General features: G+C 71.8%; 99 protein-coding genes, 1 pseudogene and 1 riboswitch (1 of these 101 running past the window's edge). Of the genes and pseudogenes, 31 read left to right on the top strand and 69 right to left on the bottom strand.

All coding sequences use genetic code 11. The annotated features are described in order from the left end of the window. A protein-coding gene (locus tag ACLZN2_RS08785) for an acetoacetate--CoA ligase (RefSeq protein ID WP_416977800.1) crosses the window boundary here: on the bottom strand, positions 1-576 show its start. Its footprint begins 1401 nt before the window's first position; 576 of the gene's 1977 nt are visible here — the first part of the coding sequence; it begins with the start codon at positions 574-576; its stop codon lies off the left edge, out of view. 215 nt (positions 577-791) lie between these two features. On the opposite strand from ACLZN2_RS08785, the gene ACLZN2_RS08780 reads away from it, so the two are divergent. Next, positions 792-3152, top strand: a complete 2361-nt coding sequence (locus tag ACLZN2_RS08780) for a TIM-barrel domain-containing protein (protein ID WP_416977799.1) — start codon at positions 792-794, stop codon at positions 3150-3152. A 68-nt stretch (positions 3153-3220) separates the two neighbouring features. Here ACLZN2_RS08780 and ACLZN2_RS08775 read toward each other — a convergent pair whose 3' ends face one another. Together ACLZN2_RS08775 and ACLZN2_RS08770 are read right to left on the bottom strand one after the other, a co-directional pair. Continuing rightward, complete coding sequence (locus ACLZN2_RS08775; protein ID WP_416977798.1) at positions 3221-3757, bottom strand: NUDIX domain-containing protein; 537 nt, start codon at positions 3755-3757, stop codon at positions 3221-3223. Positions 3758-3804: 47 nt separating this feature from the next. After that, on the bottom strand, positions 3805-4614 hold the full coding sequence (locus ACLZN2_RS08770) for a M15 family metallopeptidase (protein WP_416977797.1): 810 nt from the start codon (positions 4612-4614) through the stop codon (positions 3805-3807). Between the two features lie 97 nt (positions 4615-4711). On the opposite strand from ACLZN2_RS08770, the gene ACLZN2_RS08765 reads away from it, so the two are divergent. The 5 genes and pseudogenes from ACLZN2_RS08765 (at position 4712) to glpK (ending at position 10174) form a co-directional block, all read left to right on the top strand. Next, entirely contained in the window at positions 4712-5137 is a 426-nt protein-coding gene (locus ACLZN2_RS08765) for a Zn-ribbon domain-containing OB-fold protein (protein ID WP_416977812.1), read from the top strand. After that, complete coding sequence (locus ACLZN2_RS08760) at positions 5134-6324, top strand: lipid-transfer protein (protein ID WP_416977796.1); 1191 nt, start codon at positions 5134-5136, stop codon at positions 6322-6324. Before ACLZN2_RS08765 ends, ACLZN2_RS08760 begins: the two co-directional genes overlap by 4 nt. A gap of 84 nt (positions 6325-6408) precedes the next feature. Continuing rightward, positions 6409-7584, top strand: a pseudogene (locus ACLZN2_RS08755) (diguanylate cyclase domain-containing protein); the annotation flags it as partial. 299 nt (positions 7585-7883) lie between these two features. Then, positions 7884-8633 (top strand): MIP/aquaporin family protein, encoded by a 750-nt coding sequence (locus tag ACLZN2_RS08750; RefSeq protein ID WP_416977795.1) that lies wholly within the window; start codon positions 7884-7886, stop codon positions 8631-8633. 20 nt (positions 8634-8653) lie between these two features. Then, the gene (gene glpK / locus ACLZN2_RS08745; protein WP_416977794.1) at positions 8654-10174 is read left to right on the top strand and encodes a glycerol kinase GlpK; all 1521 of its coding nucleotides are present in this window, start codon (positions 8654-8656) and stop codon (positions 10172-10174) included. A gap of 78 nt (positions 10175-10252) precedes the next feature. Here glpK and ACLZN2_RS08740 read toward each other — a convergent pair whose 3' ends face one another. From ACLZN2_RS08740 to ACLZN2_RS08720, 5 genes are read right to left on the bottom strand one after another with little or no spacing between them, the layout of a single operon-like run. Next, positions 10253-10858, bottom strand: a complete 606-nt coding sequence (locus ACLZN2_RS08740; protein ID WP_416977793.1) for a GTP-binding protein — start codon at positions 10856-10858, stop codon at positions 10253-10255. Next, positions 10839-14483, bottom strand: coding sequence for a hydantoinase B/oxoprolinase family protein (locus tag ACLZN2_RS08735; RefSeq protein WP_416977792.1), 3645 nt, complete (start codon positions 14481-14483; stop codon positions 10839-10841). Before ACLZN2_RS08735 ends, ACLZN2_RS08740 begins: the two co-directional genes overlap by 20 nt. Before the next feature lie 24 nt (positions 14484-14507). Further along, positions 14508-14903 (bottom strand): DUF742 domain-containing protein, encoded by a 396-nt coding sequence (locus ACLZN2_RS08730; protein WP_416977791.1) that lies wholly within the window; start codon positions 14901-14903, stop codon positions 14508-14510. A gap of 9 nt (positions 14904-14912) precedes the next feature. Continuing rightward, positions 14913-15344 carry a roadblock/LC7 domain-containing protein gene (locus ACLZN2_RS08725; RefSeq protein ID WP_416977790.1) on the bottom strand — a complete coding sequence of 144 codons (432 nt, stop codon included), beginning with the start codon at positions 15342-15344 and terminating at the stop codon, positions 14913-14915. Continuing rightward, positions 15341-18253: a nitrate- and nitrite sensing domain-containing protein gene (locus tag ACLZN2_RS08720; protein ID WP_416977789.1), complete on the bottom strand. Its 2913-nt coding sequence runs from the start codon at positions 18251-18253 to the stop codon at positions 15341-15343. Before ACLZN2_RS08720 ends, ACLZN2_RS08725 begins: the two co-directional genes overlap by 4 nt. Positions 18254-18637: 384 nt before the next feature. Between ACLZN2_RS08720 and ACLZN2_RS08715 the strand changes: the two genes are divergently transcribed. Then, positions 18638-19132 carry a hypothetical protein gene (locus ACLZN2_RS08715; protein WP_416977788.1) on the top strand — a complete coding sequence of 165 codons (495 nt, stop codon included), beginning with the start codon at positions 18638-18640 and terminating at the stop codon, positions 19130-19132. 72 nt (positions 19133-19204) lie between these two features. Here ACLZN2_RS08715 and ACLZN2_RS08710 read toward each other — a convergent pair whose 3' ends face one another. From ACLZN2_RS08710 to ACLZN2_RS08695, 4 genes are all read right to left on the bottom strand, one after another. Continuing rightward, on the bottom strand, positions 19205-23839 hold the full coding sequence (locus ACLZN2_RS08710) for a hypothetical protein (RefSeq protein WP_416977787.1): 4635 nt from the start codon (positions 23837-23839) through the stop codon (positions 19205-19207). A gap of 56 nt (positions 23840-23895) precedes the next feature. Continuing rightward, positions 23896-24774, bottom strand: a complete 879-nt coding sequence (locus ACLZN2_RS08705; protein ID WP_416977786.1) for a hypothetical protein — start codon at positions 24772-24774, stop codon at positions 23896-23898. Between the two features lie 52 nt (positions 24775-24826). Then, positions 24827-26353: a hypothetical protein gene (locus tag ACLZN2_RS08700; protein ID WP_416977785.1), complete on the bottom strand. Its 1527-nt coding sequence runs from the start codon at positions 26351-26353 to the stop codon at positions 24827-24829. Between the two features lie 96 nt (positions 26354-26449). Continuing rightward, positions 26450-27184, bottom strand: coding sequence for a GntR family transcriptional regulator (locus ACLZN2_RS08695; RefSeq protein WP_416977784.1), 735 nt, complete (start codon positions 27182-27184; stop codon positions 26450-26452). A gap of 138 nt (positions 27185-27322) precedes the next feature. On the opposite strand from ACLZN2_RS08695, the gene ACLZN2_RS08690 reads away from it, so the two are divergent. The 5 genes from ACLZN2_RS08690 to ACLZN2_RS08670 all read left to right on the top strand — a co-directional run bounded on the left by ACLZN2_RS08690 (position 27323) and on the right by ACLZN2_RS08670 (position 31790). Then, entirely contained in the window at positions 27323-28624 is a 1302-nt protein-coding gene (locus ACLZN2_RS08690) for an MFS transporter (protein ID WP_416977783.1), read from the top strand. Beyond that, on the top strand, positions 28621-29475 hold the full coding sequence (locus tag ACLZN2_RS08685) for a putative hydro-lyase (protein ID WP_416977782.1): 855 nt from the start codon (positions 28621-28623) through the stop codon (positions 29473-29475). The genes ACLZN2_RS08690 and ACLZN2_RS08685 overlap by 4 nt, the downstream gene beginning before the upstream one ends. A gap of 61 nt (positions 29476-29536) precedes the next feature. Further along, on the top strand, positions 29537-30295 hold the full coding sequence (locus ACLZN2_RS08680; RefSeq protein WP_416977781.1) for a LamB/YcsF family protein: 759 nt from the start codon (positions 29537-29539) through the stop codon (positions 30293-30295). 2 nt (positions 30296-30297) lie between these two features. Then, positions 30298-30924 (top strand): 5-oxoprolinase subunit B family protein, encoded by a 627-nt coding sequence (locus ACLZN2_RS08675; RefSeq protein WP_416977811.1) that lies wholly within the window; start codon positions 30298-30300, stop codon positions 30922-30924. Further along, complete coding sequence (locus tag ACLZN2_RS08670; protein ID WP_416977780.1) at positions 30921-31790, top strand: biotin-dependent carboxyltransferase family protein; 870 nt, start codon at positions 30921-30923, stop codon at positions 31788-31790. The genes ACLZN2_RS08675 and ACLZN2_RS08670 overlap by 4 nt, the downstream gene beginning before the upstream one ends. A gap of 132 nt (positions 31791-31922) precedes the next feature. Here ACLZN2_RS08670 and ACLZN2_RS08665 read toward each other — a convergent pair whose 3' ends face one another. The 5 genes from ACLZN2_RS08665 to ACLZN2_RS08645 form a co-directional block, all read right to left on the bottom strand. Then, the gene (locus ACLZN2_RS08665; protein WP_416977779.1) at positions 31923-32801 is read right to left on the bottom strand and encodes an SGNH/GDSL hydrolase family protein; all 879 of its coding nucleotides are present in this window, start codon (positions 32799-32801) and stop codon (positions 31923-31925) included. Further along, positions 32798-33988 carry a glycosyltransferase gene (locus ACLZN2_RS08660; RefSeq protein WP_416977778.1) on the bottom strand — a complete coding sequence of 397 codons (1191 nt, stop codon included), beginning with the start codon at positions 33986-33988 and terminating at the stop codon, positions 32798-32800. Before ACLZN2_RS08660 ends, ACLZN2_RS08665 begins: the two co-directional genes overlap by 4 nt. After that, on the bottom strand, positions 33985-35112 hold the full coding sequence (locus ACLZN2_RS08655) for a glycosyltransferase family 4 protein (protein ID WP_416977777.1): 1128 nt from the start codon (positions 35110-35112) through the stop codon (positions 33985-33987). The genes ACLZN2_RS08660 and ACLZN2_RS08655 overlap by 4 nt, the downstream gene beginning before the upstream one ends. A 227-nt stretch (positions 35113-35339) precedes the next feature. Then, entirely contained in the window at positions 35340-36761 is a 1422-nt protein-coding gene (locus tag ACLZN2_RS08650) for a HEAT repeat domain-containing protein (RefSeq protein ID WP_416977776.1), read from the bottom strand. A 332-nt stretch (positions 36762-37093) separates the two neighbouring features. Continuing rightward, positions 37094-37501: an ankyrin repeat domain-containing protein gene (locus tag ACLZN2_RS08645; RefSeq protein ID WP_416977775.1), complete on the bottom strand. Its 408-nt coding sequence runs from the start codon at positions 37499-37501 to the stop codon at positions 37094-37096. A 274-nt stretch (positions 37502-37775) separates the two neighbouring features. On the opposite strand from ACLZN2_RS08645, the gene ACLZN2_RS08640 reads away from it, so the two are divergent. Together ACLZN2_RS08640 and ACLZN2_RS08635 are read left to right on the top strand one after the other, a co-directional pair. Then, on the top strand, positions 37776-37970 hold the full coding sequence (locus ACLZN2_RS08640; RefSeq protein WP_133916307.1) for a hypothetical protein: 195 nt from the start codon (positions 37776-37778) through the stop codon (positions 37968-37970). 52 nt (positions 37971-38022) lie between these two features. Further along, on the top strand, positions 38023-39591 hold the full coding sequence (locus ACLZN2_RS08635; RefSeq protein WP_416977774.1) for a hypothetical protein: 1569 nt from the start codon (positions 38023-38025) through the stop codon (positions 39589-39591). Between the two features lie 439 nt (positions 39592-40030). Here the strand turns inward: ACLZN2_RS08635 and ACLZN2_RS08630 are convergent, their stop codons facing one another. Further along, entirely contained in the window at positions 40031-41530 is a 1500-nt protein-coding gene (locus ACLZN2_RS08630; RefSeq protein ID WP_416977773.1) for a PLP-dependent aminotransferase family protein, read from the bottom strand. Positions 41531-41564: 34 nt separating this feature from the next. Between ACLZN2_RS08630 and ACLZN2_RS08625 the strand changes: the two genes are divergently transcribed. From ACLZN2_RS08625 to ACLZN2_RS08610, 4 genes are all read left to right on the top strand, one after another. Continuing rightward, positions 41565-42323, top strand: coding sequence for a YczE/YyaS/YitT family protein (locus ACLZN2_RS08625; RefSeq protein ID WP_416977772.1), 759 nt, complete (start codon positions 41565-41567; stop codon positions 42321-42323). After that, complete coding sequence (locus ACLZN2_RS08620; protein WP_416977771.1) at positions 42320-43087, top strand: glycerophosphodiester phosphodiesterase; 768 nt, start codon at positions 42320-42322, stop codon at positions 43085-43087. Before ACLZN2_RS08625 ends, ACLZN2_RS08620 begins: the two co-directional genes overlap by 4 nt. A 54-nt stretch (positions 43088-43141) precedes the next feature. Further along, positions 43142-44500 carry an MFS transporter gene (locus tag ACLZN2_RS08615; protein ID WP_416977770.1) on the top strand — a complete coding sequence of 453 codons (1359 nt, stop codon included), beginning with the start codon at positions 43142-43144 and terminating at the stop codon, positions 44498-44500. Between the two features lie 278 nt (positions 44501-44778). Continuing rightward, a complete protein-coding gene (locus ACLZN2_RS08610; protein WP_055637205.1) occupies positions 44779-45153 on the top strand; it encodes an RNA polymerase-binding protein RbpA in 375 nt (124 codons plus the stop codon). 81 nt (positions 45154-45234) lie between these two features. On the opposite strand, the gene fxsA is transcribed toward ACLZN2_RS08610, so the two are convergent. The 4 genes from fxsA to ACLZN2_RS08590 all read right to left on the bottom strand — a co-directional run bounded on the left by fxsA (position 45235) and on the right by ACLZN2_RS08590 (position 49423). After that, positions 45235-45765 (bottom strand): FxsA family membrane protein, encoded by a 531-nt coding sequence (gene fxsA, locus ACLZN2_RS08605; RefSeq protein WP_416977769.1) that lies wholly within the window; start codon positions 45763-45765, stop codon positions 45235-45237. Between the two features lie 46 nt (positions 45766-45811). Next, positions 45812-46690 (bottom strand): polyprenol monophosphomannose synthase, encoded by an 879-nt coding sequence (locus ACLZN2_RS08600; protein WP_416977768.1) that lies wholly within the window; start codon positions 46688-46690, stop codon positions 45812-45814. A 570-nt stretch (positions 46691-47260) separates the two neighbouring features. Continuing rightward, positions 47261-48877, bottom strand: a complete 1617-nt coding sequence (locus ACLZN2_RS08595; RefSeq protein WP_416977767.1) for an amidohydrolase — start codon at positions 48875-48877, stop codon at positions 47261-47263. Positions 48878-48982: 105 nt separating this feature from the next. After that, on the bottom strand, positions 48983-49423 hold the full coding sequence (locus tag ACLZN2_RS08590) for an Lrp/AsnC family transcriptional regulator (protein WP_055638077.1): 441 nt from the start codon (positions 49421-49423) through the stop codon (positions 48983-48985). A 277-nt stretch (positions 49424-49700) separates the two neighbouring features. Between ACLZN2_RS08590 and ACLZN2_RS08585 the strand changes: the two genes are divergently transcribed. Beyond that, positions 49701-50144 (top strand): hypothetical protein, encoded by a 444-nt coding sequence (locus ACLZN2_RS08585; protein ID WP_416977766.1) that lies wholly within the window; start codon positions 49701-49703, stop codon positions 50142-50144. Between the two features lie 16 nt (positions 50145-50160). Here ACLZN2_RS08585 and ACLZN2_RS08580 read toward each other — a convergent pair whose 3' ends face one another. The 3 genes from ACLZN2_RS08580 to ACLZN2_RS08570 form a co-directional block, all read right to left on the bottom strand. After that, the gene (locus ACLZN2_RS08580) at positions 50161-51264 is read right to left on the bottom strand and encodes a phosphotransferase family protein (protein ID WP_416977765.1); all 1104 of its coding nucleotides are present in this window, start codon (positions 51262-51264) and stop codon (positions 50161-50163) included. A gap of 19 nt (positions 51265-51283) precedes the next feature. Continuing rightward, the gene (locus ACLZN2_RS08575; RefSeq protein WP_416977764.1) at positions 51284-52408 is read right to left on the bottom strand and encodes a hypothetical protein; all 1125 of its coding nucleotides are present in this window, start codon (positions 52406-52408) and stop codon (positions 51284-51286) included. A gap of 332 nt (positions 52409-52740) precedes the next feature. Continuing rightward, positions 52741-53913, bottom strand: coding sequence for an acyl-CoA dehydrogenase family protein (locus tag ACLZN2_RS08570; protein WP_416977763.1), 1173 nt, complete (start codon positions 53911-53913; stop codon positions 52741-52743). Between the two features lie 229 nt (positions 53914-54142). Between ACLZN2_RS08570 and ACLZN2_RS08565 the strand changes: the two genes are divergently transcribed. Further along, a complete protein-coding gene (locus tag ACLZN2_RS08565; RefSeq protein WP_416977762.1) occupies positions 54143-55375 on the top strand; it encodes a glycoside hydrolase family 18 protein in 1233 nt (410 codons plus the stop codon). A gap of 57 nt (positions 55376-55432) precedes the next feature. Here the strand turns inward: ACLZN2_RS08565 and ACLZN2_RS08560 are convergent, their stop codons facing one another. Then, positions 55433-56089: a TetR/AcrR family transcriptional regulator gene (locus ACLZN2_RS08560; RefSeq protein WP_416977761.1), complete on the bottom strand. Its 657-nt coding sequence runs from the start codon at positions 56087-56089 to the stop codon at positions 55433-55435. A gap of 94 nt (positions 56090-56183) precedes the next feature. Then, positions 56184-57614, bottom strand: coding sequence for a peptidase C39 family protein (locus tag ACLZN2_RS08555; protein ID WP_416977760.1), 1431 nt, complete (start codon positions 57612-57614; stop codon positions 56184-56186). 150 nt (positions 57615-57764) lie between these two features. On the opposite strand from ACLZN2_RS08555, the gene ACLZN2_RS08550 reads away from it, so the two are divergent. Further along, the gene (locus ACLZN2_RS08550) at positions 57765-58406 is read left to right on the top strand and encodes a uridine kinase family protein (RefSeq protein WP_416977759.1); all 642 of its coding nucleotides are present in this window, start codon (positions 57765-57767) and stop codon (positions 58404-58406) included. Between the two features lie 441 nt (positions 58407-58847). Further along, complete coding sequence (locus ACLZN2_RS08545; RefSeq protein ID WP_416977758.1) at positions 58848-60713, top strand: AAA family ATPase; 1866 nt, start codon at positions 58848-58850, stop codon at positions 60711-60713. A 120-nt stretch (positions 60714-60833) separates the two neighbouring features. On the opposite strand, the gene ACLZN2_RS08540 is transcribed toward ACLZN2_RS08545, so the two are convergent. The 9 genes from ACLZN2_RS08540 to ACLZN2_RS08500 form a co-directional block, all read right to left on the bottom strand. After that, the gene (locus ACLZN2_RS08540; protein ID WP_416977757.1) at positions 60834-61919 is read right to left on the bottom strand and encodes a hemolysin family protein; all 1086 of its coding nucleotides are present in this window, start codon (positions 61917-61919) and stop codon (positions 60834-60836) included. Beyond that, positions 61916-63268 (bottom strand): hemolysin family protein, encoded by a 1353-nt coding sequence (locus ACLZN2_RS08535; RefSeq protein ID WP_416977756.1) that lies wholly within the window; start codon positions 63266-63268, stop codon positions 61916-61918. Before ACLZN2_RS08535 ends, ACLZN2_RS08540 begins: the two co-directional genes overlap by 4 nt. 207 nt (positions 63269-63475) lie before the next feature. Next, positions 63476-63958: a PH domain-containing protein gene (locus ACLZN2_RS08530; protein ID WP_416977755.1), complete on the bottom strand. Its 483-nt coding sequence runs from the start codon at positions 63956-63958 to the stop codon at positions 63476-63478. A gap of 20 nt (positions 63959-63978) precedes the next feature. Continuing rightward, on the bottom strand, positions 63979-64833 hold the full coding sequence (hisG, locus tag ACLZN2_RS08525) for an ATP phosphoribosyltransferase (protein ID WP_416977754.1): 855 nt from the start codon (positions 64831-64833) through the stop codon (positions 63979-63981). Between the two features lie 72 nt (positions 64834-64905). After that, positions 64906-65178 carry a phosphoribosyl-ATP diphosphatase gene (locus ACLZN2_RS08520; protein WP_055636932.1) on the bottom strand — a complete coding sequence of 91 codons (273 nt, stop codon included), beginning with the start codon at positions 65176-65178 and terminating at the stop codon, positions 64906-64908. Between the two features lie 34 nt (positions 65179-65212). Then, positions 65213-65698: a 6,7-dimethyl-8-ribityllumazine synthase gene (gene ribH / locus ACLZN2_RS08515; protein ID WP_003988915.1), complete on the bottom strand. Its 486-nt coding sequence runs from the start codon at positions 65696-65698 to the stop codon at positions 65213-65215. Between the two features lie 23 nt (positions 65699-65721). Continuing rightward, positions 65722-67011, bottom strand: a complete 1290-nt coding sequence (locus tag ACLZN2_RS08510; protein WP_416977753.1) for a bifunctional 3,4-dihydroxy-2-butanone-4-phosphate synthase/GTP cyclohydrolase II — start codon at positions 67009-67011, stop codon at positions 65722-65724. Next, positions 67008-67649 carry a nicotinamide mononucleotide transporter family protein gene (locus ACLZN2_RS08505; protein ID WP_416977752.1) on the bottom strand — a complete coding sequence of 214 codons (642 nt, stop codon included), beginning with the start codon at positions 67647-67649 and terminating at the stop codon, positions 67008-67010. The genes ACLZN2_RS08510 and ACLZN2_RS08505 overlap by 4 nt, the downstream gene beginning before the upstream one ends. Beyond that, complete coding sequence (locus ACLZN2_RS08500; protein ID WP_416977751.1) at positions 67646-68254, bottom strand: riboflavin synthase; 609 nt, start codon at positions 68252-68254, stop codon at positions 67646-67648. Before ACLZN2_RS08500 ends, ACLZN2_RS08505 begins: the two co-directional genes overlap by 4 nt. Positions 68255-68402: 148 nt before the next feature. Continuing rightward, a riboswitch (FMN riboswitch) is annotated at positions 68403-68533 on the bottom strand. Between the two features lie 391 nt (positions 68534-68924). Between ACLZN2_RS08500 and ACLZN2_RS08495 the strand changes: the two genes are divergently transcribed. Then, positions 68925-69137 carry a hypothetical protein gene (locus ACLZN2_RS08495; protein WP_416977750.1) on the top strand — a complete coding sequence of 71 codons (213 nt, stop codon included), beginning with the start codon at positions 68925-68927 and terminating at the stop codon, positions 69135-69137. A gap of 89 nt (positions 69138-69226) precedes the next feature. Beyond that, entirely contained in the window at positions 69227-69976 is a 750-nt protein-coding gene (locus tag ACLZN2_RS08490) for an SDR family oxidoreductase (RefSeq protein ID WP_416977749.1), read from the top strand. A gap of 31 nt (positions 69977-70007) precedes the next feature. On the opposite strand, the gene ACLZN2_RS08485 is transcribed toward ACLZN2_RS08490, so the two are convergent. Beyond that, positions 70008-71189, bottom strand: coding sequence for an ROK family transcriptional regulator (locus ACLZN2_RS08485; protein ID WP_416977748.1), 1182 nt, complete (start codon positions 71187-71189; stop codon positions 70008-70010). A 124-nt stretch (positions 71190-71313) separates the two neighbouring features. Between ACLZN2_RS08485 and ACLZN2_RS08480 the strand changes: the two genes are divergently transcribed. Continuing rightward, positions 71314-72525 (top strand): MFS transporter, encoded by a 1212-nt coding sequence (locus ACLZN2_RS08480; protein ID WP_416977747.1) that lies wholly within the window; start codon positions 71314-71316, stop codon positions 72523-72525. On the opposite strand, the gene ACLZN2_RS08475 is transcribed toward ACLZN2_RS08480, so the two are convergent. Next, complete coding sequence (locus ACLZN2_RS08475) at positions 72485-72952, bottom strand: acyl-CoA thioesterase (protein WP_416977746.1); 468 nt, start codon at positions 72950-72952, stop codon at positions 72485-72487. The two genes, ACLZN2_RS08480 and ACLZN2_RS08475, sit on opposite strands and share 41 nt — an antisense overlap. Positions 72953-73165: 213 nt before the next feature. Here ACLZN2_RS08475 and ACLZN2_RS08470 point away from each other — a divergent pair, with 213 nt between their 5' ends. Then, positions 73166-73924 carry a DUF5995 family protein gene (locus tag ACLZN2_RS08470; RefSeq protein ID WP_416977745.1) on the top strand — a complete coding sequence of 253 codons (759 nt, stop codon included), beginning with the start codon at positions 73166-73168 and terminating at the stop codon, positions 73922-73924. A gap of 4 nt (positions 73925-73928) precedes the next feature. Here ACLZN2_RS08470 and ACLZN2_RS08465 read toward each other — a convergent pair whose 3' ends face one another. From ACLZN2_RS08465 to ACLZN2_RS08430, 8 genes are all read right to left on the bottom strand, one after another. After that, entirely contained in the window at positions 73929-75644 is a 1716-nt protein-coding gene (locus ACLZN2_RS08465; RefSeq protein ID WP_416977744.1) for a flavin monoamine oxidase family protein, read from the bottom strand. A 44-nt stretch (positions 75645-75688) separates the two neighbouring features. Continuing rightward, complete coding sequence (locus ACLZN2_RS08460) at positions 75689-76468, bottom strand: carbon-nitrogen hydrolase family protein (RefSeq protein ID WP_416977743.1); 780 nt, start codon at positions 76466-76468, stop codon at positions 75689-75691. 179 nt (positions 76469-76647) lie between these two features. Further along, a complete protein-coding gene (locus ACLZN2_RS08455) occupies positions 76648-77790 on the bottom strand; it encodes an MFS transporter (protein WP_416977810.1) in 1143 nt (380 codons plus the stop codon). A 55-nt stretch (positions 77791-77845) separates the two neighbouring features. After that, positions 77846-79312: an HAD-IA family hydrolase gene (locus ACLZN2_RS08450; RefSeq protein ID WP_416977742.1), complete on the bottom strand. Its 1467-nt coding sequence runs from the start codon at positions 79310-79312 to the stop codon at positions 77846-77848. Positions 79313-79356: 44 nt separating this feature from the next. Beyond that, entirely contained in the window at positions 79357-80430 is a 1074-nt protein-coding gene (locus ACLZN2_RS08445) for an ABC transporter ATP-binding protein (RefSeq protein WP_416977741.1), read from the bottom strand. Between the two features lie 3 nt (positions 80431-80433). After that, positions 80434-81246, bottom strand: coding sequence for an ABC transporter permease (locus ACLZN2_RS08440; RefSeq protein ID WP_416977740.1), 813 nt, complete (start codon positions 81244-81246; stop codon positions 80434-80436). Next, on the bottom strand, positions 81234-82130 hold the full coding sequence (locus ACLZN2_RS08435) for an ABC transporter permease (protein WP_416977739.1): 897 nt from the start codon (positions 82128-82130) through the stop codon (positions 81234-81236). The genes ACLZN2_RS08440 and ACLZN2_RS08435 overlap by 13 nt, the downstream gene beginning before the upstream one ends. Next, positions 82127-83272 carry an ABC transporter substrate-binding protein gene (locus ACLZN2_RS08430; protein ID WP_416977738.1) on the bottom strand — a complete coding sequence of 382 codons (1146 nt, stop codon included), beginning with the start codon at positions 83270-83272 and terminating at the stop codon, positions 82127-82129. The genes ACLZN2_RS08435 and ACLZN2_RS08430 overlap by 4 nt, the downstream gene beginning before the upstream one ends. A gap of 220 nt (positions 83273-83492) precedes the next feature. Here ACLZN2_RS08430 and ACLZN2_RS08425 point away from each other — a divergent pair, with 220 nt between their 5' ends. Continuing rightward, positions 83493-84233 carry a GntR family transcriptional regulator gene (locus ACLZN2_RS08425; protein ID WP_416977737.1) on the top strand — a complete coding sequence of 247 codons (741 nt, stop codon included), beginning with the start codon at positions 83493-83495 and terminating at the stop codon, positions 84231-84233. Between the two features lie 56 nt (positions 84234-84289). Here the strand turns inward: ACLZN2_RS08425 and ACLZN2_RS08420 are convergent, their stop codons facing one another. From ACLZN2_RS08420 to rpe, 5 genes are all read right to left on the bottom strand, one after another. Continuing rightward, positions 84290-84742 carry an Lrp/AsnC family transcriptional regulator gene (locus tag ACLZN2_RS08420; RefSeq protein ID WP_276111955.1) on the bottom strand — a complete coding sequence of 151 codons (453 nt, stop codon included), beginning with the start codon at positions 84740-84742 and terminating at the stop codon, positions 84290-84292. 73 nt (positions 84743-84815) lie between these two features. Next, positions 84816-86255 carry a GuaB1 family IMP dehydrogenase-related protein gene (locus ACLZN2_RS08415; RefSeq protein ID WP_416977809.1) on the bottom strand — a complete coding sequence of 480 codons (1440 nt, stop codon included), beginning with the start codon at positions 86253-86255 and terminating at the stop codon, positions 84816-84818. A gap of 130 nt (positions 86256-86385) precedes the next feature. After that, the gene (locus tag ACLZN2_RS08410; protein WP_416977736.1) at positions 86386-86691 is read right to left on the bottom strand and encodes a barstar family protein; all 306 of its coding nucleotides are present in this window, start codon (positions 86689-86691) and stop codon (positions 86386-86388) included. A 74-nt stretch (positions 86692-86765) separates the two neighbouring features. Then, positions 86766-87809, bottom strand: coding sequence for a sugar-binding transcriptional regulator (locus ACLZN2_RS08405; RefSeq protein WP_359001038.1), 1044 nt, complete (start codon positions 87807-87809; stop codon positions 86766-86768). Positions 87810-88000: 191 nt separating this feature from the next. Further along, positions 88001-88687 (bottom strand): ribulose-phosphate 3-epimerase, encoded by a 687-nt coding sequence (gene rpe, locus ACLZN2_RS08400; protein ID WP_416977735.1) that lies wholly within the window; start codon positions 88685-88687, stop codon positions 88001-88003. Positions 88688-88839: 152 nt separating this feature from the next. Here rpe and ACLZN2_RS08395 point away from each other — a divergent pair, with 152 nt between their 5' ends. After that, entirely contained in the window at positions 88840-90975 is a 2136-nt protein-coding gene (locus ACLZN2_RS08395; RefSeq protein WP_416977734.1) for an MMPL family transporter, read from the top strand. On the opposite strand, the gene ACLZN2_RS08390 is transcribed toward ACLZN2_RS08395, so the two are convergent. The 4 genes from ACLZN2_RS08390 to fmt form a co-directional block, all read right to left on the bottom strand. Continuing rightward, positions 90857-92293 carry a HupE/UreJ family protein gene (locus tag ACLZN2_RS08390; RefSeq protein WP_416977733.1) on the bottom strand — a complete coding sequence of 479 codons (1437 nt, stop codon included), beginning with the start codon at positions 92291-92293 and terminating at the stop codon, positions 90857-90859. The genes ACLZN2_RS08395 and ACLZN2_RS08390 overlap by 119 nt on opposite strands. Next, the gene (locus ACLZN2_RS08385) at positions 92293-93408 is read right to left on the bottom strand and encodes a DUF3500 domain-containing protein (RefSeq protein WP_416977732.1); all 1116 of its coding nucleotides are present in this window, start codon (positions 93406-93408) and stop codon (positions 92293-92295) included. Before ACLZN2_RS08385 ends, ACLZN2_RS08390 begins: the two co-directional genes overlap by 1 nt. Before the next feature lie 250 nt (positions 93409-93658). Continuing rightward, a complete protein-coding gene (locus ACLZN2_RS08380; RefSeq protein WP_416977731.1) occupies positions 93659-95077 on the bottom strand; it encodes an RsmB/NOP family class I SAM-dependent RNA methyltransferase in 1419 nt (472 codons plus the stop codon). 75 nt (positions 95078-95152) lie between these two features. After that, on the bottom strand, positions 95153-96085 hold the full coding sequence (gene fmt / locus ACLZN2_RS08375) for a methionyl-tRNA formyltransferase (protein ID WP_416977730.1): 933 nt from the start codon (positions 96083-96085) through the stop codon (positions 95153-95155). A gap of 427 nt (positions 96086-96512) precedes the next feature. On the opposite strand from fmt, the gene ACLZN2_RS08370 reads away from it, so the two are divergent. Further along, positions 96513-97055, top strand: coding sequence for a hypothetical protein (locus tag ACLZN2_RS08370; protein WP_416977729.1), 543 nt, complete (start codon positions 96513-96515; stop codon positions 97053-97055). A 149-nt stretch (positions 97056-97204) separates the two neighbouring features. Here the strand turns inward: ACLZN2_RS08370 and ACLZN2_RS08365 are convergent, their stop codons facing one another. Beyond that, positions 97205-99358 (bottom strand): primosomal protein N', encoded by a 2154-nt coding sequence (locus tag ACLZN2_RS08365; protein ID WP_416977728.1) that lies wholly within the window; start codon positions 99356-99358, stop codon positions 97205-97207. Positions 99359-99682: 324 nt separating this feature from the next. Between ACLZN2_RS08365 and ACLZN2_RS08360 the strand changes: the two genes are divergently transcribed. After that, positions 99683-100108 carry a hypothetical protein gene (locus ACLZN2_RS08360; protein ID WP_416977727.1) on the top strand — a complete coding sequence of 142 codons (426 nt, stop codon included), beginning with the start codon at positions 99683-99685 and terminating at the stop codon, positions 100106-100108. Between the two features lie 87 nt (positions 100109-100195). On the opposite strand, the gene metK is transcribed toward ACLZN2_RS08360, so the two are convergent. The 13 genes from metK to pyrR form a co-directional block, all read right to left on the bottom strand. After that, complete coding sequence (metK, locus tag ACLZN2_RS08355) at positions 100196-101419, bottom strand: methionine adenosyltransferase (RefSeq protein WP_416977726.1); 1224 nt, start codon at positions 101417-101419, stop codon at positions 100196-100198. Between the two features lie 239 nt (positions 101420-101658). Continuing rightward, positions 101659-102861 carry a bifunctional phosphopantothenoylcysteine decarboxylase/phosphopantothenate--cysteine ligase CoaBC gene (gene coaBC, locus ACLZN2_RS08350; RefSeq protein ID WP_416977725.1) on the bottom strand — a complete coding sequence of 401 codons (1203 nt, stop codon included), beginning with the start codon at positions 102859-102861 and terminating at the stop codon, positions 101659-101661. 104 nt (positions 102862-102965) lie between these two features. Further along, positions 102966-103238, bottom strand: coding sequence for a DNA-directed RNA polymerase subunit omega (rpoZ, locus tag ACLZN2_RS08345; RefSeq protein ID WP_009187588.1), 273 nt, complete (start codon positions 103236-103238; stop codon positions 102966-102968). A 52-nt stretch (positions 103239-103290) separates the two neighbouring features. Beyond that, positions 103291-103884: a guanylate kinase gene (gmk, locus tag ACLZN2_RS08340; RefSeq protein WP_416977724.1), complete on the bottom strand. Its 594-nt coding sequence runs from the start codon at positions 103882-103884 to the stop codon at positions 103291-103293. Positions 103885-103944: 60 nt separating this feature from the next. Beyond that, complete coding sequence (locus tag ACLZN2_RS08335; RefSeq protein ID WP_003977346.1) at positions 103945-104268, bottom strand: integration host factor; 324 nt, start codon at positions 104266-104268, stop codon at positions 103945-103947. 311 nt (positions 104269-104579) lie between these two features. Next, entirely contained in the window at positions 104580-105422 is an 843-nt protein-coding gene (pyrF, locus tag ACLZN2_RS08330; protein WP_416977723.1) for an orotidine-5'-phosphate decarboxylase, read from the bottom strand. Continuing rightward, positions 105419-106525, bottom strand: coding sequence for a quinone-dependent dihydroorotate dehydrogenase (locus ACLZN2_RS08325; protein ID WP_416977722.1), 1107 nt, complete (start codon positions 106523-106525; stop codon positions 105419-105421). The genes pyrF and ACLZN2_RS08325 overlap by 4 nt, the downstream gene beginning before the upstream one ends. A 76-nt stretch (positions 106526-106601) precedes the next feature. Next, positions 106602-109910, bottom strand: coding sequence for a carbamoyl-phosphate synthase large subunit (carB, locus tag ACLZN2_RS08320; protein WP_416977721.1), 3309 nt, complete (start codon positions 109908-109910; stop codon positions 106602-106604). Beyond that, complete coding sequence (gene carA / locus ACLZN2_RS08315; protein WP_416977720.1) at positions 109903-111072, bottom strand: glutamine-hydrolyzing carbamoyl-phosphate synthase small subunit; 1170 nt, start codon at positions 111070-111072, stop codon at positions 109903-109905. Before carA ends, carB begins: the two co-directional genes overlap by 8 nt. Beyond that, the gene (locus tag ACLZN2_RS08310) at positions 111069-111641 is read right to left on the bottom strand and encodes a hypothetical protein (protein WP_416977719.1); all 573 of its coding nucleotides are present in this window, start codon (positions 111639-111641) and stop codon (positions 111069-111071) included. Before ACLZN2_RS08310 ends, carA begins: the two co-directional genes overlap by 4 nt. Beyond that, positions 111638-112924: a dihydroorotase gene (locus ACLZN2_RS08305; RefSeq protein ID WP_416977718.1), complete on the bottom strand. Its 1287-nt coding sequence runs from the start codon at positions 112922-112924 to the stop codon at positions 111638-111640. The genes ACLZN2_RS08310 and ACLZN2_RS08305 overlap by 4 nt, the downstream gene beginning before the upstream one ends. A gap of 6 nt (positions 112925-112930) precedes the next feature. Further along, on the bottom strand, positions 112931-113911 hold the full coding sequence (locus ACLZN2_RS08300; protein WP_416977717.1) for an aspartate carbamoyltransferase catalytic subunit: 981 nt from the start codon (positions 113909-113911) through the stop codon (positions 112931-112933). Between the two features lie 84 nt (positions 113912-113995). After that, positions 113996-114553, bottom strand: coding sequence for a bifunctional pyr operon transcriptional regulator/uracil phosphoribosyltransferase PyrR (pyrR, locus tag ACLZN2_RS08295; RefSeq protein WP_416977716.1), 558 nt, complete (start codon positions 114551-114553; stop codon positions 113996-113998). A gap of 253 nt (positions 114554-114806) precedes the next feature. Here pyrR and bldD point away from each other — a divergent pair, with 253 nt between their 5' ends. Continuing rightward, positions 114807-115307, top strand: coding sequence for a transcriptional regulator BldD (gene bldD, locus ACLZN2_RS08290; protein WP_030785871.1), 501 nt, complete (start codon positions 114807-114809; stop codon positions 115305-115307). The last annotated feature ends 36 nt before the right edge of the window (positions 115308-115343 follow it).

Genomic DNA, 115343 nt, shown 5'->3' with positions numbered 1-115343 from the left:
GACCTGCTGGAAGCGGTCGAGGACGCTACGGGCGCCGAAGTCGGGGGCGCAGGAGGTCCAGACGCCGCCCACGGCTGCGGTGGCGAGGAGGGCGACGACGGCCTGCGGGATGTTCGGGAGGTAGCCGCTGACGCGGTCCCCGGGGCGCACGCCCAGGGCGCGCAGTTGCGCGGCCAGCGCGCCGACCTGGCGGCGCAGCTCGGCCCAGGTCACCGGTTGTGGTTCATGGGATTCGTCGACATGGAGCAGGGCCGGTTCGTCCGGGCGGGTGGCGGCCGCGCGCAGGGCGTGCTCGGCATAGTTCAGGGTGGCCCCGGGGAACCATTCGGCGCCCGGCATGGAGCGGTCGCCCAGGACGCGCGCGTAGGGCGTGGCGAACCGTACGTCGAACCATCGCGTGACGGCTTCCCAGAACGTCTCCAGCTCGTCCACGGACCATCGGTGCAGGGCCGGGTACCCGCCCTCGGCGGGAGCTCCGTGGTGCTCGGCCGCCCATCTCTGGAACCTGGTGACCTGGGCCTTCTCGATGCGCTGCGGATCTGGCCGCCAGAGCGGCTCGGGGTTCACGGTCGACATTGGGGCGGCTCCCGGACTGTGGCGCGTCGTGTGCGTCGTCCGCGCACGTGCGGGATTGTGCGCGGGACGCGGCTGACAGGGACGATGCCATGTGATCGACTTCCGCACCAGGGTGTGCCCCACACAGTCCGTGTCGTGAAGATGTGGTCCCGGCATGGATGAACGGCAGTTGAACGACACGCGCGTGTGGAGCGGTCAGTGGCAGGGTGAACAGCATGGACGGTCGTGACCTGGTGCGTTCGATGAAGACGGTCGGTTCTGCGGGGGCGGCCCAGGGGTTGCGTACCGTACGGGCCGCCTGGCGCAGACGGCGTGCCGACGCCACCGGGTTGCCCGCGCGAGGTGCGGAGCGTGCTCGGGTGCCGGGGCCGGTGCAGGACGTGGAGCCGGGGCCCGGTGGTGGCACGATCCGGTTCAGCCGCTCGGAACTGCGGATCCTCGTGGCGGTGAACGGGGCGGTCTTCTGGGGCTGGGACGGTGCCTGCCCCGAGCCGTCGTACGCGCTGGCCGGGCGCTGCCCGGAGCCCGATCCGCGGGCGGTGCTGGAGCCGGACAAGGACGGCGGCTGGCGGGTCGTGGCCGAGCGGGTGACGATCGTGGTCTCGCGCCACGGCGCGGTCGAGGTGCGCACGCCGGGCGGGGTGACGTTGCGCCGTGATCTGCCACCGCGCTGGTGGGAGCCGAGGGACGGTGGTCCGGCACGCTGGATGCAGCGGTCGGAGGTGGCGGCGGACGCGCGTTTCTTCGGGCTCGGCGGGCGGGCGTCGGGGCCGCGGTTGCGCGGCGGGACGTACCGGCTGTGGAACACGGATCCCGGCGGAGCGTTCGGCCGCGCGGACGATCCGCTCTCCCTGACGATGCCGGTCCAGCTGGTGGTGTCCGACGCGGCCACGCATCTGGTGTTCCACGACACGTCCTGGGACGGCACGGTGACGCTGCGGGAGGGCGAGGAAGGGGCAGGGTCGGGGCATGACCGGCCCGGGTCGTGCGAACTGCGGATGGACGGCGGTCCGTTGCGCTGCTGGGTCGTGGTGGGCACGCCCGCGCGCGTGCTGCTCGCCTGGGCCTCGCTCACGGGGGCTCCGGCGCTGCCGCCCGCGTGGGCGCTCGGGCACCATCACGCGCGCTGGGGCTTCGGCAGCGAGCAGGAGGTGCGCCGGATCGTCGCGGGCTACCACGAGCACGGTCTGCCGCTGGACGCCGTCCATCTGGACATCGACCACTACGACGACCATCAGGTGTTCACCGTCGACCAGGACCGTTTCCCCAAGCTGCCGGTGCTGGCCGAGGAGCTGCGGCGGGACGGCATCCGCCTGGTGTCGATCGTCGACCCGGCGGTCAAGGCCGAGCCGGGCAATGCCGTCTACGACAGCGGGCTCGCCGAGGACGCGTTCGTCAGGGACGCCTCGGGGCGGCTGGTCGAGGGTGTGGTGTGGCCGGGTGAGGCGGTGTTCCCGGACTTCACGCACGCGCGTGTGCGGCGTTGGTGGGGAGAGCTGTACGGGGAGCGCCTGGGGCAGGGGTTCGCCGGCTTCTGGCACGACATGAACGAACCGACGTCGTTCACGGCCTTCGGCGAGCCGACGCTGCCCCGGTCGGCGCGCCACGCCCTGGACGGGCGGGACGGCGATCACCGGGAGGCGCACAACGTCTATGCGCTGTGCATGGCCAGGGCGGCCTACGAGGGGCTGCGGGAGCTGCTGCCCGAGGAGCGGCCGTTCCTGTTCTCCCGCTCCGGCTGGGCGGGTCTGCAGCGCTACGGCGGGACGTGGTCGGGGGACGTCGCCACGGGCTGGCCGGGGCTGCGGGCGTCGCTGTCGCTGGTGATGGGGCTCGGGCTGTGCGGGGTGCCGTACTCGGGGCCGGACGTGGGCGGCTTCGACGGCAGTCCGTCGCCCGAGCTGTATCTGCGATGGTTCCAGCTGGGCGCCTATCTGCCGCTGTTCCGTACGCACGCGAGCATGCGGGCGGGGCGCCGCGAGCCGTGGGAGTTCGGTCCGGAGGTGTTGGAGCACGCGCGCGTGGCGCTCGTCGAACGCCGGAGGCTGTTGCCGTACTTCGTGACGCTGGCGCATCTGGCCCGGCGTACCGGGGCTCCCTATGTGCGCCCGGTGTGGTGGGGCGCGCCGGAGGACCGGGCGCTGCGGGACTGCGAGGACGCCTTCCTGTTGGGTGACTGCCTGCTCGTGGCGCCGGTGCTCGACCCGGGCGCCGAGCGGCGTGCCGTACACCTGCCGAGAGGGCTCTGGTACGACACGGCGACGGGCCGGAGGCACCGGGGGCCGGGGCAGGTGCTCGTGGACGCGCCGCTGTCGCGCATCCCGGTGTTCGCACGCGCGGGTGCCGTCATACCCGTGCGCGGGGACGACGGAGGGCTGGAGCTGGAGGTGTGGACGCCGGCCCGGGGGCGGACCGGGGGCGGTCTGGTGGTGCGGGACACGGGAGACGGCTGGGACGAGCCCGAGGTCGAACGGTACGTCGCCCGCTGGGAGGGCCGGCAGGTCGTCGTCGAGCGGGAGGGGGAGGATGGCCTGTACGAACCGTCCCACCCCGTGCGCGTGCGCGGGCTCGTCTAGTGCGGTGACCGGACCGGTCGCCGGGGCGGTGTCGACTGGTCTCAGCGTTACTGGTGCCAGAACCGGGTTCAGACGTAGCGGCCCTCGAAGAACGCCCGCACGGCGTGTGTGTGCAAGGGGAACGCCAGTTCCTCCGGCCTGCGCAGGACGTGCCAGCCCTCTGTCTCGTCCGTGGCCGCCGACTCGGGGAGGCGGTCGGCGGGACACTCCGGGAGGAGCCCGAACAGCAGCAGGTGGCCGTCGGGCGAGCTCATGGCGTCGGCGAGCCGTACGTCGCGGCTCGCGGCCTCGATGCCCGTCTCCTCCCTGAGCTCACGGACGACGGCCTGCCGCCAGTCCTCGCGGTCGTCGATGTAGCCGCCGGGCAGGGCGATGCCTCCGCGCGCGGGGGCGACGGTTCGGGTGATGACCACCAGGCCGGTCCCCTTCGCGTCGTACACGGGCTGGAGTGCGACGGCCACCGGCAGCGGGTTGCGGTAGGCGATGGCGGCGCAGGCCGGGCAGGTGCGGGGCCAGCCGGTGACGCCCTCCCCGTAGGGCGCTCCGCAGCTCGAACAGTGGGAGTCGGGCGCGGAGTTCGAAATGGAGTGCAGAGTTTCGGACACGCGGCGGAGCGTATCCGATCTTGGGGAGGGCGTCGTGCGCGAGCGGCTCAGTCCTCGGTGGTCAGGGACGCGGCGGAGACGGGGAAGTCGAAGTAGGTGTCGGGGTAGGGCTCGGGCTTGAAGGTGTAGTACCACCATTCTTCGGCGAGGTTCACGAAACCGAGTTCCTCCAGGGTGTTCTTGAGGAGCAGCCGGTTGGCGAGCGGACGGCCCTGGATACGCGGGTCAAGGGTGTGGGCGAGCGTGTCGAAGCAGTCGTAGCCCGTCCCCATGTCGACGGAGTTGTCCGGGAAGCGCTCTTCCTGGGGCGCGTAGCAGGGCACGAGGGTCTCGCCGGGCACGTACGGCCGGGTCGGGTGTGCCGGGGTCTTCACGATCGTCAGGTCCACGGTGGAGCCGCGGCTATGGCCGGACTTGGCCGCGATGTAGCCGTCGTCGAACAGACGGGTCTTGTCGACGTCCGGGTAGAATTCCCCCTTCATGGCCTGGTCGTCCAGGTCCTCGGCCCAGCGGACGAAGTGGTCCACGGCGCGCTGGGGCCGGTAGCAGTCGTAGACCTTGAGCGAGTATCCCTGGGGCAGCAGTTCCGCCTGGGCCCGGTGCAGGGCTTCGGCGGCCTGCCGGGTGAGGATGCAGATCGGTTGCTGATAGCCGTCGACGCGTTCGCCGACGAAGTTGTGCGGGGTGAAGTAGCGCATCTCCTGGAGGATCGTCGGGTCCACGGTTCTCAGGGCCACGAAGTCCGCCGGGGCCACAAGGTCGGAGTCCGCCCGCGCGGTGGCTGAGGCGGCGGTCACGGTCAGCAGGGCGGCGAGCACAGTGACGAGACCGCGGACTGCTCTGGAGAGTCGTGTCATGTCCCCACCCTGCCCATTTCCCGGCGCGCGTGCCAAACTCCTGACGTTCCGTCAGATCCCGTACGGAGGAGGCGGCTTGTCACGTATACGCACACCCGTGGTGGCCGGGTGGTTCACCGGGGACGGGGACGGCTTCACACTGCTGGGCACGCGCTGTTCGGCGTGCCGGTCGGTCTTCTTCCCGCGCGAGGACGCGCACTGCCGCAACCCGGCGTGCCGGGACGGGGATCTGGAGGAGGTTCCACTGTCTCGGCGCGGACGCGTCTGGTCGTACACGGACAGCCGCTACCGACCTCCGTCACCCTATGTGACCGATCCGGAACTTCCGTGGGTGCCGTACGCGTTGATCGCTGTGGAGCTGGAGTCCGAGCGGATCGTGGTGCTGGGACAGGCGGTTCCCGGGGTCACCGTCGCCGATCTGACGGTGGGCATGGAGGTGGAGGTAGTCCCGGGCGTGCTGAGCGAGGACGCGGAGACGACCTGGACGACCTGGCAGTGGCGGCCTACGGGGGTGGCGGGATGACGGCAGAGGTGGCGGTGCTCGGCGCGGGGATGCATCGGTGGGGCAAGTGGGGGCGCGGCTTCGTGGAGTACGGCGTGGCGGCCGCGCGGGCGGCTCTGGCCGACGCAGGTCTGGACTGGCGGGTCGTCGGCGCGGTCGTCGGCGCGGACACGGTGCGTGGCGGTTACCCGGGGTATGTGGCCGGGGCCACGTTCGCGAAGGCCCTGGGCTGGCAGGGCGCCCGGGTGACGAGCGTGTACGCGGCGTGCGCCTCGGGCGCGCAGGCGATCGACGCGGCACGGGCGAGGATCCTCGCGGGTCTGACGGACGTGGCGCTCGTGGTGGGGGCCGACGCGGCGCCCAAGGGCTTCTTCCGGCCCGCGGGCGGGGACCGGCCGGACGACCCGGACTGGCTCCGGTTCCGGGTCCTCGGCGCCACGAATCCGACGTACTTCGGGCTGTACGCGCGCAGGCGCATGGCGGTGCACGGCGACACCCTGGGGGACTTCGCCCAGGTCAAGGTGAAGAACGCCGCCATGGGGGCGCTGAACCCGTACGCGCGCTATCGCAAGCGGGTCACCACCGAGGAGGTCGCCGCCTCCGCGGTGGTCGCCGATCCGCTGCGACTGCTGGACATCTGCGCGACCTCGGACGGCGGGGCCGCCCTGGTGCTGTCGAGCATGGAGTTCGCCCGTCGGCACGGTGCGGGGGCGCCGGTGCGGATCCGGGCCGTGTCCACAGTGACGCCTCGTTATCCCAGCACCGCCCTGGATCTGCCGGACATCGCCACCGACTCCGCGGTCGCGGTGGACCCGCCTGGCGAGCCGTTCCGTGCGTCGATCGCCCGCGCGGCCTACGAGGAGGCGGGCGTAGGCCCCGAGGACCTGTCGCTGGCCGAGGTCTACGACCTGTCCACCGCCCTGGAGTTGCAGTGGTACGAGGATCTGCGCCTCTGCGGTGACGGCGAGGGCGCCAAACTGCTGCGGGAGGGTGCGACGGCTCCGGGCGGTCGCATACCGGTGAACACGAGCGGGGGGCTGGCCTCGTTCGGGGAGGCGGTGCCGGCGCAGGCGATCGCCCAGGTGTGCGAGCTGACCTGGCAGTTGCGGGGCCAGGCGGGAGAGCGTCAGATCCCGCACGCGCGCGTGGGCATCACCGCGAACCAGGGGTTGTTCGGGCACGGGTCGGCGGTGATCGCGGTGCGGTGAGGAGTGGGGCGGGCACAGCTGGTCGAAGCGGACTCCGGGCAGATTGCCCACACCGTCCGTGAAGGGCCAGGAATCCTGCGTGACGCGGAGACCCGGCGGGACCCCGAACTCGACGGCCGGCTCGCCGTGGCGGCGGTCCGGGCGGCGACGCGCGAGGAGAGGCTGCTGCCGCCGAACGTCAACGTGTTCGCGGGGACCCTGGCCGACCTCGGCGGGCTCACCCCGCTGCACTACGCCGTGCGTGCGGTGGGGCGGCTCCCGTGGGAGGTGACGCTCGACGTCGTACCGCCGTACACGCATGTGCCGCAACGCGCGCTCCTGGAGGCCGTGGGAGCGCTGCTGGGCGTGGAGGGGGTGGAGACCGAACTGCAGTGCGCTGCGGCGCTGTCGGCGGATGCGCAGCCGGCGCAGGGTGTGCTGTTCGCGCCGTCGGCGCGGCTGCCGGTCACGGGGGTGTACGTCCCGCCTCGGGTGCCCGGTCCTTTGCCGGCGCCTCGGTCGGGGCCGTCGGTACGGGAGTTCGTCCGGCCGGCGCTGCTCCGCCGGTCAGGTGCGGGCGCTGCTGACCGGGTCGCCGGAGGTCTCCGGCGTGCTGCTCGTCGACCGGGTGGGGGTCCCGGTGCGGTCGGTGCACCGGTCGCGCTTCCTGCTGTCGATGTCCGGGCGCTACGGCCATGCCCTGTACGCGGACCGGCCCGCGGCCAAACTCGGGGCAGGGTCGAGGAGGCGGTGGGGCTCAACCCGCTGACCCGGCTGCCGGGTTCGGACCCGATCACCTCGGAGGTGGACCGGCGGATCGCGGCAGGCCGGGCGTTCGCACTGAGCTGACTGGACGTGGACCACTTCAAGCAGGTGAACGACGGGGCGGGCTTCGCGGCGGGCGACGAGCTGATCCGGTCGGTGGGGCGGGCGTTGCAGGTCGCGGCGTCCGGGAGCATCCGGGTGGGGCACATCGGAGGGGACGACTTCCTGGTGCCGGCCGATCCGGAGGGGCTGGATCCGCTGGCGGTGTCCGTGCTGGACGGACGCGCCGTGGTCGGCGGGCGTCCGGTCACGCTGTCGCTGGCCACGGTCATGTGCGCGCCGGGCAGCGTGGCCGACCACCGGGAGGCGGCCGCGTGTCTGGCACCGCTGACGAAGGCCGCGAAGTCGATGGACGGGGCGAGTTGGGTGGTGGGGCGGGCGGGGTTCTCCGGTCGAGGTGCGGCTGGGTCGCCTTTGACGGCGGAGGTGGTGGGGGCTGAGCCGGGGGTGGGGTGAGCGGGGCGTCGCGGTGACCAACCATTGCCGTCCGCCTCCTTGACGCTCCCTGGGCGCCGGTGAACACTTCCCGGTGTCAGCCGACATCGCCGTACATTCTCGGCGTATCCAGGCACGCGCCACGCGGACCTCCTTCACCGCGGCCCACTCTCCCAAGGGCGATTCGGCTCTGACGGCACGCTCGTCACGGACGCCGGGCGGGGCGCGGGATCTCCCTGCCATGGCCGAAGCAGCCACGCGAACCGCACCCTGCACAGCGCACCGGGGTCGATCGCCCCGGGCCGGGCCCAGGAGCCGCCATGAGCAACGGAGACATATTCGTCGGGGAAGTCATCGGTACCGCGATCCTCATCCTGTTCGGCGCGGGTGTCTGCGCCGCCGTCACCCTCAGATACTCCAAGGCACGGGCCTCGGGATGGGTGGTGATCGCCTTCGGCTGGGGGTTCGGCGTGCTGGCGGGGGCCTACACGGCCGCGCCGCTGTCGGGCGGTCAGCTCAATCCGGCCGTGACCGTCGGGATCGCCGTCGACACGGACAAGTGGGACAAGGTCTGGGTCTATCTGCTGGGCCAGATGGTCGGTGCGATGCTCGGTGCCGTCCTGGCGTATCTGGTGTACCTCGCGCAGTTCCAGGCGAACGTACGGCAGACGGACACCACCGAGGGCACGGCGGAGGAACCGACGCCGACGCTGGGCATCTTCTCCACCATCCCCGAGATCCGGAATCCGGTCGCCAACCTGATCACGGAGATCATCGCGACGACGGCGCTCGTGCTGCCGATCCTGGCCTTCGGTCTGACGAAGGGGCTCGGCGAGTCGGGCACGCTCGTGCTGATCGTGTCGCTGCTCGTCGTCGGCATCGGGCTCTCCCTGGGCGGGCCGACGGGCTATGCCATCAACCCGGCGCGTGACCTGGGCCCGCGGATCGTGCACACCTTCCTGCCGATCCCGAACAAGGGCACCTCCGACTGGGGTTACGCCTGGATCCCCGTCGTCGGCCCGCTGGCCGGCGGAGTGCTCGCGGGTCTCATCTACAACCTGGCCTTCTGAACCCAGCCCAAGGGGTAGCCATGACGGACAACGCCGAGAAGTACGTCGCCGCAATCGACCAGGGCACCACCTCCAGCCGCTGCATCATCTTCGACCGGAACGGCGCGATCGTCGCCGTCGACCAGCGTGAGCACCGCCAGATCTTCCCCAAGCCCGGCTGGGTGGAGCACGACGCCACCGAGATCTGGTCCAAGGTGCAGGCCGTGGTCGCCGGGGCGATCGCCAAGGCCGGGCTGCGGGCCGACCAGATCAGCGCGCTCGGTATCACCAACCAGCGCGAGACGACCGTGCTGTGGGACCGCGCCACGGGCAAGCCCGTGCACAACGCGATCGTGTGGCAGGACACCCGGACCGCCGCCCTCTGCAACGAACTGGGCGGCTCGGACGGGCAGGACCGGTTCCGTGAGCAGACGGGGCTGCCGCTGGCCAGCTACTTCTCGGGGCCCAAGGCGGCCTGGCTGCTGGACAACGTGCCCGGGCTCCGGGACCGGGCCGAGCGGGGTGAGATCGCCTTCGGCACGATCGACTCCTGGCTGATCTGGAACCTCACCGGCGGAACCGACGGTGGCCGGCATGTGACCGATGTGACCAACGCCGGCCGGACCATGCTGATGAATCTGGAGACCCTTCAGTGGGACACCTCGATTCTGTCGGCGATGAACGTGCCCGAGGCCGTGCTGCCCGAGATCAGGTCCTCGGCCGAGGTGTACGGCACCGCCGTGGGTCAGCTGGGCGGGGTACCGGTCGCCTCAGCGCTGGGCGACCAGCAGGCGGCGGTGTTCGGGCAGGCGTGCTACGACGTGGGAACGGCGAAGAACACGTATGGGACGGGCAGTTTCCTGCTGCTCAACACCGGCACCCGGCCGGTGCCGTCGAAGAGCGGTCTGTTGACGACGATGGGCTACAAGATCGGCGAGGAGGCACCGGTCTACTGTCTGGAGGGTTCGATCGCCATAACGGGTGCGCTCGTGCAGTGGTTCCGCGACCAGTTGGGCATCATCCGTTCGGCTGACGAGATCGAGACGCTGGCGGCGAGCGTCGGGGACAACGGCGGAGCGTACATCGTGCCCGCGTTCTCGGGGCTCTTCGCGCCGTACTGGCGTTCGGACGCGCGCGGTGTGGTCACGGGGCTGACCCGCTACGTCACGAAGGCGCATCTCGCGCGTGCGGTGCTGGAGGCGACGAGCTGGCAGACGCGGGAGGTCGTGGACGCGATGTTCCAGGACTCCGGGGTGCAGATCACGACCCTGAAGGTGGACGGCGGCATGACGAAGAACAACCTGCTCATGCAGCATCAGGCGGACGTCCTCGGCGTGCCCGTGATCCGGCCCCGGGTCTCCGAGACGACCTGTCTGGGCGCGGCATACGCGGCGGGGCTGGCCACCGGGGTGTGGAACGACCTCGACGAGCTGAAGGCGCACTGGCAGAAGGACGCCGAGTGGACTCCCGCGATGGAGGCGTCGGTGCGGGACCGCGAGTACCACAACTGGCGTAAGGCGGTGGAGAAGAGCCTCGCCTGGGTGGAGGACGGCGAGGGCTAGTACGCGCGCGTGCCTCCCCGGAGGGCCGCCGGGCCGCGGCCCGTACCCCGGTCGGCGGGGGGTACGGGCCGTGTGGGCTCAGGTGGTGACGGTCTGTCGGCGCTCGGTGCCGAAGTCCATCGCGTGCTGGACGACGCCGACCAGGACGTCCCTGACCGAGCGTCGGTCGCGTGCGTCGCACAGGATCACCGGTACGTCGTCGTCGAGGTCGAGGGCCCGGCGCACATCCGCCTCGGGGTAACGGGCGGCGCCCTCGAAGCAGTTGACGCCGATGAGGAACGGTATGCCGCGGCGCTCGAAGTAGTCGACGGCGGCGAAGCAGTCGTCGAGGCGGCGGGTGTCGGCGAGGACGACGGCGCCGAGCGCGCCCTCGGAGAGCTCGTCCCACATGAACCAGAACCGCTCCTGGCCCGGTGTGCCGAACAGGTACAGCACCAGGTCCTCGCGCAGGGTTATGCGTCCGAAGTCCATGGCGACGGTGGTCGTGTGTTTGCGCTCGACACCGGTGAGGTCATCGACCGGGCGGCCGGCCTCCGTGAGGTACTCCTCGGTGCGCAGTGGCCTGATCTCGCTGACGGCGCCGACGAGGGTGGTCTTGCCCACCCCGAAACCGCCGGCGACCAGGATCTTGAGCGTGACGGGCTCGACCGGGGGCTTGCCACGCTCAGGACGCCCGAGGATCATCGTTCACTTCTCCTGCTTGATGGTGACTGGGGGTGTGGGGCGGTGGGCCGTAGCCCCCGCCGCCGGGGGTCTCGACGACGAGTACGTCACCGGGGCCGACGTCCACGGAGTCGCTCCCGCCGAGTCGGACGACGGTGCCGTCGGCCCGTTCCACCCGGTTGGCGCCCAGCGCGCCGGACGACCCGCCGGCCATACCGTACGGGGGGACCCTGCGGTGCTGGGAGAGGGTGGAGACGGTCATGGGCTCATGGAAGCGGATACGGCGGACTGCACCGTCTCCGCCGTGCCATTGTCCCGCCCCGCCGCTGCCGCAGCGGACGGCGAACTCGTCCAGTTGTACCGGAAGCCGCCACTCCAGCACCTCGGGGTCGGTCAACCGGGAGTTGGTCATGTGGGTCTGGACCACGGCGGCGCCGGGGAAGCCGTCACCCGCGCCGGATCCGGAGGCCACGGTCTCGTAGTACTGATGGCGTTCGTTGCCGAAGGTGACGTTGTTCATGGTTCCGGAGCCCTCGGCCTGGACGCCAAGCGCCGCGTAGAGGGCGCCGGTGATCGCCTGGGACGTCTCGACGTTGCCGGCGACGACGGCGGCGGGCGGTTCGGGAGCCAGCAGGGAGCCGTGCGGCACGACGATCCTGAGGGGGCGCAGACAGCCGTCGTTGAGAGGGATGTCGTCGGCGACGAGGGTGCGGAAGACATAGAGGACGGCGGCGTTGACGACGGAGTAAGGGGCGTTGAAGTTGGTGGCGAGCTGCGCTGACGTGCCGGTGAAGTCGACGGTGGCGGAGCGGCTTTCGCGGTCCACGCGTACGCGTACGCGGATCACGGCGCCGGAGTCGGTCTCGTAGGCGTACGCGCCGTCGTCGAGGGCCTCGATGACGCGCCGTACCGCTTCCTCGGCGTTGTCCTGGACGTGGCGCATGTAGGCCTGTACGACGTCGAGCCCGAAGTTCTCGATCATGCGGGCGACTTCGTCGACGCCCTTCTGGTTGGCGGCGATCTGGGCGCGCAGATCGGCCAGGTTGGTCGTGGGGTTGCGGGAGGGGTACGCCGCCTCGGTGAGCAGGCGGAGGGTCGCCTCCTCGCGGAAGCGTCCGTTCTCGGCTAGCAGCCAGTTGTCGAAGAGGACGCCCTCCTCGTCGATGGTGCGGCTGTCGGCGGGCATGGAGCCGGGGGCGATGCCACCGATCTCGGCGTGGTGACCGCGGGAGGCGACGTAGAAGAGGATCTCGGGGTCACTCTCCGTGTCGCCGTCCCGGCGGGCGTCGAAGACCGGGGTGATCACGGTGACGTCGGGCAGATGGGTGCCACCGTGGTACGGGTCGTTGACCGCGTAGGTGTCCCCGGGCCGCATCCCCGTGCCGCGGCGGCGGATGACCTCCTTGACGCTGGTGCCCATCGAGCCCAGGTGGACGGGGATGTGCGGGGCGTTGGCCACCAGGTTTCCGTCCGGGTCGAAAAGCGCGCAGGAGAAGTCGAGGCGTTCCTTGATGTTGACGGACTGGGCCGTGGACTCCAGCCGGGCGCCCATCTGCTCGGCGATGGACATGAACAGGTTGTTGAAGACCTCGAGAAGAACCGGATCGACTTGTGTGGCGAGATCGGAACTCTGCGTAATCGCCGTGCGTTCCATGACCAGATGCCCGTCGTGGGTCGCCGCAGCCACCCAGCCGTCGTCGACCACGGTCGTGGCACTGGCCTCGGTGACGATCGCGGGGCCGGTGACGGACTCGCCGGGAGGAAGGTCCTCGCGGCGGTGAAGGGGTACGTCGCGCCAGGCGCCGCCGGTGTGGAGGCGGACGGTCCGGGGCGTGGCGGTGCGGCCCTCGTACGGGGCGAGGGCGGACAGATCGGGGGGTCGTGTGATGCCTGTTGCTTCCACGGAGAGCGCTTCGACGACGATCGGGCGGTCGAGCGTGAAGGAGTACGTGGCGCGATGACGTTCTTCGAAGGCGTGTGTCATCGCTGCGGGTTCGGTGAGTTCGACGGAGAGGGTGGTGTCGGTGCCGTCGTAGCGCAGCTGGGCGCGGCGGGTGACGCGGACCCGGTCGTCCGGGACGTCCTCGGCGCGCAGTTCGGCGCGGGCCGCCGATTCGAGGTTTTCGGCGGTCTTGCGGATGCCGGGCATCGCACCGATGTCCAGAGGCGCCTCGACGGACTGTTCGCGCATGGCGGTGGTGTCGGCGAGGCCGATGCCGAGCGCGGACAGGACACCGGCCATGGGCGGCACGAGGACGGTGCGGATGCCGAGCGAGTCGGCGACCATGCACGCGTGCTGGCCTCCGGCGCCACCGAAGGTCGTGAGGGCGTAGCGGGTGACGTCGTGGCCCTTCTGGACGGAGATCCGCTTCACGGCGTTGGCGATGTTCGCCACGGCGATCTGGAGGAAGCCCTCGGCGACCTGCTCCGGCGTGCGGTCGTCCCCGGTTTGCTCGCGGATCTCGCGCGTGAGGGCGGTGAAGCGGTCGCGGACCAGGTCGGCGTCGAGGGGCTGATCGCCGTCGGGGCCGAACACCTCGGGAAAATGGGCGGGTTGGATACGGCCGAGCATGACGTTCGCGTCGGTGACGGCGAGCGGGCCGCCCGCGCGGTAGCAGGCCGGTCCCGGGTCGGCTCCGGCCGAGTCCGGCCCCACGCGGTAGCGGGAGCCGTCGAAGCGCAGGACGGAGCCGCCGCCCGCGGCGACGGTGTGGATGTCCAGCATGGGGGCGCGCAGCCGGACGCCGGCGATCTGCGTGGTGAAGACGCGCTCGTACTCCCCCGCGAAGTGGGAGACGTCGGTGGAGGTGCCGCCCATGTCGAAGCCGATGACACGCTGGAAACCGGCCAACTGGGACATGCGGGCCATGCCGACGATGCCGCCCGCCGGACCGGACAGGACGGCGTCCTTGCCGCGGAACTGGCCCGCCTCGGCGAGCCCGCCGTTGGACTGCATGAACATCAGCCGTACGTCGCGCAGTTCGTCGGCGACGTGGCGGACGTAGCGGCGCAGTACGGGCGACAGGTAGGCGTCGACGACGGCGGTGTCCCCGCGTGGGACGAGTTTCATGAGGGGGCTGACCTCGCTGGAGAGCGAGATCTGCGCGAAGCCGATCCGGGCTGCCAGCCGTCCGACGGCCCGCTCGTGCTCCGGGTGGAGATGGCTGTGCATGCAGACGACGGCGACGGCCCGGACACCGTCGTCGTACGCCTCCCGCAGGGGGCCGGTGAGGGCGTCCAGGTCGGGGGCGCGCAGGACGGTGCCGTCGGCTGCGATACGCTCGTCCACCTCCACGACCCGCTCGTACAGCAGTTCGGGGAGCTCGATCCGGCGGGCGAAGATGTGCGGGCGGTTCTGGTAGGCGATCCGCAGGGCGTCGCGGAATCCCCGGGTGATGACGAGCAGAGTGCGTTCGCCCTTGCGTTCCAGCAGGGCGTTGGTGGCGACCGTCGTGCCCATTCGGACGGCCTCGACGGGGTCCCCCGAGTCCGCCAGCAGGGCGCGGACCCCGGCGACGGCCGCGTCGGCGTAGCGCGCCGGGTTGTCCGACAGCAGTTTGTGCGTCAGCAGCCGGCCGTCCGGACGGCGCGCGACGATGTCGGTGAAGGTCCCGCCCCGGTCCACCCAGAACTGCCAGCCGCTCACGTCCTCACCTCGCTTCCGCGCTGCTCACAGCGCTCGGAGGCCGTTGATCACGTCGCGCAGAATACTCTCATCCACCAGCTCGGCAGGGGGTACGGGCCGGTTCACATGGACGAATTCCGTGTCCACGAGGTCTCCGACCAGGACCCGTACCACGCCGATGGGCAGGTCGAGCCCTGCGGAGAGCTCGGCGACCGACTGCGGCGCCTCGCGGCACAGGTCCACGATGTGCACGTGTTCCGGGGACAGCGAGGGGTCCTCTTCGGCCTCGTCCGCGTGGGGTTCGGCGACGACCAGTGCGATCAGATCGAGACGGTGCTGGACCGCACTGGTGGTGCGGCCCCGTGTCATGGCGTAGGGGCGGACGACCGGTCCGGCCTCGTCGTCGAACCAGTGGCTGCTTCCCTGACCGTCTGTGCTCATGCCATCCCACTACCCGCCCAGGGGGAATTCGGTGCGCGGGGCGGTGCCCAGATGTACGCCGACCCGCTTGACCAGCAGGGTCATCTCGTACGCCACCTGTCCCACATCCGAGTCGGCGTCCGAGAGGACGGCGAGGCAGCTGCCGTCCCCGGCGGCGGTGACGAAGAGGAAGGCCTCGTCGAGTTCGACGACGGTCTGGCGGACGTCGCCGGCCTCGAAGTGGCGGCCCACGCCCTTGGCGAGGCTGTGGAATCCGGAGGCGACGGCGGCCAGGTGCTCGCTGTCCTCCCTGGTCAGGTCCCTGGACGCCCCGGTCGCCAGACCGTCGCCGGAGAGCACGACGGCCTTGCGGATGCTGGCGACCCGGTCGACGAGTTCGTCGAGGAGCCAGTTCAGTTCGCCGTTGTTGCTCATGTGGCCGGTCGCCTGCGGTGCGGTCATCGACCGTCCCCCTTAGTCGTTCGTTGTGGTGCTGTGCCGCTGTGGGTCTGGTCGCCTGCGGCGTTCTCCGCGCGGCCACGCTGCCAGCCGCGCTGGAGCGAGGCCATTCGGCTGCGTACCTCGTCGGCGTCCCGGTCCTCGAGGTCGGAGCGGGTCCCGGTGCGCGGTGCGGGTCCTTGCCTCAGTTGCGGGGCAAGGTTGGCCTGCCGTACGCGCCGGGGCAGTGCCGCGGGCGCGGAGCCGGTGTCATGAGGCCCGGTGCCGAGGGTGCGGCCCTGGGGACCGCTTTCCAGCGTGCGCTCCGCGGGGCCGCCCGTGCCACTCGCGCGCGGGTCGGACATCTGGTCCGGGCGTGCGGCCGGGCTGTCCTGGTCGCCGGATGCGGCCTGGCGGGTGCGCTGCGGGAGGGCGGGCGGCTGCGACGGCTCGTCGGTGCCGTGTCCAGGGCGGACCGGCAGAGCCGGGGGCTCGGTCGTGCCGGTGCTCCGCGGGATCTGCATCCCGCTGCCCCGGCGGCGCGAGGGCAGTGGCGCCGGTCCGCCGGTGTCCGCTCGGTACGCGGTGCCGTGCGCGGGCTCTTCGTCCGTCTCCGCGCGCGGGGAGCGCGGGTCGATGACCGGGCGGCCGTGCGAGCTGACCAGCTTGGGTACGGTGCGGCTGGGCAGCGGCAGGAGGGCGGCCGGGTCGTCGGTCGCGTGGCCCGGCTCGCCGCGGGGGTCGGGCAGCCTGCGGTGCTGGTCCACGGAGGTGACGGCCGGGTCGTCCTCGGGGCGGGTGAGGGAGCGGCGGGGACGGAACAGGGCGCCGCTGTCGTCCTCGTCGTCCAGCGCGGCCGGGAAACCGCCGAGGGCGTCGAGGCCGACGGGGGCCTCCAGCTCGACCGGGCCGTCCAGCACGGGCAGGCCGGGGAGCTGGACCGACGGGGCGAGCGCGGGCCTGCGGCTCTCGTCGGACTCGGCCGCCTTCGGGGCCCGGGGACGGTCGAGGCGGAAGCCGATGCCGTTGGTGTCGGGGACGTCGTCGGTCAGGAGGGCGTCGGGGATGAACACGACGGCGGTCGTCCCGCCGTAGGGGGAGGGCTGCAGGGAGACCCGGACGTTCTGGCGCTGGGCAAGGCGGCTGACCACGAACAGTCCGAGGCGGTCGGTGTCGGACAGCTCGAACTCCGGGGTCTCCGCGAGGCGGAGGTTGGCCTCCAGGAGTGCTTCGGGTGCCATGCCGAGGCCGCGGTCGTGGATCTCCAGGGTGAACCCGTTGGCGACCCGCTCGCCCAGGACCTGGACGGCGGTGTGCGGCGGGGAGAACACGGTGGCGTTCTCCAGGAGTTCGGCCACGAGGTGGGTGAGGTCGGCGACGGCGGGGCCGGTGACGGCGAGGCGCGGCAGACGGCGGACCTCGATGCGTTCGTAGTCCTCGACCTCGGCGACGGCGGCGCGCACGATGTCCATGAGCTGGACGGGCTTGCGCCACTGCCGGGAGGGGGCCGCGCCGGAGAGGATCACCAGGCCCTCGGCGTGGCGGCGCATCCGGGTGGTGAGATGGTCGAGCCGGAAGAGGTCGGCGAGTTCCTCGGCGTCCTCGGTGCGGCGCTCCATGGTGTCGAGCAGAGTGAGCTGCTTGTGCAGCAGGACCTGGCTGCGGCGGGCGAGGTTGACGAAGACCTCGGAGACACCGGCGCGCAGTTCGGCCTGTTTCACGGCGGCCTCCACCGCGGCGCGCTGGAGGGTGTTGAGGGCCTGGCCGACCTCGCCCATCTCGTTCTTGTCGTACTCCAGCAGCGGCACCTCGGTCTCCACGTCGACCTGCTCGCCCGCGGAGAGGCGCCGCATCACGCTGGGCAGCCTGACTCCGGACGCCTCGTGGGCCTCAAGCCGCAGTTGGCGCAGGTCGCGGATGAGGCCGCGGCCGATGCGCACGGACAGGACGAGCGAGACGATCAGGGCGACCAGTCCGAAGACGCCGGCGAAGGCGGCCTTGACGATGACCTCGACGGCCACCGGCCGGACGCGGTCCTGGTAGCGGTCGTTGGCCTGTTCGTCCAGGGTGCCGAGTTCTTCCAGGACGTCTCCGGCCGCCGTGTCCCAGTTCCTGGCGGTGACGCCCTTGGGCATGTCGCCGGGCGTGGCGGCGACGACGGCCTGTTCGGCGGTGCGCAGGGGGGCGGTGGTGGCGTTCTTCCAGAAGCTCTCGTAGCGCTCGCGCTCGGCCGTGGGCAGCTGGGCGAGGTTGATGTCGTAGACGATGTCGCGCTGGGCCTCGAGCTCGGAGACGTCGCGGATCTCCTCGCGGGTGAGCCGACCCACGACCAGGGCGGAGCCGAGCAGGGCGTCCTCCCGGGAGAGCAGCTCACGGGCGCGGGCGACGCTGACGAGGGCCCGGTACTGCTTGTCCATCTCCACGCTGTCGACGACGTCCAGATTGGCCAGCAGGGCGTAGCAGGGGTCGATGAGCTGGTTGTAGAGGTCGAGGGCCTGGGCCCGGGTGACGGTGCCCTCCTCGACGCTGCCGCGCAGGGAGTCGAGCCCGTCGAAGGCGTCGAGCACCGCGGTCAGGCCCTCGCCGTCGTCCTGGTCCAGCACGTCGCGGACATCGGAGTCCTGGGCGTTGCGACGAATCTCGGCGAGGGCCTCGTCCGTGGCGGTCCGGGTGCGGCGCAGCGCGGAGAGCGCGTCGGAGGCGCGGGAGTCGGCGAGGTAGACGAGGGTCTGGCGGCGCTCCTGCTGGACGACGCGGACCGTGTCCTCGATCGGGTAGCCGACCTTCTCCACCACGGACGACACGGTGAACAGACGGTTCGCCTCACGGCCCGTCAGTACCGTGGCGAAGCCCCAGATCGCGCTCAGGGACACCAGCGGCACGAGAAGCAGCGCCACGATCTTCCGGCGGATCGACTTCCCGCGAAAGCGCATGGCCTCCCCCAGCTCGAACCCCCTCCGTCAGGGGGTACGCATGTGCGTCAACAAACGGCGCGAGCCTACTACCGACGCACAGTTAACTCGAAGAGCAGTCCGGAAGCCGAACTTCCGTATCGGGGCCCGGACATGGGGAGCTGTCCGGGCAATACGGTGGATTACGGCAACGAAACCCGCCTTCGAGAGAAGACCGGATCCGATCGTCCGCGTCGCCGACTTGGCCAGAATTTTTCGCAACTTGGGAATCTTCGGGGCTTCTCGTGCGTCCTCATCATTGGGAATCGGGGGAGGAATCGGCCACAGGAGCCGCAGGACGTCCCCCGGCGGCGTAAAACAGAGCAAGCCGGGCAACCACTGGGGAGCCGGGTCCACGACCCGGAGGTGAGCGGTCTGCCGGCGGTGGGGAGAGACACGTTGATGGGCACGGCGGAGCGGTGCGAGACGTCCGAAGAGGGTGCGGCGACCACGACACAAGAGCGGGTGAGCTACCGGCCGTTGTGGGTCGAGGAGCCCGCGCGACAACGCCGGATGCCGGACCCGGTGCGTACGGCGGCCGTGCGCGCGGTCCTCATCATCGCCGTGACGCTGCTTCAGGCGATGGTGGCGTTCCTGTGCACCCTCGCCGAATCCTGGCTGGCCTTCCCGATGGTGATCAGCAGTGTGGTCAGCACCGTCGTGGCCACCTGGTCGGTGCTGGACGTCTGGGTGACCCGGCAGGTGTGGAACCAGCGCAACGGCGTGGTGTCGACGCCCAGCAGCACGGCCCGCTCGCTGCGCCGTGAGCGCCGCCGGGCGCGGCGCCAGGCCCGGGCCGCGGAGCGGGCCCAGGAGCGAATACGACGTCAGGGCGGCACCGGGCGGCTCTCACACTCCTGAGCGCCCGTCAGCGCGGGGCACCTGCCGCATTCGTTCATGAGGGCGGCCCCGGGCGCCCGGGCACCGTGCCTCCTACGGGGCGCTGGGGGCCGGGCGCTTGTACATCCGGGTCGCCGTGATCTCGCTGTGCACGGCCTCGCACGCCTGGGGCTGCTGGGGCAGGCCCGGGCGGAGGTGTTCCTCGACGCTGATGTACTTCAGGCCGGCCCTGAGGTCGGCGTCGTTGCGGAGCCGGATCACGAGCGGGAACTCCGCCAGCGCCGTCGTGTCGAACAGACCGGTGGTGTACAGCAGCTGGACACCGAGAGCGTCCGACACGGCCCGCTGGAGTTCCAGCAGATAGGTCGCGTTGGCCCGGCCGATGGGGTTGTCGAGGAACAGCGTGCCGGCGTGCCGGTGCTTGTCCCGGCCCCGGTCGTTGGAGCGCAGCGCCGCCATCGTGCAGTACAGGGCGATGGCGGCGGTGAGCAGCTGGCCGCCCGAGAACACATCGCCCATCTGTCCGACCGGCACCCGCTCGGCCCGGAGCACCGCGTCCGGCTTGAGGATCTCCACCGCGACCCCCTTGGGCTGGAGAGCGGCGCCCACGCCTCGCAGCAGCAGTGACATGCCGTCGCGCCGCAGGTCGGAGTTCTTCTTCACGGCCGCCCGGGTCGCCTCGTCGACGACCTCGCCGAGCCGTTCGGTGAGGGTGGCCTGGTCGGGCTCCTCGAAGCGGATGCGGAGGAACTCCTGGCCGGACCACTCGCCGAGCCCCTCGGGCAGGCGCGACAGCCGCTGGGCCGAGCGGAGGGTGGCGAGCGCCGACTCGACGAGTCCGCGCAGCCGGTCCACGATCGAGTCCCGGTTGCGTTCCAGCTGCTCCAGTTCGTCGGTGAGCACCCGGAGCCGGGGGGCGAAGGCGTCCGCCCACTTCTGGGCGTGCTCGGGCAGCGCGGAGGCGGGCAGTTCGCGGATCTGCTGCCGGGCGGGCGTACGGACCTGTTCGTAGCGCGTGGAGTTGGCGTGCCGCACGAGCACATCGCCGGCCTCGCGCACCGCGGACTCCGCGGCGGAGAGGTCGGCGGCGCAGCCGCGCAGCGAGCGGCGGGCCTCGGCGGCCGACTGGCGGGCCTCCTCCAGCGTCCCGGGATAGGGCTCCGGGGCCTCCTGTTCCTCCTCCACCACGTGTTCGCGCAGCAGGTCGCGGAGCATCGCGGCGATCTCGTCGAAGCCGCCCGCCGCGCCCTCGGCGGCCCGGTGGGCGTCGAGCAGTTCGGCGTGCGCCTCGCGGGCCTGGGCCAACGCCTCGGTTCGGGAGGCGAGTTCGGCCGTCGCAGTGCGTAGCAGGGCCTGGGCGTGCTCGGCGTCGCGCGGCTGGAGCTCCTCGGGCAGCTCGGTGTGGGCCTCGCCGTCCTCGGGGGCGTGCCGTTCGGCCTCACCGCGCAGCCGACCGAGCTGCTCGCTCGCGGTGGACATACGGGTCTCCAGGAGCTGTACGAGTTCCTCGGCGCGGGCGGCGGCGGCCTGCCGGGACGGTCCGTCGGATCCGTCGGGCGACTGGAGGAGCTGCTCGGCGCGCGTACGGACCTTGTTGCTCAGCCGGTCCAGTTCGGCGCGGGCGGCGCTCTCGTCGCTCTCCGCCCGCGCCTGCTCGGCCCGCAGGTCGGCACCGACGCCGACCTTCTCGTAGACCTGGGAGGCTGCCCGGTAGGCCTCGCGCAGGGCCGGCAGGGGCGCCTTGGGCGCGTCCGCGTCGTCCTCCGGTACGCCGTCGGGAGCCCCGGCGATCTCGGAGCGTTCGGCGCGCAGTGCACGCGCGGTGCGGCGGGCGTCGTCGGCGGCGCGCTGGGCGGCGCGGCGGTCCTCGTCGGCGGCCCGGGCGCGCTCCAGGCAGACCTGGGCGCGGGCCTCGGACTCGGTGGCCTCGTCGGCGAGTTCGCGCAGCTTCACCTGCCAGCCGGCGCGCTCGCGCAGTCGGAAGGCGAGCCCGGCGAGGGCGTCGGCGGCGCGCCGGGCCTTCTGGGCGGCCTCCTGCTTCTCGTCGCGGACCTGGGCGGCCTCGGCGGCGGCCTCCTCCGCCTCGGCGCGCACGGTGCGGGCCTCGGCCAGCTCGGCCTCGGACTCCTCGGCGAAGACGCGCGCGTCCGCGGCGGCCCGGGCGAGCTCGGTGAGCCGTCCCTCGGGACAGCCGGTGCGCCAGGAGGCGAGCCGGGCCGACAGCTCCCGGTCCTTGCCGAGCCGCGCGGCGAGCCGGCGGATGTCCTCGTCCCGTTCGGTGGCCCGCGCGCGCAGCGCCTGGCGTTCCTCGTCGGCGGCGTGCTCGTCGTGCATGGCCGGGTTCGGAGGTACGAGGAACACATCGTTGTAGGGGCGGTTGTGGGGGTCGGCGGCCGGGGTCGGTGCGAGCAGGGCGGCGGCCGTGCCGACCGCGACGGCTGACCGCGGAAGCAGCGCGGCGTCGCTGAGGGCGTCACGCGCGCGTGCGTGCGAGGCGGGGTCGGTGATGATCACGCCGTCGACGAGTTCGGGGCGGGCGGCGAGCACACGCGCGTGGTCGGCGGGGTCGACGGCCTGGGCGAGGTAGCGCCAGCCGGGCAGTGCGGGGATGCCGTGCTCGCCGAGGAACTCGACCGTGGCCAGCACGTCGGGGCCGGGCGGCAGCAGCCCGCCGTCGCCGAGCGCGCCGAGGATGCGGGAGTCGTCGGCGGCGGCGGTGCGCAGGTCGAACAGCTGCCGTTCGGCGGAGGAGACGGCGTCGTCGAGCAGCCCGCGCAGTTCGTCGGCGCAGCGGTCGAGGTCCTCGGGGGTGAGGGAGGCGCCGTCGTCCGCGTCGGCGTCCTCGGCCTGGCGGGGCTGCGGGACGGGGCCGCGCGGGGTCCCGCCGGTGAGGCCGAGCAGCTCGGTGTGCCGCTCCTCGCCCGCCAGGGCCTCGGCGAGCCGGTGTTCGGCCTCGTACGAGCGTTGTGAGGCGGCGGCGGCGTCCGCCGCGCGGGCCGCGGTCAGCTCGGCGCGGGACTCGGCGGAGGCGGCCTCGCGCGCGTGCTCGGTGGCCCTGTGGGAGGCCTCCCGGGCGGTGTCCCAGGCGGCGACGGCGGTCTTCTCGGCATCGCTGGCGGCGAGGGCGGCGCGCGCGGGGTCGGCGTCGGGCGCGCTGTCGTCCAGCCAGCCGGCGCGGACCGCTTCGGCTGTCTCCTGCTCGACCTCGGCGAGCCGCTGGCGCAGGTGCCCGATCTCGCTGCGGGCGCGCTGCGCCTCGGTCGCGGCGGAGGTCGAGTCCCGGTGGGCGGTCTCGCCGACCTCCTGGAGGGCTGCCGAGCGTTCCTCCCCCTCGTTGGCGAGGGTCTCGGCGCTCTCGGCGGCCGCGTGCAGGGCCCTCACGAGGTCGACGGCAGCCTTGGTGCGGGCGGCGAGGGCCGGGGCGGCGTCGCGCTCGGCCTCCTGGATCGCGGTGGACACGCGCGCGACGCGGTCGGCGGCGGCGCGGTGGCGCAGGACGGCCTCGGCGGCCTGCCAGGCGGAGTGCAGAGTGCGCGCGTCGGCGAGTTCCCGCTTCTGCGCGGCGGCGGACTTCTCGGTGGCGGCGAGGGCCAGCGAGGCGTGCCGGAAGGCGAGTTCGGCGGCGATCAGCGCGCTGCGCTCGCGTCCCCCTTCGGAGTGGGTGACGGCGTAGGCGGCGGCGGTGACCCGCTGGGCGAGGTCCGCGGCCCGCATCCGCTCCCGCACGCCCCTCTCGGACAGCCGGCGCGCCAGTGTGCGGGTACGGCGCTCGGCGCCCCCGTGGATGTCACGCGCGCGTGAGCGGCCCTCAGCGGCCTCCACGATCCGCCCGAGCAGGTCCACCGACCCCGCGGTGAAGTCCCGTTCGGCGATCAGCTCGGCGCGCCGGCCGAGCTTGTTGCCGAAGCCGCTGACGAGGTCGGCGAGTCCGTCGGTGTCGCGGGTGTCCGTCACGGCCCGCAGCAGCAGGTCGGTGAAGTCGGCGTCCTTCTTGACCGCGAAGAGGCCGGCGGCCTCGCCCTCGTCGGCGTTCATCTCCCGCTGGTAGCGGAAGAGTTCGGGGTCGAGGCCGAGTTCGGTGAGGTGTTCGACCCACCGGTCGTGGATCTCCTCCCAGTGCACCTCCAGGTGCGGGTACGCCTTGCCCGCCTCGGTGAGGGCGTCCCGGAACCCCTTCATGGTGCGCCGCCGCCCCTGCGCCCCGGAGGCGCCCTCCACGGGCGGCCGTACGGCGGTGGACTCGGCGACGGGGAGGTTGTCGAGGCTGAGCCCGGGGCCGGGCCGGAAGGAGTAGAAGGCCTCGGCGAACTTCCTCGGGTCGTTGGAGACCTGCCGTCCTCGCCACTCGCTCACCTTGCCGACGACGACGCACTCGCCGGTGAGGACGTGTTGCCACTCCAGGGCCACGTGTCCGCAGTCGTCGGCGAGCAGGAACTTGCGCAGCACGCCGGAGCTGGCGCCGCCGAGGGTGTTGCGGTGGCCCGGCAGCATCACCGAGAAGATCAGCTTGAGCAGGACGGACTTGCCGCCGCCGTTCTCCAGGAAGAGCACGCCGGCGGGCGCGGGCCTGCGTGGCGGACCGACGGGCTCCTCCTCGAAGAACTCCGCCTGCGTGGGTGCGGGGTCGGGCACGACGTCGCCGACGCCCCGCAGGTCAAGCACGGTGTCGGCGTAGCGCGCACCGGCAGGCCCGATGGAGTAGAGGCGGACCCGGGACAGCTCGTACATGGCGGACTCTCGTAAGTCTTCGGCAGTTCAGGAAAGTTCGGGGCTGCGAGCAGCCGTCAGGAGTGGAACGGCAGCCCGGCGTCGGCCACCAGCTCCAGGTCGTCCGTCTCGTCCGGGGGCAGCAGGGTCGGTGTGCCGTCGGTGACCGGGACGACGCCCAGTTCGAGCAGTTCGGCAAGGGCGGCGCTGCCCGCCATGTCGCGGACCTGGAGCTGGTAGCGGGCCGTGGTGCGGTACGTCCCGCCGCTGTCGTCGCCGGTGCGCTGGAGGAAGCCGGAGTCCGTGAGGAAGGCGACGGCCTTGCCGACGATGCCCGTGGTCGAGCCGGCGAGTCTGCGGGCGTCCTTGGTGGCTCCGGCCGCGCTGCGTCTGGCCCAGATCCGCCAGGCGGCCTCCAGGCCGGGCGCGTCGGTGGCCGGGTCGGTGTTCTCGCCCTGTTCCTCGGCGCGCTCCTCCAGCCGGCGGCAGGCCTGGCGGACGAAGGAGTCGACGCCGTTGACACTGATCCGCCCGATGTATCCGTCGTCGGCGAGGTCCTCGGGGCGCGGGAACGCCATCGCGGCGACCGCGAGATGGGCGAGTCCGTGCAGGAAGCGGTCGCCGCCGTCGGCGGACGTGCGACGCGCGTAGTCCCCCATCCGCACGGCGAACACCGAGTCCTCGGCCGCGGTCACGGCCATCCCCGCGCGCGGGGACACCTCCAGCACGATCAGGCCGAGTCCGGCGGCGACGGCGTCGGCGAGCCGGGCGAACGCCGGGTCCTCGCGGTGGCGGCGCAGCAGATCGGCGTACTCCTGGTCGCGCGCGGGCTGCAGTTTGGGCTGCAGCCCGAAGGCGACGAGCCGCGCCGCGTCGGCGGCGTCGGCGGGGGTGAGGGGCGCGGACACCGGCGCGGGTCCGGCGTCCGGCTCACTCCACTCGACGTGCTCGCTCACGGGTTCGGCTCCTCGGTGTTCTCGTGGTCGTTCATGTGAGGTCCCGGTCGGCTCATGCCGCCTCCGTACGGTCCGCCGCCATCCCCGCGGCGTCCAGCAGGGCGGTGCCGACGACGAGGTCGGCGCCGCCAAACTCGGGGTCGTCCAGCTCCGTCCCGTCGTCCACGGCGAACAGCAGTTTCTCCTCGCCCTGCCGGTAGGCCGTGCCGACGGCGGGGCTCGCCGCGTGCACGGCCAGCAGCGCCACCAGGTACGGCAGATCGGGATCGGTCCGCCGGGCCTCGGCCAGCAGGCCCGAGAGTCTGCGGGGCGCGTCCGCCGGCAGGTCGAGCAGGTCCGTCGCGGCGGCCAGTTGTTCCTCGCTGAAGCGGCTGTCGTCCGGGGTCGCGATGAGGTCGGGCTCCGGCATCTCCGCGCCCAGGTGCTCCCGCTCCACCGGCGGCGTCAGCAGCAGGTCGACGAGGTCGCCCATCCGCACGGTCGCCGGGGTCCTGAATCCCGTCCCGCGCGCGAAGAACGCGCCGGTGACCCGGGCGGCCTGTTCCAGCGGCAACGGGAGCACGGGGGCGACAAGATGGCCGTAGAGGTCGATCCCCGACGACGTCATGGGTGTGGCGAAGGCCTGCCGGTCCTGTTCGGCGCGGAAGAGAGGGCCGGCCTCCAGGAGGCGGGACTGGAGCTGGGTGTGGCGGCGGATGCAGTCCTTGACGATGTCGACGAGTTCGGCGGCGCGCCGCTTGTTCTCGGCGTCCTCGATCTCGTCGCGGGCCTTGCGGATGTTGGTGAGGATCGCGTTCTCGTGGCGGTAGCGGTCGGCCACGTGGTCGAGGGCCTCGGCGATCATGTCTGGCACGGCGTTGAGCCAGTCCACCGCGCGGACGTTGCGCCGGGTGGCCTCCAGGGCCCGGCGGAGGGTCTCGGAGTACTGGACCGTGCGGTAGCGGGCCTGCTCGGCGGCGAGTTGGGCGTCGGCGAGGCGGCCGCGGCGGATGAGGACCTCGAGCTTGACCTCGGCCGCGATCTGCGCGCTGGTCACGTCGGTGTCGAGCGCTCCGACGAGGACGTTGACCGCCTCGTCCGTGGTCCGCAGATAGACCGTGCCGCCGTAGCCGGGGACCTCCTCGATCAGCTTGAAGTCGTAGTCGCGGCGCACGTAGGTGCCGTCCGCCGCGAAGGTGCCGTACACGGCGCGGAAGCCGCGGTCGACGCTGCCGACGTTGATCAGGTTCTCCAGGACCCAGCGGGCCACGCGCTCGTGCTCGGCGACCGGCCGCTGGGGGGCCTGGGCGGCGATGCGCGGGATGAGACGGGCCACGATCTGGTCGTGGTCGGCACCGGTGTCGAAGTCCATGTTCAGGGTGACGAGGTCGATGGCGGCGAGGGCGATCTCCGCCATGCCGTAGACCGAGTACTCACCGGCGAGGTTGGCCTTGCGCGTGTCGAGGTCGTGAATGGGCGCGGTGCAGGCGAGCGCGCGCAGGCGCCGCGCCAGGCCCTCGTCGGCGGCCGGGCCCGGAGCCGGGCGCGGCGCCGCGCTGAGCTGGGGCGGAACACGGTCCGTCGATGCAGGCGAAGTCACGGTGCACAGAGTAGGTCCTCGGTCTGACAACGACCCAAACGACCGCAGATGCGACCGGGGCCGCGAACGCCGCCACAGGGCCCCGGACGGCCGCCGTCACAAGCCCGCCGGACGGCCTCGGGCATCGCCCTCGCCTGCGGCGCCTTCGCCCACCCGGCGCCGGTACACCTCGACGACCCGCGCCAGCGAGTCCTGCAGATAGACCTCGAGCAGCCGTTCCGCCTCCACCCGGTCGCCGGCCTCCAGGGCCTGGAGGATCTGGCGGTTGCGCATGAGGTACGGCTCGTGCAGTCGGCGCGGGTCGTCGACCAGGTGGAAGCCGAGGCGCAGTTCGGCGAAGACGCTGCGCATCAGCTCGTCGGTGCGGGCGCTGCCGGCCAGGGCGACCAGTTCGCGGTGGAAGTGGATGTTGGCGGTACCCACCACTTTCCAGTCATTCTCGACGGAGGCCACCTGGCCCTCGGTGACGGCAGCCCGCAGTCCGCCCAGGCCGTACGGCGGCTCGCCCAGCCCTCGTACGACGGCGCACTCGACGAGCGCGCGCGTGCGGTAGATGTCCTCGACGTCCTCGACGGTCAGGACCCGGACGAACACGCCCCGGTTCAGCTCGTGGACGAGCAGCCGCTCGTGCGTGAGCAGCCGGAACGCCTCGCGGAGCGTGTTGCGGGAGACCCCGAGCGCCCCGCCGATGCTGTCCTCCGACAGGCGGGTCCCCGGGGGGAAGAAGCCCTCGGCGATACGGCTCCTGAGGATGTCCGAAACCCGCTCGGCCGTGCTGGTGCGCCCCAGGAGGGCGCGGTCGTCGGCCAGTCCCGCCAGCTGCTCTGCCATGCCCGGAATTCAACCGCAGAACACGAGAACGAACCAACGTGAGTATTGAAGGATCGTTCAACGATCCTCTACCTTCCTGTCCACGACACGGCACGGCTCAGTCCCCGCACCCTTCGTCATCCCTCTGCGAGGTGCCCCATGAGCACGACCCCTCCACCACAGGCCACGACCGACGACAAGCGCCCCGCCACCGCCGCCCACGCCCCCGATGACGGGGCGTTCGCCTGGCTGCGCGCCCTCGGGCCGCGTGGCCGCCGCGCCTTCGCCGGCGCGTTCGGCGGCTACGCCCTCGACTCCTACGACTACTTCACGCTGCCACTGAGCATGGTGGCCTTGACGGCGTACTTCGGCCTGGACAACGGCCAGACCGGCCTGTTCACCACGGTCACCCTGGTCGTATCCGCGATCGGCGGGGCGGTCGCGGGGGTCGTGGCCGACCGCATCGGCCGGGTCAGGGCCCTGATGATCACGGTGATCACGTACGCCGTGTTCACGGTCGCCTGCGGCTTCGCGCCGAACTACGAGACTCTGCTCGTCTTCCGCGCCCTGCAGGGCCTCGGCTTCGGCGGCGAGTGGGCGGTCGGCGCGATCCTGGTCGCCGAGTACGCGAGCGCGCGGCACCGGGGCCGCACCCTCGGCGCGATCCAGAGCTCCTGGGCCGTCGGCTGGGGGCTGGCGGCGATCGTCTACACGCTGGTCTTCTCGTTCTTCGACGAGGACGTGGCCTGGCGGGTGATGTTCTGGACGGGCGCGCTGCCCGCGCTGCTCGTGGTGTGGATGCGGCGCCGGGTGAAGGACGCGCCGCAGGCGACCGCCGCACGCGAACAGAGCGCGACGAAGGGATCGTTCCCGGCCATCTTCAAGGGCCCTCTGCTGCGCACGACGCTCTTCGCCGGCCTCCTGTCCACCGGCGTCCAGGGCGGCTACTACACCCTGGCGACCTGGGTGCCGACCTATCTGAAGTCGGACCGGGGCCTGTCGGTGGTCGGCACGGGCGGCTATCTGAGCTTCCTGATCTCGGGCGCGTTCCTCGGCTACCTCACCGGCGGCTACCTCACCGACCGGCTGGGACGGCGCCGCAACATCTGGCTGTTCGCCCTGCTGTCGGCGTTCTGCGTCCTGGCGTACGCCAACATCCCCGACGGCGCCAACACCCTGCTCCTGGTCCTCGGCTTCCCGCTCGGGTTCTGCATGTCGGCGATCTTCAGCGGCTTCGGGTCCTTCCTGAGCGAGCTGTACCCGACGGCGGTGCGCGGCACCGGACAGGGCTTCACGTACAACACCGGGCGCGCCGTCGGCGCAGTCTTCCCCACCACGGTCGGCTTTCTGGCCGACAGCTGGGGTGTGGGCGGTGCGCTGGTCTTCGGCGCACTCGGTTACGGGATCGCCGCCCTGGCGCTGCTGGGGCTGCCGGAGACACGCGGGAAGGAACTGGAGTGAACCGTCCGATCCTCACCGAGGACCGCCTCTCGACCGTCACGGAAGACATCCCGCTGACCCTGGTGGACGAGCACGCGCACGCGTGGAGCCCCGCAAGTGCCCGGACCCGCTTCCGGGAGGGCCTTGCGGGCCCCACGGCCGGGGTCGCGGCGGGCCACACCCAGGTCAACCTGATCTCGGTACCCGCGGACTGGGCGTACGACATGCTGCTCTTCTGCCAGCGCAACCCGAAGCCGTGTCCGGTTCTCGACGTCACCGACGCCGGTGCGTGGACGACCGTCCTGGCCGAGGGCGCCGACCTGCGCACCGATCTGCCGCGCTACCGGGTGTGGGAGCACGGCGAGCTGGTGGACGAGCCGACGGATGTGCGCGCGTACTGGCGCGAGGACCTGGTGTCGTTCCTGATCGGCTGCAGCTTCACCTTCGAGTGGGCGCTGTCCGGGGCGGGCGTCCCGATCCGCCACCTCGAACAGGGACGCAACGTCCCGATGTACGTGACGAACCGGCAGTGCCGGCCGGCGGGCAGGCTGCACGGCCCGATGGTGGTGTCGATGCGTCCGGTGCCGCCGCGGCACCTGGCGGCCGCCATCCGGGAGAGCAGTCTGCTGCCGGCGGTGCACGGCAGCCCCGTACACTGCGGCGATCCGTCGGGACTGGGCATCGACGACCTCGGCCGGCCCGACTTCGGCGACCCGGTGGACGCCGAACCGGACGACATCCCGGTGTTCTGGGCCTGCGGTGTGACCCCGCAGGCCGCGGTGATGGCCTCGCGCCCGCCGTTCGCCCTCACCCACGCACCGGGGCAGATGTTCCTGACCGACGCCCGCGACGAGCAGTACCGCGTGGCCTGAGCAGGACGCACGCAGGAATGGCGCGTGCAGGAACGGCGCGTGCAGGAATCAGGAAGGAACCATGACCTCGATCGATCTGAACGCCGACCTCGGTGAGGGCTTCGGCCGCTGGCAGCTGACCGACGACGAACGACTGCTGTCCGTCGTGACGAGCGCCAATGTGGCCTGCGGCTTCCACGCCGGGGACGCGGCCACCATGCGGCGGGTGTGCGAGCTGGCGGCCGAGCGGGGCGTGACGATCGGCGCGCAGGTCTCCTACCGCGACCTGGCCGGGTTCGGGCGGCGCGCCATGGACGTGCCGCCCTCCGAACTGGCCGCCGAGGTCGCCTACCAGATCGGCGCCCTGGAGGTTTTCGCCCGGGCGGCGGGCGCTCGCGTGGCGTACGTGAAGCCGCACGGCGCGCTCTACAACCGGGTCGCGCACGACGAGCAGCAGGCCGGCGCGGTGGTCGACGGGGTGCTGCTCGCGGACGCCACGCTGCCCGTGCTCGGGCTGCCGGGCTCGCGTCTGCTGGACGCGGCCCGGAAGGCGGGGCTGCCGGCCGTCACGGAGGCGTTCGCGGACCGCGCGTACACCGAGCAGGGCACGCTCGTGCCGCGTGGTCTGGACGGGGCCGTGGTCACCGATCCGGTCGCCGTCGTCGAACGGTCGGTGAGCCTGGCCCGTTCCGGCACGGTCGCCTCCGCCGCGGGGTCGGTCATCGAGGTACGCGCGCGTTCCCTGTGCCTGCACGGCGACACGCCCGGCGCGGTGGAACTGGCGCGCCGGGTCCGGCGCCGACTGGAGGCGTCAGGGGTGCGTGTGGAGGCCTTCGCATGAGCCTGCGTGTCCTGCCGGTCGGCGACGACGCCCTGCTCGTCGAGGTGGCCTCGGGCGCCGAGGCGGAGGCCCTGCACGCGGAGCTGGTACGCCGTCGCGCGGCCGGCCTGCTGACGGCCCGGGAGATCGTCCCGGCGGCCCGGACAGTGCTCCTGGACGGTGTGCGCGACCCGGTCCGTCTGACGTCCGAACTGACGGCTGCCGACATCCCGCCCGCTCCCCCGCGGGCGCACGAGGTGATCGAGCTGCCGGTACGCTACGACGGCCCCGACCTCGCGGACGTCGCCGCCCACTGGGGTGTCTCCGCGCGCGAGGTGGTCCGTATCCACGCGGACACCGAGTTCCGGGTCGCGTTCTGCGGCTTCGCACCGGGCTTCGGCTATCTCACCGGGCTGCCCCCGCGCTACGACGTCCCACGCAGGGCCACGCCGCGCACCGCGGTGCCGCCGGGCTCGGTGGCGCTGGCGGGGCCGTACACGGGTGTGTACCCGCGTTCGTCGCCGGGCGGCTGGCAGCTGATCGGCAGCACGGACGTGGTGCTGTGGAACCACGCGCGCGTACCGGCCGCGTTGCTCTCGCCCGGCACGCGCGTGCGTTTCGTCGCGGCGGAACCGGCGGGTGCCGGGTGACCGACCGCGCTCTCTCCGTCGTCCGCGCGGGGGTCCTCACCACCGTGCAGGACCAGGGGCGGCCCGGACACGCCCACCTCGGCGTGCCCCGCTCCGGCGCGCTGGACGCGCCCGCCGCTGCCCTCGTCAACCGGCTCGTCGGCAACCCTCCCGGGGCGGCGGTCCTGGAGACCACCGTCAACGGCTGCGCGCTGCGGCCCCGTTCCGCCGTGACCGTCGCGGTCGGGGGCGCGCCCTGCCCGGTGACGGTCAACGGACGCCCGGCCGCCTGGGGAGCCCCCCTGCGGCTGCCCGCCGGGGCGGTCCTCGATGTCGGATCCGCCGTCTCCGGGCTGCGCAGTTACGTCGGTGTGTCCGGCGGCGTGACCGTCGAACCGGTCCTCGGCAGCCGCTCCACGGATCTGCTCTCGGGACTCGGCCCCGAACCCCTCACGGACGGCATGGTCCTGCCTCTGGGCCCCGAACCCGCCGCGCACACGCGCGTGGACGTCGCCCCGCAGGCCGCTCCCCCGGCCGAACTCGTCCTCCGGGTCACGCTCGGCCCGCGCGACGACTGGTTCACGCCGGACGCCGTGCGCGTCTTCACCACGCGCGCGTACCGCGTGTCCCCGGCGAGCAACCGCATCGGTCTGCGCACCGAGGGCCCCGTCCTGGAACGCGCCCTGCCCGGCGAACTGGCCAGCGAGGGCATGGTCCTGGGCGCCGTCCAGGTGCCCCCCAACGGCCAGCCGGTGGTGTTCCTCGCCGACCATCCGACCACCGGTGGCTACCCGGTGATCGGGGTCGTCCGCACGACCGACCTCCCGGCCGCCGCCCAGGCGGTACCGGGCACACCGGTCCGTTTCGTGGCGGTACGACGCCTGTGACGACGTCGGACCGCCAAACGGCACCCTGATCCCCAAAGGGGCGCGGGGCTGTGTCGATATGCGGCTCCGCCGCGTGGGCGCGACCAGCCACTACGGACCCGCAGGTGATGCGCTGCACTTCCGGCGGAGCGCTCAGGCGGCGTCCGGTTGTGGTTCGGTCGCCGACAGGGCTGCCAGGGCCGCGGAGACCGCCGCCGACGCCCGCAGGTCGAGCCGGGCGCTCGTCCCCCGCGCGCGGTGGCGCATCTCGTCGGCGGCCAGCCGGAGCAGCTGGGGCAGCAGGTCGGTGCAGCGCCGGGCCACCCAGCCGGTGCCCGCCGTCGCCAGCCACCACAGGCTCGCCGAGGTCGTCGGCGCCGGGAACTCCGGCTCGGGCGAGGGCGCGGGTCCGGTGGCAAGGCCCTCCTCGGCCAGCAGCGCGTGGAAGCGCACGGCCAGTTGCCGGTGCCCCCGCTCGCCCGGGTGCAGCCGGTCCGCGCTCCACATCGCGCGGTCCGTCAGCCAGGCGCCCTCGGCCGCGTGCAGATGGACGGCTCCGTAGCGTTCGGACAGCGCGTGGACGAGTGTGTTGACCGCGCGCTGGCGCCGGGCCAGCGGACGGGCGAGGGCTCCGGGCAGGCCGAGCATGGCGCCCGGGTCGGGCAGGCACGCGGTGAGCAGAACCGCGCCCTGCTCGGCGAAGGCGGCGTACACCGTGTCGAGCCGGGCGGCGACGGCGTGGATGTCGAACGTGCAGCGCAGGGTGTCGTTGACGCCCACGACGACGCCCACCACGTCGGGCCGCAGCTCCAGCCCGGCCGGAAGCTGCCGCTCCAGCACGTCCCGCGTCTGCGCCCCGCTGACCGCGAGGTTCGTGAACTCCACGGACCCCGCGGACCCCACGGACCCCACGGACTCCTCGCCGAGCCCTCCGGCGAGCAGCGCGGCCCAGCCGCGCCACCCGTCACCGGCCGGGTCGCCCACCCCCTCGGTGAGGGAGTCACCGAGGGCGACGAAACGGACGCGTCTCATCCGACCCCTCCGGTCACGACGGAACGCACCCGTACCGTCGCGTCGTGCGCCGCCAGGAACGCCGCCACCGACGTCCCCCACCCGAAGCACTCCGCACGCGCGCGTGCCGCCTCCCTGCGCTCGGCCACGGACCGCTCCAGAAGGCTCTCCACCGCGTCCGCGAAGGCGGCGCCGCGGTCGGCCGCGACCGCGCCCGCCTCGCCGATCACCTCGGGCAGCGCCGAGGACGCGCTGACGACCACCGGTGTCCCGCAGGCCATCGCCTCCAGGGCGGCCAGCCCGAACGTCTCCGCGGGCCCCGGAGCCAGGCACACGTCGGCGGAGGCCTGCAGCGCGCCCAGGGCACCCCGGTCCGCGACGTGCCCCAGGAAGGTCACCGGCAGCCCGCGCTCCCGGGCCCGCTGCTCCAGGCGCGGCCGCAGCGGCCCGTCCCCTGCGATCACCATGACCGCCCGCACACCCCGCCCCACCAGCGCCTCCAGGGCGTCCAGCGCGGTACCGGGCCGCTTCTCCACGGACAGCCGGGTGCAGGTGACCAGCAGGACCTCGTCCTCGCGCGCGTGCCTGGCCCGTACGGCTGCGTCGTACAGCGAGGGATGCCGGGCGACGAGGTCGACGCCGAGCGGGGCGCGCACCACGTTCCGCGCCCCGATCCGTACGAACTCCCGTTCGGCGAACTCCGTGGTGCACACCACGCGCGCGTACGTGTGCGCCGTACGGATGTTGAGCGCGTCGGCGGTGCGCCGGGCGGCGGCCTCGGACAGGCCCCAGGTGCGCAGCACGCCGTCGGCGGTCTCGTGGGAGACCATCACGGCGGGGACGCGGGCGCGCCGTGCCCACTTGCCGGTCCAGCGCAGCGTCGTACGGTCGGAGACCTCCAGGCGGTCGGGGGCGAGGTCCTCCAGGAGGCGGGCGAGACGGCGTTTGTCGGTGAGGACGCGGTAGCCGCCGGTGCCGGGCAGGAGCGGTCCGGGCAGGGTGATCACGCGGCCCTGTTCGGTGTCGCGGTCGCCCGCCCGCTCGCCCGGCACGATCAGGACGGGTTCGTGACCGGCCTCGCGGTAGCCCTTGCCGAGTTCGCGCAGAGCGGTGCGCAGCCCGCCCGAGGCGGGGGCCACGAAGTTGGCCAGGCGGACGATCCGCAGCGGCCCGCCGCCCACACCGCCACCGGTCGGCCCGCCGCTCATGCCGCCACCACCAGGCGGCGCGCGGCCAGCACGTCCCCGTAGTGCCCGATGAGCTGGTCGCCGACGGCGGCCCAGGTGCGCCCCTCGACCGTGGCGCGCCCGGCGTCGCCGTACGCGGTCCGCAGGGCGGGGTCGGCGGCCAGGGTCGCCACCGCGTCCCGTACGGCGGTCGCGTCACGCGGCGGGAAGAGCAGGCCGGTGCGGCCGTGGGCGACCAGGTCCAGCGGGCCGCCGGCGGCGGGCGCGACGACCGGCACACCGCTGGCCATCGCCTCCTGCACGGTCTGGCAGAACGTCTCGAAGGGGCCCGTGTGCACGAAGACGTCCAGGGAGGCGAAGATCCGGGCCAGGTCGTCGCCGGTCCGGCGGCCGAGGAAGACCGCGCCGGGCAGGGCCTCGTCGAGGTGGGCGCGGCTGGGCCCGTCGCCCACCACCACGACCCGTACACCGTCCAGCCCGCACACCCCGGACAGCAGTTCGACCTGCTTCTCGGGGGCGAGGCGGCCGACGTAGCCGACGATCAGTTCGCCGTTGGGGGCGAGTTCGCGGCGCAGGGTCTCGTCGCGGTGCTCGGGGCGGAAGCGGACGGTGTCCACACCGCGCTGCCACAGCTTGACCCGGGGTATGCCGTGCGTCTCCAGGTCGTGCAGGGCGGCGCTGGAAGGGGCCAGGGTGAGGTCGGCGGCGGCGTGGACGGAGCGGATGCGCCGCCAGGCGGTGGCCTCGCCGATGCCCATGTAGGTGCGGGCGTATCCGGCCAGGTCGGTCTGGTAGACGGCGACGGCGGGGATGCCGAGTTTGGCGGCGGCCGCCATGCCGCGTACGCCGAGGACGAAGGGGCTGGCCAGGTGGACCACGTCGGCGCGGTGCTCGGCCATGGCCGCGGCGACGCGCCGGCTGGGGAGGGCGACGCGGACCTGGGGATAGCCCGGGAGCGGGAGGGAGGGGACACGGACGACGGGGCACGGCGCACAGGCGTCGGGCCCGGTACCGGCCGCGGTGGCCGGTGCGACGACGAGCGGAGAGTGACCGCGATCTACGAGGTGCCGGGCGGTCTGGAGCGCGCAGTGAGCCACGCCGTTCACGTCGGGGGGAAAGGATTCGGTCACGATGACGACACGCATACCGGTGTTGTCGCCGCCTTGGACGTGGCCGCGTCAACGTGGATCTTTCCTGACGACAAACGTCCCATGAGCGTTGCGCTGCGCGCGCCGGCGCACTCCGAACGGCCCGCGCCGCCGGTGCCCGAGCAGGTCAGACGGTGTCCATGCCCGCCTGACCCGTGGGTCATCCGGTGTTCACCGGGCGGGCGTGCGTCGGCCGCTCCGGCGGCGCCGGGCCGGTCGTGTGTCTACATCGCCGAGGCCGCGTCCGGTCCGATCCGGCTGCGTACGGCCGTCTGGACCTCGGCCTCCTCGGCGGGGTCGGCAGCGAGCCGCCGGAGGCGTTCCACGACCCGGGCGTCGCCGGTCTCGGCGTGCCGGGCGGCGATCTCCCGGGTGGCCTCCTCGCAGTCCCACAGGCATTCGACGGCGAACCCGGTGGCGAAGGAGGGGTCGGTGGCGGCGAGGGCGCGGGCGCAGCGCCCGCGGAGATGGGAGGAGGCCGTCTCGCGGTAGATATGGCGCAGCACGGGGGCCGCGCAGACGATACCGAGGCGTCCGGCGCCGTCGACGAGGGTCCACAGGGTCGGTGCGTCGCAGCCTTCGCCGCGTACGGCCTCGCGCAGGGCTCCGAGGACGAGGTCTCTGTCCCTGCTGCCGCCCCGGCAGGCGAGCATGCGGCCCGCGGCGGCGCCGAGGGCGTCGGGCCGGTGGGCCCAGCCGCGGGCCCGCTCGACGGCGGCGATGCTGCGCATGCGTTCGAAGGCGTCGACGGCGGCCTCCACGACGGGTGTGGAGCCGGTGGTCACGGCCTGCTCGACCAGGACCAGGGCATCGGGGTCGTTGCAGTCGGCGAGGTAGCGCAGGGCGGTACACCGGGCGCCGTCGGTACCGTCCTTGGCGGCCTGCACGATCTCCGGCCGGTCCTCGGGGCCGGCCACGGCGCTGAGACAGCGGGCGGCGGGGACATGGAGGGCCGCGCCGCGCTCCAGGCCCTGTTGGGCCCACTCGAAGACGGCCCGGACGCTCCAGCCGGGGCGTGGTCCGCTGGGACTCATCTGGCGTTGCCAGCGGTCGAAACAGCCGGCTTCCTGGGCGGCACGCACGCGTGTGGAGACGTATTCGCGGGGATCCTCGGCCCATAGCCGCCAGGGTCGTGGCTCGAAGGCGTCCCGTACGGCGGCGGCCAGTTCGGCCTCGCCCTCGGTGTCGGTGGCGAAGCGGGCGAGCACGGGTGCGGCGAGGGCGCGCAGCCCGGCGTCGTCGTCGCGCAGGGCGAGCTCGTCCAGGGCCCAGGCCCAGTTCGCGCCCGTGGTCGCGTACCTGCGCAGCAGTTCGAGGGCGTCCCGCCGGCCGTAGGAGGCGAGATGGCCCAGGACGGCCAGGGCAAGGCCCGTGCGTGACTCCTCGGTGTCGAAGGCGTCCTCGACGTCGAAGAGATGCGCCTCGATCTCGTCCAGTTCGCCGCTGAGGTCGAGGTAGAGACGGGCGTAGTAAAGGGAGCGGTTCTCCACCTGCCAGTCGTGGCGTGGATCGCGCAACACACAGTGGTTCAGTGCCGCGAGCGCTTCGGCGCGCGGGGCGGTGAGCGCGTGCAGCGTACCGTCGCCTCGGCCCCTCTGAAGGAGGCCGAGCAGGGTTCCGCTGGGCGCTATGACCGGATCGAACATGGGAAACAGCCTCACATCAAGCGTCGACGCAACCGGGGACGTGCACTACCTGGCCGCGTGACAACACGTCGGGGCGCCCGCCGTTTCCTGCTTGCTGTAGACCATCTTCCTCTGCCTCTCGTCGGTGGCCCATGCGGACCGCATCACGGCCCGCGCGGTGCGGCAACACCTGCCCAGCCATCGCGTCCGTGAATCACGTCGTCATGATGACCCGGCTGTTCAGCCTGCCGCGACCGATATTTCCGGCGGCCCCGTACCGCCTCCCCCGTGGTCGTTGATTTACCTGGTCAGGAACTTCGTATTACCTGATCGGAAGCCGTCGGCTCGACGGGCTAGGAGCCGCCCGCCGCGTGCGCGCCGAACAGTTCCAGCAGCTCGGCCCTCGCGAACATCCGGGCCGTGTCGACGGCCGACGGGGTGCCCGCGGACGGGTCGGCGCCCGCCTCCAGAAGGACCTTGATCACATCCGTCTCGCCCTTGAAGGCGGCCCCGGCGAGCGGGGTCTGCCCTCGGTCGTTGATCCGGTCGGCCTCGGCGCCACGGGCCAGCAGGGCCCGGACCGCGTCGGCGTGGCCGTGATAGGCGGCGAGCATCACGAGACAGTCGCCGCGGTCGTTGGTGAGGTTGGCCGGAACGCCCGCGTCGACATACGCCACGAGCTCCTCGGTCCGCCCCTGCCGGGCGAGATCGAAGATCTTGGTCGCCAGCTCCACGACCTCGGGGTCGGGGGCTTCAGTCATCGGCCTGGACCGCCTCTCACTCACAACTCGGGTCAACCGTTCAGGTGAATCGTCAGCGTACTGGCTCGTCGGGCACATGGGCGGTCCCCTCCGAGGCAAAGATCACGGAGCGACCCGTTCGCCGCAATTCTCCTGCTCAGGCAGCCAGGCAGACATTCCGCCAGTCGGGGGAAATCTGCGGAAAATCACCCGGTTGCACCTTTTATCGTATGGATACATCCTGTGATCCTGGAAGTACTCATGGTGACTGTCCCCACGAACCAGGAGATCTCAAATGATCCTGTCCATCTCAGGCGTCGTCCTGCTCGGCATCATCGTCTTCCTGTTCTTCCGGAAGGACGGACTGAAGGCGTCGCACGCGTGCGTCTCGGCCCTGTTCGGCTTCTACCTGGCGAGCACGGCCATCGCCCCGAGCATCAAGGCGGGCGGCGAGAGCCTGGCCGGTCTGCTCGGCGGCATCAAGTTCTGACGTCGCCCGTCCCGCCGAACACCATTTCCGTACGCACGATCAGGAGACAGCAGTGGCCCGGCGCCCCCTCCCCCGCATCCTGAGCACAGGCAGCGCGCAGATCGCCCGGAGCCGGGAGCTGGCTCGGACGGCGGCCGACAGCGCCACCGACGTCCTGCATCCACTGATCACGATCACGCGCGGTCTGCGCCGACTGGCCTCGGCCGGGCGGCGCAGATGGGCCGAGACCCCCAAGGACAAGCGCGGCCCGCTGCTGTTCCTGGTGGCCTCGCTGATCCTGGTGGTGGCGCTCGTGCCGTACGGCCCGCTGCTCGCCGTCATCACCCTGATGGCGGCGGCGGCCTGGCAGGGCCGGGACCGCACCCCACCGGCTCCCGACGGCCCCGACGAGTCGCAGACCCAGCGGCTCCAGTCGCTGTACGAGGCCCTGGTCCCGTACTTCTCGACGGCCGAGGACCCTTCTCCCCTCTACGCACACGGCGGCGAGTGGGAGAAGGCCTTCCCGGCATACGAGTTCGACGCCTCGGCCCGCGTCACCCAGCTCGTGATCCGCTACCCCGCCTACTTCCCGGACGGCGAGGCCGAGCCCCGCGCGCGGGTCGAGCTGCTGCTCACCGCCAAGGCGGGCCGCGGCCGCGAGTACCTCTTCACCTGGGACGAGGAGGGCAACGAACTCACGGTCGACGTCCTGGCCCCGCTCCCCACCGACATCGCCGCCCAGCGCTTCGTCACCGCGCCCGGCGAGACGGTCCTCGGCTTCACCGACCCCATCCGCGTCCAGCGCACGCTCCCCCTCACCTACGGCGAGGAACAGCGTGACGTCCCGCCGGTCGTCTGGCGCACCGGCGTCCGCTCCACCGAGCCGCATCTGCTGGTGGTCGGCCAGCCCGGCAGCGGCACCTCCACCCTGCTGCGCTCCATCGCGCTCCAGGCCCTCCAGTACGGAGACGTCCTGATCGTCGAGGGCGGCGGCACCGGCGAGTACGCCTGCCTCAGCGGCCGGGACGGTGTCCTGGGCGTCGAGGTCGGACTCGCCGGGGCGCTGACCGGCCTGGAGTGGGCGGCCCAGGAGACCGAGCGCCGGCTGGTCGAGGCCAACCAGGCCCGTCAGGCGGGGCAGGCTCCGCCGGACGACACCAAGCGCCCGCTGTGGATCCTCCTCGACCGGCCCACCGCCTTCACCCCGCTCGCCGAGGCCGACGGGCGCAAGGATCCGCAGTCGCTGCTCCAGGTGCCCCTGCGGCACGGTCGCGCGGCCTCGGTGACCGTGGTCGTGGCCGAGCAGTTCGACTGCGTGGACCTGCTGAGCGACGCCGTACGGCAGCACACGCGCGCGCGTGTCGTGCTCGGGCCCGCCTCGGCCGGGCGGCTGGCCGCCGTGCTCGGGGCTCCTCCGCACACCACGCCCGTCGAGCAGGTTCCGCCGGGGCGGGGGTATGCGCGGCTGGGGGCGGGGCCGGTGCACCGGCTTCAGGTGCCGGCCACTCCGGATCCGTACGACGACGCGACGAGTGAGGTGCAGCGGCGGGCGGTGCTGGAGTTGTTGCCGCCGCGGAGTACTCCTGCGGATGCGGAGCCGGTGGCGGTGCCGGTGGAGGCGGTTGTCGTGGCCGAAGCCTGAGAAGTCGGCGCTGGTGGTGGGGGGTGGGTTTCACTCGCCCGCGCCGGCGGGGTGCCGCTGCGCCCACCCGTGCCGCCCCCGCGGCACGATTGCCCGCAGCTACGGGGCCTCAAGCAGCACCCACTGCCGGGCGAGCACCAACCCGCAGCACGAATCCCCGCAGCTACGGGGCCTCAAGCAGCACCCACTGCCGGGCGAGCACCAACCCGCAGCACAATTCCCCGCAGCTACGGGGCCTCAAGCAGCACCCACTGCCGGGCGGGCACCGACCCCGCAGCACGAATCCCCGCAGCTACGGGGCCTGAAGCAGCACCGGCGGCCGGGTGGGCAACAACCCAGCAGCGGTATGGAACAGCAGTCGCTGCCCGGTGGGCAACGACCCAGCAGCGCGACTGACCGCAGCTTCGGGGCATGGAGCAGCGGCCGCTGATGGGGGGCGCTAAGCCACGAACGTGCGTGGTGCTTCGCCGCCCGCCGTGCCTCCGTTCTGGACGATCTTTGCCGCCGCCGCCAAGCGGGCTGCCGCTTCGTCCGCCACCGCTCCGCCCACCGTGAACGGCAGGCGGACGTATCCCTCGAAGGCGCCGTCCACACCGAAGCGCGGGCCCGACGGGACGCGGACGCCGACCCGCTCCCCGGCCTCCGCGAGGCGGGAGCCGGACAGGCCGCCGGAACGGACCCACAGGGTCAGTCCGCCCTTCGGTACGGCGAACTCCCAGTCGGGCAGCTCCCGTCGCAGCGCCGCGACCAGCGCGTCCCGGTTCTCCACGGCCTGCGTGCGCCGCAGGTCGACCGCCTGCTCCCAGCCGCCGGTGCTGAACAGCCAGTTCACCGCGAGCTGCTCCAGCACGGGGGTGCCCAGATCGGCGTAGGCGCGGGCCGCGACCAGGCTGCGGATGACGTCCGGAGCCGCCCGCACCCAGCCGATGCGCATCCCCGCCCAGAACGCCTTGCTCGCCGAGCCGACCGTGATCACCGTCGACCCGGCGGGATCGAACCCGCACACCGGCCGGGGCATCTCGACGTCCTCGTCGAGCCACAGCTCCGTCATCGTCTCGTCGGCGACCAGCACGGTCCCGGCGGACCGAGCGGCCTCCACCAGTCGCCGCCGCTGCTCCTCGTCGGCCAGCGCGCCGGTCGGGTTGTGGAAGTCGGCGACGACGTACGCGATCCGCGGCGCGGCCTCGCGCAGCACCTGGCGCCAGCGGTCCATGTCCCAGCCGGCGAGTCCCTCGGCCATGGCGACGGGCACCAGCCGGGCACCCGCCTCCCGCATGAGCTGGAGGATGTTGGCGTAGGAGGGCGACTCGACGGCGATGCGCTCGCCGCGCCCGCCGAAGAGATGACAGATGGCGTCGATGGCGCCCATGGCACCGGTCGTCACCATGATCTGCTCGGGCATCGTCGGGATCCCGCGCGCGGTGTAGCGGTCGGCGATCATGGAGCGCAGCGCGGGCAGGCCGGCCGGATAGTCGCCATGTGTATGGGCGTACGGGGGCAGTTCCTCAAGGGCTCCCGTGACCGCGCGGGTGAGCCAGGGCTCGGGTGCCGGGAGGGCCGCGCAGCCCAGGTCGATCATCGAGCCGAGGGCCTCCGGCGGCAGCGGTTCCAGGCCGCGCGCCGGCAGCGGGTTGCCCGCCGGGACGGCCGTCCAGCTGCCGGCCCCGCGCCGGGACTCCAGGAAGCCCTCCGCGCGCAGCGCCTCGTAGGCGGCGGCGACCGTCGTACGGCTCACGGAGAAGGACAGGGCCAGTTCGCGTTCGGCGGGCAGCCGCGCGGCCACCGGGACCCGGCCCTCCAGGACGAGCAGCCGGATGCCGTCGGCGAGCGCCCGGTAGGCGGGCGGGCGGCGGGTGCCCGGGCCCGCCGGGCGGTCCTGCTGGGACCTGAGCAGCCGAGCGAGCTGGGCGGCCCCCACCGCGGAGGTCCACTGCGCCATGGTTACCAGTCCACCTTCCCCGAATTGGCCATGGATGACGATTTCTTCCAAGCCACAGAGTGTCACGAGTCAGGCCACTCTCACCACCAGGGGGCTTCCCTTGTCCACACCGACGTCCACACCAACGTCCACACCGCCCCGGTCCACCAGGGGACCTCTCCTTCGACGACTGCTCCAGCTGTACGCCGGTCTCGCCCTCTACGGCGCCAGCGCCGCCCTGCTCGTAGAGGCGGGCCTCGGCCTGGAACCCTGGGGTGTGCTCCACCAGGGCCTGGCCGAACGCACCGGTCTGACGATCGGTGTCGTGTCGATCGTCGTGGGCGCGGTGGTGCTGCTGCTGTGGATCCCGCTGCGCCAGCGGCCCGGCCTCGGCACGGTCTCCAATGTCTTCGTCATCGGTCTCGCGATCGACGGCACCCTGGCAGTGGTCCCCGAGGTGCACGTCCTGGCCGTACGCGTTCCTCTCCTGGTCGCCGGTGTCGTGCTCAACGGGTTGGCCACCGGCCTGTACATCGCGGCCGCCTTCGGCCCGGGTCCGCGCGATGGCCTGATGACGGGCCTGCACCAGCGCACCGGCCGCTCGATCCGGCTCATGCGGACGGCGATCGAGGTGGCCGTCGTCGTGACCGGTTTCACGCTCGGCGGCACCGTCGGCATCGGCACCCTTGTCTACGCGCTGTCCATCGGTCCCCTCGCCCAGTTCTTCCTGCGGGTGTTCGCCGTTCCGAAGGCATCCGGCGGCAGCACGGTCGTTGCCACGGGGACACCCCATGGGGCGATACTGCGCAGGTGACCACCCCCATACGCCACCCCTACCTCGACCATCCGGGCCCCATCCCGTTCGCTCACCGCGGCGGGGCCGCGGACGGTCTGGAGAACACCGTGGCGCAGTTCCGGCGCGCGGTGGAGACGGGTTACCGCTACATCGAGACCGATGTGCACGCCACCCGGGACGGCAAGCTCGTCGCCTTCCACGACGGGACGCTGGACCGGGTGACCGACGGCGCCGGCCGTATCGCCGACCTGCCGTGGGCGGACGTACGCCACGCGCGCGTGGCGGGCAAGGAGCCGGTGCCCCTCTTCGAGGAGCTGCTGGAGACCTTCCCCGATGTGCGCTGGAACGTGGACATCAAGGCGGAACCGGCGCTGCATCCCCTGCTCAACCTCATCGCCCGCACCGGTACCTGGGACCGGATCTGCGTGGGTTCGTTCTCCGAGGCCCGGGTCGTGCGCGCCCAGCGGCTGGCCGGGCCGCGCCTGGCGACGTCGTACGGCACCCGGGGTGTGCTCAATCTGCGGCTGCGGTCCTGGGGGGTGCCCGCGGCGCTGCGGCCCTCGGCGGTGGCCGCGCAGGTGCCCGAGACCCAGTCGGGCATCCAGGTCGTGGACCGGCGCTTCGTGCGGACCGCCCACGCGCGCGGGCTGCAGGTGCACGTGTGGACCATCAATGATCCCGATGCCATGCACCGGCTCCTGGACCTGGGAGTCGATGGCATCATGACCGATCACATCGACACGTTGCGCAAGGTCATGGAGGACCGGGGCGTCTGGGTCTGACCCGCCGCACACCGTCATCGAAAGCCTTCGCACCAGCGGGAAGCGAGGGCACGGGTGGGCACCGACACCGTGCGGACGGCGGGGTCCGACGAGGCCGCCGGGCGGCGGCGCGAGCAGCGCGGCTGGTACTTCTACGACTGGGCGTGCTCCGTCTACTCGGCGAGCGTCCTCACCGTGTTCCTGGGGCCTTATCTGACGTCCGTCGCCAAGGAGGCGGCGGACGCCGACGGGTATGTGCATCCGCTCGGCATACCGGTGCGCGCGGGGTCGTTCTTCGCGTACTCCGTGTCCCTGTCGGTGGTCCTGGCGGTGGTGGTGATGCCCCTGGTGGGCGCCGCCGCCGACCGCACGGGGCGCAAGAAACCGCTGCTGGGTGTCACCGCCTATGTGGGCGCCACGGCCACCACCGGCATGTTCTTCCTGGGCGGCGACCGCTATCTGCTCGGCGGGGTGCTGCTGGTCGTGGCGAACGCGTCCATGTCGGTCGGCACCATGCTCTACAACTCCTATCTCCCGCAGATCGCCCCGCCCGAGGAACGCGACGCGGTCTCGTCGCGCGGCTGGGCCTTCGGGTACGCGGCCGGTTCGCTGATGCTGGTCGTGAACCTGGTCCTCTATCTCGCCCACGACTCCTTCGGCGTCTCGGAGTCGACGGCCGTGCGCATCTGTCTGGCCTCGGCGGGCGTGTGGTGGGGCGGCTTCGCGATCATCCCGCTGCGGCGACTGCGCGACCGGGGCCAGGCCGAGCCGGCGGCCGTGCGGGAGGCGACGGCTCCGGGACTGCGCCAGCTCGCGGCGACGCTCCGCGACATGCGCCGCCACCCCCTCACCCTCTCCTTCCTCCTCGCGTACCTCATCTACAACGACGGCATCCAGACCGTGATCTCCCAGGCGTCGGTCTACGGCTCCGAGGAACTCGGCCTCGGCCAGTCCACGCTCATCGGCGCCGTGCTGCTGGTGCAGGTGCTGGCCATCGCCGGCGCCTTGACCATGGGGCGGCTGGCCCGGACGTACGGCGCGAAGCGGACGATCCTCGGCTCACTGGTGGCCTGGACGCTCACGCTGGGGGCCGGGTACTTCCTGCCGGCCGGGGCCCCGGTGGGCTTCTTCCTGCTGGCCGCCGCGATCGGACTGGTCCTGGGCGGCAGCCAGGCGCTCTCCCGGTCCCTGTTCTCCCACCTCGTCCCGCCGGGCAAGGAGGCCGAGTACTTCTCCGCGTACGAGATGAGCGACCGCGGGATGAGCTGGCTCGGGCCGCTGCTGTTCGGGGTCACGTACCAGCTCACCGGAAGTTATCGGGACGCGATCATCTCCCTGGTGGCCTTCTTCGTCGTGGGGTTCCTGCTGCTCGCGCGGGTTCCGGTGCGGCGGGCGATCGGTGCCGCCGGAAATCCGGTGCCCGAGAAGATTTAGCGCTCAAGGCGAAAGGGCGGTAGTGTACGCGTTTGGCCTGCCAGGCGTACCGTTACTGCGCGTCAAAGATGCCGAAACGCTGGGTGACATCTCCTTTCAGATGTGACAAACCGGGCGCCGGTGGGTACTGCACTGGTTGACAAGGCTGCGGCTACGACGGCGACGCATGACCCGGAACGGGACTCGGAACGGGAATCTTTACCGCCGACCGGACGTTGACCGGATGACGACGACAGCGACACCTGTCCTGTGGGCGACAAGCCCGGGAGGCACGATTCATGAGTGAGCGAGCTCTTCGCGGCACGCGCCTCGTGGTGACCAGCTACGAGACGGACCGCGGCATCGACCTGGCCCCGCGCCAGGCCGTGGAGTACGCATGCGAGAAGGGGCACCGGTTCGAGATGCCCTTCTCGGTCGAGGCGGAGATCCCGCCGGAGTGGGAGTGCAAGGTCTGTGGCGCCACTGCACTCCTCGTGGACGGCGACGGCCCTGAGGAGAAGAAGGCCAAGCCCGCGCGTACGCATTGGGACATGCTGATGGAGCGGCGGACCCGCGAGGAACTCGAAGAGGTCCTCGAGGAGCGGCTGGCCGTTCTGCGGTCCGGGGCGATGAACCTTGCGGTGCATCCCCGGGACAGCCGCAAGTCGGCCTAGCGGGAAAGCTTGGAATTTCAGCGCACGCACATGACCGCGGGCGCCGTACGTGAAATACGTACGGCGCCCGCGGTCGTTGTGTTACTGCTCGTCCCTGATGACCTCGCCCTGGACCACCTTGCCGTCCGGGCGGTGGATGCGGGCCTGCTGGAAGGCGTCGCCCAGGGAGCCGGGGGTGGCGGTGGCGAGGAGTTTGCGTTCGGCGTAGGCGCTGAGGGCCTTCTGGACCGGCGGGAGCAGGAGGAGCAGGCCTGCGGCGTCGGAGATCAGGCCCGGGATCATCAGGAGCAGGCCGCCCAGCATCATCAGGCCGTTGCCTGAGCCCTTCGACGGGGAGCCGCCTCGCTGGAGGGCCTCGTTCAGGTTCCGGAAGGCTCGGCGGCCCGCGCGCTTGATGACCACGGAGCCGAGGACGAAACCGGCGACGAGGAGCAGGAAGACCACGAACCCGCTCGTCGCGGCCGCGACCGTGGACAGCAGCCAGATCTCCAGCACGAGCCACGCGGCGAGCCCCAGGGGCAGGAACGTCCGCAGGCGCGAGCGCCGGGGGCGGAGGGGAGCGGAGCCGGGGCCGGAAACGGGGTACGTCGGGATCGGAGCGCCAGTCGTCATGCTCCCAGTGTGCACGGATCCTGCTCAGAGTGGCGTAAAGGGGCGATCAGCCCTCGCTGTGGGGCTTCGCGGGTGCCTCGGCGGACGGCGACGCGGCGGGTTTCCTGGGGGCCGGCGCCCTCGGAGGCTCGGGCTGGTCCGCGGACCGGCCCGTGATCTTGCCCACGCGCTCCCCGACGCCCCACGCGGTGACCCGCCACAGCGCCTCGACGAGGATGTCCCGGCTCATCTTGGAGTCGCCGTGTTCGCGCTCGACGAAGGTGATGGGGACCTCGACGACGTGGAAGCCCGCCTTGACGGCGCGGCGGGCGAGGTCGACCTGGAAGCAGTAGCCCTGGGAGGCGACCTCGTCGAGGCCGAGGCCCTCGAGGGTCTCGCGGCGGAAGGCCCGGTAGCCGCCGGTGATGTCGCGCAGGGGCAGGTCCAGGGCGAGGCGGGAGTAGAGGCTGCCGCCGCGGGAGATGAACTCGCGGGACCTGGGCCAGTTCACCACGCGGCCGCCGGGGACCCAGCGGGAGCCGAGGACCAGGTCGGCGCCCTTGAGCGCGGTGAGCAGGCGGGGCAGTTCCTCGGGCTGGTGGGAGCCGTCGGCGTCCATCTCGATCAGGACGCCGTAGCCGTTCTCCATGCCCCAGCGGAAGCCCGCCAGGTAGGCGGCGCCGAGGCCCTCCTTGCCCTTGCGGTGCAGGACCTGGACGTGGTCGTCGCCGGATGCCAGCTCGTCCGCGAGCTTGCCGGTGCCGTCGGGGCTGTTGTCGTCGGCCACGAGGACATGGGCCTCGGGGACGGCCTCGCGCACCCGGCCGACGATGCTCTTGATGTTCTCCGCCTCGTTGTAGGTCGGGATGATCACCAAGGCGGTGCCGAGCGGGCCGAACTGCCTCCCCCGCTTCTGTGCCGCGAGGGTCCCGTCGCCGTCGTTCACTGCTGCCCCTTCGTGTCCGTACGCAGGCCACCACCATAGTGGCCGCCGCCTGCGATGACGTGACAGGACGTTCGAATGGTGGTGTCGATTCCCCAAGAGCGGGGTAAGAACTAGCTTTTGGCCTTGTATGTACGTTCGTACCCCGCCCGGGTGCGTCGAAGCGTGCGGCGGATGGGGGCCCGGCGCCCTTCGGGCCGACCTGGGGCCCGCTGGCTGCGGGTCGACCGAAAGCCGTTGTCTACTGAGCGCCCGGGCCCCACCCGGGTCACACCTCCCCGACCGGACGGAACGTTCCCTCGCTGCGGCGCTTGCGCTGAGCCTGGCTGCCAGTGGCGGTGCCCCGGTGCGGCACACCGTCCCTGACCCAGCGGCGCCGCCGCGAGTGCGCGGACGTTCTGCGGCGGGGCGTCCGGTGGTGGACCCGGCCGAACCTACCGGCCCCCCGCCATCGGCTGTCAACAGCCGTTTGACCTGCGACTTTCCGGTCAATGCGCTGGTCAGCGGGGAGGCGGTGCCGTGTCCACCTCGGCGTGCGGACGGGTGATCTTCCCCGCACCGGCCCTCCGGAGGTCACTCGCCCGGCCGTACGAACACCGTTCTTCCGGCGACCACCGTGCGCAGGCACACGGGCAGGTCGGCGCCGGGGGTGAGGTCGGGCAGGCCGGGGGTGCCGGAGCGGGGGTCGGTCGACCAGCGGGCGACCCGGTCGTCGGGGGCCTGGACGATCAGTTCGTCGGTTCGCCAGACCGCGTAGTCGGCGGGTGCGCCGGGGACGAGGACACCGGCGTCGTCGCGGCCGATCGCCCGCCAGCCGCCGCGCGTGTGGGCGGTGAAGGCGGCGCGTACGGAGACGCGGTGCTCGGGGGTGCGGTGGAAGGCGGCGGCGCGGACCGTGCCCCACGGGTCGAGCGGGGTGACCGGGCTGTCCGAGCCGAAGGCCAGCGGGACGCCGGCCCGCAGCAGGGCCGCGAAGGGGTTGAGGGTGCGGGCCCGCTCCACGCCCAGACGCTGGGCGTACATGCCGTCCTCGCCGCCCCACAGGGCGTCGAAGGCGGGCTGTACGGAGGCGGTCAGGCCGAGCTCGGCGAAGGCGGCGACGGTCTCGGGCGTCAGCATCTCGGCGTGCTCGACCCGGTGGCGGGCGGCGCGGACACGGGCGAGGCCGACCTTCTCGGCGGCTGCCCGCACGCCGTCCACGACGGCGGTCACGGCGGCGTCGCCGATGGCGTGGAAGCCCGCCTGGAGGCCCGCCTCGGTGCAGGCGACCACATGGGCGGCGACGTCGGCGGCGGTCAGGTAGGCGGTGCCGGTGTGGGCGGCGTCGGTGTAGGGGGTGTGCAGACAGGCGGTGTGGGAGCCGAGGGCCCCGTCGACGAACAGGTCCCCGGCGGCGCCGAGCGCGCCCAGCTGCCGGGCCCGGTCGACATCGCGTTCGGCCCAGTACCCGACGACCCTCGGGCCGCTCTCCTCGGCGGCGAGCCGGAGCAGGTCCGTGAAGTCGTCCTCGGAGGAGATCTCGGGGCCGCCGCACTCGTGGACGGAGCCGATGCCGAGGGAGACGGCGTGCGCGAGGGCGGCCCGCTGGGCCTCGGCGCGCTGGGCGGGCGTCACGGCTGCGAACGCGGCGGCCCGGACGGTGTGGTGGGCGTCACGGGTCAGCGGCTCGCCGTCGGCGTGGCCGGGCTCGGTGCGGGCCCGGGGCGCCAGCTCCAGCAGGGCGGTGGTGACCACGGCCGAGTGGACGTCGATCCGGCTGAGGTAGAGCGGCCGGCCACCGGTGGCCTCGTCCAGTTCGTCGCGCCGGGGTGCGCGCCCCTCCGGCCAGCGGGAGGCGTCCCAGCCGTGCCCGAGCAGCACCTTGTCCTGCGGGCGGGTGGCGGCGAAGTCCCGTACGAGGGCGAGGGCCGCCGTGAGGGAGGGGGCGGCCGACAGGTCGAGGCCGGTCAGGGCGAGGCCCGTCGAGGTGGTGTGGACGTGGGCATCGGTGAAGGCGGGGGTGACGAGGGCGCCGTCCAGGTCGACCACCTCGTCGACGCCGTCCGCGAAGGCGTCGGCCGCGCCCTCCGAGCCGACCCAGGCGACCTGGCCACGCTCGACGACCATCGCGGTCGCGAACGGGTCGGCGGGGCTGTGGACCTCTCCGCGGCGGAGCAGGACGGTCTTCGGATCGGGCGTGCGCTCACTCATGACCGACAGTTTCTCGCGCAGCGGCACGGCACCCACACCTGGGGCGCCTCGACAGGGCGCGTCTCCGGGATACGCGCTCCCGGACACGCGGCGGCCGGACAGGTCCTAGATACGCGGGGGCCTCGCCTCGTAGGGCGTGGACAGGACGACGGTCGTCCGGGTCGACACGCCCGCGAGGGCGCGGATCCGGCTGAGCAGTTCCTCCAGCTCGTGCGGGGTGGCCACCCGCACCTTGAGGATGTAGTTCTCATCGCCCGCGACGCTGTGACAGGCCTCGATCTCGGGCACGCCGGCCAGCCGGTCGGAGATGTCGTCGGGGGCGCTGGGGTCGAACGGTTTCACCGAGATGAAGGCGGTCAGGGGCAGCCCGACGGCCTCGGGGTCGACGACGGCCGCGTAGCCCCGGATGACGCCGCGCTGTTCCAGCCGGCGCACCCGCTGGTGCACGGCCGACGTGGACAGGCCCGTGGCCTTGCCCAGGTCGGTGTAACTCATCCGCCCGTCCTTGACGAGCAGCTGCACGATCTGCCGGTCCAGCTCCTCCATGACGCAAGAACCTACAGTGCGCGTGATCTCCTCGGATACCTGCGCACCCCAGGTCATACCCGGTTTGTGATGTGGTGAGGGGTAGCCGGGAGTCACCTGTGGGCCCGCTGGGCGCTCAGGCCGGTCCCGCGGGCACCTGCGCATGGCATGTGACGAAGACCACAGCGTCCGTCGAGGCTTCGTGATGTGCTCGTGATTACCGCCGAGACGGGCTGGGAAGTGCTTGCTGTGGTCGAGGCCGCAGTGCCTTACGGCCCAGCCCGAGGGGGAGAATCCCATGCAGAGTCTTAAGCGCCCTGGTCGCACCGCGCCCAAGCGGCTGTCCGTCGTCGAGCCCGAGCCGGAGGGCGTCGAACCCGACGACGCCGACTTCGACGCCGCGGATGAGCTCGACGCGTACGACACCTTCGAGATGTACCGGGTGATCTGCCCGGACTGCGCGCAGTCCATCGCGCTGCTGGCGGACGAGCAGGTCCTGCCGGAGCACGCGCTGTGCGCCTCGCCGTGGAACCCGTTCGGGCTCACGGTCTGCGCCGGCACCGGACGTTCGGCGTCCGAGGCCCGGTCCGAGGACGAGGGCGACACGGCCCAGGAGCAGGACACCGCGATCGTGCTGACGCTCCCTCAGGGGCTCGACTGGCGGATGCAGCCCTTCTCGCACGTCGGCGGCCCGGGCTCGCGCCCGATGCGCGTACCGGCGATGCGCCGCCACGCGGCCTGAGCCGCGTCGCCCGCTCTCAGGAGCCCGCTTCCCAGTAGCTGCCCTGCACCATGGCCCGCAGGCTGCCGTGGTGCAGGATCAGTGTGTCCGGATCCGCCGGGACGGCCACCTCGCCGAAGTACGCCTGGCGGTAGGCGATCCGCAGCATGACGATCGCGTGCCGCAGCGCCGCGTACAGGGTGTGGAAGTCCATGTTCCGGGGCGGGTGCCCGGTGAGGTCCGCGTAGCGTGCCTCGACCCGGCCGCGGCGCAGGAAGCCGGGCAGTCCGCGCTGTCCGGAGGCGACCGTCAGGTCGTGGAAGAAGCGGTGCAGGTAGACGGTCCAGCCGAGGTCGACCTCGCGCGGGGCGAGCGCCGCCATCTCCCAGTCGAGTACGGCGGCGGGCTCGAAGCCGTCGTAGACGATGTTGCCGATCCGGGCGTCGCCCCAGCTGAGGACGGGTGGGCCCGGGGCCTTCGGCCACAGGTCCTCCAGCCGGGCGAAGGCGTCCTCGATCAGCGGTGACGGGGCGAGTCCGGCGATCACCCAGTCGTAGTAGTCGCGTTGGGCCGTGACATGGCGGCGCAGGGCGTCGCCCTCGCCGGGGAGGGCGAGGAACTCGGCCTCGACCACGGGTACTTGGTCGTGGAGCCGGGCCAGCAGGCCGATCGTCGCGGCCTCCAGCCGCTCCCGCTCCGTGTCGCTCGCGGCGTGCAGCCAGTTCCCCTCGTAGGTGTAGGGCATCACGTCGGGCGGGACCCGTCCCTCGACGCGCTCCATGACGAAGAACGGCGCACCGAGCGGCCCCGGGTCCTCCTCCAGCCACAGCACGCGGGGCACGGGCACGTCGGTGTGTGCGGCGACCAGCCGCAAAGTGCGGTACTGGCGGACCATGTCGTACACGGGGAAGACGGTGTACGCCGCAGGGTCCGCCGCGAGTCTCAACGCACAGTGGCGCAGCGGTGGTTCGGGATGCTCGACGTCGAAGAGCAGGGTCTCGCTGGACAGTCCGTTGGAGGCGGGCACGGTCACGCCGGTCGCTCTGGCGCCCGGCAGCCGGGTGCGGAGCCAGGCGGTCAGCCGGCGGCTCAGTACCTCGGGGTCCCGGGTGGTGGTGCGGGGTCGCGGTGCCGTGGTCATGGCTCAACCTCCTTGTGGATCAACCCCCTTGCGGGGCGACCGAGTCGAAGCCCGAGAAGCCGCTCGGATCGTGCCGGCCGAAGGAGCCGTGCTCGAAGACGCCGTAACCGGTCTGGCCGTCGAGCCGGAAGCGGGCCGCGTGGTCGGTCACGCCGTAGGCGGCCCGGGGGTGAGGGGCCGTCAGGTCGTAGGTGCGGCGGTCGGTCCAGCGCGGGCCGCGCCAGGTGCCGTGCTGCCAGTCCTCGGCCGGTGGATACCCGGCGCCTGTCGCGAGCGGGGAGGAGGTGAGAATTTCCGCCTCCAGTTCCAGGGGTTTGCGGATGTCCCCGAGACGGATGAGGGCGTGCTCGGGGTGACGGGTGCCCGGCCGGTAGGTGATCTCGGCCTGGGGCCAGCCGAGTTGACGGTCGCGGCGGCCGGGACGGACGAGGGTGGCGTCGTTGAGGGAGCGGTGGCCGTCGGCGTCCTCCTGGGTGATGACCATCAGGAAGCGGTCGTCGAAGCGGACCGGGCACCAGATCCAGTGGAAGCCCTCGGTCGGGTGCTCCTGCGCCAGCCGCCCGCCCTCCTCTCCGGGCACCGGGCGCACCCCCCAGCTGCGGTCCCGGGTCCCGGTCCAGGCGCCGGCCGTCAGCCGGATCGCCTCCCCGCCCGCCCGCAGCCACCCCACGCACCGGCCCGCCTGCACGAACCTCTTCCCCTCCAGCGTGAGCCGGCCACCGCGCCGCTGCTGGTGGTGCGGCTCCCACAGGGCCGGGAAGTCCGCCGACCAGTGGATCTCGTACGACAGTCCGTCCGGGTCGTCCGGGTCGGCGGCGCAGCTCAGCACGAAGTCCCGCAGCGGCCGCTCGACGCGGATGCGCAGTGGGCCGACCTCCAGACGCATCCGGTCCTCGCCGAGGGCGTCGGAGGCGCGGACGGCGTACAGGGTGTCCCCACGGCGGAAGGTGGTGTAGGCATCGATCACCCCGAGGTTGGGGTAGACGCCGAGGCCGGTGATCAGCAGGGCGCGGCCCTCGTGGTCGAGGACGTGGAAAATGCAGCGGTCGTAGGCGTTGCGGTCCCCGGTCGCGACGTGCTTCATCGACAGGGGCACCTGGTGGACGGGGTACTCGTCGAGCGGCACGGGGCGGTCGTCGACCACGGGCACACCTCCCTGGACGCAAGGGATTTGACGGTACGTCAGGGTCGGCGCGGCGGCCAGATACGGGACCGGCCGAACCCGGGGCCGGGGCCCTGCCGAACTCACTCGCGACCGAACGGGCCGTGACCTGCCCTCACACCGCCGCGTTGCCCCGGTATGCCCCTCACCTCCACCATGGCGCGCGGACGTCATCGCCCGCCCGGTGCCTCCGCGGAACCCGAAGACATGGAACACAGACGTCCGCACCTGGGCCGACGACGGCCGCACTCTGCCCGGGCGGCACGACCCGGAGTGGGTGCGGCTGGCGGCTCCTCGGGTGCGGCCGGGGCAGTTCAGCGAGTCTGCGGACCCAGCAGATGACGGGCGATGACCATCCGCTGGATCTGGTTCGTTCCCTCGACGATCTGCAGGGCCTTGGCCTCGCGCAGATAGCGCTCGACGGGGAAGTCGGCGGTGTAGCCGTATCCGCCGAGGACCTGGACGGCGTCGGTGGTGACCTGCATCGCGGCGTCCGTGCAGTGGAGTTTCGCCATGGCCGCCTGCCGGGCGAACGGCCGGCCGGAGTCCCGCACCCGCGCCGCCGCCAGATACAGGGCGCGGCCCGACTCGACGCTGGTCGCCATGTCGGCGAGCAGGAAGCGCATCCCCTGGAAGTCGGCGAGGGGCCGGCCGAACTGCCGGCGCCCGCCCGCGTAGGCGACGGCCTCGTCAAGGGCCGCCTGGGCGAGCCCGACCGCGCAGGCCGCGATGCCGAGCCGCCCGGAGTCCAGCGCGGCCAGGGCGATCGCGAAGCCCTGCCCCTCCTCGCCGAGGCGGCGCGCGTCGGACACGCGGACGCCGTCGAAGTGGATCTGGGCGGTGGGCGAGCCCTTCAGCCCCATTTTCCGCTCCGGCGTCGCGGCGGTGAGGCCGTCGGCGTCACCTGGCACCAGGAAGGCGGTGATCCCGTGCGGACCCTCGCCGCCGGTGCGCGCCAGCACGGTGTAGAAGTCGGCGATCCCGCCGTGCGTGGTCCAGGCCTTGGTGCCGTCGATCACCCACTCCTCGCCGTCGCGCACGGCCCTGGTCCGCAGCGCGGCCGCGTCCGATCCGGAGGACGGTTCGGACAGGCAGTACGCACCGAGCAGCCCGCCGGCGAGCACAGCCGGCAGCTGCGCGGCCCGCTGGGCGTCGGTGCCGTGGACGGCGAGGGCGTAGGCAGCCAGCGTGTGGACGCTGACACCGAGCCCGACGGTGAGCCGGGCCGCGGCGAGTTCCTCCAGGACCTGGAGGTAGACCTCGTACGGCTGGTCGCCGCCGCCGTGGCGGGAGTCGTACGGCAGTCCGAGCAGCCCCGACACGGACAGGAGGGTGAACAGCTCACGCGGGAAGCGCCCCGCGTCCTCCTCCTCGGCGGCCCTCGGGACGATCTCCCGCCGGGCGATGTCCCGGACGAGAGCCAGCAGTTCCCGCGCCTCCTCCGTGGGCAGGAGACGGTCCACCGGTGCCGGCGCGTGCTCGCTCATGGGGCGCCTCCTCACTGGCCGCCCGGCGGCCCGGCGCTCCCGGCCGACCTGCGGCTTCGCGCTGTGAGTATGCCCGCGGGGCGGCGTCCCCGCACGGCGGAACGGCTCCGGGATTGGTCCAAACCATTGACCGAACTGGTCTAGTCCTCCTACCGTTTCGCTCCAACGCCTCCCCGCGTTCATGCCGATCGGCGTGCGATACCTCCCTGTCCCTGCGAGGAGACACCCGATGCACACCCCGCTCCGCCCCCGCGCCCGAACACTTCTGGCCACCGGCTGCTGCGCCGCCCTCGGCGCCGGCCTGCTCGCCGGCGCGGGCACCGCCACCGCCGACGAGCCCGGCCCCGCCCAGGCCCGCCCCGGGTCCAAGGTCGTGGGCTACTTCACCGACTGGGGCATCTACGGCCGCCAGTACTACGTCAAGAACATCGAGACCTCCGGCTCCGCCGACCGGCTCACGCACATCAACTACGCCTTCGGCAACGTCACCGACGGCAAGTGCGCCCTCGGCGACTCCTGGGCCGACACCGACAAGCCGTTCACCGCCGAGGAGTCGGTGGACGGGGTCGCCGACACCGCGGACCAGCCGCTCAGCGGCAACTTCAACCAGCTGCGCAAGCTGAAGAAGCTGCACCCGAACCTCAAGGTCATCTGGTCGTTCGGCGGCTGGAGCTGGTCCGGCGGCTTCGGCGAGGCGGCCAAGGACCCGGCGGCCTTCGCGCAGTCCTGCTACGACCTGGTCGAGAACTCCAAGTGGGCCGACGTCTTCGACGGCATCGACATCGACTGGGAGTACCCCAACGCCTGCGGTCTGACCTGCGACACCAGCGGCCGCGAGGCCTTCCGGGACGTCATGAAGGCGCTGCGGGAGAAGTTCGGCAAGCGCGAGCTGGTCACGGCGGCGATCACCGCGGACGCCACCAGCGGCGGCAAGATCGACGCGGCGAACTACGCGGGCGCGGCACGATACGTCGACTGGTACAACCCGATGACGTACGACTACTTCGGCGCCTGGGCGGCCACCGGTCCCACAGCCCCGCACTCGCCCCTGCACTCCTACCCCGGCATTCCGCAGCAGGGCTACGACACCGCCAGCACCATCGCCAAGCTCAAGAGCCTGGGTATCCCCTCGTACAAGCTGCTGCTCGGCATCGGCTTCTACGGGCGCGGCTGGACCGGCGTGACCCAGGCGAAGCCGGGCGGCACGGCCACCGGTCCCGCGGCAGGGACGTACGAGGACGGCAACGAGGACTACAAGGTCCTCAAGGCCAAGTGCCCGGCGACCGGCACCGTCGGCGGCACCGCCTACGCCAAGTGCGGCAATGACTGGTGGAGTTACGACACCCCGAGGACCATCAAGGGGAAGATGAAGTACAAGGACGCCCAGCACCTGGGCGGCACCTTCTTCTGGGAGCTCAGCGGGGACACGGCGAACGGCGAGCTGATCCACGCGATCAACTGATCCTGTTCGCCGGACGCCTGGGGCGGAGGACCACGACCCTCCGCCCCTTCGGCGTACTCAGTCCCTGCGGGCCGGCTTCGGTGCCGGGAAGGAGGGGTCGACCTCCTCGATCGCGCGCAGGGTCCCACCCAGCGTCTTCACCAGAAGGTCGCACATGACGTCGCGGGAGAGTTCGGGGCGGTCGATCCAGTCGAGGGTGGCGCCCTCGACGCTGCACACCCAGGACAGCAGGGCCATCCGGGGCAGCGGCGGGATGCCGCTGTCGCCGTAGGCTCCCTCCGCGAGGGTCGCGACGATCGCCGCGCGCACCCCGTCCCGGATGGCGTGCACCTCGGTGTCGAAGCCGACCCCGCCGCTGACGATCGTACGGAAGGCGGCCTGGTTGTGCTCGGCGTAGCGCAGATAGCCGTCGATGGTGCGCTGGACCCGGTCCACCTGGGGCAGTTCCAGACCGCTGGCGGCGAAGGAGACCAGGTCGGCGACGGAGTCCTGGACGATGGCCAGGTAGTAACCGCGCTTCGACTGGAAGTAGTAGTAGATCAGCCCCTTGGCGACGTGCGCCTGCCGGGCGATGTCGTCCATCGAGAGCGCGTCGTAGGACGTGTCGGCGAACAACTTGCGCCCGATGGTGATGAGTTCGGCGCGACGCGCCAGTGAGCGCTCGGTTCCCCGCGCCCGGGGACGGACGGCGTCGCGCTGTTGGCTGATATTCAATTCGACCTGGTCTCCAACGGTCGGTGGGACGACGTCAGTATGTCAGGTCGAACCGCGGGGCAGGTCACACCGCCAACAGGCCGAACAGCACAGGTCAGAGCAGTCCGACGGCCACGCCCACGTCCTCCAGTGCCGCGCGCTGGCGCGCGCTGGGCCGTACCGGGAAGTACAGGTAGCACACGCCGCCGCTCCCGGAGACGACCTTGCCCGCGGCGTTGTGCCGTTTGGTCCTGAGCCAGATGTTCTCGAACTGCCGCCGCGCGTACACACGTCGCACCGAGGCGTCGTCCGCCGAGTAGGGGTCGTTGGCGATCACATCACCGTCGGCCGTGAACCCGATCACGGTCATCAGGTGCCCGGCCGTGCCGTACCCCGCCCCGGTGAGCTCCTCCTTGAGGAACGACTGGGACGTCATGGCCGGAATGCCGGCCTCGATCAGCGTCTCCAGGTCGGTGAGGGACGTCAGCCGGGTGACCACGCCCTGGAGGCCGTCGAAGGTGCCCGCGTAGGCGGCGTTGAACGGCCAGTTGCCGCAGCCGGCGTACTGGTGGTCGTACGTGTACCGGGCCGCGTGGCACACCTGCGGGTCGGCATAGGACGGGTCGACCCACTTCAGCTGCGCGGGGGTGAGCCGGCCGCCCCAGTACTCGATGATCATCTGGGAGGAGGTGGGACTGCACCAGGCCTCGCCGCCGTTGTCGTACTGCGGGTACTGGCCCTGGTGGATCTCCTGCGAGTAGCGCGGGACCGCCAGCTCGCGCGCGAGGCCGGGGACCGAAGCCGGGACGGTGAAGCGGTCCGGGATGTCGGACCCCATCACGCCCAGCCGCCACACGGTCGGGGTGAGGGCCGCGCCCGGGCGGCGGTACAGGGTCAGCCGGGTGCGGTACGAGGTGAGGCGCAGGCCCGTCGCGATGTCGTCGACGGCGAGGGTGTCGGTCCAGACGGTGCTCCTGCCGTCGGTCTGGCCGTCGACCGAGGTCCGCTTGATGTCCTGGTCGCCCGAGGCCCAGCGGCCCATCACGTACCAGGGGGTGTCGCCGCCGTCGGAGTACGTCGCCCGCAGTTCCACCTGGAGCCAGGTGCCGGCCGGGGTGCTCGCGTTCCAGGAGGCGATCGCCTCGGTGGCGGGGACGGCGAGCCGGTGGACGGGGGACGTCCAGGTCGCGTACTCCCAGTCGGCGGTGGTGTCGGCGTGCGGGTCGGCGTAGGCCGAGGTGCCGAGGGGGCTGCCGAGGACCAGGCCGGGCCGGTCGCCCGCGACGGCACGGGTGCCCTCCGCGGAGCCCGAGTTCCAGTCGGCGTACGTGAGCCAGGAGCGGAGGTCGACGGGCCGGGCCGTGGCGGACTCCGCGGCCGGGGCTGCGGCCATGGCCTCGGCGTCCGGGGTCTCGACGGGTGATGCGGCGTCCGGGTTCGCGCCGGGATCCGGGACGGCACGGGCCGGGACCGTGCCGCCCGCCACCGCGACGGCGACCGCCGCGGTGAGGACCGCTCTGCGGGAGGGGTGGTCTGAGCTGCTCATGGGCGGAAGGACCCCCAGGGTGTCCGGTGCACGACTGTGCGCCCACTATGAGCGCGGGCGGCCACGCCCACCAGCACCGCCGCCTGTGGAGGTCCCCCGTGTCGCACTAGACTTCCACGCCGTGCACGCCCGTATCCCGCATCCCGCCCTGTGAAGCCCCCAGGACCCGCCGTCCGTCGGCTCGCCGCCCGGCTGCGCCGGCTCCCCCCGTCCTGCGGCCCGGTCCGTCTGGTCGGGATCGACGGGCACGCGGGCTCCGGGAAGTCCACCTTCGCGGGTCGGCTGGCCGACGCGCTCGGCGGTGCGCCGGTGCTGCACCTCGACGACATCGCCAGCCATGCGGAGTTGTTCGCGTGGACCGGGCGGGTGATGGGCGAGGTGATCGAGCCGTTCGGCCGCGGCGAGACCGCGCACTACTCCCCCTACGACTGGCGCGAGCGCCGCTTCGGTCCGCCCCGGCCGCTGCCGGTGGCGCCCGTCGTCCTGATCGAGGGGGTCGGCGCGGGCCGCCGCGCGTTGCGTCCGCATCTGGCCTGTCTGCTGTGGCTGGAGATGACGCCCGAGGAGGCCTGGGCGCGCGGGCGGTCGCGGGACGGGGAGGAGCAGCGGGAGTTCTGGGACGGCTGGGTCCGCGCGGAGGTACGCCACTTCTCGGACGACCCTTCGCGCCCTTATGCCGGGCTGCTGGTACGGCAGTTGATCGAGGGGTACGAGGTACTGCCGGGGCCGCTGGGAGGCCCCGCCGGACACCCGGATGTCACCCACCGTGAGGGACCACCCGCGATGTGGTGAACGTGTGAAGGGTTCTGCGCTCGAACTTCGCCAAGTGCCTCAACTTCGCTTGACCGACGGCCCGTACAGGACTTACGTTCTCAATGTGCGGCTATGGCAGCCGCCCCAAGTCGCGAAGCCCCCGGTTGTTCCCCCGTGATCGGGGGCTTCGTTCTGCCCTCGTACCGCTTCGCACGCCCTTTTCCGGACGCGCCACGGCGCCGTCCGCTCACCGAGGGTCACCATGCCGGGATGCGCCCCGTCCGCTCCCACCTCGTCAAACGGCCTGGGCGGCACCCTTCGGCAGGCACTCCTCCGCAGGTACGATGCCCTCGGTGCGACCTACGGACAGCTGCTTCGCGCACCTTGCAACTCCGGTCCGCGGCACAGCGGTTCGACCAAGGCGCCGGCGGGCGAGGGCCCGGTGGCAAACCGACGGGGGCACGGTTTGTGGGGGACGTGATGGACTTCGGCACGCAGGGCCTGGAGGCCCCGGCCGACCTCGCCTGGCTACGAGGCGTGGACGCCTACACCATGGGCGCGTATCCGCAGGCGGAGGAGGAGTTCCGCACGGCGGTGCGGATCGACCCCGGGATGGCCGACGGCTGGCTCGGGCTGCACGCGCTGCGCGTGGACACGACGACCGCGCTGCTGCGGATGTTCCGGCACCGGGACCGCTTCGGCGAACAGCGCACACGGCACCGCCGTACGCTCAACTCCTGGTACTGGCTGGGCTGGTGGGTGCAGCCGGTGCTGGAGAGCCCGCGCGATCTGCTGCTCGCGCACGCCTCGCACTGGCTGGACGGCCGCCACGTACCCGAGCTGGACCGGGCGCTTGCCGGGCTCCCGCCCGTCGACACCGATCACCAGGTCCGCTTCCTGCACGCCTGCCGGGCCTATCTGGTCAAGGACTGGGAGCAGCTCGTCCGGCACACCGACCCGCTCCTGGACGACCCCCTCCTCGGTATCGAGGCCGGGCTGTTCGGCGGGATGGCCCGAGTCCGGCTGGAGACGTACGGCCAGGCCGAACCGCTGCTCTCCGCCGCCCTGATGCGCTGCCGCAGCGAGCAGCCGCAGCGCAAGGAACTGCGGTACTGGCTGGCCCGGGCCCACGAGGGCACCGGCCGCTCGGCCGCCGCGCTCCCCCTGTACCGGGCGGTGCACCGGGTCGACCCCGCGTTCATGGACACCTCGGCCCGGCTCGCCGCGATCGCCGAGGGCGACGGCTACGACGATCCCTCCGACCTCGCGGCGATCACGCTCACCGGGATCGGGCAGGATGTGGGGGACGGCCCGGACGTCCTCGATCCGCTGTTCGGCACCGAGGGCCGGGATCTGAAGCTCACCGAGCCGTCCGATCTGCCGCCCGTGGGGCCGCTGCCGTCGGTCGGCGATCCGGCGGTCCGTGCGAAGACGGTCGTGGGGTCCCCGCTGCCGGCCGGGCCCACCGACCCCGGCTTACTCGAGGAGGCGCTCGCCGAACTGGAGCGCATGGTGGGCCTGGAACCGGTGAAACGCCAGGTCAAGGCGCTGTCGGCGCAGCTCAACATGGCCCGGCTGCGTGCCGGGCAGGGCCTTCCGGTCCAGCCGCCCAAACGGCATTTCGTCTTCTCCGGCCCGTCCGGCACCGGCAAGACCACCGTGGCCCGCATCCTCGGCCGGGTCTTCTACGCCCTCGGGCTGCTCGGCGGCGACCACCTGGTGGAGGCCCAGCGGGCCGACCTGGTCGGCGAGTATCTCGGCCAGACGGCCGTCAAGGCCAACGAGCTCATCGACTCCGCCCTCGGCGGTGTCCTCTTCGTGGACGAGGCGTACTCGCTCTCCAACTCCGGGTACGGCAAGGGGGACGCGTACGGCGACGAGGCGCTGCAGGTGCTGCTGAAGCGGGCCGAGGACAACCGGGACCATCTCGTGGTGATCCTGGCCGGCTACCCGGAGGGCATGGACCGGCTCCTCGCCGCCAACCCCGGGCTGTCCTCCCGCTTCACGACCCGCGTCGACTTCCCCTCGTACCGTCCCCTCGAACTCACCTCCATCGGCGAGGTGCTGGCCGCCGGGAACGGTGACGTGTGGGACGAGGAGGCGCTCGACGAGCTGCGCTCGATCGCCGGGCACGTCGTCGACCAGGGGTGGATCGATGAACTGGGCAACGGGCGGTTTCTGCGGACTCTGTACGAGAAGAGCTGTGCGTACCGGGATCTGCGGTTGTCCACGTATCCCGGGGCGCTGACTCGTGACGACTTGTCGACACTGCGGTTGCCGGATCTGATGCAGGCGTACGGCGAGGTGCTGTCGGGGCGGGGGCCGCAGGATCCGTCGGCGATGTAGTGGGGCGTGCTGGTGCGGACAGGTGGGTTCGCTTGCCCGCGGGTGCGGGGTGCCGCTGCGCCCACCCGTGCCGCCCCAGCGGCACGACTGCCCGCAGCTGCGTGGGACGACGCAGCTGCGCTAGCCGGCCATCGCCTCCTCCGGCTCGCCGCTTGCTCTTGGTTCCGTCAGTCTGACTTCTGGTACGTCGCGGTGGGCCGGGTCTGTTACCTCGCCGACCAGGAGTTCCAGTACGTCCTCCAGGGCGGCCAGGCCCAGGACCTTGCCGGAGGCGTCCGCGACCTGGGCGAGGTGGGTGGCGGCACGGCGCATCACCGTCAGGGCGTCGTCCAGGGGGAGGTCGGAGCGGAGGGTCGTCATCGGGCGCCACAGCTGCTGGGGTACCGCGCGCTCGGAGTCCTCCACGTCGAGGACGTCCTTCACATGGACATAGCCCATGAAGGCGCCGTTCTCGGCGGCGACGGGGAAGCGCGAGTAACCCGTGCGGGCGGTGAGCTCGACGATCTGGCCGGGCGTGACCGACGGGGGCACCGTGATCAGCGACTCGCGCTTGAGGAGGACGTCGGTGATCGGGCGGGAGCCCAGTTCCAGGGCGTCCTCCAGGCGTTCCTGCTCCTCGGGGTCGAGGAGGCCCGCCTGGCCGGAGTCCTCCAGCAGGCGGTTGAGCTGCTCGCTGGTGACGACGGCCTCGACCTCGTCCTTGGGCTCGACCCGGAAGACCCTCAGGATGGCCTGGGCGCAGGCGCCGAGGCCTACGGTGATCGGCCGGCAGACGCGCGCGAAGGCGACCAGCCCCGGGCTGAGCCACAGGGCCGCCTTCTCGGGGGCCGCCATCGCGAGGTTCTTCGGGACCATCTCGCCGATGACGAGGTGGAAGAAGACCACGGCGGCCAGGGCGATGACATAGCCCAGCGGGTGGATCATGCCGTGCGGGAGGTGGATCCACTCGAAGAACGGCTCCAGCAGCTCGGCCACGGTCGGCTCGGCGACCGCGCCGAGGGTGAGGGAGCAGACGGTGATGCCGAACTGGGCGGCGGCCATCATCTGCGGCAGGCGCTCCAGGCCGTAGAGGACCTGACGGGCACGGGCCGTGCCCAGGGGCTCGATCTGGCTGCGGCGGACGGAGACGAGCGCGAACTCGGCGCCGACGAAGAAACCGTTGGCCAGCACGAGCAGGGCGGCGAAGACGAGTTGGAGAACGCTCATCGGGCGGCCTCCGCGACCTGACCGGCCTGGTCTGCCTGGACGAGCAGGCCGACGTGGACCAGCCGGACCCGTTCGGCCCGGTAGTGGCCGACCCGGCGCACCGACAGCCGCCAGCCGGGCAGTTCCGCCCGGTCGCCGACGGCAGGGATACGTCCGAGCAGGTCGGCGACGAGCCCGGCGACCGTCTCGTACGGCCCCTCGGGCACCTCGAGGCCTATCCGCAGGAGGGTGTCGACCCGGCAGCTGCCGTCGACGTCCCAGGCGGGCTTGCCCTCCTCGGGCGGGGCGGCGGCCAGTTCGGGGGTGTCCTGGCCGTCGTGCTCGTCGCGGACCTCTCCGACGATCTCCTCGACGATGTCCTCCAGGGTGACCACGCCGGCCGTGCCGCCGTACTCGTCGACGACGACGGCGATGGGCTGCTCGCTGCGCAGCCGGGCCAGCAGGGGCTGGACGGGCAGGGTCTCGGGGACCAGCAGCGCCGGGCGGGCGATCCGGGCGACCGGGGTGCGCAGCCGGTCCTGGACGGGAACGGCCAGGGCGTCCTTGAGGTGGGCCATGCCGACGATCTCGTCGATCTTCTCGCGGTAGACGGGGAAGCGGGACAGGCCGGTGGCCCGGGTCAGGTTGACCACGTCCTCGGCGGTGGCCGAGGACTGCAGGGCGCTGACCTTCACGCGCGGGGTCATCACGTGCTGCGCGGTGAGCTCGGCGAGGGACAGGGTGCGGACGAACAGGTCGGCCGTGTCCTGTTCGAGGGCGCCGGCCTGGGCCGAGTGGCGGGCCAGGGAGACGAGTTCACCGGGAGTACGGGCGGAGGCCAGCTCCTCGGTGGGTTCGACGCCCAGGGCGCGCACCAGCCGGTTGGCGACAGTGTTGAGGCCCGCGATCACCGGCCGGAAGAGGCGGGAGAACGCGTGCTGCGGGCCGGCGACGAACCGCGCGACCTGGAGGGGCTTGGACACCGCCCAGTTCTTGGGCACGAGTTCGCCGATCACCATCTGGACGGCGGAGGCCAGCAGCATGCCGACGACCACGGCGACACCGGAGACGGCGCCCTCCGGGATGCCGATCGCGGTGAACGGGGTGTGCAGCAGCTCCGCGAGCGCCGGTTCGGCGAGCATGCCGACGACGAGCGACGTGATGGTGATGCCGAGCTGGGTGCCGGAGAGCTGGAACGACAGCTCCTTGAGCGACTCCACGACCGTACCGGCTCGTTTGTCGCCTTCGGCGGCGGCCTTCTCCGCCTCCGGCCGCTCGACCGTGACGAGGCCGAACTCGGCGGCCACGAAGAAGCCGTTGGCCAGGATGAGCAGGAACGCGGCTGCCAGGAGCAGTAGGGGGATGGTCATGATGCCGCCGCCTCCGGGACATGCCGGATGGGGGCGGCGCAGGTACTACAGGACGAACCGTCCATCGCCGGAGAGGGTCACTCCTCGGGTAGCAGGAAACCCCTGTGCACCGGCAGGGCACCACAGGGGTGGAGGCACAAGGGGAACGCCTCCGTCACCAGATTAATCAAGACAGGGGCTTTTGCGGCAGGGTGGACGCCCCCCGAGTCAGCCCTGATCTTGCTCGGTGGACGTCTCGGGGTCCCGGATGGAGCGCGCCTCGACGAGCCCGCGCAGCGCCCGGGCGTCCGTGATGGCCTGCTGCTTGTTGATGCCGGGCTGGATGCCGAGCGCGGGCAGGCTGGTGCCGTCGGTGAGGTTCAGGAACACCCAGGGGTCGCCCGGACGGAGGTTCACCTGGATGATCTCGGCCCAGTCGAGCCGCCGCTTTGTGGCGATGTTCACCACGGTGACCCCGGCGTCGTCGGCGACGACGCGGACGCGCGCGAGCTGGGCCAGCGCCCAGAAGATCAGGGCGCCGGTGACGACGAAACTCAGCCGCTCCCCCGGGCCGAGCTGCTCCAGCAGCATGGCGACGCCGGAGATGACGAGGAAGATCGCCACTCCGGCCGAGAGCAGCACCGCGCGGGTGCGGCCCGGCCGGAAGGTGACAGGGAGGGTGGGCAGCTCGCTGCCCGGAAGTTCGGACATGTTCCCGGTGGAGGTCGAGGTCAGAGGCGGCAGGCGTGGATGGCCGTGGTCAGGATCGCGCGGGCGCCGATGTCGTACAGGTCGTCCATGATCCGCTGGGCCTCCTTGGCGGGGACCATGGCGCGGACGGCGACCCAGCCCTCGTTGTGCAGCGGCGAGACGGTCGGCGACTCCAGGCCCGGGGTCAGCGCGACGGCCTTCTCCAGCTGCTCGACGCGGCAGTCGTAGTCCATCATCACGTAGGTCCGGGCGACCAGGACGCCCTGGAGGCGGCGCAGGAACTGCTGCACCTTGGGCTCGGCCTCGTCGCGCTCCGCGCCGGTGCGGCGGATCACGACGGCCTCGGACTTCATGATGGGCTTGCCGAAGACCTCCAGGCCCGCATTGCGCAGCGAGGTACCGGTCTCGACGACGTCGGCGATGACCTCGGCGACGCCCAGCTCTATGGCGGTCTCGACGGCGCCGTCGAGGTGGACGACGGAGGCGTCGATGCCGTGCTCGGCGAGGTGGCCCTCGACGATGCCCTCGTACGAGGTGGCGACCGTCCGGCCCTTGAGGTCCTCGACGCCGTTCGCCGTGCCCGGCTTGGCGGCGAAGCGGAACGTGGAGCGGGCGAATCCGAGCGGGAGGATCTCCTCGGCCTCGGCACCGGAGTCGATCAGCAGGTCGCGGCCGGTGATGCCGATGTCGAGCTTGCCGGAGGACACGTAGATCGCGATGTCGCGGGGGCGCAGGTAGAAGAACTCGACCTCGTTGGCCGGGTCGACGATCCGCAGCTCCTTGGACTCGCGGCGCTGCCGGTAGCCGGCCTCATGCAGCATCTCCGCCGCAGGGCCTGACAGGGAACCCTTGTTGGGGACGGCGATGCGCAGCATGAGGTCGGCTTCCTTTGCGTGACGTGGCGTGTCGTGAAGTGTCGTGACGTGTGCGGTGTGGCGGAAAACGGTTTACAGGTGGGCGTAGACGTCGTCCAGCGAGATTCCGCGGGCGACCATCATCACCTGGACGTGGTAGAGCAGCTGCGAGATCTCCTCGGCGGCCGCCTCCTTGCCCTCGTACTCGGCGGCCATCCAGACCTCGGCGGCCTCTTCGACGACCTTCTTGCCGATGGCATGGACGCCCTTCCCGACCAGTTCGGCGGTGCGGGAGGTGGCGGGGTCGCCGGTGGCGGCCTTCTGCTGGAGCTCTGCGAAGAGCTCCTCGAACGTCTTCTTGGACATGGTGCTGCCCACCCTAGCCGTTGTGCCGGCCGACCTACCTCCAGGGTTCAGATACTGAGCGGAGGGTGGCCGCGGTCGCCACCGCCGCCGTCACCGCCTCGTGTCCCTTGTCCTCGTTGGAGCCCTCGATGCCGGCCCGGTCCAGGGCCTGCTCCTCGGTGTCGCAGGTGAGGACGCCGAAGCCGACGGGGACGCCGGTCTCGACGGAGACCTGGGTGAGTCCCTGGGTGACGCCCTGGCACACGTACTCGAAGTGGGGAGTACCGCCGCGGATGACGACACCGAGGGCGACGATCGCGTCGTAGCCGCGGCCCGCGAGGACCTTGGCGACGACCGGGAGTTCCCAGCTGCCGGGGACCCTGAGGAGGGTCGGCTCGTCGATGCCCAGGTCGTGCAGGGCGCGCAGCGCGCCGTCGACCAGACCGTCCATCACCTTCTCGTGCCACTGGGCCGCGATGACGGCGACCCTGAGGTCACCCACATTGCGTACGGACAGTTCCGGTGCGCCCTTGCCGCTCACGTCTCTCCTAGAGGTGTTCTTGCTTACTGGTTGCCGCAGGGGGACACGGGGGCCGTGTCCAGCCAGGGCAGGTCGTGTCCCATCCGGTCCCGCTTGGTGCGCAGGTAGCGGATGTTGTGCTCGCCCGCCTGGACGGGCATCGGCTCGCGTTCGGTGACCGCGATGCCGTGCCGGACGAGCGCGTCGCTCTTGTCGGGGTTGTTGGTCATCAGGCGGACACTGCGCACGCCGAGGTCGGTGAGGATCTGCGCGCCCGCCCCGTAGTCGCGGGCGTCGGCGGGCAGGCCCAGTTCCAGGTTGGCGTCGAGGGTGTCGTGGCCCTGCTCCTGGAGCTCGTACGCCCGCAGCTTGGACAGCAGGCCGATGCCGCGGCCCTCGTGTCCGCGCAGATAGACGACGACTCCCCGGCCCTCGCTCTGGATGCGCTCGAGGGACGCGTCGAGCTGGGGGCCGCAGTCGCAGCGCTGGGAGGCGAAGATGTCGCCGGTGAGGCATTCGGAGTGGACCCGGACCAGGACGTCCTCGCCGTCGCCGATCTCGCCGTGGACGAGGGCGACGTGCTCGACGCCGTCGGCGGTGGAGCGGTAGCCGTACGCGGTGAAGGTGCCGTGGGCGGTGGGCAGCCGGGTCTCGGCCTCGCGGCGGACGGTCGGTTCTGCGCTGCGGCGGTAGGCGATCAGGTCCTCGATGGAGATGATCGTCAGGCCGTGCTTGCGTGCGAACGGGATCAGTTCGGGCAGCCGGAGCATCCGGCCGTCCTCGCCGGCGATCTCGACGATCGCGCCGGCCGGGCGCAGCCCCGCGAGGCGGGCGAGGTCGACGGCGGCCTCGGTGTGGCCGTTGCGGGTCAGGACCCCGCCCGACCGGGCGCGGAGCGGGAAGATGTGGCCCGGGCGGACGAAGTCCGTCGGCTCGGCGTCGCCGCTCGCCAGGAGCCGGAGGGTGGTGGCGCGGTCGGCGGCGGAGATGCCGGTGGTGACGCCGTGGGCGCCGGAGGCGTCGACGGAGACGGTGAAGGCAGTCTTCATCGACTCGGTGTTGTCGTCGACCATCTGAGGGAGCTTCAGCCGGTCCAGTTCGTCGCCCTCCATGGGGGCGCAGATCAGGCCGCGGCACTCGCTCATCATGAAGGCGATGATCTCGGGGGTGGCCTTCTCCGCGGCGACGACGAGGTCGCCCTCGTTCTCGCGGTCCTCGTCGTCGACGACGACGATCGGGCGGCCGGCCGCTATGTCGGCGATGGCCTGTTCGACGGGGTCGAGGGTGAGGTCGTCGAGGCCGTCGGTGCTGTACAGGATCGGTGCCGTGCTCATGCCGGCGCTCCTTCCAGGGTGGGCCGCGCGGCCTTGCGGGAACGCAGCCACCAGTCGCGCATGCCCCACAGGACGAGCGCGCCGTAGATGACGTAGACGAAGCCGGAGAAGGCGTAGCCGTTGGCGAAGTTGAGGGGCACGCCGACCAGGTCGACGAGCAGCCAGGCGATCCAGAACTCGGTCATGCCGCGTGCCTGGGCGTACATGGCGACGATGGTGCCGACGAAGATGTAGGCGTCCGGCCAGGGGTCCCAGGACAGGGACGGGTAGGCCTTGAAGAGGAGGGCCACGGCGACCGTGCCGAGGGCGGCGGCGCCGAGCATGGCCGCGCGCTCGGTCCAGGTGGCGAAACGCGGCGCGATGTGACCGTCGCCCGACCGGCCCCTGCTCCGGTTCCACTGCCACCAGCCGTACAGGGCGACGCCCATGACGACGGCCTGCTTGCCCGCGCTGCCGGTGAGGTGGCCGAAGAAGGCCCCGAAGAGGATGAGCCCGGAGAGGAACTGCACCGGCCAGCTCCACAGGGAGCGCTGCCAGCCGAGGGCGAGGGCGATGAGGCCGAGGATGTTGCCGATCATGTCCGACCAGAGGATGTGCTGGTCGAACGCGACGAACGCCTCGGAGTTCAGCCAGTTCACCGGCCCGCTCCCTGCTGTGCGGTGGTCAGCAGGCGCTCGACGTACTTGGCGACGATGTCGACCTCGAGGTTGACGGGGTCGCCGGGCTGCTTGAGGCCGAGCGTGGTCAGGGCGAGGGTGGTGGGGATCAGGCTCACGGTGAAGTAGTCGGGGCCGGCCTCGACGACCGTGAGGCTGATGCCGTCGACGGTGATGGAGCCCTTCTCGACGACGTACCGCGCGAGGTCGGCGGGGAGGGAGACCTTGACGATCTCCCAGTTCTCGGAGGGCCTGCGCTCCAGGACCTGCCCGGTGCCGTCGACGTGGCCCTGCACGATGTGCCCGCCGAGGCGCGACCCGACGGCGGTGGGACGTTCGAGGTTGACGCGGGAGCCGACGCCGAGGGAGCCGAGGCTGGAGCGGTCGAGGGTCTCCGCCATGACGTCGGCCGTGAACTCGTCGCCCTCGTGTTCGACGACGGTGAGACAGACCCCGTTCACGGCGATGGAGTCGCCGTGCTTCGCGCCGTCGGTGACGACGGGGCCGCGCAGCCGGAAGCGGGAGGCGTCGCCGAGATTCTCGACGGCGGTGACCTCACCCAGCTCTTCGACGATTCCGGTGAACACTTCCCGGGTCCTCCTGCCTCGTTCGGGCACGGACTCCGGGGCCTGTCGATGACGACAGCAGACACGAGCGGGGACTCCGGGGGCGACGCCGACAGACTCGTCCATCTGGACGAGTACACATACGGCGGCGCGCACGAATGCCCGCCCGCCGCGCACTGCCTCCCATCCGGACTTTAACCGTCGGTCCAGGAATTTCACCTGGTCAACCGGCCACTGGACGTGACCGGGTCGCGGACTGTAACCGCCGGTTCGGACTTTCACCGACCCCGGAGTGCGCTGCTTTAGGTACAGGGCCAGTGTGCCACGCCCGATCGTCGTCCATACGGGCGAAGTGTGTGGGCTCGCTCACAGGGCGTACCGCTGGACTTGTCGCACGGATTCGGCCGTCCCAACTTGCCGCACCGGGAGCACATCTGACGCCTGGTCCAGACCTATTGACCAGGCTGGTCTAGTCCTCTTAGGCTCATTCGGTGCGGTCCGGCGGTGGTGACGACGGCCCTTGCCCGCTGCCGGACCCTCCCCCGACCTCGCGTACCGGATGCGGTGTACATGCTGCGGGAGGCGTTCGCGTACAGCCACCGGGACATCCCGGGGACGCTGGATCTGAGCGAGGCCAACCGCCGGGGGCGAGGTCACCGCAGCCAGGCGGCCGGTCGAGGGTCGCGAGAAGGTGCTGCGGTTCCTGGCCGGCGGGTTCAGGGGCTTCGCGGCCGGGCCCACGTACACCGCCGCCGAGCTCAACGGCGCACCGGCGGCGCTCGCCCGGGACGGCGACACGCTGGTGGCCGTGATCGGCTTCGACTGCGGCGCGGACGGGATCACCGGGCTGCGGGCGGTGCTGAACCCGGACAAGCTGGACTTCGTACGGCGTCAGCTCGCGTGATCACGGGGCCTGTCCGGCGGGGGGTACTTGGTCTCAGCCGACGAACGGCGTTCCATCCGGGGACGTCCGGTGTCCGAAGGGGTTGAACAATGACCACGATCCTGGTGACCGGCGGTACCGGAACTCTCGGCAGGCTCGTCACCGAGCGGCTGCGGGCGGACGGGCACGAGGTGCGGGTGTTGAGCCGGCGCGCTCAGCCCTACGCCGTCGACCTGCGGGAAGGCGGGCCGGGACTGGACACGGCCCTGGCCGGTGTGGACACGGTCGTGCACTGCGCGACCACCCCGCGCGGGGGCGACGAGCAGGCGGTCACGCAGCTGATCGAGGCGGCCCGCGGGGCGGGGGTACGGCACCTCGTGTACATCTCGATCGTCGGGGTGGACCGGGTGCCGTTCGGCTACTACAAGACGAAGCTGGCCGTGGAGAAGCTGGTGGTGGACTCGGGGCTGGGCTGGACCGTGCTGCGCGCGACCCAGTTCCACGATCTGCTGCTCCAGCTGTTCGAAGGGCTGGCCAGGGTGCCGGTGCTGGTCCTGCCGGCCGGGGTGCGCGACCAGCCGGTGGAGGTGGCCGAGGTCGCCGACCGGCTCGCCGAGCTGGCGGCCGGGGCACCGGCGGGGCGCGTCGAGGACATGGCGGGGCCCGAGGTCCGTACGTTGGAGTCGCTGGCCCGTGCGTATCTGAAGGCGAGCGGCAAGCGGCGCCGGGTGGTGAACGTGCCGCTGTTCGGCGCGGCCTACCGGGGTTTCCGGGCGGGCGGCCACCTCGCACCGGAACGGGCCGTCGGGAAGGGGACGTTCGAGGCGTACCTGGCGGCACGCGCGCGTAAGTCTCGGTGAGCGGCATGCGCGGGCCCGTCGCCACCATGCGTCATGGTGTCCCGAAGAGCTCCTCCTGCGCGGACTCCCGGGCCGTGAGCAGCGCTCCGCGCAGGACCGCCGCGCCGCCCAGGGCGCTCGGCCGGACCTCGGTGGGCAGGGGCGTCATCCGCCGGAGCCGCTCCGCCACCCGCCCGGCCAGCTCCGGCCCTCCCACCTGCCCGACCTCGCCCCCGAGGACCACACACCCGGGGTCGAGAACGGCGACGACGGAGGCGACCCCGAGGGAGATGCGGTCGGCGAGGGCGTCGAGGAAGAGGGGTGCCTGCTCCGAGCCACCGCGCAGGGCTTCCCGCACCACCGCCGCGCCCACCGGCTCCTCACCCTCCGCGCGTGCCGTCAGCCCGTGCTCCCCCGCCAGTGCGGTGATCGCCGCCGAGCCGGCCAGGGAGTGGAAACCTCCCTCACAGTCCGTGGCCGAGGGGAGCCCGGTCGTGCCCGGGACCGGAAGGAAACCTATCTCTCCGGTGCCACCGGAGGCGCCGCGGCGCAGGGTGCCGTCGAGGACCACGGCGGCGCCGGTGCCGTGGCCGAGCCAGAGCAGGACGAAGGTGTCGCGGTCCCGGGCGGCGCCCTCCCGCTGTTCGGCGAGGGCGGCGAGGTTGGTCTCGTTCTCGACGCTCACGCGCGCGTGGGGGAACCGTTCCTGAAGGGCCGCCACCAGTCGGCGGTGCCACTCGGGCAGACCGATGGAGTTGCGCAGTTCGCCGCAGGCCGGGTCGATCAGCCCGGGCGCGCCGATGCCGACGGTGTGCGGACGGTCGGCGCCGGCCTCCTTCACGGTCCGCTCGACCAGCGTCACCGCCTGCTCCACGGCCGGCCCGGTGCCGGTGTCGCCGCCGATCGGCACGGACGCCTCCGCCAGCACCCGGCCCACCAGGTCGGACACGCGCACGGCGACCCCCTCGGTGCGCACGTCCAGGGCCGCCAGATGGGCACGGTCGGCGACCAGGCCGTACAGCTTGGCGTTCGGGCCGCGCCGCTGCTCCCCCGCCTCCCCCACCACCTTGATCAGACCGGCGGCGGTGAGGCGTTCGACGAGGTCGGCGACCGTCGGCCGGGACAGGCCGGTGAGTTCCTTCAACCGTCCCGCCGTCAACGGACCTTCGTCCTGCAGCAGTCGCAGGGCCAGCCGGTCGTTGATGGCCCGGGCGGTGCGAGGGGATGCGGGCATGCGGGGATCCTCCCACGGGCCGGATCATGGACAGTCCGAGAGCGCTCTCTTTTTATCAGGCAGGGTTCCTGATAGTTTACGACGGCGCCGCGCCGGAGCTGCGCAGCCGGGAGGGGGCGGGAGAATGAGTGAAGTGGTCCACGCACTGTCGGAGGTACGGCGCGCCCGGTACGCCGTGGCGGCCGTGTTCACCGTGCACGGCGCGGTCACGGGATCCTTCGCCACCCGGGTGCCGTGGATCCAGGACCACGCGGGGGTGGGCGCGGGCCAGTTGGGGTTCGCCCTGGCCTTCACGGCGTTCGGCGCCTCCTGCTCGATGCCGCTGGCCGGCCGGATCGCGCACAGCCTCGGCACCCGTACGGCGATGAGCCTGCTGATATCCCTGTGGACGCTCTCCCTCACCCTGCCGTCGCTCGCGCCGAACCTGCTGACGCTCTGTCTGGCGATGTTCGCCTATGGCGCGACCGCGGGCATGGCCGATGTGCTGATGAACGCGCTCGGGGTGGAGGTGGAGCGGCTGCTCGGGAAGTCGATCATGTCGGGGCTGCACGGGATGTGGAGCGCCGGGGCGCTGATCGGCTCGGCGGGCGGGACGCTCGCGGCGCACCTGGGCGCGGACGCGCGCGTGCATCACGCGCTGGCGGCCGCCACCCTCACCGCACTGGGCCTGGCAGCCTGCCGCTGGGTGCTGGATCTGCGTCCGCGGGACGACGAGGAGGCGCCGCCGCGCTTCGCCCTGCCGCCCCGCTCGTCCCTGCTGATCGGCGCGGTCGGGTTCTGCGCGGTGTTCGCAGAGGGCGCCAGCCTGGACTGGTCGGCGGTCTATCTGCGCGACCAGCTGGGGACCTCGGCGGGGCTCGCGGCGGCCTGTACGACCGGCTTCATGCTCACCATGGCGGTGGCCCGGCTGGCGGGCGACGCCGTGGTGAACCGCTTCGGCGCGGTGCGGACCGTGCGGGCGGGCGGTGTCCTGGCCGCGCTGGGCGGGCTGCTGATCGTCCTCTCCGGGCATCCGGCGGTGGCGATGACCGGCTTCGGGCTGATGGGCCTCGGCATCGCCGTCGTCGTACCGCTGTGCTTCGCCGCGGCCGGGCACAGCGGGCCGAACCCCAGTCAGGCCATCGCAGGCGTCGCGACGATCACGTACACCTCCGGGCTGATCGCCCCGAGCCTGATCGGCGGGGTCGCGCAGGCGACGAGCCTGGTGGTGTCGTTCGGCGTGGTGACGGTGCTGGCGTGCGGGCTCGCGGTGTTCGCGGGGGTGCTGCGCGGCGGCGAGCGGACCGGGGCGAAGGTCAGTCCGCGGGCCGCAGCAGTGCCCGACCCGCGGCCCTGAAGCCCTCGCTCCACGGCGTGGGGCGCAGGGTGGCGGCGTCGAGCCGGACGAGGACCCGGGTGCCGCGCGCGTACGTCGTGGCCCCGTCGGCGGAGCAGAAGCGGAAGCCGTACGTCAGTCCGGTGGTGCCCAGCCGCTCCAGCCAGAGGTGGACGGCGTACGTGCCGCTGCGGGTGACCGGGGCGTCGTAGCCGATGAGCAGCTCCTTGACCACGTTGCAGGCGTCCCCGGCTGCCGCCCAGTCGCCCTCGAAGCGGACCCCGTTCGCCTCCCAGAACTCGGTCCACGCGCGCTCGACCAGGAGCGGGTAGCGGGCGTTGTGCAGCATGCCGAGCGCGTCCAGGTCGTCGAAGTGGACGGTGACGGGGATCAGCCGGCCGTACGAGCCGTGCGGCGGGGCGGGGGCGATCGTGGCTTCGGCGGTCACGGGCGGGACTCCTGTGAATGTACGGGGCAACGACACCATCGTACGGGGTCACTAAGCGGTCGCTCAGCTTCACATGGTGGAGGCGGGGTCGTAGCGCCGTCCGACTCCCCCGGGATCGCGTACGCGACGATGAGCGCGGGCCCGTTCCCCCGTTCCGGGGAAGCGCCCGGCTCGCCGACGCGCGGGCCGGCCCGGGGCTGTCACCCTTCCCCCATGCCGCAATTGGAACAGTTCATCCCACCCGTGGACACGGCTCTCGTCCCTCCCGTGGACCCGCCCCTCGTCCCGGTCGTGGACACCGCTCTCGACGCGTCCGTGCACGACGTGATCGCCCGGATGCGCGCCCTCGACGCGGCGCTGCCGCCCCATGACGGGGTCGCGGTCTTCAACCGGGTGTATCTCGCCGTGACCCAGGAAGTCGACCTGCGGATCGACACAGGCGGTTTCCCGGACGCGCAGGCCGCGCGCACGCTGGACCTGCGGTTCGCGGCGCGCTACCTGGTCGCGCTGGACGCGGTCCTCGCCGACCGGCGTCCGCCCGCCTGCTGGCGCCCGCTGTTCCAGATGCGCCGCCATCCCGGCGTACGGCCACTGCAGTTCGCCCTGGCCGGTATCAACGCCCACATCGGGCACGACCTGGCGCTCGCCGTCGTGGACGCCTGCTGTGACCTCGGCTGTGAACCGGCCGATCTGGAGGACGAGTACGAGCGGGTCGGGGATCTGCTCGTCGCGCTGGAGGAACGCATCCGCGAGGAGCTGATGCCCGGCCCCGACCTGCTCCAGATCGCCGATCCGCTCACCCATCTGCTGGGCTCCTGGAGCCTGGAGCGGGCCCGGGACGCCACCTGGACGGCGGCCCGGGCGCTGTGGGCGCTGCGCCGGCTCCCCGACGTGGCCGAGGAGTTCACCGAACGCCTCGACACGGCCGTCGGGTTCGCGGGGCGCATGCTGCTCACGCCCCTGCGGGACTGAGAGGTCAGTCCTCCGGCAGCTCGACCGGGGCGATCTCGTCGTACACGTCACCCGGGCCCGGGTTGGTCGCGTCGGTCGTGCCGCCGAGGTGGTGCATCACGCCCCAGACCGCGTTGAGCGCGGTCTGGACGGCGCCCTCGGCCCAGCCCGCCGTCCAGGAGATGTCGTCGCCGGCGAGGAAGACGCCCCGCTTGTCGGCGGGCAGCCGGTCCTGCATGAAGTGGGTGAACAGGCGCCGCTGGTAGCGGTAGTGGCCGGGCAGGTTGGCCTTGAACGCGCCCATGAAGTAGGGCTCGTCCTCCCAGGACACCGTCACCGGGTTGCCGATGATGTGCTTCCTGATGTCGACGTTCGGGTAGATCTCGCCGAGCGACTTCAGCATGACCTCCATCCGCTCGTTCGCGGACAGCGGCAGCCACTTCAGGCTGTCGTCGCACCAGGTGTAGGAGAGGCAGATGACGGCGGGCTTGTCCGGGCCGTCGTCGAGCAGGTAAGTGCCGCGCGTCATACGGTCGGTGAGCGTCATCGACATGACGTCGCGGCCGGTCGGGTTTCCCCTGTCGTCGACGGCCTTGTCCAGCCAGAAGGGCCGGTCCACGGGCACGAAGAGCTTCGAGGACTCCATGTAGTGGGTGCGCTCGATCGCCGTCCAGTGGTCGATCGGGAACAGCGAGTCGTCACAGTCGATCTTGGACAGCAACATCCAGGACTGGGCCGTGAAGATCGCCGCCCGGTAGGTGCGGATGTCGCCGTTCGCGTCGGTCACCGTGATCCGGTCGCCGGCGGTGCGGTGCAGCCGGGTCACGGCCGGGCGGGGCCGGCCGCCCTCGTGCAGGCTCGCCAGCGAGGTGCCGTACGCCCAGTGGACGATCTTCTCCGGCTCCCGCTCCCACAGGCGCAGCGGCAGTTGCTGGGAGCCGCCGACGATGCCGCGGTGGTGGTCGTCGGCCTCGGTGTAGACGACGCGGAGGATCTCCAGGATGGAGTTGGGGAAGTCGGTGTCCCAGCCGCCCGTGCCGAAGCCGACCTGGCCGAAGATCTCGCGGTGCCGGAAGGACCTGAAGGCCTCGGAGTCGCAGAGGAAGCCGTAGAAGGTCTGGTTGTCGAGCTTCTCGACGAGCCTGGCCCAGATCTCGCGGATGCGCGGCACGTCCCGCTCGCGCATCGCGCGGTTCATGTCGGAGAAGTCGGCACCTTCTTCAAGGCACTTGTTCCAGGCCTCGGCGACATCGCGGTAGACCTGCGGGAGGTCGTCGATCGTCTCGGCGTAGTGGCTCTCGCCCTTGAGGTCGACGACCGTCGAAGGGGTCGCCTCGGCAAGGGGGTTGGGGAACGGCCGGGTCTCCAGCCCCACCAGGTCGATGTAGTGCTGGAGGGCCGTGGAGGAGGGCGGGAACCGCATCGCGCCCATCTCGGCGGTGAGCGAGCCGTCACAGCCCTCGAAGCCCACCGTCCGCAGCCGGCCGCCGATCCGGTCGGCCTCGTACACGACCGGCTTCAGGCCCATCTTCATCAGCTCGTACGCGGCCACGACGCCCGACAGCCCGCCGCCGATGACCGCGACCTCCGTGCCGTGCTCGGTCGCCGGGATCTGGCCGAGGCCCGCCGGGTGCGCGAGGAAGTCGTCGTAGGCGTACGGGAAGTCCGGGCCGAACATCGTGATCGGCGGCTGCTGCGGCTCGTCGGTGTGCTCGACGGCGTTGGGCACCATGGACGTCATGGGGTAGGGGCTCCTTGCGACTTACGACAGGGAAGTTCAGGGACTCAGGCGTAGAGCTCGGGACGCCGGTCCCGCAGATACGGGTTGGCCTCGCGGGACGCGGCGAGGAACGCGGGGTCGGCGTCGGCGAACACCAGCTGCTCCTCGCGTCCGGCTCGGGCCCGGGCCACCCCGTCGGGGCCTGCGAGGACGGACAGCCCGACGAACTCGAACTCCCCTTCCTGGCCGACCCGGTTGACGTACGCGACGTACATCTGGCTCTCGAAGGCGCGCACCGGGATCATCGATTCGGCGACGAACTGGAACGGGTGCATCTGAGCCGTCGGGACGAGGAGGAGGTCCGTACCGGCCAGGGCGTGGGCGCGGACGTTCTCCGGGAACTCGACGTCGTAGCAGATGAGGAGGCCGACGGTGAGCCCGCCCAGTTCGGCCTGGACGACCGGCTGCTCCCCCGGGGTGAAGTGGTCCCGCTCGAAGCAGCCGAAGAGGTGGGTCTTGCGGTAGTTCGCGAGCCGGGTGCCGTCGGCGGAGACCAGCTGCGCGGAGTTGTACACCGTCTCGCCGGAGCGCTCCGGGTAGCCGTAGGCGACCGCGACCCCGTGCCGGGCGGCCAGTTCGGCGACCGCGTCCGCCGAGTCGCCGTCGGCGGGTTCGGCGAGGCGCGCGATGTCGTCGCCGATCGCGTAGCCGGTGAGGAACATCTCCGGCGCGACCAGCAGCCCGGCGCCCGCGGCGGCGGCCCGGCCCGCGGCCTCGTCGAGGACCTTGAGGTTCTCGACGGCCGAGCCGGGGCGGCCGGAGCTCTGGAGCAGGGCTGTGCGCATGCGGGGTCCTCACCGGGCAGCGGGCGGAAGGGTGGTTTCGGGGGCCACATGACTGGGCCACGTAGACGGTACGGGCGCGTGACCAGGCCGGACAAGAAGGAGCCGTTGCGCGCCGGGGAACGATTCGTTGCGTACGTCGGCGGCGGCACGGCGATTCGTTGCGCACCCTCACCCCAGCCTCACCTCCGCCTCCCCCACGCCACCCCCACCGCCGTGACCAGGTACGGCACCGCGCACAGCGCGAACACCGTGCCGTGCGGAAGGGCCGAGCCCAGGGCGCCGTACGCGCCGTAGACGCCGATGGTCAGGACCTCGGTGCCGAGGCTCGCGACCGAGGTGAGGGTGGCCCGGCCAGTGCCCTCGATGCGCCGCTGGAGGCGGGCGTCGGCGACGACGGTCGCCAGCTGGAAGCCGCCGAAGGCGAGGGCGACGAGGCCGATGCCGGCGGGGGCACGGGTGAGCGCGCCGACGCCCAGGGCGAGCGCGGAGCCGGTGAGCAGGGCGGCGAGTCCGGTCGGGCCCAGCCGTTCGGCCAGGCCGGACAGCAGGCTGCCGGCCGTGACGCCGGCCCAGATCAGCATCAGCCAGTACGGGACGGCCGCCTCGGTCACTCCGGTGTCCCGCACCAGCAGGGACGTGTACTCGTCGAGGGCGCCCCATACCGCCGCCACGGCCGGGACGAGCAGCAGGGCACCGCGTACCGAGCGGTCACGGTGGGCGTCGGCGAGGCCGGCCCGCAGGGTCGCGGCCCAGCCGCCGCCCCCGCCGTGTTCCGGGGACGTCCGGTGCTCGGGGAAACGGGTCGCCGTCGCGGCGCACAGCACACAGGCCAGTACGCTCGCCGCGCCGACCGCCGGGTATCCGCCCACCGCGAACACCGGGCCGGCCAGGCCCATGGCCGCCATCACGGCCACCTGGCCCGCCGCATGGGAGCGGCCCATCACGCGCGCGTACCGGTCCGCGGCGCCGAGCCGCTCCAGCTCCTCGTAGACCAGCGCCTCCAGCGCGCCGGAGCCCAGCGCGCCACGGACGCCCCACAGGACGAAACCGGCGGCGAAGGCCCCGTACGACGGGAAGCACACCCACAGGGCGAAGCCGGCGCCGCCCAGCAGCGGGCCCAGGCACAGCGGCAGACGTCGGGAGACGGCGTCGGCCCAGGCGCCGGAGGGCACCTCCAGCAGGACGCCGGTCAGCGACCACAGGACGAAGAGGGAGGAGATCTGTCCGACGGACAGCCCGGTGTCCGCGAACAGCAGCGCGTACACCGGGTAGAGCAGCACGAATTCGTCGAGGAACGCGTACGCGTACAGCGTGGCGGTCAGTCGACGGGTGCCGGGGCCGGTCGTGGATCAATGTCGCCAGGTCATGCCCCCGATGTTAGACACCGTCCGGCACGCTGCCCAGCGGATTCGAGGGGACGGCGAAGGTGGTGACGACGGCCGCGTGGTCGGAGGGCCAGTCGTTGTCCTCGACGTCCGGCCAGGGCCGGGGGCTGCCCGTGACGTACGTCCGGGAGTCCAGCACGCTGAGGCCCCGGTGGAGCACGAAGTCGATCCGGTCCTGGGGTTCGGGGCGGCCGCTGCCGTCCTCGTGCTCGGCGTGCACCGGGGACCAGGTGTGTCCGGGTTCCCGTACGGGGTCGGGGTGGGCCTCGCGGTAGGAGTCGGCGAGGCCCGCCCGCTCGGCCGCCCGGGTCACCGGCCACTCCACGTCCGGCCGGTCCAGGTGGGAGGGGCTGTTGAAGTCACCGACGAGCACGACGGGCCTGTCGGGGTCGAGGCGGCGCAGGGCGTCCCGCAGCTGGGCGAGCCGCACCTCCTCGTGCGCGATCAGGTCGTCCGCCGCGAGCCCGTCGAAGGCCGCCTCGTAGGGGCCGTACGGCGTGTAGTCGAGATGGACCGTCCAGACGTCGACCTCGGTGCCGGCGACGTCGAGCCTGACCCCGGCCGCCCCGTAGAAGCCCACGTCCGGGTCGCCGAGGACGGCGGTGACCGGGTGGCGGCTGATCACGCCGAGGTTCTCCCCGGCCCGGTGGTGGTGCCAGCCGAGCGCCTCGGCGAGCTCCTCGGCGGCAGTGCCGTACGTCTCCTGCAGCCCGACCACGTCCACCCCGGTCTCGGTGATGACCTTGAGCTGCTTGGCCCGGTGGTCGTGGACCTTGGTGCCGCCGCACCAGAGGTTCCAGGTCATGACGCGCAGCCGGGACCCCGTGAGCGCGCGCAGCCGCTCGGGGGTCACGCCCTCCAGGCTGGTCAGCACGGTCCGGCCGGGGGCGGGGCCGATCGGCGCGAGCGAGGGCACCGCGAGGACGGCGCAGCCCGCGGCCTCGGCGGAGGCGACACCGGTCCCGGTGTCCTCGACGGCCACGCAGGCCGAGGGGTGGACGCCCAGGGCGCGGCAGGCGGCGAGGTAGGGGTCGGGGTCGGGTTTGGTGCGCTCGGTGTCGTCTGCGGTGACGGAGATCGCGAAGCGGTCTGCGCCGAGCGCTTCGAGGACGGTGTCGGCGACGGCCCGGGGGGACGCTGTGACCAGGGCCGTGGGGATGCCGTCGCGGGCCAGGGCGTCGAGCAGGGCGAGGGCGCCGGGGCGGGGCACGATGCCGGTGCGCACCCGGCCCTCGAACTCCCGGTGGAGGGTGTCGGCGAGGTCCGCGGCCGACCGGCCCGTGGTCGTGGCCAGCCAGCCGGCGGTGTGCTCCACCGGCCGGCCGAGCACCTCCGGCTGGTCCGCCTCGGTCAGGGCCCGGCCGGCCACCTGTTCCACCGCCTCCCACCACAGCCGCTCGGTGTCGACGAGCGTGCCGTCCATGTCGAACAGGACGGCCTGGAGCGGGAGTCGAGTCACGGTCTCTCTCTTTCTGGGGGAATCGTTGCGAATCGAGAGGTGTGTCAGGGCATGCGTTCGGCCACCAGGACCGGCCGATCGGGCAGCGTCACGGTGACGGCGGTCCCGGCGCCGAGGCCGCCGGCCTCGTGCGCGGGCAGGTCGGCCTTCACCTCGGTGCCGTCGGCGAGCCGGACGGTGACGCGGACGGCGGCGCCCAGGAAGGACGTGGCGACCACGCGCGCGTCCCCGTCGCCGACGGCGCGCACGCCGACCGCCTCGGGCCGCACCAGCACATCGACCTCGGAGGCCGACGGAACGGGTCCGTCGACGGGCAGCCGCTGCCCCAGCACCTCGACGCCACCGTCGGTGAGCCGCCCGGGTACCCGGCTCATCGTGCCGACGAACTCGGCGACGAAGGCGGTGGCGGGCCGGCCGTACAGCTCGGCGGGCTGCGCGCACTGTTCGAGGCGTCCGGCGTGCATCACGGCGACCCGGTCCGCCATGGACAGAGCCTCCTCCTGGTCGTGGGTGACGAACAGGGTGGTGATGCCGAGGTCCTGCTGGAGCCGCCGGATCTCCTCGCGCAGGCTCAGCCGCACCTTGGCGTCGAGCGCGGACAGCGGCTCGTCGAGGAGCAGCACGCGCGGGCGCAGGGCGAGGGCGCGGGCCAGGGCGACGCGCTGCTGCTGGCCGCCGGAGAGCTGGTGCGGGAACTGTCCGCCCTTGTCGGCAAGACCGACCAGCTCCAGCAACTCGGCGGCGCGCGCCCGCCGTTCGGTGGTGCGGACCTTGCGCATCCGCAGCCCGAAGGCCACGTTGTCGAGCGCGTCGAGATGCGGGAAGAGGCTGTACGACTGGAAGACCATCCCGGCGTCGCGGCGGTGCGCCGGGACCCTTGTGACGTCCTCGCCGTCGATCAGCACCTCGCCGGAGTCGGGGTGTTCGAACCCGGCGAGCATGCGCAGCGCGGTGGTCTTGCCGCAGCCGGAGGGGCCGAGGAGGGCGAGGAGTTCACCGGGGCGGACGGTCAGGTCGAGTCCGTCCAGAGCGACGGTGGACCCGAACTCCCTGCGCAGGCCCCGGAATTCCACGGTGGCTGCCTTGGTCGCCGTCTTGTCGGGCGCGGTCACGGTCATGGTTCATCCCCGGGATGCGGTTCGGGTACGCCCGCCGGCACCGGCGAGCGCGAGGAGCAGGACCCATGTCACGAGCAGGCTCAGCACGGACACGGCGACGGACAGCTGGGCCTGCGACCCGCTGACGTTCACGATCCACACGGCGAAGGGCGTAAAGCCCAGCAGCTGGGCCACGGTGAACTCGCCGAGCACCAGGGCCAGGGTGAGGAACGAGGCGTTGAGCAGGGCCCCGCGCAGATTGGGCAGGACCGCCTGGATCAGTGCCTGCGGCCAGCCGGCGCCGCAGCTGCGGGCGGCCTCGACGAGGGTGCGGACGTCGACGGCGCGCAGACCGGCGTCCAGGGCCCGGTACACGAACGGCAGCGCCATCACGACGTACGCGAGGACGAGCACTACGGGGAAGTCGGGGTTCTGGATCGCGACGAAGGTCTGGAACAGCGGGGTGCGGGAGAGATGGTCCGGTCCCCACTTGAGCACGGTCCCGATGCCGGCGACGAACGCGATCGGCGGCACGACCAGCGGCAGCGAGCACACCACCTCGACGACGGGCCGCAGCCGGGGCGCGCCGAGCCGCAGCGCGACCATGGCGGGCACCATCAGCAGCAGGACGAGGGCGATGGTGGCGGCAGCCAGTTCCAGCGAGAGCAGCAGGCTGGAGGTGAAGCCCTCGGTGGAGAAGATCCGGGTGTAGGCGTCGAAGGTGAGGCCCTGGCCGGGCACGTCGACGGTGAAGACGACGGACGCGGCGAGCGGGACCAGGAAGTACAGTCCGGCGAGGCCGAGGACGCCCCACCGCCACAGGGTCAGGCGAGCCATCGCGCGCTCCTCCGTTGCAGGGGAAGGTACACGGCCATGACCAGGCCGGCGACCAGGACCATGTCGAGGCTGAGGGCGAGCGCCACGTTCTCCTGACCGACCAGGACGTTGCCGGAGATGGCGTCGGCGATCTGCAGGGTGACCAGCGGGATGGAGCTGCCGACCATGGCGGCGGCGGTGGCGTACGCGGCGAAGGCGCTGCCGAACAGCAGCACGAACCCGCCGAGCAGCGAGGGCAGCAGCACCGGCAGGGCCACGTGGAGCCAGTACTGCACGGGCGTCGCGCCGTTGTTCTGGGCGGCCTCGCGCCACTGGGTGCGCAGGCCCTCCAGGGCCGGGGTGATGGTGAGGACCATCAGCGGGATCAGGAAGTACAGGTAGACGATCACCAGGCCCCAGAAGCTGTAGAGGTCCCAGCCCTTGTCGGTGAGGCCCAGGTGCCGGGTGAGCACGCCCGCGTTGCCGAGGGTGGCGACGAAGGCGAAGGCGAGCGGGACGCCGCCGAAGTTGGCGAGGACCCCGGACGCGGTGAGCACCGCCTCGCGCAGGGCGCGGAAGCGGGAGGTGACGACGGCCTGGGCGAGCGGCAGTCCGAGCAGCGTGCCGAGGGCCGCCGACACGGCCGACAGCTTCACGCTGCCGAGCAGGGCGGTCAGATACGCCCCCTGCAGCGAGGCCGTCAGATTGCCGGTGGTGTACGAGGTGGCGCCGCTTGCCGGGTCCTTGGCGGTGAAGGCGCCGTCGAGCATGGCAAGGGCGGGCAGCCCGAAGGCGAGCGCGGTGAAGGCGAGCAGCGGGACGACCGCGAGCCAGCCGAGCGACCGGCGCCGCCGCTTCACCGCAGCGGCGGGCGCCGAGTCGACCCGTACGGCGGTGGCCGTCATCCGGAGACGGCCTTCGCCCAGCCCTGTCCGAGCACCGTCTTGGCCTTGCTCTGCTGGTCCTCGGTCGGGAAGGCGGGCGTGCCGGAGACCTCGGGCAGCTTGGCGGCGGCCGTCGTGTCGAGGGTGCCGGCCTTCTCCAGGGCGGTCATCAGGACCGGGCGGGCGTAGCCCTTGAGCCACAGGTTCTGGCCCTCGGCGCTGTAGAGGTACTCCTGCCACAGACGGGCGGCCGCCGGGTGCGGGGCGTCCTTGTTGACGGCCTGGGAGTAGAACTGGGAGAACTGGCCGTCCGTCGGGACGGCGACCTTCCAGTCGACGCCCTTGGACTTGAATTCGTCGGCGTACCCGGCGTTGAGGTAGTCCCAGTCGATGCTGATCGGGGTCTCGCCCTTCTCGACGGTGGCCGGGGTGGACTCGACGGGCGTGTAGTTGCCGTTCTTCTTCAGCTTGGCGAAGAAGTCGAGGCCGGGCTGGATGTCGTCGAAGGAGCCGCCGTTCGCGAGGGCGGCCGCGTAGACGCCACCGAACGCCGAACCGGACTTGGTGGGGTTGCCGTTGAGGGCGACCTGGCCCTTGTACTGCGGCTTGAGCAGGTCGGCGAAGGTGGTGGGACAGGTCTTGACGCGCCCCGCGTCGCAGCCGATGGAGATGTAACCGCCGTAGTCGTTGTACCAGCGGGCCTGCGCGTCCTTCTGGCCCTCGGGGATGTCGGCGTACGAGGCGACCTTGTACGGCGCGAGCAGGCCCTGCTGGGCGGCGCTGAGGGCGAAGGAGCTGCCGAGGTCGAGGACGTCCGGCGCGCGGTCCTGGCCCTTGCGGGAGGTCACGGCGTTGATCTCGTCCTGGCTGGAGCCGTCCGGGTTCTCTACGGAGATCTTGATGCCGTACTTCTTCTCGAAGCCGTCGATCAGGGCGCCGTAGTTGGCCCAGTCGCGGGGCAGGGCGATGGCGTTGAGCTTGCCCTCCTTCTTCGCGGCCTTCACCAGGGCGTCGAGGCCCCCGAAGTCGGCGGCGGAGGTGGCGGTGGCGGCGTTCTTGCCGTCGGCGGTGGTCGTGGAGTCGTCGGGGGCGGCGCCACAGGCGCTCAGAGCGAGGGCGGCGATGACACCGAGGGCGGCTGTTCTCGGCAGGGACACGGTCACGGCTTCTCCAGGGGACGCGCGAGGGTGCGGGAGATCAGGAGACGGGGCTAACTTGTCTGAACAAGTTGGCCTCAGTAACCACGCCGCTGATGTCCCCTCGGTAAACTCCGGCGAAACCCTGATCCCTGATTTCGCGCACACTCCGGGCTGCCGTTCATCACGTTTCGATGTCGACTAGGCTGGTCACGCTGTGCACAGCAGCAGAGAGCAAAGGGGAAGCATGGCGGCCCGACACGAGGAGATCGCCCACGAGCTGCGTCGGGCGATCGACCGCGAGGAGTACACGGTGGGCGCCCGGCTGCCCGCCGAGACCGACCTCGCGGCCCGCTACGGAGTCTCGCGCGGGACGGTCCGCCAGGCCGTGGCGGCGCTGACCGCCGAGGGACTCATCGGCTCCCGCCAGGGCGCCCGGCGAGTGGTGCTGGCCAGCCGCCGCAGCCAGAGCTTCGCGGAGCTGCGCAGCTTCGCCCAGTGGGCGCGGGCGATGGGCCGCGAGGCGACCGGGCAGGTGGTGGCGCAGCAGTACCAGCCGGCCACGCACGAGGACGCCGTCCGTCTGCAACTCCCCCTCGGTACCCCGGTGTTGCACGTCCTGCGGGTGCGCGGCCTGGACGGTGAACCGGTCCTGCTGGAGCGGACGGTGTACGCCGACTGGATCTCCGCCGCCGTCGAGTCGATCGAGCCGGACTGCCCCTCGGTGACCCAGCGTCTGCTGGACGACACCGGACTGGTCTTCGCCTACGGCGAGCACGTCATCGACGCGGTGGCGGCGGGCGCCCAGGACGCGGAGCTCCTCGGCGTCCGCCGCACCAGCCCCCTGCTGCGGGTCCGCCGGGTCACCACGACCCACGAGGGCCGCCCCGTGGAGTGGTCCGACGACCGCTACCGCTCGGACGCGGTGAGCTTCAGCGTGCACAACTCGATCGGCAACAACGCGCTGGCGCGCAAGACGGCCGACTGAGGGACGACGGTCGACGATCCGCAGCCGGGCGGAGCAGGTCAGGTGGGCGGAACAGGTCAGGTGGGCGAGCCCGACGAGAAGCGGCGCAGTAGGGGCGACAGCACCAGCACGGACTTCGTCCGTTCCACGAAGGGCTCCCCCGCGATCCGCTCCAGGACCCGCTCGAAGTGGCGCATGTCGGCCGCGAAGACCTGGGCGACCGCGTCGGCCTCCCCGGTGACGGTGGAGGCGGCGACGACCTCCTGGTAGCGCTCCAGGCCCCGCTGGATGGTCTCCGGGGAGGTGTTGCGCCGGCAGTAGATCTCGACGAACCCCTCGGTCTCCCAGCCGAGGGCCGCCGGATCCACCCGTACGGTGAAGCCGGTGATGGCGCCGGTGGCCCGCAGCCGGTCCACGCGCCGCTTCACGGCGGGCGCGGACAGACCGACCAGTTGCCCGATGTCCGCGTAGGAACGGCGGGCGTCCTCGGCGAGGGCGTGCACGATACGTTCGTCGAGATCGTTCAGCACGGTGCGTTGTTCACTTCTCAGCTGGTGCGGGTGGGGCGAGTCGGGAGCGGCGTTTCTCGGGGGCGCGGGGAACTTACCAGCTGGCGTGCAGGGGCTTCCCCTCGGCATAACCAGCCGCGCTCTGAATGCCCACGACGGCTTTCTCCGCGAACTCCTCGAGAGAGCCCGCCCCGGCATACGTGCAGGAGGAACGGACACCCGCGATGATCGAGTCGACCAGATCCTCCACCCCCGGCCGGGCCGGGTCGAGGAACATCCGGGACGTGGAGATGCCCTCCTGGAACAGCCCCTTGCGCGCCCGGTCGTAGGCCGACTCCTCGGACGTACGGTTGCGCACCGCACGCGCCGAGGCCATCCCGAAGGACTCCTTGTACGGCCGCCCGTCCGCGTCGTGCTGAAGGTCTCCCGGCGACTCGTACGTCCCCGCGAACCAGGAACCGATCATCACGTTGGACGCACCGGCGGCCAGCGCCATCGCGACGTCACGCGGGTGGCGGACCCCGCCGTCGGCCCACACGTGCTTGCCGTACTTCCTCGCCTCGGCCGCGCACTCCAGCACCGCCGAGAACTGCGGCCGCCCCACGCCGGTCATCATGCGGGTGGTGCACATCGCGCCGGGGCCGACACCGACCTTGACGATGTCCGCGCCCGCCTCGATCAGGTCCTTGACGCCCTCGGCGGAGACGATGTTGCCGGCCGCGACCGGCACGTGCGGGTCGAGAGCGCGCACGGTGCGGATCGCGCTGATCATCGACTCCTGGTGGCCGTGCGCGGTGTCGATGACGAGCGTGTCGACGCCCGCGTCGAGCAGCTGCTTGGCCTTGCCCGCGACATCGCCGTTGATCCCGACGGCGGCGGCGATGCGCAGCTTGCCCCGCGCGTCGACGGCGGGCGTGTACAGCGTGGCGCGCAGGGCGCCCTTGCGGGTCAGGATGCCGGCGAGACGGCCGTCCTTGTCCACGGCGGGCGCGTAGCGCCGGTTGGCCGCGTCGAGGGTGTTGAAGGCCTCGCGGGGGTCGATGTCGGCGTCGAGCAGCAGCAGGTCGCGGGACATGACGACCTCGAGCTGGGTGAAGCGGTCCACGCCGCTGAGGTCCTGGTCGGTGACGACACCGACCGGCCGACCGTCCCCGTCGACGACGACGCCCGCGTTGTGCGCGCGCTTGGGCAGCAGGGCGAGGGCGTCCGCGACGGTCTGGTGCGGGGCGAGCACGATCGGCGTGTCCAGGACCAGATGGCGGCTCTTGACCCAGGTGACGACATCGGTGACGACGTCGATCGGGATGTCCTGCGGGATCACGACGAGTCCGCCGCGCCGGGCCATCGTCTCGGCCATCCGGCGTCCGGCGACGGCCGTCATGTTGGCGACGACCAGCGGGATCGTGGTGCCCGTGCCGTCCGGGGAGGTGAGGTCCACCCCCTGCCGCGACCCGACCGCGCTGCGGCTCGGCACCATGAAGACGTCGTCGTAGGTGAGGTCGTACGCGGGCTGGATGTCGTTGAGGAAACGCACGTGCTGCACATCCCAGTCGTTCAGAGGTGACCCCCTGACAGGTCAGCCAGGGGGAAGAGCACGTACTTCATTGTCCCATGACGACCGTGACGCGGTGCCCGGACAGAACGTCCAAGCAGCTCAGAGGCGGTTAGGAGGATCCTCCGAGAGCGAGCACCACGGAGAGCGCCGGCACATGGTTCACCGCCGAGGAGAACACCTCCTGCGCGATCTCCCACTCCTCCGGTCGCGCCTTCGCGTACGCCTGCCAGTTCCGTACGACGACCAGCACCGGCCCCGACTCGGGCCCGTCCGGCAGATCGGTGAGGCTGTCGGCGAGGGCGTCCCAGTTGCGGCCGAACCAGTCGGGCAGTTCGAGGTCCCGTACGCAGCGGTCCATCAGGGCAGCCTTGTCCATGACCCCGTCGAGGTCCAGCGTGAGCACGTGCTCCGTCATCCAGGCACCGTCCTGAGCAAGTCGTGGTTCTCGGAAAGGGGCGGCCCTGACGACCGCCCCCTTCTGATCTTCCCTCAGATACCGTCCGGGTCCGCCCGGTTGAGCGCAGGCTTCGGGGTCGGGCCCGCCGTCATCAGATAGTCGGCCGCGGAGGTGTCCGTGACCAGGCTGGTGACGAGCCCGGAGCGCAGCACCGCGTCGATCGCGGCCGCCTTGCGCTGCCCGCCCGCGATCGCGACGACCTCGGGGACACGGCGGAGCTGGTCGGCCTTGACCGTGATGCACCGCTCCCCCAGGTCCCGTCCGACCCGGCGGCCCTCGGCGTCGAAGAGGTGCGCGGACATCTCGGCGGCGACACCGAGCGAGGCGTAGTGGGCCCGCTCCTCGTCGCTGAGCATGTCGTGCACCGTCGAGATGCCGGGCTCCCAGGAGCCGATCGAGACACAGGCGACCGTGACCTTGTCGAAGTACTCGAAGGCCCGGGCGATCCCGGTCTGGTTGCGCAGCGCCGCCGCGGTGGCCGCGTCCGGCAGCAGCATCGGCGCGTAGATGGGGTGCGCGTCGCCGCCGGACACCTGGGCGGCGCGGCGGACGGCCTCGACGGAGCCGCGCTCGGCGGTGCCCGCGTCGTACACGCCCGTCAGCTGCACCACCGTGCAGGGCGGCAACCGGTCCAGGGCCGCCGCCATGTGGATGGTGGAGCGGCCCCAGGCCAGGCCCAGGACGTCCCCCTCGTTCACGAGTTCGCCGAGCAGGTCGGCGGCCACCTCTCCCAGGTTCTCGGGGTCGGGCGAGTCCTCGGCCTCGGCCGGGGACTCGACGACCACGGCGTGTCTGAGGCCGTACCGGGCGCGGAGCGCGTCGGAGCGCTCGGCGTCCAGTTCGGCCGGCACGCGGATCTCGATCCGTACGAGATCACGTTCGAGGGCGGTCTCCAGGACCCGGGCCACCTTGAAGCGGCTGACGCCGAACTCCTCCGCGATCTGGATCTTGGACTTGCCCTCGAGGTAGAAGCGGCGGGCCATGGCCGCCGCCTGCACCAGCTCTGCGGGTCCCATCCGCATGGCTGACCGGCCCGCCGACATACCCGACACGGCGATCTCCTCACTGCTGTTCACACTCTGGATACGCCGTTCATCCTTGCAGATCCGGCGCACTTGATCAGCCCTGATGAGAGCCGTTCACGTACCTGTGGCCCAGTGTCCGCATGGGCTGCGTATTCAGTGGGCTACGTATGGTGTCAGCCCGCTGTTCAGAGGGCCATGGGTTCAAGGGCCACGGTTCAAGGACCACGGTTCAAGGGCAATGGTCAGTGGGTGCAGGCCCAGCTCGCTCTCGCGGTCTCCGCCTCCGCCTGGGCACGCAGGGCGCGGACCGCCTCGGCGGGGTCCTCGGCGCCGTACACCGCGGATCCGGCGACGAACACGTCCGCCCCGGCCTCCGCGCACCGCTCGATCGTCGATGCCGAGACGCCGCCGTCGACCTGGAGCCACAGTTCGAGGCCGTGCTTGCTGATCAACTCGCGGGTACGGCGGATCTTCGGGAGCATGATGTCGAGGAACGCCTGGCCCCCGAAGCCCGGCTCGACCGTCATGATCAGCAGCATGTCGAGTTCGGGCAGCAGGTCCTCGTACGGCTCGATGGGCGTCGCGGGCTTGAGCGCCATGGAGGCACGGGCGCCCTTCGCGCGGATCTCGCGGGCGAGTCGCACCGGCGCGGCGGCCGCCTCGACGTGGAAGGTGACGGACGAGGCACCCGCCTCGACGTACTGCGGGGCCCAGCGATCGGGGGCCTCGATCATCAGATGGCAGTCCAGCGGAGTGTCCGTCGCACGGGCCAAGGACTCTACGACCGGCACACCGAGCGTGAGGTTCGGGACGAAATGGTTGTCCATGACGTCGACGTGGAGCCAGTCGGCTCCTTCGACCGCCTTCGCCTCGTCCGCGAGGCGGGCGAAGTCGGCGGACAGAATGCTGGGGTTGATCTGCGCGGCCATGCACCAAGCCTGCCATGCGCTGCGCTGTGCTGGAACGCCGGTCCCTTGTGGCGGGGGTCGTCCTTCGGGTGCGGGTCGTTTGTGGCTTGTCGCGCCCGCGCGGCGGAGCCGCAAATGTCAGGGCCCCGCGCCCCTGGCCGGCTGGGGTCGGTATGAAGCGCACCGCGCATCTTGTCTGCGGGCGGCGGGCCAAGTGGCTGGTGCTGGTGTTCTGGGTCCTCGTGCTGTTTCTGATGGCACCGTTCGCGTCCAAGCTCACCGGGGCCCAGGACAATGACGCGGCGTCCTGGTTGCCGGGGTCGGCGGAGTCGACTCAGGTGCTGGAGATCTCGAAGGGGTTCCGGCCGGAGCAGATTCCGGCGGTCGTGGTGTACGCCCGGGACGACGGGCTGACGGCACAGGACCGGGCGCAGATCACCGCGGACGCGGTGCAGCTCAGGCAGCTCACGGACCACGGCATCCGGGGGGCCGAGACGCGCGGGCCGGTCTACGACCGTCAGGTGGATCCGCGCGCCGCGCAGATCTACGTGCCGATCACGATGGACGAGAAGGGCTGGGACCGGATCGCCCCGGCGGTCGACTCGATCCGTGACGTCGTCGGCAAGGGCGGGGACGGGCTGGCCGTGCACATCACCGGCCCCGGAGGCACCTCCGCGGACTTCGCCAAGGCCTTCGAGGGCATCGACTCGACGCTGCTGCTGTCGGCGATGGGTGTCGTCATCGTCATGCTCCTGATCACCTATCGCAGTCCGACCCTGCTGCTGGTTCCGCTGATCGGTGTGGTGGCGGCGCTGTTCACGGCGCAGGCGCTGATCTATTTCCTGGCCGAGTACGCGGGGCTGACCGTGAACGGTCAGAGCGCCGGCATTCTCACGGTCCTCGTCTTCGGCGCGGGGACGGACTACGCCCTGCTGCTCGTGGCCCGTTACCGGGAGGAGCTGCGCAGACACGAGGACCGCCACGAGGCGATGGCCCTCGCCCTGCACCGGGCGGGCCCGGCGGTGCTGGCCTCGGGTGCCACGGTGGTGCTGAGCATGCTGGTCCTGATGGCCGCGGAGATGAACTCCACCGCCGGTCTCGGTCCGGTGGCGGCCATCGGCGTGGCGGTCGCGCTGCTCGCGATGATGACCCTGTTCCCGGCCCTGCTGGTGATCTGCGGCCGCTGGATCTTCTGGCCGGCGATCCCGCACTTCGGCTCCGCCGATCCGACCGAGCGCGGGTTCTGGGCCCGCACGGGCCGGGGCATCGCCGGCCGCCCGCGCATGATCTGGATCGTGACCGCGTTGGTGCTGGGGGTGTGCTCGCTGGGCCTGATCCAGTTGCGCGCGGAGGGCATCAGCAACGCGGACGCCTTCACCGGCAAACCGGACTCCATCACCGGCCAGGAGGTGTCCGAGCAGTACTTCCCGGCGGGCAGCGGCGACCCGCTGGTGATCATCTCCAACCAGGCCCAGGCCCGTCAGGTGGGCGAGGCGGTGGCCGCCACGGACGGCGTCGTACCGACGTCCCTCGGGCTCCCACCGGGTACGAAGCCCCTCAACGACGGCAAGGTGCTGTTCGAGGCGACGATGACCGCCCCGTCCGACAGCGAGGCCGCCAAGCAGACGGTGGACCGGGTCCGGGACGCGGTGCACGCGGTGCCCGACGCCGACGCGCAGGTGGGCGGCGGAACGGCCGCCCTGCTCGACATGGACAGGGCGACCACGCACGACAACATCCTGATCATCCCGCTGGTCCTGGGCGTGGTCCTGCTGATCCTGTGCGGTCTGCTGCGCGCCCTGATCGCCCCGCTGCTGCTGGTCGGGACCGTGATCCTGTCCTTCGCGGCGGCCCTGGGCATCAGCGCGCTGGCGTTCCGGCACGTGTTCGACTACGCGGGCGAGTCGACGGACTTCCCGCTGTTCGTCTTCGTGTTCCTGGTGGCCCTCGGCATCGACTACAACATCTTCCTGACCACCCGTATCCGCGAGGAGGCGATCCGTCAGGGCACCCGCACGGGCGTGGTGACGGGCCTCGCCGCGACGGGCTCGGTCATCACCTCCGCGGGCCTGGTGCTGGCCGGCACGTTCGCCGCCCTGGGCACGCTCCCCATGGTCGCCTTCGCCGAGATCGGCTTCGCGGTCGCCCTCGGCGTCCTCATCGACACCTTCGTCGTACGGTCGGTGCTGGTCACGGCGCTGTTCCTGGACGTGGGCCCGAAGGTGTGGTGGCCGCACCGGCTGGCCCGGGAGGACGGCCGGCCCCTGCCCGAGAGCGAACGGGCGCCTGCCACCCGATCCGGCGGCTGAGCGTCCAGAGGGTGGCCGGCAGAGCCGTGGCGACGAGGACGAGGAGGAGTTGGGACGTGTGCGTCCCGGCGCTGTCCGCGGCGCGGGCGACGGCGTTGGGCAGGCCGAGCCGGTCCAGCAGCCAGCCGAGGGCCGCGCCTGCGGTGAGCACGGCGCACACGCCCCGCAGGACGGAGTGCCTGCGCAGCCGGGTGAGACAGATCAGGCTCGGCAGGGCGAGCAGAACGAGAAGCAACTGCACGCATTCGATGCCGAGGTTGAATCCGGCGAGGCTGAGAGCCAGTTGGCCGGTGGACAGGTTCATCTCGGCGAGGGTCAGTGAAAAGGCCAGGCCGTGTCCGAGCCCGAAGACGCCGGCGACGACGGCTTCGCGCCCCGGGAAAATCGGGCGAACGGCGTGGACGGCACCGACGAGAATACTGAAGGCGATGAATACCTCGACCGGCCGAGCCGGAATGTCGAGGCGGCCGAAAGCACTCAGGGCGAGCGCGGCGGAATGCCCGACGGTGAATGCGAGGGTTGTTCTTCCTATTCGGCCGATCGCGGTCCGGTTACTCGTCGATCCGCGCCAGCGCTTTCCGGCCGCCTGAAGGGGAGCGGGCAGCAGAAGAATGAGCAGGAAAAGCAGATGATCGGTGCCTTCGAGAATGTGGTGGGTGCCGAGCCGGAACATGGCGTAGGTCCCGCTCCACACGCCTGCGCCCGCCAGGTCGACGGTGAGGGGGTCGACACTCATGGTCCGTGTGTCGGTGCGGATGACGCCGACCTCGGTGGCGGGGTTCCGACCTTCCTCGGCTACTCGGCCGGCTGCCCAGTCCTGCCGTACGGAGACCATGACCGTGTGGGTGACGACCTGGTGGACGATGGCGTCGTAGTCAAAAACGAACCGGCGCGGGTCCCCACCGGCCGGCGGCGTGAGTGTGGCCCGTACCGTCAGCTCGCGGTAGGTGCCGGTGGAGGTCTGCTCCGCCCGGCCGAGGGTCAGGGCGCCGAGGGTGACGGTCCATGCCGTGCCCTGGCGGGTCGTGGGACGCAGATGCGCGGCCAGATAGCGGCGGATCGCGGCACTCCGAGCCGACAGCTGCTTCACCGTGGTGGAGTCGTCCAGGGCGATTCCGCTGGCCCGGGAGAAGTCGCCGACCGGCAGCTCCAGTTGGGCGGCCACGGACGCCTCGTGCACGTCGAGCAGCACCACCGAGTGGGGCATGGGATGCGCGGCAGCGGGCGGCGCTGCCAGAAGCAGCGCCGCCGTCACCGCCAGCACGACCCCGGCCACCCTGCGCAGCGCATGTGACAGTGAGATCGGCAGACGGTCCATCAGAACGAGAACTCTCCGCCGTAGTCGGTGGTGTGGTCCCGGTAGACGGTGTGGTAGTGGATCTGGTTCTGGTAGATCACCCCGTCCTGGCAGACGAACTCGATCCACACGCCCGGCCCGTCGATGCGGACGTAGTCGCCCTGGGCGTCCAGGTCGGTGCTGCCGGAGTACGAGATGTAGGTCTCGTCGAGTTCCGACTCGTAGGTGCTCAGCACGGAGGCGGCGGTCGTGTCGTCCGCCACGTCGACCCAGGGCTCCATGGCGGCGAGGACCAGATCCTGCTGGTCGTCGGTGAGTTCGCCGACCGCGAGGCCTTCCTTGGTCTCCGGGAAGTCACCGTCCTCGTCCGGGCCGAGCAGCACGTCGGTGTACGACTCGGAGAGCTCCGCCTCCGCCAGCTCGTCGTCGCTCAGACTGTCGACCATGGCCTTCATCCCGTCGTACATCCCGGCCAGGGGTGCGTACGAGGTGCCGTCGTCGTCGGTCCAGCTGGTCGGCTCCACCCCGATGAAGAACGGGGTGGTGCCCTCGACCTCGCCGTCCTTGTAGGTGAGGTTCACCGCGAGGTGGTGACCGCCGAAGTGCAGCTGCCAGGTGCCGCTCGTGCCCGGGGTGCCGAGGAAGGCCAGGTAGTAGTTGCCGCTGCCGTAGCCGCTGGCGGTCTCGCCGAGGACGTCGTCGGCCGCGAGGATCTGGGAGACCTGGTCGTACCCGGTGCCGCTGCCCGTGCCCGTCGCCGCCTCGATCACCGCCTTGGCCGCGGTGAGCTGCTCGTCGCTGAGCGTGCTCAGCTCGATGCCGACCCGGCAGGTGGAACCGCACGGGAGGTTGGACCAGGCGGTGGCGTTCGCCTCGGTGAAGTCGAGGAGCACCTCCGCCTGCTGGTCGTCGTCCAGGGTGGCGAGGAACGCGTCGGCCGCGTCGACCACGTCCGAGACGGCGGTGGACGAGGCGGTCGTGGTCGCCGACTCTCCGCTGGAGGTGCTGCGCTGGACGGAGGCGGCGTTGGCATTGACGTACACCGCCCCGAAGAGCAGGGCCGTTCCCGCGGCGAAGGCTGCACCGGCCTTCTTCAACCGATTCTTCGACCTGCGGTGAGTCTTGTTCTCTGGCACCTTTTCGATCCCTTCCAAAGAGGCTGCACGGAATTCCGGAAATCCCTTCTCAGGTATATGAACCTCAGGAATTCCGCGCCGTTGTTTTGGTGAGATAAAGGCAACCAGTCGGCACTGTGGCGGACATCAAGAAACAGTCGGGTTTACCTATGCGATCCTGTGCCCGGAGGCCATCAGCTTAAGGTTCCCGACTTCAACTCACTTGCCCGGCTTGGGATATGACGGGCCGTCATGCACCGGTCCGCGCCGGTCAGCCGGTCCGACGGATGAGTGCCAGGTACATGGCGTCAGTGCCGTGCACATGAGGCCACAGCTGCACGTCGGGCCCCTCGCCCAGCGCCGGTACGCCCGGCAGCAGGGGCCGCGCGTCGAAGAGGTCGGCCTGCGGGAACTGCTTGAGCACGTCGGCGACGACCGCCCGCGTCTCCGCGAGATGCGGTGAGCAGGTGGCGTACCCGACGACACCCCCGACCCGCACGGACTCCAGCGCGGTCCGCAGCAGCCTGCGCTGCAGGGGCGCGAACCCTTCGAGGTCCTCGGGCCGACGCCGCCAGCGGGCCTCGGGCCGCCGCCGCAGGGCGCCGAGGCCCGTGCACGGCACGTCCATCAGCACCCGGTCGAAGGAGCCGGGCCGCCACGGCGGCCGGGTCCCGTCGGCGGCGATGACCTGGTACGGCCCGGGATTGCCGTGCAGCGCCTTGGTCACCAGGCCCGCCCGGTGCGGCTGCTTCTCGGAGGCGAGGAGGGTGGCCCCACGCTCGGCGGCGAGGGCGGCGAGCAGCGCGGCCTTGCCGCCGGGCCCGGCACACCCGTCGAGCCACTTCTCGTCCCGCCCCTCCACCGGCGCGCCCGCGAGGGCGAGCGCGACGAGCTGGCTCCCCTCGTCCTGCACACCCGCACGCCCCTCCCGTACGGCGTCGACGGCCCCGGGCTCCCCGCCCTCGGTGAGCCGCACGGCGTACGGCGACCAGCGCCCCGGTACGGCGGCCTCCTCCCGGAGCAGTTCCTCGGCCGTGGCCCGCCCGGGCCGGGCGACCAGGGTCACCTCGGGCCGCTCGTTGTCGGCTTCGAGCAGGTCCTCGATCCCGGCCCGCCCGCCGCCGAGCGAGTCCCACAGCGCGGAGACGATCCAGCGCGGGTGGGAGTGCACGACGGCGAGGTGGTCCTCGGGATCGTCGTCGTACGGCGGGGCGACCTGCTCGAGCCATCCGTCGAGATCGTGCTGGGCGATCTTCCGCAGTACGGCGTTGACGAACTTGGCCCGCCCGTCGCCGAGCACGACCCTCGCCAGCTCGACCGCGGAGGACACCGCGGCGTGCGTCGGGATCCGCGTCCCGAGCAGCTGGTGCGCACCGAGGCTGAGCACATCGAGCACGGGCGGATCGACGTCCCGGAGCGGCCGGTCCACACAGGCGGAGATGACGGCGTCGTACGTCCCCTGCCGTCGCAGTGTGCCGTACACCAGCTCGGTGGCGAGCGCCGCGTCCCGCAGGTCGAAGTCGCCGCTCTCACGCGCCTTGCGCAGCAGGGGCGGCAGCACCAGGTTGGCGTAGGCGTCCCGCTCGTCGACAGCCCGCAGCGCCTCGAAGGCGAGCATGCGGACGGGGTCCTTCTGGGGCCGGCGGTAGGGCCGGGCGGGCTTGCGGGGACGGCGGGGCTGGTCGCTCACGAAAAAGGTGCTCCGGATTGCAGGATGGAAGTCGCGTCCAGCGTACGACGTGCGCGCCGGACCGGTGCGGGAGCGTTACGACCCGACCCGCTCGCCCTCGGCGATACGCACACCGCGCGCCCAGTCGGCGGCCCGCATCGGCTTCTTGCCCTGGGCCTGCACCCACAGCAGCTCGACGGCGTACGACCCCGTTCCCACGTGGACGCTGTTCTTGCCGACGGCCAGCGCACCGGGCGCGAGGTCGTCCCGACCGGGAACCGGCCGCACCTGGATGAGCTTGAGCCGCTCGCCCCGGAAGGTGGTCCAGGCGCCGGGGGCGGGCGTGCAGCCCCGCACGACACGGTCCACCCGCAGCGCGGGGGCGGCCCAGTCGACGAGCGCGTCCTCAACGGTGATCTTCGGCGCGAGAGTGATCCCCTCGGCGGGCTGCGGCACGGCCTTCAGGCTGCCGTCCTCGATCCCGTCCATGGTGGCGGCGAGCAGCCCGGCGCCGGCGAAGGCGAGCCGCGTCAGCAGATCACCGCTGGTGTCGGTGGTCCGCACCTCCTCGGTGACGGTCCCGTAGACGGGCCCGGAGTCGAGCCCCTCCTCGATGAGGAAGGTGGAAGCCCCCGTGATCTCGTCCCCCGCCATGACCGCGTGTTGCACGGGCGCGGCCCCACGCCAGGCGGGCAGCAGCGAGAAGTGCAGGTTGACCCAGCCGTGAACCGGAACATCGAGCGCCACCTTGGGCAGCAGGGCCCCGTAGGCGACGACGGGGCAGCAGTCCGGCGCGATCTCCCGCAGTCGCTCCAGGAACTCCGGATCCCGGGGCCGCGCGGGCTTCAGCACCTCGATGCCCGCCTCCTCGGCCCGCTGCGCGACCGGAGACGCGACCATCCTGCGCCCCCGCCCCGCCTGCGCGTCGGGCCGCGTCACCACGGCCGCCACCTCGTGCCGCCCGGAGGCGATCAGAGCGTCCAGAGCGGGAACGGCGACCTCAGGGGTACCGGCGAAGACAAGCTTCATGAAGGGACGTGCCTCTCGAAGAAACGAACGACGGCCAACGCACAAGTCTATGACCACGCCCCAAGGCCCCGGTCAGACCACGGTGACGAAGCCACCGACGGCACCGAGCACGATGGCGAAGCCACCGACGGCGCTGTGAGCACGAGGGTGAAGCCGCCGACGGCGCTGTGAGCACGAGGGCGAAGCCGCCGACGGCGCTGTGAGCACGATGGTGAAGCCGCCGACGGCGCTGAGCCCCACGGGCGACGCCCACCCTTCATCCAACTGGAAACGGGCGGTGCGCGGGTGGGAGAGAAAGGGGGCGCAGGCCAAAGCCGGGAGCGCCCGCATATGCCCATACGCCCCCACCCCGTGACCAGCGGAGCGAACCCGCGTTGGTCAAGAAAGAGTTGACCTTCTCCCCAACGCCGGTTCGAGAGGCTTGTTCATGGCCGACCATGCAACCCACGACGCCCAGGCCCGGGCCAGCCTGCACTTGCTGGTGCGGGACATCGAGCGGGTCCGCCGGCAGGTGGACGCGCTGCGCACCCTCACCGCCCAACTGGGCAACGTCTACCGCCCCCGCCGCTCCGGCCCCTCCACGGGCTTCGTCGTCTACGGACGCGCCCCCGCCCCGACGGTCCGCCTCGCCCAGGAACTCCGGGACAGTGTCGAGACCCTGGTCACCGCGGCGGTGGACTTCGACCGCTCGCTCGGCTTCTCCTGGGACGCGGTGGGCTCCGCGCTGGGAGTCACCAAGCAGGCGGTGCACCGCCGTTACGGCTCCCGCAGGGCCACCGCCCAGGCGCCCGCCGACACGGAACGAACAGCGGACCCCACGGGCACCCGAACGGTCAGCGTGAACACGGGCCTGCCGGCGGTCCCGACCGTCCCCGCCGCCCGCTCCATGCCGACCCAGCCGACGGCCGGCAGCCCGGCACTGCGCGACGAGGCGAGACCGACCGCCTTCCCCGGCCCACGCAACGGCTGAGGCACCCACCGCACCCACCGCACGCACCGCACGCACCGCACCCACCTACCTACCTCTCCACCCTCACCGCCCCTGCCCTCTCGGCCCCCTCCCGAGAGGGCAGCCGCATTCCGGGGCTCCCAAATCCGCTGCCCCTCACCCACCGCCCCTCACCCGATGTCCCCGGGATCGATCCGCACCCACACCCGCCCCGCTTCCTCCCCACCCCGAGCCATCCGAGCCGCCTGAGCCGCCTTCAACGCAGCGGCCAACGCCGCCCCCCTCCCCGGCGGCACCCTCACCAGCGCCCGCTCCCACTGCTCCCCGGCAGGCGGCGCCCCCGGTCGCCGAGGCCTCCCCGGTGGCGTGACCGGCAAGGACACCGGCCCCAGCACCTCCGCCTCGGCGGGCAGCTCGGCCGCCCCCAGGAACGCGGTCACCGCCTCCGCCGTCCCCGACACCGCAGCCATCCGCGACACCGGCGGAAACCCCAGCTCGGCCCGCTCGGAGAGCTCCCGCAGCGCATGGCCCACGGGGTCCCACCGCACGAGCGCCTGCACGGGCCGTAGCGTCGGCTCGGCGACGACCACCACGGTCCCGCCCTCAGCCTGCGGCCGTACCAGCGCCGCGGCGGCGATCCAGCGCCGCAGCGCGTCCTCCCCCGCCCGCAGATCGGGCCGCCCCAGCATCGCCCAGCCGTCGAGCAGCAGCGCCGCCGCGTACCCGCCCTCGGCCACCGGTTCGGCCCCCGGTGTGCTCACGATCAGCGCGGGCGCCCCGGGCACCGTGTCCAGCACATGCTCCCGACCGGAGGTCCGCACCGGGACGGCGGGAAACGCCCGCCCCAGCTCCTCCGCGGTCCGCCGCGCCCCCACGACCTGCGCCCGCAGCCGGAACGCCCCGCACTCCGGACAATGCCACGCGCTCTCCTCACGCCCGCACCACCCGCACCCCAGCGCCCCGCCGTCCCGCGTCTCCAGCGGCCCGGAGCAGTGCCGGCACCGCGCGGCGGCCCGGCACTGCGCACACGCCATCCGCGGTACGTAACCCCGCCGCGGCACCTGGACCAGCACCGGCCCGTTCCGCAGCCCCTCCCGCGCCGCCTGCCAGGCGAGGCTGGGCAGCCGGGCGGCGCGCGCGGCCTCGTCCCGCGCCAGATCCTGGTCCCCCACGGTCCGCATCAGCGGAGCCGCCTGCCGCACCTGCTCCCGCGCGGCGACGAGCGGCCGCGCCCAGCCGCTCTCGACGAGCTGCGCGCCCTCGACCGTGCAGCTCCAGCCCCCCATCAGAAAGCCGCACCGGTCCTGCGCGGCGCGCAGCAGCAGCACCTCGCGCGCATGCGGCTGCGGCGCGTGCTGCTCACTGAGGCTGTCGTCACCGTCGTCCCAAAGCGCCACCAGCCCGAGGTCGCGCACCGGGGCGAACATCGCGGCCCGGGTCCCGACCACCGCCCGTACGCTGCCACGCCGTACGGCGAGCCACTCCCGGTACCGCTTCTGCGGACCGGCGTCCGCCTGGAGCAGGGCATGCCGCCCCTCCCCCAGCAGGGCCGTCAGGGCCGCGTCCACCCGGGCGGCGGCCCGGCCGTCCGGCACGACGACGAGTGCTCCACGCCCCGAGGCGAGCGTCGCGGCGACGGCCCGCGCCAGTTCCTCGCTCCATCCGGGCCCCGGCAGCGCGTTCCACACGCCGCGCGGCGCTCCTCCCGAGGCCAGCGACTCCAGGAAGGCGCCTCCGCGCTCGTACCGCGTCCAGGATCCGGCCGTCGGTGCCGGGGGCGGGGGCAGCGGCGCGGGCGAGGGCCGCTGCTCGGCGCTCGCGTTGCGCGGCGGCACGGCCAGTTGGAGTACATCGGCGAGGCTCCCGGCGTAGCGGTCGGCGACGGCCCTGGCCAGTCCCAGCAGCTCCGGGCTCAGCACCGGCTCGGGCGACACGACCTGGGCGAGCGCCGCGAGCGGCCCGGAGTAGTCGGAGGCGGCGAGCCGCTCGACTAGGAACCCGTCGATGAGTCCCCCGCCCTCGCGCCGCCCCTCGCGCACCCGGCCCCGCCCGGCGCCGAACCGCACCCGCACCCGCACCCCCGGCTGGGCGTCGGCGTCCAGCTCGGCGGGGACCGCGTAGTCGAAGTACCGGTCGAGATGGAGCACGCCCTTGTCGACGAGCACCCGCGCGACCGGCAGTTCGTCGGCCAGCGCGGCTCCTCGCCAGGTCCGCGGCTTGGCCCGGGGCTCCTTGGCCTTGCGCACGGTCTCCCGGATCAACGCGAGCTGCTCCGGCGGCGCACCCTCCCCGCCCCCGGCCCCCGACCCGTTCTCGCTGCTCACCCCTGCATTCTTACCAAACGCCACTGACAACGGCCCCGCCCCGAGTCAGATGCGCGTTCACATACATGTACCTCCCGTTCAACATGTACCTCCCGTTCAATAGGACGACGCCGCACCCCAAGCCGGACGGCGTGATCGACTCGGCGCCAGCGATCACCAAGCATGCGCCGACCTGCTTCTCTCCGTGGTCGCCGGTTTCCTCCTCATCTCCCGGATCGAGGACGCGCGCTGATTGCCGGCCGAGGAGAGGACCGCCCTGCGCACGGCCGTCGCCCGGGACGAGACGGCCCGGCCCCGGGCGCCGGAGGTCTCGCGGCTGCGGGGATGAGCCACTTCACCAACCGCGCCCCCGACCGGCGCCCCTACCTCGCGATCACCCTGGTGCTGTCCGCCCTGCGCGCCTACCCGGCCACGCTCGGCTCCCCCTGGTTCGGCCTCGCCGCCGTCACCCTCGCGGGCGTCGGCTCCAAGTACGCCGCGACCGTCTTGTGGCCTTTGGCGCAGTCCGGTCTCGACCTGAAGATCGCCGCCCCCGGACTGGCGCTCGTCAACTCGATCGGCAACCTGGGCGGTTTCGTCTCACCGTTCCTCTGCGGATACCTCAAGGACACCACCGGCAGCACGAACGGCGGGCTCTACATCCTCTCCGCCGCCTCGCTGCTCGCGGTCGTCGCGGCCCGTTTCCTCCGCGGCACACGGACCGCCGGCACTCCGTCGACCACTCCTTCGGCGGAGACCCAGAAGGCGTAAGCGGGGAGGCGTGACCCTCCACAAACGGACCGGCTCCCGGCACCACCTGAGCGTGGTGCCGGGAGCCGGTGACGTCGGTGTACGGCCTTACAGCCCCGCGGCCTTGCGCAGCGCCTCGACGCGGTCGGTCTTCTCCCACGTGAAGTCGGGCAGCTCACGGCCGAAGTGGCCGTACGCGGCGGTCTGGGCGTAGATCGGGCGCAGCAGGTCGAGGTCGCGGATGATCGCGGCCGGACGCAGGTCGAAGACCTCGTCGATGGCCTTCTCGATCTTCTCGGTCTCGACCTTGTTGGTGCCGAAGGTCTCGACGAACAGACCGACCGGCTCGGCCTTGCCGATCGCGTACGCGACCTGGACCTCGCAGCGCGCGGCCAGACCCGCGGCGACCACGTTCTTGGCGACCCAGCGCATCGCGTACGCCGCCGAGCGGTCGACCTTGGACGGGTCCTTGCCGGAGAAGGCGCCGCCACCGTGCCGGGCGAAGCCGCCGTAGGTGTCGATGATGATCTTGCGACCGGTGAGGCCGGCGTCGCCCATCGGGCCGCCGATCTCGAAGCGGCCGGTCGGGTTGACCAGCAGACGGTAGTTCTCGGTGTCGAGCTTGATGCCGTCGTCCAGCAGGGCCTTCAGCTCGGGCTCCACGACGAACTCGCGGATGTCGGGCGCCAGCAGGGACTCAAGGTCGATGTCGCTCGCGTGCTGCGAGGAGACGACGACCGTGTCGAGGCGGACGGCCTTGTCGCCGTCGTACTCGATGGTGACCTGGGTCTTGCCGTCGGGGCGCAGGTAGGGGATGGTCCCGTTCTTGCGGACGTCCGAGAGCCGCTTGGAGAGGCGGTGCGCCAGGAAGATCGGCAGCGGCATCAGGGTCGGCGTCTCGTCGGAGGCGTAGCCGAACATCAGGCCCTGGTCGCCCGCGCCCTGCTTGTCCAGTTCGTCACCCTTTTCCCTCTGGGAGGCACCCTCGACGCGGGACTCGTACGCCGTGTCGACGCCCTGCGCGATGTCCGGGGACTGCGAGCCGATGGACACCGAGACACCGCAGGAGGCGCCGTCGAAGCCCTTCTTCGACGAGTCGTAGCCGATCTCGAGGATCTTCTCGCGGACGAGCTGGGGGATCGGCGCGTAGGCCTTGGTGGTGACCTCGCCGGCCACGTGCACCAGACCGGTGGTGATGAGGGTCTCGACGGCGACGCGGGACGTCGGGTCCTCGCGCAGCAGCGCGTCGAGGATGGTGTCGCTGATCTGGTCAGCGATCTTGTCGGGGTGACCCTCGGTCACGGACTCCGAAGTGAACAGGCGACGGGACACAACGCTCCCTGTGGTTGCAGCGGCTGCTGGCTGATCATTGGCGGACGCGACGGGAGCTGCGCCCGGCGTCGTCCGGGGACAGTTTATCGGTCGAGCCCTGCCACCGGCCCACCTGTCTCGCCTCTCGGGAGCGCGGTGACCTGCGGCACGGGCATTCTGCCCAATGCCGTGCGCGCTTGGCCAGGGTCGCCACGCCCGAATCGAGCGGCGTACGAGGGAACGGCGAACGCATCGAACAGTCAGCTCAGGCGTGGCGTCACCAGGTCCCACACGATTTCGGCCAGGGCCTCCTTGGGTCCGTGCGGCACCGGTGTCTCGCTGCCGTCGGCGCCCAGGACGACGGCCTCGTTCTCCTCGGAGCCGAAGGTCCTGCGCTCCCCCACCTCGTTCACCACCAGCAGGTCGCACCCCTTGCGGCGGAGCTTCGTGCGGCCGTTGGCGAGGACGTCGTCCGTCTCGGCGGCGAAGCCGACGATCACCTGTCCGGGGCGGGCGCGGTCGGCGGAGATCTCCGCGAGGATGTCCGGATTACGTATGAGGACGATCGGGTCGGGGTCCTGTCCGTCCTTCTTCTTGATTTTCCCGGTGGCGTAGGTCCCGGGCCGGAAGTCGGCCACGGCCGCGGCCATCACGACGGCGTCGGCGTCGGCGGCCGCCTTGAGCACCGCCTCGCGCAGCTGTACGGCCGTCCCGACCTGGACGACGTCGACGCCCGCCGGGTCGGGCAGGCCGGTGTTGGCCGCGATCAGGGTGACCCGGGCGCCGCGGGCGGCGGCGGTGCGGGCGAGGGCGTAGCCCTGCTTGCCGGAGGAGCGGTTGCCGAGGAAGCGGACCGGGTCGAGCGGCTCGCGGGTGCCGCCGGCGCTGACCACGACATGCCGCCCGGTGAGGTCGGGTTCGCGCACTCCCCTGGCCAGGACGCGGCGGCAGACCTCGAAGATCTCGGCGGGGTCGGGCAGCCGTCCCTTGCCGGTGTCGACGCCGGTGAGACGGCCGACGGCGGGCTCGATCACGACGGCGCCGCGGCGGCGCAGCGTCGCCACGTTCTCCTGGGTGGCCGGGTGCTCCCACATCTCGGTGTGCATCGCGGGCGCGAAGACGACCGGGCAGCGGGCCGTGAGCAGGGTGTTGGTGAGGAGGTCGTCGGCGAGGCCGTGGGCGGCCTTGGCGAGCATGTCGGCGGTGGCCGGGGCGACGACGACCAGGTCGGCGTGCTGGCCGATACGAACGTGCGGGACCTCGTGCACGTCGTCCCAGACCTCGGTGGAGACGGGCTTGCCGGAGAGGGCGGACCAGGTGGCGGCGCCGACGAAGTGCAGGGCGGAGGCGGTGGGCACGACCCGTACGTCATGGCCGGACTCCGTGAGCCTTCTCAGCAGCTCACAGGCCTTGTAGGCGGCGATGCCACCGCTGACCCCCAGAACGACCTTGGGCTTGTCCACCGTCTCTCCCCGGCTCGGCAACGTACGGGTCCATCACACACCACAGGCCCGGCAGTGGCACTGCCGGGCCTGTGGAAAAGTCAGCCGCAAGCTGAAAGTACTACTTACTGCACGGGGCCCTCAATGGCCTCGGACGTCAGCAGACCCGCGTTGATCTCGCGGAGCGCGATCGAGAGCGGCTTCTCGTGGACGTGGGTGTCGACGAGCGGACCGACGTACTCGAGGAGGCCCTCGCCGAGCTGCGAGTAGTACGCGTTGATCTGGCGGGCACGCTTGGCCGCGTAGATCACGAGGCTGTACTTCGAGTCGGTGGCCTCGAGGAGCTCGTCGATCGGCGGGTTGATGATGCCCTCGGGCGCGGAGATGGAAGAGGACACGCTCTACCTTCCGATGGGTGGGAAAAGAATGGTCATGATCACAGGACCGTGATCACACGACATCCATCAAGGCTAGCAGCTCACGCGCCACGTCCTCGACGGAGGTGTTGACCAGGGTCACGTCGAACTCGGGCTCGGCCGCGAGTTCGATCTTCGCGGCGTCCAGCCGGCGCTCGATGACCTCGGGCGGCTCGGTGCCCCGCCCGGTGAGTCTGCGCACGAGCTCCTCCCAGGAGGGAGGAGCCAGGAACACCAGCTGAGCGTCCGCCATGGACTCGCGGACCTGCCGCGCGCCCTGGAGGTCGATCTCCAGGAGGACGGGCTCACCCGCCTCCAGACGCTCCAGCACGGCGCCTCGCGGCGTGCCGTAGCGGTTGCCGGCGAACTCGGCCCACTCCAGCAGCTCGCCGTTGGCGATCAGCTTGTCCATCTCGTCGTCGGTGACGAAGAAGTAGTGGACTCCGTGCTGCTCACCGGGGCGGGGCTTCCGGGTCGTCGCCGACACGGAGAGCCAGACCTCGGAGTGTTCCTTGCGCATATGGGCGACGACCGTGCTCTTGCCGACCCCGGAGGGGCCGGAGAGCACGGTCAGCCGCGGACGTACGTCCGGGGGCTCGGGGGTCGTCCCCCGGAATGTTGCAGCCATGCAGCGATTATTCCAGCAATCCCGGAGTGCCCGGGACTCCCTTCCCGGCAGCGCCCGGGATCAGGAGCCGGTGCTGCCGAACTCACGCTCCAGGGAGGCGATCTGGTTGGAACCGAGACCGCGCACGCGGCGGCTCTCGGAGATGCCGAGTCGCTCCATGATCTGCTTGGCGCGGACCTTGCCCACGCCCGGCAGGGACTCGAGCAGGGCGGAGACCTTCATCTTGCCGATGACGTCGTTCTCCTGACCCTGCTTGATGACCTCGTGCAGGGAGGCGCCGGAGTGCTTGAGTCGATTCTTGACCTCGGCCCGCTCCCGGCGAGCCGCGGCGGCCTTTTCGAGCGCGGCTGCGCGCTGTTCGGGGGTAAGGGGCGGAAGAGCCACGCCTACGTCACCTCGGATGTCGAACTGTCGGATACGGACCGGTGAGGAACCTAGTGGCCCCACACCTGGGGAGCTACGAGCAACACACTCTGCCCGTGTCCCCCACTGCTTTAAGAGCGTGGGAGGTACCCCCACTGCTCGGAGACTAGCGGCCAACTCCGCCTGAGTCAGCGAGAACAGAGGAAAAGTCCTGGTCAGCCTCCGTCAGGACGGGATATTTCAGACATAGTGCCCCGGATTTGAGGATGTATCCAGCCTCAAATCGGCCACGAAGCACTCATCGGAGGTTTGAAACGCCCTCGGACCGGCCCTCAGGAGGACTCCAACGTGACGCGGATCTCGTCCGCGAAGCGGTCCGCGGCGTCACGCAGCGCGCTCACGTCGGGACCGTGGCGCAAAACTCCCCGGCTGACGTTCGGCACCACGTTGCGCAGCACGCTCCCGAACACCCCGGGAAGGTCGGCCGGCGTCGCCCCCTGAGCACCCACACCGGGCGCCAGGAGCGGCCCGTTGACGGCGAGGTCGTAGGACGAGAGGTCACCCAGGGTCGCCCCGACGACCGCCCCGAAGGAACCGAGGGGCTCCTCGCCCGCGTTCTCGACGGTCAGATGGGCGAGCATGGTCGCGCCGACGTCCCGGCCGTCCGCCCGCACCGCGTGCTGCACCTCGCCGCCCTCCGGGTTGGAGGTCAGCGCCAGGACGAACAGACCGGCGCCGTTCTCCCGGGCGAGCGCGACGGCGGGGCTGAGCGAGCCGTAGCCGAGGTACGGGGAGACGGTCAGCGCGTCGGAGAACAGGGGCGCGTCCTTGTGCAGGAAGGACTCGGCGTAGGCGGCCATGGTCGAGCCGATGTCGCCGCGCTTGGCGTCCATGACCACCAGGGCTCCGGCGGCCCGCGCCTCCTGGACCGACTTCTCCAGGACGGCGATCCCGCGCGAGCCGAACCGCTCGAAGAACGCGCTCTGCGGCTTCAGCACGGCGACCCGGCCGGCCACCGCCTCGACGACCGTGCGGCTGAACCGCTCCAGCCCCGCCACGTCGTCGTTGAGGCCCCACTCGACCAGCAGGGAGCGGTGCGGGTCGATCCCGACGCACAGGGGGCCGCGCTCGTCCATCGCCCGGCGCAGGCGCGCACCGAAGGGTTCGAGGGTCATGCCGTCTTCCTCACGTCGGCGCCGACCGCGTCGGCGAGAGTCGCGTACGGGCTCGTGCGCAGCCGCGCGGCGAGCCCCTTGTGGAGGGCGCGGCCCCAGAAGGGCCCCTCGTAGATGAAGGCGCTGTAGCCCTGGACCAGCGTGGCACCGGCCAGGATGCGCTGCCAGGCGTCCTCGGCGTTCTCGATGCCGCCGACGCCCACCAGGGTGATCCGGTCGCCCACGCGCGCGTAGAGGCGCCGCAGCACTTCGAGGGAGCGTGCCTTGAGCGGCGCGCCGGACAGTCCGCCGGTCTCCTTGACCAGGGCGGGGTCGGACATCAGTCCGAGTCCCTCGCGCGCGATGGTGGTGTTGGTGGCGATGATCCCGTCCAGGGCGAGCTCCACCGCGAGGTCGGCGACCGCGTCCACGTCCTCGTCGGCGAGGTCGGGGGCGATCTTCACCAGCAGCGGGACGCGCCGGGAGGTCACCGTACGGTCGGCGGCCTCGCGCACCGCGCTCAGCAGCGGGCGCAGCGCCTCCGTGGCCTGTAGGTTGCGCAGCCCCGGAGTGTTGGGCGACGACACGTTCACGACCAGGTAGTCGGCGTACGGGGCGAGCCGCTCGGTCGACTTCACGTAGTCGGCGGCCGCCGCCTCCTCGGGTACGACCTTGGTCTTGCCGATGTTGACGCCCACGACGGTCTTGAAGACGGGGGTACGGGAGGCCAGACGTGCGGCGACGGCGAGCGAGCCCTCGTTGTTGAAGCCCATGCGGTTGATGAGCGCGCGGTCCTTCACAAGCCGGAACAGCCGCTTCCTGGGGTTGCCCGGCTGCGGCTCCCCGGTGACCGTGCCGATCTCGACGTGGTCGAAGCCCAGCATCGACATGCCGTCGATCGCGACGGCGTTCTTGTCGAAGCCGGCGGCGAGCCCGAACGGGCCGTGCATGCGCAGCCCGAACGCCTCGGTGCGCAGCTCCTTGCGGCGGGGCGCGAGGACGGCGGCGACGAAGGTGCGCAGCACGGGGACGCGGACGGCGAGCCGGATCCAGCGGAAGGCCAGGTGGTGGGCCTGCTCCGGGTCCATCCGCTTGAAGACGAGATTGAAGAAGATCTTGTACATGGTTCCCTCATGAAGGCCCTCATGAAGAGCCTCGTGAAGAGGGGGACACCGTTTCCGATGTCCCCCTCAGGGCTGGCTAGTCGCGGGCCGCGGTCAGGTGTTCCGCGTGTTCCTGGAGCGAGCGGACGCCCACGTCGCCGTGGTTGAGCGCGTCGATGCCCTGGACGGCGGCGGCGAGCGCCTGGACCGTCGTCAGGCACGGTACGGACCGGGCCACGGCCGCCGTACGGATCTCGTAGCCGTCGAGGCGGCCGCCGGTGCCGTACGGGGTGTTGACGATGAGGTCGACCTCGCCGTCGTGGATGAGCTGGACGATGGTCTTCTCGCCGTTCGGGCCGGCGCCCTCGAACTGCTTGCGCACCACCGTGGCCTTGATGCCGTTGCGCTTGAGGACCTCGGCGGTGCCGGAGGTGGCGAGCAGCTCGAAGCCGTGGGCGACCAGCTCGCGCGCCGGGAAGATCATCGAGCGCTTGTCGCGGTTGGCGACCGAGATGAACGCACGGCCCTTGGTGGGCAGCGGGCCGTAGGCGCCCGCCTGCGACTTGGCGTACGCCGTGCCGAAGACGGAGTCGATGCCCATGACCTCGCCGGTGGAGCGCATCTCCGGGCCGAGGACGGTGTCCACGCCGCGGCCGGAGGTGTCGCGGAAGCGGGTCCACGGCATCACGGCCTCCTTGACGGAGATCGGCGCGTCCAGCGGCAGCTCGCCGCCGTCGCCGGTCGCCGGGAGCAGCCCCTCGGCCCGCAGCTCGGCGATGCTCGCGCCGAGCGAGATCCGGGCGGCGGCCTTGGCGAGCGGTACCGCGGTCGCCTTCGAGGTGAAGGGGACGGTGCGGGACGCGCGTGGGTTGGCCTCCAGGACGTAGAGGATGTCGCCGGCCATCGCGAACTGGATGTTGATCAGGCCGCGCACGCCGACACCCTTGGCGATGGCCTCCGTCGAGGCGCGCAGGCGCTTGATGTCGAAGCCGCCGAGCGTGATCGGGGGCAGCGCGCACGCCGAGTCGCCGGAGTGGATGCCGGCCTCCTCGATGTGCTCCATGACACCGCCGAGGTAGAGCTCGGTGCCGTCGTAGAGCGCGTCGACGTCGATCTCGATGGCGTCGTCGAGGAAGCGGTCGACGAGGACCGGCCGGGTGGGGCTGATCTCGGTCGACTCCGCGATGTAGGCGGACAGCCGGGTCTCGTCGTAGACGATCTCCATGCCGCGGCCGCCGAGGACGTACGACGGCCGGACGAGGACCGGGTAGCCGATCTCGTCGGCGATGGCCTTGGCCTCGGCGAAGGTGGTGGCGGTGCCGTGCTTGGGGGCCGGAAGGCCCGCCTCGGCGAGGACGCGTCCGAAGGCGCCCCGGTCCTCGGCCGCGTGGATGGCCTCGGGCGAGGTGCCGACGATCGGCACGCCGTTGTCCTTCAGGGCCTGCGCGAGGCCCAGCGGAGTCTGGCCGCCGAGCTGGACGACGACACCGGCGACCGGGCCGGCCTGCGCCTCCGCGTGGACGATCTCCAGCACGTCCTCGAGCGTCAGCGGCTCGAAGTAGAGGCGGTCGGAGGTGTCGTAGTCGGTGGAGACGGTCTCCGGGTTGCAGTTGACCATCACGGTCTCGTACCCGGCGTCGGACAGCGCGAAGGACGCGTGGACGCAGGAGTAGTCGAACTCGATGCCCTGGCCGATGCGGTTCGGGCCGGAGCCCAGGATGATCACCGCGGGCTTCTCGCGCCGGGCGACCTCGGTCTCCTCGTCGTAGGAGGAGTAGAAGTACGGCGTCCTCGCGGCGAACTCGGCGGCGCAGGTGTCGACCGTCTTGTAGACCGGGCGGACGCCCAGCGCGTGCCGGACCTCGCGGACGACGTCCTCGCGCAGATCGCGGATCTCGCCGATCTGCTGGTCGGAGAAGCCGTGCCGCTTGGCCTCGGCGAGCAGGTCGGTGTCCAGACGCTCGGCGGCGGCCAGCTCGTCCGCGATCTCCTTGATCAGGAACAGCTGGTCCACGAACCACGGGTCGATCTTCGTGTACTCGAAGACCTCCTCGGGCGTGGCCCCCGCGCGGATGGCCTGCATGACGGTGTTGATCCGCCCGTCGGTGGGGCGTACGGCCTCGCGCAGCAGTTCGTCCTTGTCGCCGGTCTCGCCGACGAACGTGAACTGGCTGCCCTTCTTCTCCAGCGAGCGCAGCGCCTTCTGGAACGCCTCGGTGAAGTTGCGGCCGATGGCCATGGCCTCGCCGACCGACTTCATGGTGGTGGTCAGCGTGGAGTCGGCCTGCGGGAACTTCTCGAAGGCGAACCGCGGGGCCTTGACGACCACGTAGTCGAGCGTGGGCTCGAAGGAGGCCGGGGTCTCCTGCGTGATGTCGTTGGGGATCTCGTCGAGGGTGTAGCCGACGGCGAGCTTGGCGGCGATCTTGGCGATCGGGAAGCCGGTGGCCTTGGAGGCGAGGGCCGAGGACCGCGACACGCGCGGGTTCATCTCGATGACGATGACCCGGCCGTCGTCCGGGTTCACCGCGAACTGGATGTTGCAGCCGCCGGTGTCCACGCCGACCTCGCGGATCACGGCGATGCCGATGTCCCGCAGGATCTGGTACTCGCGGTCGGTGAGCGTCATCGCGGGCGCGACGGTGATCGAGTCGCCGGTGTGCACACCCATGGGGTCGAAGTTCTCGATGGAGCAGACGACCACGACGTTGTCGTGCTTGTCGCGCATCAGCTCCAGCTCGTACTCCTTCCAGCCGAGGATGGACTCCTCGAGGAGCACCTCGGTGGTCGGGGAGAGCGTGAGGCCCTGGCCGGCGATGCGGCGCAGCTCCTCCTCGTCGTGGGCGAAGCCGGAGCCGGCGCCGCCCATGGTGAAGGACGGGCGGACGACGACCGGGTAGCCGCCGAGCGTGTCCACGCCCGCGAGGACCTCGTCCATGGTGTGACAGATCACGGACCGGGCGGACTCGCCGTGCCCGGTCTTGCGGCGGACCTCCTCCACGACCTCCTTGAACTGGTCGCGGTCCTCACCCTTGTGGATGGCCTCCACGTTGGCGCCGATCAGCTCGACGCCGTACTTCTCCAGGACGCCGTTCTCGTGCAGCGAGATGGCCGTGTTGAGGGCCGTCTGGCCGCCCAGGGTGGGCAGGAGGGCGTCGGGGCGCTCCTTGGCGATGATCTTCTCGACGAACTCGGGGGTGATCGGCTCGACGTAGGTGGCGTCGGCGATCTCCGGGTCGGTCATGATCGTCGCCGGGTTGGAGTTCACCAGGACGACCCGCAGGCCCTCGGCGCGCAGGACGCGGCACGCCTGGGTGCCGGAGTAGTCGAACTCGGCGGCCTGGCCGATGACGATCGGGCCGGAGCCGATGACCAGGACGGACTGGATATCGGTGCGCTTAGGCACGCTGGCCCTCCATCAGGACTGTGCTCATCAAATCCACGAAGCGGTCGAACAGGTAGGCGGCGTCATGCGGGCCGGCTGCCGCTTCGGGGTGGTACTGGACGGAGAAGCCCGGCTGGTCGAGCAGCTGGAGCCCCTCCACTACGTCGTCGTTGAGACAGACGTGGGACACCTCGGCACGGCCGAAGGGCGTCTCGCTCACCCGGTCGAGCGGCGCGTCCACGGCGAAGCCGTGGTTGTGCGCGGTGACCTCGACCTTGCCGGTCGTACGGTCCTGGACCGGCTGGTTGATGCCCCGGTGGCCGTACTTCAGCTTGTAGGTGCCGAAGCCGAGGGCGCGGCCGAGGATCTGGTTGCCGAAGCAGATGCCGAACAACGGCGTCTTCCGCTTCAGGACGGCGGTCATCAGGGCGACGGGGCCGTCGGCGGTGGCCGGGTCGCCGGGGCCGTTGGAGAAGAAGACCCCGTCGGGGTTGACGGCGTAGACGTCCTCTTCGGTGGCGGTCGCGGGGAGGACGTGCACCTCGATGCCGCGCTCGGCCATGCGGTGCGGGGTCATGCCCTTGATGCCGAGGTCGATCGCGGCGACGGTGAACTTCTTCTCGCCGATCGCCGGGACGACGTACGCCTCCTTGGTGGCGACCTCCTCGAAGAGGCTCGCGCCCTTCATGTGGGGCTGGGCCTGCACGCGCGCGAGGAGCTCGGTCTCGGCGCCGATCGCCTCGCCGGAGAAGATGCCGGCGCGCATGGAGCCGCGTTCGCGCAGATGGCGGGTGAGGGCGCGGGTGTCGATGCCGGAAATCCCGACAATGTCCTGGGCGACCAGCTCGTCGTCCAGGGAGCGCTTGGCTCGCCAGTTGGACGGCACGCGCGCGGGGTCGCGCACGACGTAGCCGGAGACCCAGATGCGGCTCGACTCGTCGTCCTCGTCGTTCCAGCCGGTGTTGCCGATCTGCGGGGCGGTCGCGACGACGATCTGGCGGTCGTACGACGGGTCGGTCAGGGTCTCCTGGTAGCCGGTCATGCCGGTGGAGAACACCGCTTCGCCGAAGGTCTCCCCCACGGCCCCGTAGGCACGGCCGCGGAAGATGCGGCCGTCCTCCAGGACGAGTACGGCGGGAGTCGCCTTCTTTTGAGAAGCAGCTCCCCTGGTGGAGGTCGTCATCGTTCGGCGCCTTCCGTCGTGTTGTTCTTGATCATGGAGTTGATGGCTTCGACCCACTCGGTGTGCTCGGCCGCGTGGTCGGACCGGAAACCGGAGTCGATCAGCTTGTCGCCGTGCTGCCAGGTGACGACGAGCAGTCCGCCCTCGGTGAGGACCTTGCCGGCGATGCCCTTGCCGAGCAGGGCCTCGCGCAGCGCCGCGGCCGGGACGAAGAAATCGGTCGCGCCGGGGCGTACGACGTCCAGGCCCGCGTCCGTGAGCGTCAGCTCGACGCGGCTGCGGGTGCCCAGGCCGTGCGCCACGATGCGGTCGAGCCACTGCCCCGCGGTGGTGGAGCCGTGGTAGCGGCCGCTCATCGTCAGTCTCGCCTCGCCGGGCTCGTCCGGCGCGGTGGGGAGCTCGGGGATGTCGCCCTGGAGCGTGCCGCGCCACTTCCAGCCCTCGCGCATCAGCCAGTAGACGAGCGCGACGAAGAGGCCGAGGCCGACCACCCAGCCGACGCGCGCGGCCCAGTCGGTCACCGCGGCCGATTCCTTCTCGGCCGCGAGCAGTAGTGCAGCAGATGTCACGTGAGCTTCCCGTCGACGAGCGTGGCCTTGCCCCGGAGCCACGTGTGCGTCACACGGCCCGGCAGCTCACGCCCCTCGTACGGAGTGTTGCGGCTGCGCGAGGCGAAGCCCGCGGGGTCCACGGACCCACGGTATGCCGTGTCGACGAGCGTGAGGTTGGCGGGCTCACCTGCCGAGACGGGACGCCCGTGGCCCTTCGCCCGGCCGATCTTCGCGGGCTTGAAGGACATGCGGTCGGCGACCCCGGCCCAGTCCAGCAGGCCCGTCTCCACCATGGTCTCCTGGACCACCGACAACGCGGTCTCGAGGCCCACCATCCCCATCGCGGCGGCGGCCCACTCGCAGTCCTTGTCCTCGTGCGGGTGCGGGGCGTGGTCGGTGGCGACGATGTCGATCGTGCCGTCGGCGAGCGCCTCGCGCAGGGCGCGCACGTCCCGTTCGGTGCGCAGGGGCGGGTTGACCTTGTAGACCGGGTTGTAGGAGCGCACCAGCTCGTCGGTGAGGAGCAGGTGGTGCGGGGTGACCTCGGCGGTGACGTCGATGCCGCGGGACTTGGCCCAGCGGACGATCTCGACCGAGCCGGCCGTCGACAGGTGGCAGATGTGGACGCGGGAGCCGACGTGCTCGGCGAGCAGGACATCCCGGGCGATGATCGATTCTTCGGCCACCGCGGGCCAGCCCCCGAGGCCGAGCTCGGCGGAGACGACGCCCTCGTTCATCTGGGCGCCCTCGGTCAGCCGCGGCTCCTGGGCGTGCTGGGCGACGACCCCGCCGAAGGCCTTCACGTACTCCAGGGCGCGCCGCATGATCACCGCGTCGTCGACGCACTTGCCGTCGTCGGAGAAGACGGTGACGCCGGCCGCCGACTCGTGCATGGCGCCGAGCTCGGCGAGCTTCCTGCCCTCCAGGCCGACGGTGACGGCGCCGATCGGCTGCACGTCGCAGTAGCCGTGCTCCTGGCCGAGCCGGTAGACCTGCTCGACGACACCGGCGGTGTCGGCGACGGGGAAGGTGTTGGCCATGGCGAACACGGCGGTGTAGCCGCCGGAGGCCGCCGCGCGCGTGCCGGTCAGCACGGTCTCGGAGTCCTCGCGGCCGGGCTCGCGCAGATGGGTGTGCAGATCGACCAGGCCCGGCAGCAGCACCTTGCCGGCCGCCTCGACGACCTCTGCGCCCTCGGCGCTCAGGCCCGTGCCGACCTCGGCGATCGTGGAACCGTCGATCAGGACGTCCTGCGGCTCGCCGCCGAGCACCTTCGCACCACGGATCAGGATCTTGCTCATGGGTTCTTACTTCTCCTCGGTGGTACGGGCGTGGCTGACGGCGGGTTCGTTGCCGCCCAGGAGCAGGTAGAGCACGGCCATCCGGATCGACACGCCGTTGGCGACCTGTTCGACGACGGTGCAGCGGTCGGAGTCGGCGACCTCGGCGGTGATCTCCATGCCGCGGACCATCGGGCCGGGGTGCATCACGATGGCGTGCTCGGGCATCCGCGCCATGCGGTCGCCGTCGAGGCCGTAGCGCCGGGAGTACTCGCGCTCGGTCGGGAAGAAGGCGGCGTTCATACGCTCGCGCTGGACGCGGAGCATCATCACGGCGTCCGACTTGGGCAGGACGGCGTCGAGGTCGTACGACACCTCGCAGGGCCAGTTCGTGACGCCGACCGGCACCAGGGTGGGCGGGGCGACCAGGGTGACCTCGGCGCCGAGGGTGTGCAGCAGGTCGACGTTGGAGCGGGCGACCCGGCTGTGCAGGACGTCTCCGATGATGGTGATCCGCCGGCCGGCGAGGTCCTGGCCGAGCCCCGCGTCCCGGCCGATCAGCCGGCGGCGCATGGTGAAGGCGTCGAGCAGGGCCTGGGTGGGGTGCTGGTGGGTGCCGTCGCCCGCGTTGACGACGGCCGCGTCGATCCAGCCGGAGTTCGCGAGGCGGTAGGGGGCCCCGGAGGCGCCGTGCCGGATGACGACGGCGTCGACGCCCATGGCCTCCAGCGTCTGGGCGGTGTCCTTCAGGGACTCTCCCTTGGACACGCTGGAGCCCTTGGCGGAGAAGTTGATGACGTCCGCGGAGAGCCGCTTCTCGGCGGCCTCGAACGAGATACGCGTGCGCGTGGAGTCCTCGAAGAAGAGGTTGACGATCGTGCGGCCGCGCAGGGTCGGCAGTTTCTTGATGGGCCGGTCGGCGACCCGGGCCATCTCCTCGGCGGTGTCGAGGATCAGGACGGCGTCGTCGCGGGTGAGGTCGGCGGCCGAGATGAGATGACGCTGCATCTGTCAGGCTCCGTAAGGCAGTTCACGTACAGGGAGATTCGGGGCAGGCGAGGGCACGCCGGAGCGGCGTGCGGGGGCCGTCTGCTACTGGGTCTGCTTCACACCGAGCAGCACGGTGTCTCGACCGTCCTCCTCGGCGAGCTGGACCTTGACCGTCTCCCGCAACGACGTGGGGAGGTTCTTGCCGACGTAGTCGGCGCGGATGGGCAGTTCGCGGTGGCCGCGGTCGACGAGGACCGCGAGTTGCACCGCGCGCGGGCGCCCGATGTCGTTCAGGGCGTCGAGGGCGGCGCGGATGGTGCGGCCGGAGAACAGCACGTCGTCGACGAGGACGACGAGCTTGCCGTCGAGGCCGTCACCGGGGATCTCGGTGCGGGCCAGCGCACGCGGCGGGTGCATACGCAGGTCGTCGCGGTACATGGTGATGTCGAGGGAGCCGACCGGGATCTTGCGGTCGGTGATCTGCTCGAGCTTGGCGGCGAGCCGCTGGGCGAGGAACACGCCGCGCGTGGGGATGCCGAGGAGCACCACGTCGTCGGCGCCCTTGGCGCGTTCGACGATCTCGTGGGCGATGCGGGTCAGCACCCGCGCGATGTCGGGGCCTTCGAGAACGGGCCGCGGATCAGACGCTTGGGAGTCCATACGAAAGGGACCTCCTTCTCCGCCTCACGGGACGGATCTTAAAGGACGTCGGGTTTGCGCCATCCACCGTAGCAGCCCGCCGGGACGGCCCTGATCACCCCCTTGGAGTAATCGGCCATCGATACCACGGAAGAGTCGGTGTGGACCATTCGGCTTGACGCAGAAGAATCACGCTGCGTAACCTCACAATGAGTTACCAGCCGCGCGGTACGGAACCCAAGCCGGCCGCGTCGACCCAGTGCCGGGGAGCTATATGTCCAGCGAATACGCCAAACAGCTCGGGGCCAAGCTCCGGGCGATCCGCACCCAGCAGGGCCTTTCCCTCCACGGTGTCGAGGAGAAGTCCCAGGGACGCTGGAAGGCGGTCGTGGTCGGTTCGTACGAGCGCGGCGACCGCGCCGTGACCGTGCAGCGCCTCGCCGAACTGGCGGACTTCTACGGCGTCCCCGTACAGGAACTGCTGCCCGGCACCACCCCGGGCGGGGCGGCCGAGCCCCCGCCGAAGCTGGTCCTCGACCTGGAGCGACTGGCCCATGTGCCGGTCGAGAAGGCCGGCCCCCTGCAGCGCTACGCGGCGACGATCCAGTCCCAGCGCGGTGACTACAACGGCAAGGTGCTGTCGATCCGCCAGGACGACCTGCGCACGCTCGCCGTCATCTACGACCAGTCGCCCTCGGTCCTCACGGAGCAGCTGATCAGCTGGGGCGTGCTGGACGCGGACGCGCGTCGCGCGGTTTCCCACGAGGAGAACTGAGCCGGTCCGCGGTTCAGCAGAAACGTGCCGCCGGGG

Origin of the sequence: Streptomyces sp. T028, assembly GCF_048159505.1 — a bacterium.
GTDB lineage: Bacteria > Actinomycetota > Actinomycetes > Streptomycetales > Streptomycetaceae > Streptomyces.
Note: the sequence above shows the minus strand (reverse complement) of the source record. Positions and strands in the feature narration are given on the sequence as shown.

Bases quoted from the DNA above. Each gene is read 5' to 3' on its own strand.
- ACLZN2_RS08780 (WP_416977799.1), top strand. From the start codon at position 792: ATGGACGGTCGTGACCTGGTGCGTTCGATGAAGACGGTCGGTTCTGCG.
- ACLZN2_RS08770 (WP_416977797.1), bottom strand. From the start codon at position 4,614: ATGACACGACTCTCCAGAGCAGTCCGCGGTCTCGTCACTGTGCTCGCC.
- ACLZN2_RS08760 (WP_416977796.1), top strand. From the start codon at position 5,134: ATGACGGCAGAGGTGGCGGTGCTCGGCGCGGGGATGCATCGGTGGGGC.
- ACLZN2_RS08750 (WP_416977795.1), top strand. From the start codon at position 7,884: ATGAGCAACGGAGACATATTCGTCGGGGAAGTCATCGGTACCGCGATC.
- glpK (WP_416977794.1), top strand. From the start codon at position 8,654: ATGACGGACAACGCCGAGAAGTACGTCGCCGCAATCGACCAGGGCACC.
- ACLZN2_RS08740 (WP_416977793.1), bottom strand. From the start codon at position 10,858: ATGATCCTCGGGCGTCCTGAGCGTGGCAAGCCCCCGGTCGAGCCCGTC.
- ACLZN2_RS08730 (WP_416977791.1), bottom strand. From the start codon at position 14,903: ATGAGCACAGACGGTCAGGGAAGCAGCCACTGGTTCGACGACGAGGCC.
- ACLZN2_RS08725 (WP_416977790.1), bottom strand. From the start codon at position 15,344: ATGACCGCACCGCAGGCGACCGGCCACATGAGCAACAACGGCGAACTG.
- ACLZN2_RS08720 (WP_416977789.1), bottom strand. From the start codon at position 18,253: ATGCGCTTTCGCGGGAAGTCGATCCGCCGGAAGATCGTGGCGCTGCTT.
- ACLZN2_RS08710 (WP_416977787.1), bottom strand. From the start codon at position 23,839: ATGTACGAGCTGTCCCGGGTCCGCCTCTACTCCATCGGGCCTGCCGGT.
- ACLZN2_RS08695 (WP_416977784.1), bottom strand. From the start codon at position 27,184: ATGGCAGAGCAGCTGGCGGGACTGGCCGACGACCGCGCCCTCCTGGGG.
- ACLZN2_RS08690 (WP_416977783.1), top strand. From the start codon at position 27,323: ATGAGCACGACCCCTCCACCACAGGCCACGACCGACGACAAGCGCCCC.
- ACLZN2_RS08680 (WP_416977781.1), top strand. From the start codon at position 29,537: ATGACCTCGATCGATCTGAACGCCGACCTCGGTGAGGGCTTCGGCCGC.
- ACLZN2_RS08665 (WP_416977779.1), bottom strand. From the start codon at position 32,801: ATGAGACGCGTCCGTTTCGTCGCCCTCGGTGACTCCCTCACCGAGGGG.
- ACLZN2_RS08660 (WP_416977778.1), bottom strand. From the start codon at position 33,988: ATGAGCGGCGGGCCGACCGGTGGCGGTGTGGGCGGCGGGCCGCTGCGG.
- ACLZN2_RS08655 (WP_416977777.1), bottom strand. From the start codon at position 35,112: ATGCGTGTCGTCATCGTGACCGAATCCTTTCCCCCCGACGTGAACGGC.
- ACLZN2_RS08650 (WP_416977776.1), bottom strand. From the start codon at position 36,761: ATGTTCGATCCGGTCATAGCGCCCAGCGGAACCCTGCTCGGCCTCCTT.
- ACLZN2_RS08645 (WP_416977775.1), bottom strand. From the start codon at position 37,501: ATGACTGAAGCCCCCGACCCCGAGGTCGTGGAGCTGGCGACCAAGATC.
- ACLZN2_RS08640 (WP_133916307.1), top strand. From the start codon at position 37,776: ATGATCCTGTCCATCTCAGGCGTCGTCCTGCTCGGCATCATCGTCTTC.
- ACLZN2_RS08630 (WP_416977773.1), bottom strand. From the start codon at position 41,530: ATGGCGCAGTGGACCTCCGCGGTGGGGGCCGCCCAGCTCGCTCGGCTG.
- ACLZN2_RS08625 (WP_416977772.1), top strand. From the start codon at position 41,565: ATGACGATTTCTTCCAAGCCACAGAGTGTCACGAGTCAGGCCACTCTC.
- ACLZN2_RS08610 (WP_055637205.1), top strand. From the start codon at position 44,779: ATGAGTGAGCGAGCTCTTCGCGGCACGCGCCTCGTGGTGACCAGCTAC.
- fxsA (WP_416977769.1), bottom strand. From the start codon at position 45,765: ATGACGACTGGCGCTCCGATCCCGACGTACCCCGTTTCCGGCCCCGGC.
- ACLZN2_RS08595 (WP_416977767.1), bottom strand. From the start codon at position 48,877: ATGAGTGAGCGCACGCCCGATCCGAAGACCGTCCTGCTCCGCCGCGGA.
- ACLZN2_RS08590 (WP_055638077.1), bottom strand. From the start codon at position 49,423: ATGGAGGAGCTGGACCGGCAGATCGTGCAGCTGCTCGTCAAGGACGGG.
- ACLZN2_RS08585 (WP_416977766.1), top strand. From the start codon at position 49,701: ATGCAGAGTCTTAAGCGCCCTGGTCGCACCGCGCCCAAGCGGCTGTCC.
- ACLZN2_RS08580 (WP_416977765.1), bottom strand. From the start codon at position 51,264: ATGACCACGGCACCGCGACCCCGCACCACCACCCGGGACCCCGAGGTA.
- ACLZN2_RS08570 (WP_416977763.1), bottom strand. From the start codon at position 53,913: ATGAGCGAGCACGCGCCGGCACCGGTGGACCGTCTCCTGCCCACGGAG.
- ACLZN2_RS08565 (WP_416977762.1), top strand. From the start codon at position 54,143: ATGCACACCCCGCTCCGCCCCCGCGCCCGAACACTTCTGGCCACCGGC.
- ACLZN2_RS08555 (WP_416977760.1), bottom strand. From the start codon at position 57,614: ATGAGCAGCTCAGACCACCCCTCCCGCAGAGCGGTCCTCACCGCGGCG.
- ACLZN2_RS08545 (WP_416977758.1), top strand. From the start codon at position 58,848: ATGGACTTCGGCACGCAGGGCCTGGAGGCCCCGGCCGACCTCGCCTGG.
- ACLZN2_RS08540 (WP_416977757.1), bottom strand. From the start codon at position 61,919: ATGAGCGTTCTCCAACTCGTCTTCGCCGCCCTGCTCGTGCTGGCCAAC.
- ACLZN2_RS08535 (WP_416977756.1), bottom strand. From the start codon at position 63,268: ATGACCATCCCCCTACTGCTCCTGGCAGCCGCGTTCCTGCTCATCCTG.
- ACLZN2_RS08530 (WP_416977755.1), bottom strand. From the start codon at position 63,958: ATGTCCGAACTTCCGGGCAGCGAGCTGCCCACCCTCCCTGTCACCTTC.
- hisG (WP_416977754.1), bottom strand. From the start codon at position 64,833: ATGCTGCGCATCGCCGTCCCCAACAAGGGTTCCCTGTCAGGCCCTGCG.
- ACLZN2_RS08520 (WP_055636932.1), bottom strand. From the start codon at position 65,178: ATGTCCAAGAAGACGTTCGAGGAGCTCTTCGCAGAGCTCCAGCAGAAG.
- ACLZN2_RS08510 (WP_416977753.1), bottom strand. From the start codon at position 67,011: ATGAGCACGGCACCGATCCTGTACAGCACCGACGGCCTCGACGACCTC.
- ACLZN2_RS08490 (WP_416977749.1), top strand. From the start codon at position 69,227: ATGACCACGATCCTGGTGACCGGCGGTACCGGAACTCTCGGCAGGCTC.
- ACLZN2_RS08485 (WP_416977748.1), bottom strand. From the start codon at position 71,189: ATGCCCGCATCCCCTCGCACCGCCCGGGCCATCAACGACCGGCTGGCC.
- ACLZN2_RS08480 (WP_416977747.1), top strand. From the start codon at position 71,314: ATGAGTGAAGTGGTCCACGCACTGTCGGAGGTACGGCGCGCCCGGTAC.
- ACLZN2_RS08470 (WP_416977745.1), top strand. From the start codon at position 73,166: ATGCCGCAATTGGAACAGTTCATCCCACCCGTGGACACGGCTCTCGTC.
- ACLZN2_RS08465 (WP_416977744.1), bottom strand. From the start codon at position 75,644: ATGACGTCCATGGTGCCCAACGCCGTCGAGCACACCGACGAGCCGCAG.
- ACLZN2_RS08460 (WP_416977743.1), bottom strand. From the start codon at position 76,468: ATGCGCACAGCCCTGCTCCAGAGCTCCGGCCGCCCCGGCTCGGCCGTC.
- ACLZN2_RS08445 (WP_416977741.1), bottom strand. From the start codon at position 80,430: ATGACCGTGACCGCGCCCGACAAGACGGCGACCAAGGCAGCCACCGTG.
- ACLZN2_RS08440 (WP_416977740.1), bottom strand. From the start codon at position 81,246: ATGGCTCGCCTGACCCTGTGGCGGTGGGGCGTCCTCGGCCTCGCCGGA.
- ACLZN2_RS08435 (WP_416977739.1), bottom strand. From the start codon at position 82,130: ATGACGGCCACCGCCGTACGGGTCGACTCGGCGCCCGCCGCTGCGGTG.
- ACLZN2_RS08425 (WP_416977737.1), top strand. From the start codon at position 83,493: ATGGCGGCCCGACACGAGGAGATCGCCCACGAGCTGCGTCGGGCGATC.
- ACLZN2_RS08410 (WP_416977736.1), bottom strand. From the start codon at position 86,691: ATGACGGAGCACGTGCTCACGCTGGACCTCGACGGGGTCATGGACAAG.
- rpe (WP_416977735.1), bottom strand. From the start codon at position 88,687: ATGGCCGCGCAGATCAACCCCAGCATTCTGTCCGCCGACTTCGCCCGC.
- ACLZN2_RS08395 (WP_416977734.1), top strand. From the start codon at position 88,840: ATGAAGCGCACCGCGCATCTTGTCTGCGGGCGGCGGGCCAAGTGGCTG.
- ACLZN2_RS08390 (WP_416977733.1), bottom strand. From the start codon at position 92,293: ATGGACCGTCTGCCGATCTCACTGTCACATGCGCTGCGCAGGGTGGCC.
- fmt (WP_416977730.1), bottom strand. From the start codon at position 96,085: ATGAAGCTTGTCTTCGCCGGTACCCCTGAGGTCGCCGTTCCCGCTCTG.
- ACLZN2_RS08370 (WP_416977729.1), top strand. From the start codon at position 96,513: ATGGCCGACCATGCAACCCACGACGCCCAGGCCCGGGCCAGCCTGCAC.
- ACLZN2_RS08360 (WP_416977727.1), top strand. From the start codon at position 99,683: ATGAGCCACTTCACCAACCGCGCCCCCGACCGGCGCCCCTACCTCGCG.
- gmk (WP_416977724.1), bottom strand. From the start codon at position 103,884: ATGGCTGCAACATTCCGGGGGACGACCCCCGAGCCCCCGGACGTACGT.
- pyrF (WP_416977723.1), bottom strand. From the start codon at position 105,422: ATGACCCTCGAACCCTTCGGTGCGCGCCTGCGCCGGGCGATGGACGAG.
- ACLZN2_RS08325 (WP_416977722.1), bottom strand. From the start codon at position 106,525: ATGTACAAGATCTTCTTCAATCTCGTCTTCAAGCGGATGGACCCGGAG.
- carA (WP_416977720.1), bottom strand. From the start codon at position 111,072: ATGACGACCTCCACCAGGGGAGCTGCTTCTCAAAAGAAGGCGACTCCC.
- ACLZN2_RS08305 (WP_416977718.1), bottom strand. From the start codon at position 112,924: ATGAGCAAGATCCTGATCCGTGGTGCGAAGGTGCTCGGCGGCGAGCCG.
- ACLZN2_RS08300 (WP_416977717.1), bottom strand. From the start codon at position 113,911: ATGCAGCGTCATCTCATCTCGGCCGCCGACCTCACCCGCGACGACGCC.
- pyrR (WP_416977716.1), bottom strand. From the start codon at position 114,553: ATGGACTCCCAAGCGTCTGATCCGCGGCCCGTTCTCGAAGGCCCCGAC.
- bldD (WP_030785871.1), top strand. From the start codon at position 114,807: ATGTCCAGCGAATACGCCAAACAGCTCGGGGCCAAGCTCCGGGCGATC.